This is a genomic window from Sphingomonas sp. GV3 (genome assembly GCF_031082075.1).
GTDB lineage: Bacteria > Pseudomonadota > Alphaproteobacteria > Sphingomonadales > Sphingomonadaceae > Sphingomonas > Sphingomonas beigongshangi.
Genome location: NZ_JARWLE010000001.1, coordinates 2315162 through 2426412 on the forward strand (window position 1 = coordinate 2315162; position 111251 = coordinate 2426412).

Genomic DNA, 111251 nt, shown 5'->3' on the forward strand with positions numbered 1-111251 from the left:
GGACGGGTCGAGGCATCCGAGCGGGCGCGTCTCGAGCCGCCGCTCATGGCCCTCGCGCTGCGCGAGACGCCCCGCCACCACATGCAGAGCGCGGCATGATCGATCCCGCCGCCCCGACCTGGCCCGAGCCCGCGCCGACCAAGCCGCTGTGGCTGGTGACGCTGGCCGACCTGGCGCTGCTGCTCGTCGGATTCTTCGTGCTGCTGCAGGCCAGCGATCACCCGCGCGTGGTCGCCGAGGCGCTGCGCGCGCAATTCGGCGGCGAACGTGCCGCACCGGCTCCGGTGATGGCGTCCGGCATGCTCGACTTCGCCGCCGGCGCGGCGACCCTGCCAGAGGATCCGGCGGCGCTCGTCGCCTGGGCACGCGAGGCGACGCGCGATCCGCGGATCGCGCTGACCGTGACGGGTTCGGTCGACGGCAGCCGCGCCGATGTCGATCCGTCGACCGGCAGCGGCGCGATCCTCGCGGCCGATCGTGCCCGGACCCTCGCCGCCGTGCTGGCGCCGGTGTCGCCGCGCATCACCATCACATCCTCCACCACACCCGGCCGTCGTGCGGCCATCGTCACGCTCGCCTTCGCCGGCGAGCGCAAGGAAATGCCATGATCGCCTTGTTTCTGCTCGCCGGCGCCACCATCGGTGCGTTCCAGGATACCAGCGGCCTCGATCGCGCGGTCGCCGCCTTCACGAGTCGGCCGATCGGCGCCGAGGGCGGGGCCCGTACCGCGATCGATTCCCGCCTGCGCCTCGCCGCCTGCCCGACCGTGTCGCTGTCGTGGCGCACCGATGCGCATGACGCGGTGGTGGTGTCGTGCGCCGGACCCGACTGGCGCATCTTCGTGCCCGTCATCCGTCCCGCCGACGCGCCGCCGCCGACCACGCGCGCCGCGGTGCTGCCGGCGGCAAAGGCGGAGCCCGTCATCCGCCGCGGCGATCCGGTGGTGATCGAGGCGGGGTCGCCCGGCTTCTCGATCAGCCGTGAAGGCGTCGCCATCGGCGATGCCGCGCCGGGCGCCCGGTTCATGGTCCGCGTCGACGATGCGAAGACGCCGGTGCAGGCGATCGCCATCGCCGGCGGCCGCGCCACGCTGCCCGGCTGGGACGAATGACCGGGCCGCTGCGCACCGGCCATAAATATCTGCTAAACTCCCGTCGCGCTTGGCCGTTTATCCCCTTGTCGGAAACCTCGGACAGGTGCGGACATGGTGGAATCAATCGGCTCTTCGCCGCTGAACGGAAGTGGAAACGTCTCGCGCGTCACCGCGCCTTCGGCCGTGCCGTCGCCCCAGGCCGTGGCCGCCCAGCCCAGCCCGACCCAGGCCAATCCGGCAGTACTCGCAGCGAGCGCGGGCGCGCAGCTGAGCGGTCTTGCCAAGGCCCTCGCCTCCGAGGCGCCGATCGACTCCGACCGGGTCCAGGAGATCCGCAAGGCGATCCAGAACGGCTCCTTCCCCATCCTGCCGGCGACCATCGCCGACCGGCTCATCGCCCTCAAGCTGAACTGGGACGGCAATGAAAAGGCGTGAGGCCCTGATCCGCGTCATCGACGCGCTGCATGCCGAGATCGACGCGCTGAAGAGCAACGACGTCGGCGCGCTCGAGCGTGCCACCGCCGAAAAGCTGGCGGGGATCGAGGAAATCGCCGCGCTGGGTACCGGCCCCGCCGGCCCCGAAATCCGCGAGCTGGCGGAAGAGGCGAACCGTCTCAACGAGACGTGCCGCATCTACGTCAACCTGATGGCGGCAAATGTTCGCCGCCGCCTGCAAATCCTGTCCGGCGACGCCGGCAGCGGCGGCCGCAACCGGGTGTTCCAGGCCTACGCCTGAGCCCCCCTGCCCCCGTCCCCCGACGCAGATCGGCGGGCGACAGGCGTGACGGGAAAAGCGTTAACCCAATTTGGCACGGCTCTTGCTGGAACATCACTCGATAACAGGGGTGTGTTCCGACGCAATGACCGTCAATCCGATTTCTGCCGGACGAGTCCAATTGGCGATCGCGCTTGCGAGCAGCAAGACGGGCGTCGATTTCGACTATCTGCTCGGCCAGGCCAAGATCGAAAGCGGGCTGAATGCCGGCGCGCGCGCGGGCACCTCGTCCGCCAGCGGCCTGTATCAGTTCGTCGAGCAGAGCTGGCTCGCGGTGATGAAAAAGCACGGCGCCGAGCATGGCATGGCATGGGCGGCGAACAGCATCGGCCAGACTGCGGGCGGCCGCTATACCGTTTCCGACAGCGCGACGCGCCAGGCGATCCTCGCGCTGCGCAACGACCCCACCGCCGCCTCGCTGATGGCGGCGGAACATGCATCGGACAACAAGAGCGAACTGGAAGGCACGCTGGGCCGCAGCGCCAATGGCACCGACCTGTACATGGCACATTTCCTGGGGATCGGCGGCGCGAAGAAATTCCTGTCGGCCATGGCCGCCAGCCCCGGCGCCTCTGCCGCCGCCCTGTTTCCGGCCGCCGCGAACAGCAATCGGAGCATCTTCTACGCCTCGAACGGCCAGCCCCGTTCGCTGTCCGCGATCTACCAGCGGTTCACCGACAAGCTGAACGCGGCGAGCGACAGCGTCAGCGAGACGCGCGCCGCCAACCTGGCCTTTGCCGCGCAGTCGCTGAAGATGGATGGCGACGCCACCGTCGTCACCGGCGGCAACGAAAGCGCGACCGACGCGCTCGACTGGGCGAAGCAGGCGATGGCCCGCTTCGGCGCGGGCAACACCGCGGACGCGGCGCAGAGCCTGCTGCGTCCGACGCCGAACACCGCGCGGCTCGCCTATATGATGCTCGCGAGCCTGGGGAACTGACGGCATGAACAAGCTTCTCGCCGGCGGCCGCGGCGCCGCGCTGCCCCTCGCCATCCTGCTGCTCGTGCTGGTGATGGTCGTCCCCATCCCCAAGCAGCTGCTCGACGTATTCTTCGTCGCCAACATCGCGATCAGCCTTGCCGTGCTGATGGTGTCGCTGAACGCGCAGAAGCCGCTCGACTTCAGCGCCTTTCCGACCGTGCTGCTGTTCGCGACGCTGTTCCGCCTCGGCCTCAACGTCGCCTCGACCCGCATCGTGCTGGTCCACGGGCACGAGGGCGAGAGCGCGGCGGGCCATGTCATCGAGGCGTTCGGCACCTTCCTGATCGGCGGCGACTATGTCGTCGGCATCTTCGTCTTCGCGATCCTGATGATCATCAACCTGATCGTCGTGACCAAGGGCGCGGGCCGCGTATCGGAAGTCTCCGCGCGCTTCACCCTCGACGCGCTGCCCGGCAAGCAGATGGCGATCGACGCCGACCTCAACGCCGGCCTGATCACGCCCGACCAGGCGAAGGCGCGCCGCGTCGAGGTCGCCACCGAGGCGGATTTCTACGGCTCGATGGACGGTTCGTCCAAGTTCGTGAAGGGCGACGCCGTCGCCGCGATGCTCATCCTTGCCGCCAATATCATCGGCGGCCTGATCCTCGGCCCGGTCAGCCACGGCATGGGGCTGGCCGATGCGGCGAAGACCTATATCCTGCTCGCGATCGGCGACGCGCTCGTCGCGCAGCTGCCGGCGCTGATGCTCTCCATCGCCGCCGCCGCGATCGTGACGCGCGTCAATTCGGAGCACGATCTCGCCGGCCAGATCGGTAGCCAGTTCGGCTCGTCGCGGACGTGGATCCCCGTCGCGGTGATCCTGGCGCTGCTCGGCATCCTTCCCGGCATGCCGCATATCGTCATCCTCGGCGCGGCGGCGATCGCCGGCTTCACGGCCTGGAAGCTCCGCCAGATCGAGAAGCGGCCGAAGCCGATCCCGGTCGAGGCGCCCGCCGAACCCGTCGATCCGTCGAAGATCGGCTGGGACGAGGTCACCGACGGCATGCAGGTCAACCTCGACATCGGCTATGGCCTGGTACCGCTGGTCGACGAGCGCCGCGGCGCGCCGCTGATGGGGCGCATAACCGGCGTGCGCCGCCAGCTGTCGAAGGACCTCGGCTTCGTCGTACCGCAATGCCGGGTACGCGACGACATCAACCTCGCGCCCTTCACCTATCGCATCCTGGTCAACGGCGTCGTCGTCGGCGAGGATCAGGTGAGCCCGGACGAGATGCTCGCGCTCGACACGGGCCAGGCCTATGGCCAGCTCGACGGCAAGAAGGCGAAGGATCCGACCTTCGGCCTCGACGCGACGTGGATCCCGGCGGGCGATGCCGATGCGGCGACGGGCGCCGGCTATCTGGTGGTCGATGCGGGCACCGTGATGGCGACGCATCTCAACCATCTGCTCGGCCAGAATGCGTCCGACCTGCTCGGCCCGGACGAGGTGCAGGCGCTGCTCGACGGGCTGAAGGAGCGCGCGGCACAGCTGGTCGCGTCGCTGACACCCAACCCGCTCCCGCTCACCACGCTGACGCAGGTGCTGAAGGGCCTGCTCGCGGAGAATATCCCGCTCAAGGAATTCCGCCGGATCGCCCAGGCGATCTCCGTCGCCGCGACGCGGGCGGCCGACCCGGAGGACATCATCGAGCTGATCCGGCCCGAACTCGGTCCGCTGATCATCCAAAAGCTGTGCGGTGTCCGCGAACCGCTGCGCGTGATGACGCTGGAAGGGCAGCTGGAAGGGCTGCTCGGCCAGGCCGCGCGCGCGGATCAATCGCGCCGCCACGTCATCGAGCCCGATCTCGGCCGGCGCATCGTCGATGCGCTGCAACAGGCGGCACAGCCGCTGATCGCCGAGGCCAAGCCGTTCGCCCTCGTCGTCCAGCCCGCGATCCGCCTCGCGATCCGCAAGCTGGTGCGCACCGTGCTGCCCGACACGCCGGTGCTGTCGTTCTTCGAAGTTCCGGAGGAAAAAGCCGTGGAAGTCGTCGCCGTGATCGGTGCGCCGCAGCAACAGGCGCTGGCGGCATGAGCATGGAACCGATGAGCCAGTCGTTCCGCGACGCACAGCCTGCGCCCGCGGGCAGCATTCCCGCGGTGCCCGGCTCGATCCCGGCCGGACTTGCCCCGCCGCTGACCTATTCGCCGCGCCGGCGACCGGAAGCGGAGAAGGAGGCGCTGATCCGCCAGTATCTGCCGCTGGTCCGCCGGATCGCCTGGCATGTGCACGGGTCGATGAGCACGATCGTCGATGTCGAGGACCTGGTACAGATCGGCCTGGTCGCGCTGGTCGAGGCGATCGGCCAGGCGGCCGAGCAGGGCGGGCAGTTTCGCGCCTATCTGCAGACCCGGTTGCGCGGCGCGATGATCGACGAATTGCGGCGGCAGGCGACCGCGACGCGTGGCGCGATGCGCCGGCGGCGCCAGTATCAGGAGGCGGTTGCCGCGCTGACGCAGGCCACTGGGCAGCCGCCGTCCGAGGCCGCGGTCGCAGCACAGCTCGGCATCTCGGTCGAACGGTTGCGCACCGATTACGCGACGGCGGACACGTTACGCCTCGAGTCGATCGACGACGTCTATCAGGATGATCTGCCCTGGTTCGCCGACGATTCGCCCGACGCCTTCGCGCAGCTGGCGGAAAGCGACTTGCGCGATGCGCTGATTGCCGCGATCGGCGCGCTGCCCGAGCGCGAGGCGATGGTCATCCAGCTCTATTATGTCGAGGAGCTCAACCTCGAGGAAATCGGGCAGGTGCTCGGCGTCGGATCGGCACGCGTCTGCCAGATCAAGGCGGCGGCCCATGCCAAGCTGAAGAAGGCGCTCGCCCGCAAGGTCTAGGGTCCGGCAGGGCGGCCCGGCGGAGGCCGGCCGCCCCCTGGCGCGATCAATAGCCGACGGTGAAGCGCGCGCGCACGTGCGCCGGGCGCTCGATCTCATCGGCCATGGCGATCGCGAAATCGGCGAAACTGATGCTGCTGCCGCCGGCGTGGCTCAGCAACGTGTCGCGTCCCAGCCGGAACACGCCGGTGCGCGGGCCCTCGAAGAACAGCGCCGATGGCGACAGGAACGTCCAGTCGAGATCGTCCGTTGCCCGGAGCGCGTCCAGGAAAGCGGCGCCGCTTTCCGATTCGGCCCGATACTCCGACGGGAAATCCGGAGAATCGAGCAGACGCACGCCCGGCGCGACCTCGAGGCTGCCGGCGCCGCCGACGACCAGGTAGCGCTTGACGCCGGAAGCACGCACCGCGTCGATCAACGTCGCGGCCGGAAGGGCGACGAACAGCACCGCACTGACAACGGCATCATGGCCGGCGAGGCCGGCGGCGAGCGCCGCGGAATCGGCCGCGTCGACCGCGACCGGCGTGACGCTCTCGATACCGACAAGCGGCTCCGGGTTGCGTGCGACCGCCGTGACCCGGTGGCCGCGCCGCGCGAGCTCGCGAACGATTTCCGATCCAGCGCGGCCGGTGGCGCCGACGACAGCGATATTCATGGTCGAACATCCCAAGGTGGTTTCCAATGGAAACCAGGTAGCGATGAAGCTATGCGGTGAAAAGAAGGCACCGCCGATCCACCAGGTGACGTTCAGGAAACCCGTCCAGGAAACTCGCCCAGGAAATCCGCCATGTCCGCCGCATCCGGGCCGATCGCGCCCCCAGCCCCAGCTCCTGCCCCTGCCCCTGCCCCTGCTTCCGGATCCGCCCTCGCCACGCCGCCACAAGCGCGTCCGGGCTCGGCGGCCGCCGCCCCGCCCGATCCTGCCGCGCCGCATGCCGGGTCGGGCGCGACCATGCCGCCCGGCGATGCCCGCGATCCGCACTGTCCGACCCGGCAGGTGCTCGATCGCATCGGTGACAAATGGGCGGTGCTGATCCTGCTGCACCTTGCCGACGGCCCACGCCGGTTCAACGCGCTGCGCCGCACGATCGGCGGCATTTCGCAGAAGATGCTGTCGCAGGTGCTCAAAAGCCTGGAGCGCGACGGGCTGGTCGCGCGCACCGTCTATCCGACGACGCCTGTCGCGGTGGACTATGCGCTGACCGGCCTGGGCGAGGGCCTGATCGACAGGCTGCGCCCCGTCATCGGCTGGGCCGAGGCCAATGTCGGCGCGATCATGGCAGCGCGCGCCGCTTTCGGCGCAGAGGGTGTGCCGCCTCCGGCCTGACGCGCGAAAACCCCGGTGGCGAACCACCGGGGTCTCGTTGCCCGCTCTCCTTGGGGAAGAGCCGGTCCGTCGGCGCCGGAACCCTTGGGGGGCGGTGCCGGCGCCGCGCCGGATTACTGGAGCAGCTTGAGCACGCCCTGCTGCGACTGGTTGGCCTGCGCCAGCATCGCGGTCGACGCCTGGCTGAGGATCTGTGCCTTGGCGAGCGCGGTCGTCTCGGTCGAGAAGTCCGCGTCTTCGATGCGGCTCTTCGCATCCGTCAGGTTCGTCGCGTTGGTGGTCAGGTTGTTGACGACCGACTGCAGACGGTTCTGCGAGGCGCCGAGGCTGGCACGGGCGGTGCTGACGGTGGTCAGCGCCGAGTCGATCGTGGCGAGCGACGAATTGGTCGCGGTCGTCAGGTCGACCGAGGTCGCCGCGGTGATCGTCGTATCGGTCGTCAGCTTGGTGATCGACAGGTCGACCGCGTCGGTGCTGTTCGCGCCCGCCTGGATGCGGAAGGTGCTGGCAGTCGGGGTCGGCGTCGGGGTCGGCGTCGGGGTCGGCGTCGGCGTCGGCGTCGGGGTCGGCGTCGGCGTCGGCGTGGGAGCCGGGGTCGGAGCGGTCACCGAACCGTCGAACAGCTTGTTGCCGTTGAACTGCGTGTTGGCGAGCGTCGACGTGATCTGCGTCTGAAGCGCGGACGCTTCCTGCTGCAGGTTCGCCTTGTCGCTGGCGCTGTAGGTGCCGCTGGTCGCCTGTACCGCCAGTTCGCGGATGCGCTGCAGCATGTTGCTGACTTCGCCCAGCGCGCCTTCCGCCGTCTGCGCCAGGCTGATGCCGTCGTTGGCGTTGCGGATGCCCTGGTTCATGCCGCGGATCTGGGCCGACATGGTGTTGCTGATCGCAACGCCGGCCGCGTCGTCCTTGGCGGAGTTGATGCGCTTGCCGGTCGACAGGCGCTCCATCGAGGTCTGCAGCGCGCTGCTGGCCGTGGCGTTGGCGTTGGTCGCACGCAGCGACGCGATATTCGTGCCGATGACAGTCATGTGAGGTCTCCTTTGCTACGGCCTTCCCGCCGCCCCCTTCAGCGGAGGGCCGAGCCGTCAAAGGGGATAACGGCCGTGCAAATCGGGGTTTTAGGAGAAAAATCGCGGCATCGTCCTGTCGCCGGCATCACCATCGCCCCCATAGGAAGATCACGCGCGCGCGCATCGCGCCGCCGGCACGCGCGCCCGGAAATATTTTGCCGGGCCGGCTGCCGCTTTAACGGGGCATTTACCAATACTGCCGCATCTAGGCTGCATCCTTGGGGGATAGCCATGCGTTCGATTTTTCCTTCCGCCGCCGTGTCGGGGCGCCGTTACGCACTCGTGTCCAGCCTGCGGGCACAGGGTTTCACGATCGGCAGCACCGATTCGGCCCGTCCGGCGGCGTCGGACATGTTCCTGATCGCCGACGGCGAGGTGCCGCCGGCGCCGGCGCGGACGGTCGTGCTGGGCGACGACGGGCAATATGTCGTCCCCTCGACCAACGGCAATCCGGCGCGAATCGCCTTCGGGCCGAACGACACCGCGGTCGGCAACGGCTTCGTCCGCGCGCTGCTCGCCGGACCCGACACCCCCACGGCCGCCGATCCCGAAAGCCTGGCGCTGCTGGCGCTGGCCGAACGCGTCGCCCAGGCCGACATCACGGTGCTGATCAACGGACCGACCGGCACCGGCAAGGAAGTGCTGGCGCGCGCGATCCACAACAACTCCCCCCGCCGCAACGGCCCGTTCGTCGCGATCAACTGCGCGGCCTTGCCCGAGACGATGCTGGAAGCGCTGCTGTTCGGCCATCAGAAGGGCGCGTTCACCGGCGCGTCGAGCGGCGGCGAAGGCTTCTTCCGCGCGGCCGACGGCGGCACCATCCTGCTCGACGAGATCGCCGAAATGCCGCTCCAGCTGCAGGCCAAGCTGCTGCGCGTGCTGCAGGAGCGCGAGGTCGTGCCGATCGGCGCCAGCCAGCCGGAGGCGGTCGACGTGCGGGTCATCGCCTGCGCGAACCGCGACCTGCAGGGCGAAGTGGCCGCCGGCCGCTTCCGTGCCGACCTCTACTACCGCCTCTCGGTCTTTCCGCTCGCCACCAAGCCGCTCGCCGAACGGCAGCAGGACATTCCCGCGCTCGTCGCGACGATGATCCTGCGCCACGCCGGCACTCGCCAGATCGTACCCTGGCCGACGCGCGAGGCGATCGAGACGCTGGTCAACCACGAATGGCCGGGCAACGTCCGCGAGCTCGAGAATGTCATCCAGCGCGCGCTGCTGTTCGCCGGCGGCGACACGATCGACGCCAGCCACATCGTCTTCGATCGCCCGATCAGCTTCACCTTCCACCAGACGCAGCCCGCGCAGGTCGTGCAGCTGCGCCCGCCTGTCGCGGCGGCTCCGGCCGAAGCCGCGACGCACGGCGCGGTCACGCTGGGCAATGTCGTTCAGATGAGCGAATTCCAGGCGATCCGCGAAACGCTCGCCGCCTGCGGCGGCAGCCGGATCGAGACGGCGCGCCGCCTCGGCATCTCCGAGCGCACCCTGCGCTACCGCCTCGCCAAGGCGCGCGAGCAGGGCGAGGATCTCGCCCGCCCCGCTAGCGTCGCGGTGTCCGCATGAGCGGCGTGTCCGGCGTCGGCGGCGCGATGGGCGTCGACCGGGTGATGGCGCTGCGCGCGCAGATCCTCGAACGCAATCAGGCGCTCGCCCGCGCCGGTTCGGGAGCCGGTGTCGACGGCGCGCAGGCGACCGGCGGCGCGGCCAAGCCGGCCAGCTTCGCCGACTCGCTGCAGGACGCGCTGAAAAGCGTCAACGAGGGCCAGAACAAGGCCAATGCGCTGTCCGAAAGCTACGAGCGCGGCGAAACCGTCGACATCGCGAAGGTGATGCTCGCCCGTCAGCAGGCATCCGTCGGCTTCGAGGCGACGCTGCAGGTCCGTAACAAATTGCTGTCCGCCTACAAGGACATCATGAGCATGCCGGTGTAACGCGCGATGAGCACTGCCCTCACCACCACCACGCCGTCGGCGAACGCTCTGCCCGAGAAGTTCGCCAACCCCTTCCTCCAGATCAAGGGCGTGCTGGCACAGCCCGCGGTGCGCCGCAGTCTGCCGATGGCGATGCTCGTCGGCCTGATCGCCGCGGCCGCGCTCGCCTGGATGACGCTGTCGACGCCGACGCAGAAGACGCTGTTCACCAATCTGACCGATGCCGACAAGCAGGCGGTCACCAGCGCGCTCACCCAGGCGGGGATCAACAGCCGGATAGACGACGGCACGGGTGCGCTGACGGTCGACGAGGACAAGTATAGCAAGGCGCGGATGCTGCTCGCCGGCCAGGGCCTGCCAAAGGCGGCGCCGGGCGGCTATGCGATCCTCGACCAGCTGCCGATGGGCGTGAGCCGCGCGGTCGAAGGCGAACGCCTGCGCCAGGCGCGCGAGACCGAGATCGCCCGCTCGATCGAGGAGATCGACGCGGTCGCCGAGGCACGCGTCCACCTCGCCATGCCGGAATCGTCGGTGTTCGTCCGCGACAACGCCAGCCCGTCCGCCTCCGTCATCATCAAGCTGCAGGGCGGCCGCGCGCTCAGCGACGCGCAGGTCCAGTCGATCGTCAACCTCGTCGCCTCGTCGGTGCCGGGGATGAAGCCGGAAAGCGTTTCCGTGGTCGACCAGATGGGCGCGCTGCTGTCCAAGCCCGGCGGCGCCGGGGCGACCAGCGACAGCGACAAGCGGCTCGAGGTGCAGCGCCAGACGGAATCCAAGGTCCGCCAGCAGCTGACGCAGCTGCTCACGCCGCTCGTCGGCGTGGGCAATTTCACCGCGGAGGTGCAGGCCGACATCAACCTGGACGAGACCCAGGCGACGCGCGAAAGCTACGACAAGCAGGGCGCGCTGCGGGCCGAGACCGGCAACTGGACCGGCAATCAGGCGCCCTCGCCGGCGACGCCGGGCGGCATTCCCGGCGCGCTCAGCAACACGCCGCCGCCGGCCAGCCAGCTGTCGACGCCGCAGCCCGCGAATGGCGCGAGCGGCCAGCCCGCGACACCGGATCCGGCGCCGACCCCCGGCGGCCCAGCGCCCAATCCGAACAAGCAGACCGACAGTTTCCAGCGCGCCTATGACCTCGGCAAGGAGGTGTCCGTGACGCGCAACGCTCCGGGGACGGTCAAGCGCCTGTCGGTCGCCGTGCTGCTCCGCGATCCGGCCACCGGCAAGCGCAGCGCGATGGAGATCGGCCAGATCACCGATCTCGTGAAGAGCGCGGTGGGCTATGACCAGGGTCGGCAGGACCAGGTGACCGTGATCAGCCGCAAGTTCGCCGACCCGGGCGACGTCGCGACATCCAAATGGTACGACAATGCCTGGCTGCCGGTGCTGGCGCGCAACGCGACCGCGATCGTCATCGCCCTGCTCGTCCTGCTGCTCGGCGTGCGTCCGCTTGCCAAGGGCCTGATGAAGAAGCGCGAGGAAGCCACGCCGGGCGCGCTGCCGATGGGTGCGGCGGATGGTGACACGGCCGCGGCGCTCGCCGCGGAGGGGATCACCGTGCATCACCCCGTCGGGCTCGAGCGGCTCGCGGAAAGCCAGAACATCGACGACCGGATCGGCGCGGTGCGCGGCTTCACGCGTGACAATCCCGCCCGCGCCGCCCTCGCGTTGCGCGACATGATGAAGGCGGATGCGAAATGAGCGACGTCGCAACCGCCCCGCGCAACTTCACCGGCGTCGAACGCGCCGCCGTGCTGATGATGCTCGTCGACGAGGAGGAAGCCGCGGCCATGCTCCAGAAGCTCGATCCCGAAGAGGTCCGCGAGCTGGGCGCCGCGATGCTCAACGTCGCCGACGTTTCCGAGGAAGAGATGGCGAACGTCCTCGACGACTTTACCGGCAAGGCGCGCGATCGCACCGGCATCTCGTTCGATCCCCGCCCCAAGGTGGAGGCGGTGATGACGCGCGCGCTCGGCGACGAGAAGGCAGGCAGCATCCTTGCCCGGATCACGCCGCCCGACGCGGCCTGCGGCCTGGAGATTCTGAGCTGGCTCGATGCCCCGGAGATCGCGGCGATGATCGAGAAGGAGCATCCCCAGATCGCCGCGGTGGTGATCGCCAACCTCGATCCGGCGGTCGGCGGCAAGGTGCTGGAACAATTGCCCGAAGGATCGCAGCCCGACATCCTGCACCGTATCGCCAAGCTCGGCCCGGTGAACCCGGACGCGATCGACACGCTGAAGACGCTACTCGCCAACCGGCGCGGCAGCGGCGGAGCCGGACTGACGCTGGGCGGCACGCGCGAGGCCGCGAAGATCCTGCAGGGCGCGCGCAAGGCCACCGAGCAGCGCGTCATGCCCAAGCTGTTCAAGATCGACAAGGATCTCGCCAAGGCGATCGAGGAGGCGATGTTCGTCTTCGACAATCTGCTCGACATGGACGACAAGAATCTCGGCACGCTCATCCGCAATGTCGACGGCGACGTCCTGTCGCGCGCGCTCAAGGGCGTGGACGAGGCGGCACGCGAGCGCTTCCTGGGCTGCATGTCGGCGCGCGCCGCCGACGGCATCCGCGACGAGATGGAAGCGCGCGGCCCGATGAAGCTCGCCGAGGTGCTCGACGCGCAGAAGGTGATGATCGCCATCGCACGCAACCTGGCCAAGGACGGCACGATCATGATGGGCGGCGGAGACGACGATTATGTCTGACGCCTTCGCCTCCGGCGCCCGCCCGTCGTCGCCCGCCAGCTTCGTCGCCGGCTTCGCGGTGCGGCACGACACGCCGCCGCACCTGCTTGCCGCCGCGCTGTCGCCGACGCCGGGCTTCACGCCGCGCGACATGTGGGACCGTATCGCGCGCGAGATGGCGGACGATTCGCCGGTCAGGCCGAAGCATTTCAGCCCCGCAGACGGCGGCGGCATGGGGCGGGCGACCGAAGGCTGGGACCCGCTCGACGCATCCGCCGAACCGACGCCGTTCATCGACCCGGTCGAGACCGCGCACGCGGCCGGCTATGCCGAGGGGCTGGCGGCCGCCGCCGCTGCTGCACGCGAAAGCGGCGACCGGGACAAGGCGCTGCTCGTCGAACTCGCCGCCGCGCTCGCCAACGGACACCAGCTCGACCGCGAGCGCATCGCCCGCCAGCTCCGGCAGACGGTGATGCTGCTGGTGACGCGGCTGGTCGGCGAGACCGGCGTCGCCGCGGAGGTGCTCACCCGTCGGATAGAGGCCGCCGCCGACCTGCTTGCCGATGCGAGCGAATCGGCCATGCTGCGCCTCAACCCCGCCGACGTGGCGCTGGTGGAGGGCAACCTGCCCAAGTCGATCTTCGCGATCGGCGACGCGGCCGTGGCGCGCGGCAGCTTCGTGCTCGAAAGCGCCTCCACCCTGGTGGAGGATGGTCCGGAGCTCTGGCTCGAGCAGCTCGCCGAAGCGATCGACCGCGTCCCCGTTCCCCCCACCGCAGCCTGAACCGCAGATCGATGCTCAACCGCTTCACGGCCGACTATCTCGACACGCTCGGCATCGCCGACTTCCGTCCTGCGCCGAAGGTATCGGGCCGCCTCGCCTCCTATGACGGCCTGCTGATGGAGGCGGTCGGCCTGTCGCTGCCGGTCGGCACGGTCTGCGAGATCGGCGGACACGGCGACAGCAAGGTCGAGGCGGAGGTGATCGGCTTCCGCGGCGGTCGCACGCTGCTGATGAACCTCGGCGGCCCCGCGCCGCTACTGCCCAAGGCGCCGGTACGCCCGATCGGCCCTCCAGGCGAGGCGGAGGTCGGCGCGGCCTTGCTCGGTCGCGTCGTCGACGGTGCCGGTCGGCCGATCGACGGCCTGGGTCCGATCCGCGGCGCCGGGCGCTGGCCGTTGGCGGGCAAGTTGCAGTCGCCGCTCGATCGCGGTCGGGTTCTGGAGCCGCTCGACGTCGGCGTGCGCGCGATCAACGGCCTGCTGACGATCGGCCAGGGCCAGCGCGTCGGCATCATGGCCGGGTCGGGCGTCGGCAAGTCCGTGCTGCTCGGGATGATGGTCAAGGCCGCCAAGGCCGACGTCATCGTGATCGGCCTGATCGGCGAGCGCAGCCGCGAAGTCGCCGACTTCCTGGAGACCAAGGTGGCCGGGGCCGCGCGTGCGCGGTCCGTGGTGGTCGCCGTGCCCGCGAACCACTCGCCGGTGCTGCGCATCCGCGGCGCGTTGCGCGCCACCGCGATCGCCGAGGCGTTCCGCGCCGAAGGCAAGAAGGTCCTGCTGATCATGGACAGCCTGACGCGCGTCGCGCACGCCGGGCGCGAGATCGGATTGGCGCTGGGCGAACCGGCCAGCGCGCGCGGCTATCCGCCGTCCGCGATCGCGATGCTGCCCAAACTGATCGAACGTGCGGGCACCGACGTGACTACGGGCGGATCGATCACCGCCATCTATACCGTGCTCGCCGATGGCGACGACGGTAACGACCCCGTCGTCGATTCGGCTCGGTCGATCCTGGACGGGCATATCGTGTTGAACCGCCACCTCGCCGAGCGCGGCGTCTATCCGGCGATCGACATCGGCCCCTCCGTCAGCCGCGTAATGACCGACATCGCCCATGCCGACCATTTGCGCGCCGCGCGCGTGCTGCGCCGGCACCTGGCGACCTACGAGGAGAATCGCGACCTGGTGCTGATGGGCGCCTATCGCGCCGGCGCCGATGCCGCGATCGACGCGGCGATCGCCTGCCACCCGGTGGTGATGGAGTATATCAAGCAGGCGGCCGACGAGACGGTATCGCTCGACGACGCCGTCGCGGAGCTGACGGGCGTGTTCGGTGCCTGACGCCAAGAAGCTGTATCGCATCCATCGGGTGCGCACGCTCCAGCTAAATCTGGTCCGCGCCGAAGAGATGCGCGCGCACGAAAAGCATCACAGCGAGACGCAGCTCGCCGGTCGCATCCAGGCGCTAGCCGACGCCGTCGCGCCGGTGACGAGCCAGACCGGCGGGGCCGCGATGCTGGCACAGGCGCATTTCCGCGAGCGGCTGCACCAGTCGGCCAGTGCCGCACAGGCGCGCGTCGAGATGGCCGGCCACCATGTCGCACGCGCGGCGGAGGCGACCCGCGGCGCGAAGCGCGATCAGACCGCCGTCGAAAAACTGCTCGACCGCGCGCGGATCGCCGCGCTCGGCAAGGAGATGCGCGCGCTGGAGGAGGCACCGCCCCCGCCGCGGCGCTGGCAGCCGGAATAAAACGGCACGTTTCTTGCTGATGATCGGAACGAGAGCCGGCTTGCCGGTGCCCCAACCGATACGAGCCCTATCATGATCCAGCCCGCCACCGCCTTGCGAACGACCGCCCCCGGCCTTGCCGTGGCCGGCGCCGCACCGGGCGACGGCGCGGCCTTCGGGCTGTCGATGCTGGCGATTGGCGCGGATCTGGTGCCCGCCACCGCACCGGACGTCGAACCGGCAGCCGGCACCCCGACGGTTTCCGGCAAGGCGTTGCCGGTTTTGCCGACGATTGCCGGTGGGGCCGATCCGGCGCTCGATTGGCTTGCGGCGGTCCATCTTCCCCTGCCCGCCGACATGCCCGCGCCGGCAGCGCAGCCCGCGCCGTCGCCTGCGGGCGCCGCCGCGCCGACGGCCACGGCACTTCTGACGCCGGCGGCTCCGATCAGGGCGCCATCGACACCCGCGATCGATACGGACGCACCGGGGCTGCCGTCGCGCCCTGCCACGCCATTGGCGACGATCCGGTCGACCGCCTCCGCCGCAGCCATGGCGAAGGCGGCAATCGCATCTCCCGTCGACGCGCATGCCGCAAGCGACACCGACGCGATCCAGGAACCACGGCCGGCCCCGCGCGAGGAAACCAAGGCAGACCGCGCGCCGCGGACCGTGCAGCGCAAGGCCCTTCCGCCTCGCACCTCCGGCGGACCGGCGTCGTCCGAGCCAGCGGCGGAAGAGAGCGACGCGACGGCCGAGAGCATATCCGATCACGGCGACCCCATTCCGGACCTGCCGCCCGCCGCCGCCGAACCGTCCCGTCCGCAGTCGCCGGAGCCCGATACCGGCACGACGACCGCCACCGTGAAACCGCGCGCCGCGTCCCGGCAGGCGGCCGTGACGCCCAACGGCGAAGCCGGTCGCTCCCGGCGTGGCGGACCGGCAGCACAGCCGGTCGGCCTCCCCGATACCCCGTCGCGACACGCGGCCCCGAAGGCGGGTACCGAAGCGGGACACATACCGTCCGAGGCGATCCAGCCCGATCCGGCTGCGACACCCGTCGCGCCGGTACCGCCATCGCCCGCCGCCCTCGCGCCCCGCGCGGCCGACCCTGCCGCTTCTGCAGCGCGCGGAGACGTGGCGGTACCGGACGGGGCGGGACGCGCGTCCACCCCGCTCGCCGCCGCATCGCCCGTCGATCGGCCCGCCGCGACGGCAGGATCCGGCAACGCCGCGCGCGCCGAGGCGGCAGCCGACAAGGAGGCCCAAGGGGGCCGCCGCGACGCGTCGGACCTGCGGACGACCGTCGACGCAACCGCCTCCTATGCCGCGTCGGTCGCCGTACAGTCCGCACCCTCGATCGATTCGGCGACGCCCGACATGGCCGCACCGGTACAGGAGAACGTGGCGCAGGGCATCGCGACGGCGCACCCGATACCGCAGCCGGCCCCGACATCCGCCGCGACACCGACGCCGGCCACCGTGCCGCCCGCGGTAGCGACGACCGCGGCAGCGACGACCGCGATCCCCGCCGCGAAGACTTCGGCCCCCGCGACTATTGCCAGCCCAGCAACATCCGCGGCCGTGCCGTCGGTTCCCGCTGCCATGCCAAGCCCGGCGACATCCGCTGCCGTCCGCGGAAAGCCGCCAGCCTCGCCGCGTCGCGGCGATAGCGTCATCGATGCGCAGCGAGCCACACCCGTGGCAGCGCCGTCGACTAACATACCCGCCCAGGTGACGACGGCCGCCAAGGCTGCGATGCCGGCACCCGCGCCGCTGGCCGCGCAGGCCGACACGCCGCCGACCGCCCGTGCCGCACCCGCTGGCACGAGGCCCGCCGCATCCGTCGACAGCAGCATCGCCGCAGAGGCCAGCGCATCGTCCGCGGGCAGCACGCCGGAGCCTCGACGGGCGATGTTCACCCGCGAAGTCGCCGGTACGCCGGCCCAGGCCGTTGCGCTCGCGCCCAGTGCCGCGCCCGCTGCGCGCCCCTCCGCGGGGGTCACCGCGCCGGCGGCACAGGTCTTCGGCGCCGCCATCCATGCAGCGCAGAGGCAGGAAGACGGGCAGGCGGCCCTGCCCGCCGCGTTCGCCACGCCGCTCGCCACGCCTGTCCAGCAAGCCACCGCGCCGATCGCCACGGACGCGCGACCGACACTCGACATGCGCCAGGAGCGCTGGCCGAACGCGATGATCGACCATATCGAGACGCTGCGTGACGCGGCGGATGCCTCCAGCACCCGGATCCGGCTCGTCCCCGACGCACTCGGCACGATCGACATCGCGCTGCGCAAGGACGGCGACACGCTCCACGTCCATTTCGCCGCGGATCAGGCGTCGACGCGCGCGCTGCTGCAGGATGCGCAGCCCCAGCTCGTCCAGGCGGCCGAGCAGCGTGGTATCCGGCTCAGCGAGACGCAGGTCGCGGCCGGCGGCAACGCGGCCGGCGGTCAGACCGACGATCAGCCGCGGGGACAGCCGGAGCAGCCGCGCGGATCGGCGGAGCCGACGCGCGGTTCCGCCATGCCGTCCGGCGAAGGCCAGCAGCAATCCCGTCAGCAGGCGCGGCGGGCCCCCGACGCGCCCCTGCCCAACCGCACACCGCGCGACCGCGGTTCCGATGAGGCGGAGGCCGCCAGTGGCCGGCTCGCCTGATTCCCCTCCCCATTTCCCGAAGGACTGACCCACGATGAGCGACAAGCCCGAAGCCGATGCGCCCAAGAAAAAGGGCGGCAAGAAGAAGATGCTGGTGATTATCCTTGGCGTGCTCGTCCTGCTCGGCGGGGGCGTCGGTGCCGGTGTCTATGCCAGCAGCAGCGGCCTGATCGGCGGACATGGGGCCGCCAAGGCGGAGGACAATGGCCCCAAGCTCGTCCCCAAGTCGGAGCAGAAGCGGCCCAAGGAGGGCGGCGAAGGCGGTCATGGTGGCGGTGAGAGCGGCGGCAGCGCGAGCGGCGGCAAGCATCCGCCGTCGGGCGGAGGCGGCGACCGTTATGCCTCCAATTATTTCACGATGGATCCTTCCTTCACGTCGAACCTCAAGGATTCGGTGCACATCGTCCAGATCGGGCTCGCCGTCTCGACGCCCTATGACGACACCGTGATCGAGAATCTGAAGACCAACGATATCGCGGTCCGCTCCGCGGTGCTGCTCACGCTCGGGGATACGCCGGAAGACCAGATCTTCACCAGCGAGGGCAAGCAGCAGCTGCAGGGTCGCCTGGCCAAGGCGATCAATGCGGTTCTCGAGCAAAAGGAGGGATTCGGCGGGATCAGTAACGTTTACTTTACCAGTTTCGTTGTTCAGTGACGGCATGGTTAACGCCGAAGCAACCACGGATCGACGCACGCGGGATCGCGCCCCCGCCGCGCATGCGGCGGTGCTCGGCATGGCCAAGCTCAATCCGTTCGGTGACCTCCACACGCTGCAGCATCTCTCGGCGCGTTTTGCCCGGTCGCTGCGCGGCATGTTCGAGCCGATGCTGCGCCGCGAGGCGCGCACCTGGGCAGAGCCGCTCGTCGTGCAGCGCTTCGCCGATTATCGCGCGGAACGGCCGGAGGGACTGACCGCCTGGCTGCCGCTCGCGATGGTGCCGCCCGGCGGCACCGGCCTTTGCGTCCTGGACGGCGTGTTCGTGCTCGAGCTGCTCGACCTGTTCTTTGGCGGTACGGGCGCCGCACCGGCGGTGATCCCTGCCGAATTCTCCCCTGCGGGAGAGGCCATGGTCGGCCGGCTCGGCGAAATGCTGGCGGCGCCGTTGCGGGCCGCCTGGGAACCGCTCGCCCGTATCGAGTTCACGCCGGGCCGTGTCGAGATCTCGCCCGCGATGCTCGCGATCGACGCGGAAGACGCGATGATCGTCACCCGCTTCGGCCTTGCGGTCGGCGAGGCGAAGCCGGTGTTCATCGACATCCTCTATCCCGTCACCGCGCTGAAGCCGCACGCACCGACGCTGACCGGCAAGGTGCTGGCAAAGGTGGAAGCCGATCCCGCATGGCGTACGCAGCTGACGCGCGCGGCGATGGGCGTACGCTTCCCGATCCGCTCGGTGCTCGCCGAACCCGTCGTCCCGCTGTCGCGGCTGATGAACCTCAAGGAAGGCGACATCATCCCGATCAGCTTCGGCCCCGAAGTGCCGGTGATGGTCGGCTCCGACCTGCTCGGCCGCGGCACCGTCGGCACCGCCAACGGCCATGCCGCCGTCCGGCTCACCCAGATCGCGCATCTCGACGTCGGCACCGACCCGAGCGCCGCACACGACCTCGATCAAGGACAGGATCAATGAACGACATGACCGGCGGATTTCCCGTCGATGCCGCCGTGGCCGCGAATTTCCGGCTGCTGCAGGACGTCGACGTGAAGCTGACCGTCGAGATCGGCTCGACGCAGCTGACGCTCCGCGAACTGCTCGCGCTGGGTGAATCGAGCGTCATCGAGCTCGATCGGCAGGCGAACGAGCTGCTCGACGTGTTCGTCAACGGCACGCTGATCGGTCGCGGCGAGGTGGTCACGGTCGGCGACCGCTTCGGCGTCCGCATGACCGAGCTGGTTTCCCCCGACAAGACCGCGCCCGCGCGCGGCTGAGGCAGGCTTTCTTCGATGCTCTGGTCCTATATCCTCAAGCTCGTCATCATGCTGCCGCTGGTCTGCGGCCTGATGATCGGCTGCCTCTATCTCTGGCGCCGTCTCGAATCGCGCATGCCGGGCAAGCCGTCGACGCGCCTGATCGCGGTGCGCGAGACGATGATGATTTCGCCCGGCCTGCGGCTCGCGGTCCTCGACTTCGAGGGCAAGCGCCTGCTCGTGTCGGTCGGACGCGGCGGCGTGACCCTGGTGGACAAGTCCGAGGGGCCGCTCGCGTGAGCGTCACCGTTACCCGTCGCGGCACCGGCCCGGCGCTGTTCCAGCAACCGACGGCGAAGCGCCGGACCGCGACGCCCGCCAAGTGGCTGTGGGTCGCGCTCGCATTGCTCGTCGCCATCCTGATCGCTGCCCCCGCCTTCGCGCAGGGCGCGCCCGCCGCCCCCACGCCTGGCGTCGGCGACGCGGTCGACCGCGCGCTCGGCCAGCTCAGCAACGGCGCGGGCGGCGGCAACAGCCAGTCGGCACCGCTATCGCTGTCGCTCCAGGTCCTGATCATCATGGGCCTGCTGACGATCCTGCCGGGCATCCTGCTGATGATGACCAGCTTCACGCGGATCGTCATCGTGCTCGCTGTCCTGCGCCAGGCGCTGGGCCTGCAGCAGACGCCGCCCAACCAGGTGCTGATCGGCCTTGCGCTCTTCCTTTCCCTGTTCGTGATGGCGCCGACGATCAGCCAGATGAATAGCCAGGCGATCCAGCCTTATGCGGCGGGACAGCTCGCCGGCACGCAGATGATCGAACGCGCCGGCGCGCCGCTGCACGACTTCATGACCAAGCAGACGCGGGTCAAGGACGTGACGCTGTTCGCGCAGATGGCCAAGAGCGGCCCCTATGCGAGCCCGAAGGACATTCCCTATGCGGTGCTGCTGCCGGCGTTCGTCACCAGCGAGCTGAAGACCGCCTTCCAGATCGGCTTCCTCGTCTTCCTGCCCTTCATCGTCATCGACCTGATCGTCGCGACGGTCCTGATGGCGCTCGGCATGGCGATGCTGTCGCCGACGATCATCTCGCTGCCGTTCAAGCTGCTCTTGTTCGTCCTCGTCGACGGCTGGGCGCTGACGATGGGCAGCCTCGCCAATTCCTTCGCCACCTAAGGGCGATCGCAATTCCGCCGCCGTTCGGACGAACGGGAACGAGACGCTTCGGGATCATGGAACGATGGACGCCGATTACTTCCTGACGCTCGCCAACCAGACGATGTGGGTGCTCGCCCTGGCGAGCGCGCCGATCCTGATCCCGGCGCTCCTGGCCGGCCTCATCCTCGGCATGATCCAGGCGGCGACGTCGATCAACGAACAGACGCTCACCTTCGTCCCCAAGCTGCTCGTCGTCGCGGTCTCGATCCTGATCTTCGGCAGCCTGATTCTCGGCCTGCTCAGCGATTTCACGATCGGCATGTTCGAGCGCATCCCGGACCTGGTGAAGTGACGCGCAGCATGCGCGCTTTCGCAGGCTGAGCCATGCTGGGCTTCGGCCTCTCGATCGAGCCCCAGCTCTGGGCGCTCGTCTTCGTGATGATCCGCATCGGCGCGGCGTTTGTCGTCGCGCCCGTGTTCGGCGCGGTCTCGATCCCGCTACCCGTCCGGGTCTCGCTGTCGGGCGCGATCGGCATCTTCGTGCTCGCCGTGCACCCGGTCACGCCGCCGGCGCAGATCTTCGCCGTGGCGACCTTCCTTGCCGTCGCGGCGGAGGCGCTCGTGGGCCTCGCCATCGGTTTCGTGCTCCAGATCGCCTTCTCCGCCCCGCTCGTCGCCGCGGAGATCATCGGCGGATCGATGGGCCTCGGCTTCGCCAACACGATCGACCCGCAGAACGGCCGCAGCACCCCGGCGCTCGGCCAGTTCTTCAGCGTCATGCTGACGTTGCTGTTCCTGTCGGTCGACGGCCACCTGGTCCTCGTCGAGCTGCTCGTCAAAAGCTATCAGACGATGCCGCCGGGGACGTGGCTTGCGGCTGACCGGCTGAAGCAGATCGCGCTGTTCGGCGGCTATGCCTTTCTCGCGGGGATGCTGCTCGCGCTGCCCGTCGGCTTCCTGCTGCTCTGCCTCAACCTCGTCGTCGGGATGGTCAGCCGCGCCGCGCCTGCGCTCAACCTCTTCTCGGTCGGCCTGCCCGCCAGCCTGGCGGTCGGCGTGATCGCGCTCGCCGTCGCCTTCCCGGCGATGGGCGACTATATGCTCGTCATCATCCGCGAGGCGCTCGCCGCCACGCAAGGGCTGGTGGAGGGCTGATGTCGGAGGAGAAGACAGAAGCCCCAACCCAGCGCCGCAGGCAAAAGGCGGCGGAGGACGGCGATCTCGTCCATTCAAAGGACCTCGCCACTGCATTGGTCGTGATGGCCGGCGTCGGCTGGCTGATCTTCTTCGGTCCGCAATTGCTCGGCGCGTGCAAGGCGGTGATGGCGGCGAGCTTCCGCTTCGATCGCGGCGACGTGGAGGATTTCTCGCCCTGGCGGCCGCTTGCCGAAGCGGGCTGGAAACTGCTGCCCTCGCTCGCCGCGCTCGCGATCATCTCCGTGCTCGCGACGGTCGCGAGTTCGGCCGGTCTCGGCTCGCTGAGCTTCCATGGCAAGAAGCTCGCGCCGCAGGCGAGCCGCATCAATCCCGCCTCGGGTCTCAAGCGCATCTTCGGGATGAACGGCTGGATCGAGCTCGGCAAGTCGCTGCTCAAGGTGATCCTGCTCGGCTCCATCGGCGGCTATATGTTGTGGAAGTCGAGCCGTGCGACGCTGGGCCTGTCCTCATCCGACCTCGGCACCGCGCTGGGCGAGCTGGGCGGCACCTTTACCGGCATCATGATCGCGATGGCGATGGGCCTGGTCGCGATCGCGCTGTTCGACGTGCCGATCCAGATCCTGCAGCTGCTGCGCAAGCTGCGCATGACCAAGCAGGAGATCAAGGACGAGCACAAGGAGACGGAGGGCAATCCGGAGGCGAAGGGCCACATCCGCGCGATGCAGCGCCAGATGGCGACGCGCGGCGTGCGCAAGGCGGTCAGCGAGGCGCATGTCGTCCTGACCAACCCGACGCATTTCGCCGTCGCGCTGCGCTACGATCGCGGCAAGGATCAGGTGCCGGTCGTCGTCGCCAAGGGCCGCGGCGTCACCGCGCTCGCGATCCGCGAGGTCGCCGCGGAGGCTCGCGTGCCGGTGCTCGAATATCCGATGCTCGCCCGCGCCGTCTATTATACCGCCAAGGAGGGACAGGAGGTCCGCGACGACCTGTATACCGCGATCGCGACGGTGCTCGCCTTCGTCTTCAACCTCAACGCCGCGGCGGGCGGCAGCCAGCCGCCGATCGAGGTGCCGGAGAGCGCCCGGTTCGACGAGAACGGCGTCAAAATTCGTTAAAACCACGGCATCATCGGCCGTTTACCAGGGTGAAGGCGGGAGTTCGCGATGACCACCACGACCAGCACCACGAACACCCCGACGCCCACGCCGACGCCGACGCAGACGGCGCAGAGCATCACGCAGAATGCGGCGCAGGCGCTGCTGACCTCGCTCAATTCCGGATCGGGGATCGACACGGCGACGCTGATCCCGTCGCTGGTCCAGGCGCAGTTCGCGGTCAAGACCGCCGCGCTGACCGCGAAGAACGACGCGCTGACGGCCCAGATCTCCGCGGTGTCCGACCTGAAGAGCACGATGACGACGCTGTCGACCGTGATGACGTCGCTCGCCACCGGGGGGACGGTCCAGACCCAGCCGACCAGTTCGAGCACCGGCGTGCTGAACGCCACTGCCCTGCCCGGCGCGACGATCGGGGCGCTGTCCTCCCGGATCACCGTCAACGCGCTTGCCACCGCGCAGGGTGCGCGCACCACGAGCGCGATCGCCGACCGTAGCGCGCCGATCGGGTCCGGCACGTTCACGCTCACGCTGGGCACCGCAACCTATTCCCCCGACGGCACCCAAATGACCGGTTTTTCCGCCGGCAGCGGCACGCCCGTCTCGATTTCGGTCACCAACGCCAGCCTCGACGGCATCGCGGCGGCGATCAACGGCGCCAAGGCCGGCGTCACCGCCAGCGTGGTCGCGGACAGCGACGGCAAGGCCTATCTCTCGCTCAAGGGATCGACCGGCGCGGCGCAGGCCTTCACGCTGTCGGCCTCGTCGGATCCGTCGGGCAATCTTGCCCAGTTCAACGTCGGGACGGGGGCGCCGACGACGCTGACCGGCACCGCCGGCAATGCTTCGCTCACCGTCGATGGCATCACCGTTCAGCGTGCAACCAATTCGATCAGCGATCTGGTCAGCGGCGTGAAGCTCGACCTCGCGGGCACCGGCACGACAACATTGGGCAGCCAGCGGCCGACGTCCGCGCTGAGCGACGCGGTGAACAACTTCGTCAGTTACTACAACGAGATCTATGGTCAGCTGAATACCGACCTCGATCCCGTCAACGGCAAGCTGAAGGGGGATCCCGCCGCATCCGCGATGATGCGAACGCTGCAGCAGCTGACGACCAAATCGATCGTCCCGGGCGCGACGGGCAGCACGCCCGCAACACTCGCGCAGATCGGCGTCGCGACCAACAAGGACGGCACGCTGACCGTCAATTCGACGGTGCTGCAACAGGCGCTCGCCAACGCGCCCGACGCGGTCGAGGCGATGTTCGCGCCGACCGCCAGCAACGCGATCGGACTGCAATCCTCGATCGCGCAGATGTCCTTCGCAGCGGCAAGCACGACCACGGGTCTCGGCGCGTCCACCAACACCTATACGCTGGCGCAGAAGGACGTCGCGGATCAGCAGGACGACCTGTCGCGTCAGTCCGACGCGATGACGCAGCGGCTTACCCAGCAATTCGCCAGCATGAATGCACGCGTGTCCGCCTACAAGGCAACGCAGACGTTCATGGATAACCAGATCAAGGCGTGGAACAAGAGCAACTGATGGCCTACGCGACCGCTCTCGCCGGCAATCCCTATGCCACCTATCGCCAGATCGACGTCGTCGGCCGGACCGCGGAGGCGCAGGGGCCGGGGCTTGTCCAGCTGTTGTACGAAGAACTCGTCGCCGCGCTGCGCGCCGCCGCTTGGGCGGTGGAGAACGGCCGCCTGACGGTGAAGAGCGAGCGCGTGACGCGCGCGACGGCGATCCTGTTCGCGCTCGAAGCCGGTTTGGATTTCGAAAAGGGCGGGGACGTATCCATCACCCTGTCGCGCTTCTACGGCGGCATCCGCAAGGCGATCGTCGACGCGTCGATCGGCACCGACCCGGCGCCGTTCCGCGTGGCGGCGGAGAGCCTGTCCGAAATCGCCGAAGCGTGGCGCATCGCCCGCGCCGCCTGACACGAGGCCCTCGCCCACGTCCCGTCGCCCGTTTTAGGTCGGGCGACGTCTTCACCCCGATCGACGTGACCGCCGGCTCTTCGCCGGCCCCTAGTCTTCGATCCAGCAAGGCTGGATCGGGGCGGTTCCGGCCCTCGCCCCCACCCGGCCGCCCATCCAGAATACGCTGCGTGGGCGGCCGGGTGGGGGTGAGGGCCGGAACCGCAACCACGCACGTGAATCTACTCTATCGCTGGAACCAGTGGCGCTGGACGAAATAGATCGTCACGCCGGCCGCGATCAGCGCGCAGACACCGGTGATCGCGTCGAACGCCCAGGGTTCATGCTGGTAAGGCAGATTGTCGACGTTCATGCCGTACAGGCCGGTGATGAAGGTCAGCGGCAGGAAGATCATCGCGACGATGGAGATGATCAGCGAACGATGATCGATCTGTTCGCTGCGCAGGTCGGTCAGAGCCTCGTGCGTCAGCGCGGCGCGCTCGCGGATCGCCTCCAATTCCTCCGCCATGCGCGCGGCGCGGTCCGCCGCGGCGGCAAGGTGCCGGCGATCGTCCTGGTGCAACCAGTCGCCCGGCAGTGCCGCCAATGTCTCAAGCGCGGTCCTTTGCGGACTGAGGAAGCGTCGATAGCCGATGGCGGCGACGCGCACCTGCGTGACCGTGCGGCGCAGTTCGAAGATGCGCGCCGCGTCAAGGTCCGCCTCGCACGAGTCCAGTCGGTCGCCAAGTTCGGCGACCTCTGGATCGAGGTCGGCGGTGATCGCGGTGGCGAAGGCCGCGATGAGGTCACCCGGATCGGCGATCTTCCCCGCCTCGACCTCCTTGCGGACTGCACCGACCGCAACCAGCGGCTTGCGCGTCACGGAATAGACGTGGCCTTTGACCGCCCAGATGCGGACCGACGCCAGCAGGTCGGTGGTGTCGAGCTCCTCGGTCGATCGGCCGCGGAGATTGAGGAAGGCGCCTTCGTCAACCGCCTCGCACCGCGGCCGCGTTTCCTGCGCGGTCAGGGCATCGACGATATATTCCGGCAGTCGCGCGCGCTCGCGCAGCCAGAGCTGCGCATGGTCCGCGGTCGTCGACAGATGCATCCAGACGAGGTCGGCACCGTCGCACAAAGCACCCTTGAACGAAATCTCCTCCGCCCGCCCGCCCTTGATGCGGTAACCGAAGCCGCTCATACCCGCACAATCCGCACCGTCAGTCCCTCTGCCGCCTCGGCCGGAGCCAAGAGCCGTTCCGCGTCCGCCCGCGCGCGGATAAGGATCGCCACGGGCACGTCGGCATCGTGGATCACCCGATCCGCCTGTGCCAACGCACGGGCATCGCGAAGGGTCAGATCGTCGGGATCGTCGGAGCGCAGGTGGATCGTCACCGCCTGCGTCGATTGCACCGACGCCCCCGCGAGATAGGCGTCGACCGCGGCCGCATCGCCCGGTCCCAGCGGATCGAGCGGCTGTCCCTCCGCCATCCCGCGCGCAAGCAGGCGTCGGCGTTCGCCCATATCGGGTATGCGCCGCCGCAGCGATCCGCGCGCCGCGAACAGCCTCTCCGCCAAAGCACCCATTGCAGCCGGCAGCAGCGCCTCGAGCCGTTGGCGCAAGGCGGCGGCAAGACCCGCGGAGACGCCGCCAGTCCCGATCGCGACGATCACGGGATCGCGATCGACGATGGCGGGCAAGGTGAAATCGCAAAGATCCGGCCGGTCGACCGCATTCACCAATATGCCGCGCGCGCGCAACCGCGCGACCGTCGCATCGGGTTCGGGCAGGGCGACGATCGCCAGCACCGCCGCTTCGCCCGCTTCCCCGACGATCGTCGCACCAGCACGCGCGAGCAGACGGCGCTTCGCCTCGGCCGCCTCCCCCTCCCCGATCAGGATGACGGGGCGACCCGCCAGCCGGACGAACAGCGGCAGGCTGTGCAGGCTCATCCGCCGGCCTTGGGCTGCAGCCAGTCGGGAACCCGCTCCGCCGCCAGGATCGTCTCGGCCGCGATCCGGTCTGCGACCACGGCATAGCGATCGCCGTCGACCAATACTTCGGGCACCAAAGGCCGACTGTTATAGGTCGACGCCATCGTCGCGCCATAGGCGCCGGCGGTGCGCAACACCGCGAGATCGCCGCCCTTCACCGCGTCGATGTCCCGTGCCAGCGCGAAGGTGTCGCCGGTTTCGCACACGGGCCCGGCGATGTTCGCGGTCATCCGCGCGCCGCCCGGCGCCACCGCGGCGAAATCGTGCCACGCATCATAGAGCGCGACGCGGGCAAGGTCGTTCATCGCCGCGTCGACGATGACATAGGGGTGCTCGACGCCGGGTTTCACCCAGATCACCTCGGTCAGCAGCACGCCGGCGTTGCCCGCGATGACGCGGCCCGGCTCGAACATCAGCTCGACGTCCCACCCCGCCGTCGCCCTGGCGACCATTGCGCCATACTCCGCCGGGCTCGGCAGGACCTCGCCGGCCTTGTAAGGCACGCCCAAGCCCCCGCCCAGATCGACGTGCGTGATCGCGTGTCCCGCGCGGCGCAGTTCCGCGACGAGCGTACCGATACGGGCATAGGCCTCTTCCAGCCGCGACAAATCGGACAGCTGGCTGCCGATGTGACAGGCCACCCCACGGAGGTCGAGCCCGTCCAGCGCGGCGAGGCGCGCGAACATCGCCGCCGCCTGATCGATCGGCACGCCGAACTTGTTCTCGCGCCGCCCGGTCGAGATCTTGGCGTGCGTGCCCGCGTCGACGTCGGGATTGACGCGCAGCGTAGCGGGCGCCCGCTTGCCCGCCGCCGCCGCGAGCCGGGCGAGGACCTCGCCCTCCTCCTCCAGCTCCAGGTTGAACTGGCCGATGCCTTCGTCGAGCCCCTTTTGAAGCTCGGCACGCGTCTTGCCGACGCCGGAGAAGACGATGTCCTTCGCCGGGATGCCCGCCGCCAGGGCGCGCGCCATCTCGCCGCCGGACACGACGTCGGCGCCATAGCCTTCGTCCGCCAGCACGCGCAGCACCGCCAGATTCGGGTTCGCCTTGATCGCATAGGCCAGGTGGATGCGCGGCAGGTCCTTCAGTCCGTCGCGGAACGCACGCGCGTGACGGCGGAAGGTCGCCGTCGAATAGACGTAGACGGGCGTCCCCACCTCTGCCGCGATCCGGGGCAGCGGCACGTCCTCGCAATGCAGGATGCCGTCACGATAGGCGAAATGGTCCATGGCTGATCCGGGTCGTTCAGGTCGGGGGCAGGTCGAATTCATCCGAGCGCCGCTCGTCGGACTGACGCAGCAGTTCGTCGCTGCGCTGCGGACGCTGCTGCGTCGTCGGCGTCAGCAATTGTTTGGGCGTGGGCGTCGCGGTCGCACCCTCGGGTGCCACGGGCAGCGGCCGCCCCGGCGGCGGCTCGAGGTCCGACACCGCGCCGCAACCCGCCAGGCCGAGTGCGGCCGCCACGGTCAGGATCGTCCGACGGTTCATCGCATCGTCTCCCGCGCGGCCGCGATCGCGGCGCGTACGTTGGCGGGCGCGGTGCCGCCGAAGCTGGTCCGGCTGGCGACCGAAGCGTCGACCGACAGCACGTCGTACAGTCCTTCGTTCACCCGCGCGTCGATCGCCTGAAATTCGGCGAAGGGCAGCTGATCGAGACGCACGCCCAGTTCCTCGGCGCGTTTGACGGCGCGGCCGGTGACGTGATGCGCCTCGCGGAACGGCAGGCCCGCCTCGCGCACCAGCCAGTCGGCGAGATCGGTCGCGGTCGCGAAGCCGCTTTCCGCCAGCGCGCGCATGCGATCGGTGCGGAAGGTGGCGCTCTCCACCATCCCCGTCATCGCCGCGATCGACAGGCCGAGGAGGTCGTGGCACTCGAAGACGGGCGGCTTGTCGTCCTGCATGTCCTTCGAATAAGCGAGCGGCAGCCCCTTCATCGTCACCATCAGGCTGGTCATGCAGCCCATGATGCGGCCGGCATGACCGCGCACCAGTTCGGCGGCATCGGGATTGCGCTTTTGCGGCATGATCGAGCTGCCGGTCGACCATTGATCACTCAACGCGACGAAACCGAACGGCTGCGACGCCCACAGAACGAATTCCTCCGCCAGGCGCGACAGGTGCAGCGCGCATTGCACGGCCGCGGTCAGGTAATCGATCGCGAAGTCCCGGTCGCTGACCGCGTCCAGACTGTTGCGCGTCGGCCCGTCAAAGCCGAGCGTCGCCGCCGTCGCCGCGCGATCGAGCGGAAAGCCGGTGCCGGCCAGTGCCGCACTGCCGAGCGGGCAGAGGTTCATCCGCGCACGCGCGTCGCGGAAACGCGAAACGTCGCGGGAGGCCATCTCGACATAGGCCATCAGGTGATGGCCCAGGGTCACCGGCTGCGCCGACTGCAGGTGCGTGAAGCCGGGCATGACGCTGGCGGCATGCTCCTCCGCGCGCGTCAGCAACGCCACGCGGAACGCGTCGAGCGCCACCAGGGTCTGATCGATCGCGTCGCGCACCCACAACCGAAAGTCGGTCGCGACCTGGTCGTTGCGGCTGCGCGCGGTGTGCAGGCGTCCCGCGACCGGGCCGATTGCCTCGGCCAGCCGCGCCTCCGTCTGCATGTGGATATCCTCGAGCGCGAGGTTCTCCGGGACGCCGTGCGCCGCATAGTCCGCGGCGACGCGGTCGAGCCCGGCATCGATCGCCGCGGCATCGTGTGCCGACACGATCCCCTGTTGCGCCAGCATCGCGACGTGCGCTTTCGATCCGGCGATGTCCTGGCGCCACATGCGCTTGTCGAACGGGATCGAGGCGTTAATCTCGCGCATCACCGCGGCCGGGCCTTCGGCGAACCGTCCGCCCCACATCGAATTGGAACCGCTCATGTCCCCGTCACCTTTTGCGCGCGTCGCGATGGTTGGTCTCCTGGCGCTCGCCATCGGCGGTTGCGATAGGCAAAGCGCGGGAAACGCACAAGGCGACGCGACCGCGATCAACGCGAGCGCGCCGTCGCCCGACGAGGCGGCGCCTGCGGCCGGTGCGGCCGCCGCCGCAACCGGCATCGATCGCAGCCATAGCGGCGAAGCGGCGCCGACCGCTTCGTTCACCGGTCCCGATGGCAAGCAGACGAGCCTCGCCGCGTTCCGCGGCAGACCGGTCCTGGTGAACCTGTGGGCGACATGGTGTGGCCCCTGCGTCGCCGAGCTGCCCACGCTCGGCAAACTGGCGGGTTCCGGCACGGTCCGCGTCGCGGCGATCAGCCAAGACATGCAGGCGACCGACAAGGTGCCGGCATTCCTTCAAGCGCACGGCGGCGCGGCGCTGACGCCCTATGTGGACAAGGCGATGGCGCTCTCGCTCGGCTATGGCGCCAATCTGCCGATGACCGTGCTGTTCGACTCCACCGGCAAGGAGGTGTGGCGCTGGCGCGGCGGCAACGACTGGACGGGCGCCGCTGCCAAGGCGCTGATCGCCGAGGCGAAATAACCTCAGGCCAGTGTGATCGCGTCGCTTTCGACGAGACGAGCGATCTGCGGCAGGATGTGGCGCACGGCGAATTCGTGAAGCTCGGTTGAACGCGAGGTGCAGGCGTCCTCAACGACCACGACATCATAGGACAGCTCCCACGCGCTGCGGACCGTCGATTCGACACCGAAGTTGGTCGCGATGCCCGCCACCACGACCGTCCGCACACCGCGTCGCCGTAGCTGGAGATCGAGATCGGTGCCGGTGAACGCACCCCAATGGTGCTTGAGGACGACGATGTCGCCATCCTGCCGGACTCCGTCGACGAAGTCGGCGAAACCTGCCGGCGTACCGTCCTTGGGCAGGCGGGGCGCATCGACCTCGAGGCTGGGCGCTTCCGCCGCGGTGAAGCCGACATGGACGAGCACGACCGGCGCACCCGCCTTCCGGAACCGCTCCGCGAGTGCGGCCGCGGTCGCCACGACCGCCTCGCCGGACCTTGGCCCTTTGTCGCCGGGTACGATACCTTTTTGAAGGTCGATGAGGACAAGCGCGGTGGAGCGGGGATCATAGCTGGGCATGCCGGCGAGAACCGCCGGACGGGCAAGGGGTTGCGTCCTCCCGGCGAATCGCCTAGGCGCGCCGCTTCCAAGCGCCCGTAGCTCAGCTGGATAGAGCATCAGACTACGAATCTGAGGGTCGGACGTTCGAATCGTTCCGGGCGCGCCATTCACTTTTTCCGAGTGCGGGAACCGCGCAGTGGCGGACAGGAGCTGGGGCGTCGATTCGACCCCGGGGTTTCACATCCGAAGCAGCGAAGACGGCGCCACTAGCCGGGCGCGGCACCGCGCCGAGCGCGCGCGCGAACGCGAGGCCGCGCTCGCCGAACGTCTGGCGAACCGATCCGCCGAACGCGCGGCCGCTGCCGAAGCACGGGAGGCGGACCGCGTCGAACGGCGGGACGCTGCGGATCGGCGCGCAATGATCGATCCCCATGCGGCGCCCGCGCGCCCGCGCGGCTCGGGACGCAAGGACGTCGTGCGCGAGCAGCGTGATACGCGCGGCTACACGACGATCGTGGACGACGAGCGCATCCGCGTCCTGTTCAAGCGGGGAGCGTCGGTCGCCGGACTTGCGGCCGCATTCGGCATCGACGCCGAAGCCGTCGCAGCCATTCTTGCGAATGATGCCTGATGTGTGATCCAGCACGGTTGGACGGGTGAGGGCCGGCTCGGCTTCAACGTAAATGCATCAGACCCCAGCAGCTTGTTCGCCCGCGCGGAAGATGTCAGTCCGGCAGCATGCGTTCGACCAGCGCGACTCCCTCGGCGCTGAGGGTCATCCACCAGCGACGTCGGTCGGTCGTATCGGCCGTACGGACGACGAGCCCACGCTGGTCTAGCATGTTGAGCCAGCGGAGCGCCGTCGCTTGCGGCACGGCGGCGGCGATGCAGGCGTCCGATACGCTGACGCGCCGTCCCGCCCCTTGCGCGACATAGAGGTCGAGCAACATGTCCCAGGCCGGATCCGCGAAGAGATCGCGATGCGCCCCGGCACCCGTCCGTGCGGCCATTCGCACCCGCCGCACCATCTGCGCGACGGCCAGCGCGTCGGATCGCGGCAGCCCGGACGCGCCGGTTCCGCCGCTCGCACGCTCCTCCGGCTGCCGCGGCACGGCCGCCTGCGGGCAGGACTCGTCGACCGCCCAATGCCGCGGCTGCTCCATATCCATCGTCACCAACTCCAGTCCCGCTGACGGCCGAAAATCGCGGCCCGGCGCGCATGCCGCACGACGCCGGCAAGCAGGATCAACACGGCCAGCCAACCCGGCGCGGCGAGCGCAATGGCATAGGCCTGGCGTACGATCCCCGGGTCGATCAGCTTGATAAGATGGGTCAGCACCGCGACACCCTGCGCCGCGAAGGCGGCAATCGGCCAGAACCGGTCCGCTCGCAGCAGGACGACCGTCACCCCCGCCAATACCGCAATGTCGATCGCGGCGACGTAAGGCTCTATCCGCGCGAAGCGCGCGGGCATCCCCGAATAGCCCGCCATCGTGGCGACATAGGCAAGCACGAACATGCCCGCGACAATCTTTTCCGGTTGTCCTCCACGCCACCCCGCCAGCGCGACCGTCGCCAGCAGCAGCAGCGTAAAGGCGATGACGTTCGGGCCCGGCATTGTCAGGCGGCGCGGATCGCGACGACGTTGCCCTGGTTGGCACCCGAGCCCGATGGCCGCTGCTCGGGCGGCGGGCAATCCGACGCGTCACCGAACATCGTGGGGTCGAGACCCATGGTCGCAGGCAATTCGGCAGCGAGCTTGTGCGCCATGACGAACTCCTCGCGTGCCTCGATCTGGGCGGCGAGCGACTTGGCGATCTTGCGAATCATCGGCACGCCCGTGCCCATTGCGACGCCTGTCGCGGCGCGCTGTTCGAGCACGGTGGCGAGCAGTCGCGCCGTGCGTGCGGCGGCAAGGTCGGCGGCCTGTTCGGCCGGAATGAAAGCGTCACGCACGGTGTGCGCGGCGACGGCGACGTCCTGGCTCATGGTCTGCCTTTCGCGACGGGCCGACCGGTTCAGCGTCGGCCCGAGTGGTTGATCCCTGATGGCGCAAGGCTGGATCGCCACGCGCTCAATTGTTCGATGGCGGCCCCGAGCCCGGCGATCGCCAGACACAGGAGGATGAGCGAAAGGAGCGCCACGCCCATCCGCTGGAGCGGGTCGAGACGATTGCGCCTCGGCAGCTCCGGCACCGCCACGGCAGGAAGTGGCAAGTCACCGACCGGTTCGAACAGTCGCGAAAACTCCGTAGGCGATTTCTCCGGAACCAGATCCGACGGGAGAGCGGGGGTTGGCGCCGCCCGTCCAGACGGTGCGTCGAGGGGCATCGCCGCGACCATACGTGCGGCTTCGCGGCGGCTGGGCGCGCCCAGGATGGTCATCGCGCGCTCGATGTGCGTGTTGACCGTACTCGGGGAGATGCCGAGTTCCTCGGCGATCTGCTCCGTCTTCTTCAGTTCGGCGACGCGACGCAGGCAGTCGATCTGCCGCTGCGAGAGCTTGGCGAGCGCCTTGTCGCGATCTGAGGAAGACGATGATTCGATCATGAGCCTGCGCGCCTTATGCGATTCGAAACCGGAGGTCTGCAACGTCGGCCGGCGCTCGCGAAAAATGATCCCGGTCCGTAGGGGCCGAGGCGAAGGCAAAGGCGAAGATCGGCTTCGCGCAGACGGGCCAACATGGCGATGCGCCCATGAATGCGGATGCGCGCCTGTCCGCATCCTGGCGACGGGTCCTATCGACGCGTCTCTCGCGGCAGGCAGCCGAATCGAGCGCGGTATCGGGCGGAGAAGTCGCTCATGTGGATAAAGCCCCAGCGACGGGCGCTGGCGCTGATCGTGTCGCCGTCGTCGACGAGCAGATCGGCATGGACCCGGTCCAGGCGCCGGGCGATCAGATACTGGATCGGGCTGCATCCGATCCGACGCTTGAACGCCGACTGCAGGCCCCTCACGCTCAGCCCGGCGGCCTGTGCGATATCGCGAAGAGTGACGGCACGTTGCAGGTTGCCTTCGATGAAGTCGATTGCTCGCCGCACCGCGCGGCCAGTCGGATCCGGCGTACGCTCCGTGTTCGGTCGCCCCAATAGCGGCCAATTGCCGACGAGCTGGTAGAGAAGCACCTCCTGGAGCAGCGGCGTGATCATGTCGAAATCGTCGTTCGCCGCGACCAGACGCTTCTGTAACGACTCGATTGTCGCCCGTACCGACAGAAGGCCCGGGGTCTGGACGTCGACGACGCTCTCGAACACGGGAACGGTGGCGCTATCCGGTCCGAACATCGCACGACAGGCCGCCATCACCGCATCGCGTCCGACAGTCGCGCTGATCGCGCAGAATCCGGGTGTCGCCTGACCTATGCGCATGGCATCGAACGATGTGAGAATCGCCTGGCTGGGCCCGGCGATCCGATCCCGCCCCTTTCGATCGAACTGTACCATCGCCCCCCGATCAACGAACCGGATCGTGACCAGTTCGGCTTCCATCTTCGGCTTCGTCATGAAGCCCGACCGGCTCTCGGTGCGCCAGACGCTCAGCGTCTTGCTTTGGCTTCCCTCGAACGACAGATGAACGGACTTGCCGGGCGATGCGAAGCTGACCGCGAGCCCGCCGCCGGCATTGATGGAATCCAGTTGCCCGTTGTCCGTCACGGCATGATGGAACGCCGGCTGGGGCCGCCAGTCGCTTTCCCTCATGCTATCCCGCCGAGCGGCCTCAGCGCTTCGCTTTGTTTGCCAGACATACGCCCTCCCTGACTCTGTTCATACTTGACATGTGTCATTAGCGCAACACTGACGTGGCGCGCGGATGCAATTTCCGCGCACGCGCCATGCGCCTCCAAGGTTTCCGTCCGCTTCAAATCGCTGGAATGATGCAAAGATCACGCAGATGATGCTGGCGGGACAATGCGCGAATATCGCCCTCTCGTACGGAAATCCGCACTTCGCGGGTGAGGCCTATAGCCAAAGTTCACATGTTGACTAAATATTTGGATTTGTGACGCGTCGTGCAGAGAAGCGATGCGACTTCGAAAACTTCGAGGGGAGAGCCATGATCACGCGCGCCAATGACGCCATTCGTCATCTCCACCATGCTGCGTCTGTCCTGGACGACGTCGACGTAGGTGCCGCGATTTGCCACATCCAGCTGGCGATCGACTTGATCCAAAGCGAAATCGATGCCGTCGAGACCTATCGCGCAGCACCGGCATGCAGAAATATGCGCGGCGATCACCGGCTCGACGTCACTCCTGCGACCGGGAGAGCCGCTGGCGAACACGTGCCGCAGCATGAGACCCGAGCGAGCCTGATGCGCAATTGATTCAGGGGGCGGCGACTGGCTGAATGTCGCCGTCACGGGCGCGGCGCAGGGGTCGCAATGGCCGAGCTCGCGCGGAGCGACAGCCGGACGTGGCGAAGCCCGCCTTGCACTATTCTGAGATAACGATGTCCTGGATGCCCCGTGAGGATTCGAACCTCAATTGACGGAGTCAGAGTCCGTAGTCTTACCTTTAGACGACGGGGCAACAGGCAGCGGCCTCTAGTCGGGCCGGTGTCGGCTGTCAACGGGGCCTGTCCGCTCGGCTTGTCGCAAGCGCGCGCGCACGCTACCTAGGGGGCAAGCACCGAACGGGCCACACGTTGCCCGCGACGGCAGAACAGAAATGAAAGAGTCACCACGGCCATGGGGGATCGTTCCGCCCGAGAGCCGTACCGGCAGGCCAGGCCTGCCCGTCCGGCGCCGATCCGGCCGCAACGCGGCCGCTGGTCCGACGCGCAGGCCTTCGCTGCGCTGGATCTCGGCACCAATAATTGCCGCCTGCTGATCGCGCGCCCGCAGGGGGACGGTTTCGCGGTCATCGACGCCTTCTCACGCATCGTGCGGCTGGGCGAGGGTCTTGCCGCGACCGGACGCCTCTCCGATGCCGCGATCGAACGCACGATCGCGGCGCTGCGTGTCTGTTCGGACAAGCTCAAGCGCCGCAACGTGACGCTTGCTCGCTCGGTCGCGACGGAGGCATGTCGCCGCGCTGCCAATGGTCCGGAATTCATCGCCCGCGCCTATCGCGAGACGGGTATCCACCTCGACATCATCTCCGCCGAGGAAGAGGCGCGCCTCGCAGTGCTCGGCTGCCATGCGCTCATCGAGCCGGGCGATGATCCCGCGCTCGTCTTCGACATCGGCGGCGGATCGACCGAGCTCGTGCTGATCGATACGCCGCGCGGCGCGATGCCGCGGGTACTCGACTGGCATTCCGCGCCCTGGGGCGTCGTCTCGCTGACGGAAAGCGCCGGAGGCACCGCGACGGCGGAGGCGGACCGATTGGCCGCCTACGCGCGCATGCGCGCCACGGTTGCGGAAAGTTTCGCCGCTTTCGCATCGCGCCTGCCGAAAACCGTCCGACGGCCGCGGCTGCTCGGTACCAGCGGGACGGTGACGACGTTGGGCAGCGTGCATCTGGGGCTCAGCCATTACGACCGTGCGCAGGTCGATGGTCTGATCGTCCCTGCCGAGGCGATGCGGCGCATCAGCGCCGACCTGTCGCGGATGGCGATCAACGAGCGCGCGCAGCTCGCCTGCATCGGTAGCGAACGTGCCGATCTCGTCGTCGCGGGCTGCGCGATACTGGAGACCATTCTCGACCTCTGGCCTGCAGAACGGCTGGGTATCGCGGACCGCGGTATCCGCGAGGGGATTTTACGCCGTCTGATGGGGAGCCCACGGCCGTGACCGACACGATGATGACAAGCGTGCGCCGATGAGCCGCGATGGCGGCGGCCTACGCACCCGCGTCAAGACGGCGCGCGGCCGCACGGCGCAGTCGACGCGCTGGCTCGAACGCCAGCTCAACGACCCCTATGTGCGGCGCGCCAAGGCGGAGGGCTATCGCAGCCGCGCCGCGTACAAGCTGATCGAGCTGGACGAACGGTTCGGCATCATCCGCAACGCCAAACGCGTCGTCGACCTTGGCATCGCGCCGGGCGGCTGGAGCCAGGTAATCAAGCGCCGGCTGCCCAAGGCGGAGGTGGTCGGGATCGACCTGCTGCCCGTCGATCCGATCGACGGCGTCACGATTTTCCAGATGGATTTTCTGGACGATGCCGCACCGGGATTGTTGATGGACGCCCTTGGGGGAGCCCCCGATCTGGTCCTATCCGACATGGCGGCCAATACCGTCGGCCATCCGCAGACCGACGCGCTGCGCACCATGGCGTTGGTCGAAACCGCCCTGGCTTTCGCCCAGGACGTGCTGGCGCCCGGCGGCACGTTCGTCGCCAAGGTCTTCGCGGGGGGCGCGGATTCAACGCTGGTCGCGGAGATGAAGCGCGCATTCGCCACGGTGAAGCATGCCAAACCGCCCTCAAGTCGCAAGGGTTCGGTCGAATGGTTCGTCGTCGCGCAGGGTTTCAAGGGCCGTAAGGCGGAATAGCAGCGCCCGCCTATCGCGGAGAACCGCGATGGGGACCCAGGACGCCCTAAGCAACGGTGGCACGCTCAAAACGCAAACGACGCGGCCAGGCCGCGTCGTCAGAAGGGCAGTGCTGGCCCCCGCGTCTAAAAGGACGGCCGTTTTCGCCGGGCGGGGATCGGTGCGGGGTCGGACCGAACCTTGCCGGCCCGCCGCCCCGGATCAGCCTTCGTAATCCGCGCCCAGATTCTGGTTACGCGGCGGCGCGGCTGCAGTGAGCCGCAGCGCCTCGGCAGACGCGCTGAGCGAGCCGACCGCATCGACCTCATCATCGTCGTCGATCTGCACGCGCTGCAGGCTGCCGACGACCGATTCCTCAAGGTGATCGGGACGCACGGTCTCCTCGGCTATCTCGCGCAGCGCGACGACGGGATTCTTGTCGCGATCGCGGTCGAGCGTCAGCTCGGCGCCGCCGGAAATCTGGCGGGCGCGCTGCGCTGCGAACAGCACGAGGTCGAAGCGGTTGGGAACCTTGTCGACGCAATCCTCGACAGTGACGCGCGCCATGGACGCTTTCCTTCGCAAATACCGATGATGGAAAGCCGGGCCTCTAGCAACCCACGCCCGCAAAGTCAAAGAAAGGGCACGACACCCTGCTTCCCGCCGCCTCGACTCAGCGATCCGGACGATTTTGCCGCTGCCCGAGGATGGACGGGCTTCGGCACATGCGCCGCGCCGATCCCTTGGTCGCCACCAAACAGGATGCGCTGCGTGCAACATCAAGGCGATCCTCTTCGTTGCCCCTTCCCGCGTCCCGAGAGAGGAGCCATCGTCGCATCATGGCAGACCAGCCCGATGCACCCGCCGCACAACCGGTTTTCCGCGTTGCGGGCAACCGACTGACGTTGCTCGATACGGGGCCGCGGCGGCTCGACGCGTTGCTGACGCTGATCGACGAGGCGGCGATCTCGCTGCGCATCCTCTATTACATCTACGCCGACGACGACACAGGACGACGCGTCAACGCCGCCTTGATCGCCGCCGCCCAGCGCGGCGTGAAAGTAGCGCTGATCGTCGACGGCTTCGGCAGCGAGGATCGTCCGTCCTTCTTCGCGCCACTGACGGCAGCCGGTGTGACGTTATGCCGCTTCTCGCCTCGGTTCGGCCGCCGCTATCTGCTCCGCAATCACCAGAAGCTGGCACTCGCCGACGCGGAGACGGCGCCGGAATCGCGGATCATCGTCGGCGGATTCAATGTCGAGGACGATTATTTCGGCACGCCCGCCGACGCAGCATGGCGCGACCTCGGCCTGCTCGTCGCCGGCCCGGCTGCCGCACGGCTGGCAGGCTATTTCGACGCGCTGCTCGACTGGGCCGCCCGTCCCGAGGGCAAATTGCGTCACCTCAATCGCGCGCTGGCGCACTGGAGCGAATCGGAAGGCGCGATGCGCTGGCTGATCGGTGGTCCGACGCGACGACTGTCGCCCTGGGCACGCGCCGTACGCCACGACATGCGCCACGGCCGACGGATCGACGTGATCGCCGCCTATTTCACGCCCTCGCCGACGATGTTGCGGCGACTCGACAAGGCCGGCCGGCGGCGCGCGCGCGTTCGCGTCGTCACGGCCGCCAAATCCGACAATGCGGCGACGATCGCCGCAGCGCGTTTCACCTACGCCGGGTTGCTGCGAAAAAACGTCGAGATCTACGAATATCAGCCGACCAAGCTGCACACCAAACTCTACGTCATCGACGACGCGGTCTATATCGGGTCGGCCAACTTCGACATGCGCAGCCTGTTCATCAACCTGGAACTGATGCTGCGCATTGAGGACGCCGCATTTGCCGATAAGGTTCGCGCCTATGTCGAGGGCGAGATCGCACGCTCGGTGCATGTCACGCCCGACTGGTACGAGGCGCACACCGGCTGGTTGCAGCGCCTTCGTCAGTTCGCTGCCTATCTGTTGATCGCGGTCGTCGATCCTGGGGTATCGCGCGGGTTGAATTTCGGGGTCGAGGACGTCTGACCGTCTAACGAGGCGAGGCCGTTGCGCGCCGGTTCCGGGATCAAGGATTCCAGAACTTTCCAATATCCTCCGACCGCTTCCTGCCCCGCTTCGATATAGGCGGCCGCCATCCGGTCGCGCTGCTCCCCATAAAGCGTCGCCTCGAGCTGCCGCCCCGCCGCCGTCAGGCAGAGCAGGCGATTGCGCCGATCGTTTTCCCCATGCCGCACCGCGACGAGCTGCCGCTCGATCAGATCGCGCATGACGCGGCTGAGCGACTGTTTGGTGATACCTAATAGCTCTAGCAATTCACCGACGGTGATGTCTGGCTTGCGCCCGATGAAGTAAAGCGCGCGGTGGTGCGCACGACCGAGACCCAATTCGGCCAGCTTCTCGTCCGCGGTCCGCACGAAACGCGACTGCGCGAACATCATCAGCTCCATGCCCCGGCGGATCGCGGCGTCATGCAGGAAAAGGGCGGGGGTAACGCGGCTTCCATCCATCTGCCGACGCTAGCGTAACGTATTATAGGCGTGAAGCCTCCCCGCCCCTGAATCCGTATTTAAATTTCAATTCATGCGTTGCGAAGGATCAATCCTTCCAAGCCCAATACAGCTGCGCGGGGGGAACGTTCCACCATTCCATGTCGTGATCGATGGTCTGGAAGTGCGGCGTCAGGAAGTCCTTCACCTTGGGTGAGAACTGATAGACGAGGAATGCACCGCCAGGCCGGATGACACGCTGCGTCGCGGCGGCGATCGCAGGGCCTACCCCGGCGGGCAGGGTAGAAAAGGGAAGCCCGGACAATACATAGTCCGCCTTTTCGTGGCCGTGATCCTGTACGATTCTTTCGACATCCGCGGCCGAGCCGTGCACCGCGAAGAAACGCGAGTCGGTGATGACGTGGTTCAGATAGTTGATGAAGTCGGGATTGGTGTCGATCGCGATCAGGATCGCATCGGGCGCCATCCGGTCTAGGATGGGACGGCAGAAGGTGCCGACACCCGGACCGTATTCCACGAAGACCTTGCACGTCGCCCAATCGACGGGCTTGAGCATCTTTCGGATGAGCTTGTCGGACGACGGTATGATCGAGCCGACCATCACGGGATGCTTCAGGAAGCCCTGAAAGAACATCGCCACCGGGCTGGGAACGCCAGCCGGACGGGTACGTGAGCGCCGGGTGGCGGTGGTCGAACTGGGCATCGTCTTCCTTGGTCTCGTGGTTGTCCCGAAAAGGACGCACAACGGCAATCCCCGTGCCACGAATGTGAAACAGCTGGCAAGACCATGGGTTGCTCGGTCGGGCGCGTTTGACGGCAAAGATGCGGGGTTGCGAGACGGGCGACGCTGCGCCAAGCCTTATCGGCGCGACGCCCGGCCGGGGCGGGAGCGTCATGGACGGGGCGGGGATCGTGATGGACGGCACACGCCAGGGACAGGTGGCGGTGATCTTCACGTCCCGGCGAAACCGGGACGAGGCTGCGGGCTACGACGAAGCGGCCGCTGCGATGGACGCGCTGGCCGCGCGCCAGCCGGGCTATCGCGGCATCGACAGTGCTAGGGGTGCGGACGGCTTCGGCATCACGGTCAGCTACTGGGAGGACGAAGCGGCGGCGATCGCCTGGCGCGACCATCCCGATCATGCGACGACGCGCGCGGCGGGGCGGGCGCTTTGGTATGACGACTATAGCGTCACCGTCTGCACCGTCGCGCGCGACTATCGCTGGCACCGCGCATGAGCCGCGCCGTCTCTTCGCTCGATCGCCGCTTCGCGTTGCTGTTCGTCGTGATGCTGACGATCGCCGCCGGCAATACCGCCCTGCAATCGGTGTTGCCGGCTCTCGGTCGCGCGCTTGGCGTAGCAGATCAGGCGGTCGCGGCAGCCTTTTCGGTATCCGCGTTGCTGTGGGTGATCGCCGCACCCTTCTGGGCGGCTCGATCCGATACGCACGGGCGTCGCGCGATGATCCTGATCGGTCTTGCCGGCTTCGCGACGTCGCTGCTGCTGTGCGGCAGTTTCCTGGCGGCCGGTATCAACGGCTGGATCGGCGGTACCGCCGCATTCGGGCTCTTCATCCTCGGTCGGCTGATCTACGGAAGCTGCGGATCGGCAGCCCCTCCGGCGGTGCAGGCGCTGGTCGCGGGAGAGACCGGGCGGGAGGAGCGGACGCGCGCGCTCACGTTGCTCGCGTCCGCCTTTGGGCTCGGTACGATCCTCGGGCCGGCGATCGCGCCCTATCTGTTGCTCGGCCATATCGGCACCATCGAGATCGGGCTTGCGGGCCCGGCCTTCGTCTTCGCCGGCTTCGGCATCGTCGTGGCGCTGGCGGTACGCGCAATTCTGCCAGACGACCGCACGGGCGCGCACCCGGGCCACGGTGCCTCGTCGGCCTATCCGTCCATCGGCGGCGCACCCACGGGCGCCAGTATCGCCGCCGCGACGCAGCCGCATGTGGAGGCGGTGCGCTTCGCCGATCCGCGGGTGCGCGCGTGGATGATCGCCGGGCTCGTCGCCGGCCATGCCCAGGCGGTCGCGAGCCAGGTGATCGGCTTTCTCGTCATCGATCGTCTTCACCTCACGCCGGCCGCCGCGTTGGAACCTACGGGTATCGTTCTGATGATGGGCGCGGGGGCCGCGCTGCTCGTGCAATGGGGAGTGATCCCGCTTCTCGGGCTCAGTCCGCGGCGGCTGGTGCTGATCGGCGCGTTGCTCGCGGCAACCGGGTGTGCGCTGACGGGACTTGCGACATCGCTCTACGGCATCGCCACCGCCTACGCGCTGGCGAGCCTCGGATTCGGCTTCACCCGCCCCGGGTTTACCGCCGGCGCGAGCCTGGCGGTCGGTCCGGCCGCCCAGGGCTCGGTCGCCGGCAAGGTAACCAGCGTCAATGGCGCCAGCTTCGTGCTCGGCCCTTCGATCGGCATCGGGCTATACGAGTTCGCCCATCCCGCGCCCTACCTCATCGTCGCGGGCGCGCTGCTCCTTCTCGCGAGCTACGGCTGGCGCGCCTTGCGCTGAAACGGTGAAGGGGCGGCGGCAGAGTCTGGTCCATCCGTGTGGATGCAGCGCCGGCTTTCACCCCCCGTCGAGCCGCCGGCACCGTCGATCCGGCATGAGCGGCGTGGTGGGAGCGAGGGCCGCCACCGCCCCACCAAGCCTTGCTCGACCACACCTTAATCGGCCTTGCGCGTCGGCATCGCAAAGCCGATCGGCTGGATCGCCGCCGCCTCCTGCTTCAGCCGAGCGGCGATCTGTTCATAGTCCTTTTCCATCTCTGGCGTCACGCTGGCGCGCGCCTCGCCCAGCGCATCCTCGAAATCGCTCATATAGACCTCCTGCGCCGTCACCGACCGGCGCAACGCGATCAGGCCCGCACGACGGACGACATCCTCCAGATCCGCTCCGGTAAACCGGTCGGTCCGCGCGGCGATCACGTCCAGATCGACGTCCGCCGCGAGCGGCATCTTGCCCGTCTGAATTGCGAGAATGCGCCGCCGACCCTCCTTGTCGGGCACGCCGACGTAGATCAGCTCGTCGAAACGGCCGGGTCGCAGCAGCGCAGGATCGACGAGGTTGGGGCGGTTCGTCGCGCCGATGACGACGACCGACTGCAACTCCTCAAGCCCGTCCATCTCTGCAAGGATGGTGTTGACAACGCGCTCGGTCACTTGCGGCTCGCCGAGGCCGCCGCCGCGGGCGGGCACGAGGCTATCGAGCTCATCGATGAAGATCACCGTCGGCGCGACCTGGCGCGCGCGCGCGAAGAGCCGGCTGATCTGCTGCTCGCTCTCGCCGTACCATTTGCTCAGCAGGTCGCTAGACTTGGTCGCGATGAAGTTCGCCTCCGCCTCGCGGGCCACCGCCTTGGCGAGCAGCGTCTTGCCCGTGCCTGGCGGCCCATAGAGCAGGAAGCCCTTTGCCGGCCGGATCCCGAGGCGCCGGAAGGCATCCGGGTTCTTCAGCGGCAGCTCGACGCCCTCCTTTAACCGTTCCTGCGCCTTGTCGAGGCCGCCGACATCCTCCCAGCGGACGCGCGGCGCCTCCACCATCACCTCCCGCATCGCGCTCGGCTGGACGCGCTTCAGCGCCTCGAGGAAATCGTCACGCGTCACCGACAGCGTGTCGAGCACCTCCGCGGGGATGGTGCGCTCCTCGAGATTGAGGCGCGGCATGATCCGCCGCACCGCCTCGATCGCGGCCTCGCGCGTCAGCGCGGCGAGATCGGCGCCGACGAAGCCATAGGTGGTGCGCGACAGCTCGGCGAGGTCGACGCCGTCCGCGAGCGGCATGCCGCGCGTGTGGATGCCCAGGATCTCGCGCCGCCCACGTTCGTCGGGCACACCCACCACGATCTCGCGGTCGAAGCGGCCGGGACGGCGCAGTGCTTCGTCAATCGCCTCGGGCCGGTTGGTCGCGGCGATGACGACCAGATTGGCGCGCGCCTCCAGCCCGTCCATCAACGTCAGCAATTGCGCGACGACTCGCTTCTCCGCCTCCCCCTGCACATTGCCGCGCTTCGGTGCGATCGAATCGATCTCGTCGATGAATACGATCGAGGGCGCGCTCTTCGCCGCCTCCTCGAAGATCTCACGCAGTCGACCTTCCGATTCGCCATAGGCGGATCCCATGATCTCCGGACCGTTGATCAGGAAGAACTGCGCGTCGCTCTCGTTGGCGACCGCGCGCGCCAGCCGAGTCTTGCCGGTGCCCGGGGGCCCATAGAGCAACAGGCCCTTGGGCGGCTCGACGCCGAGCCGCTCGAACAATTCGGGATAGCGCAGCGGCAGCTCCACCATCTCGCGCAACTGATCGATCGTCGTCGCCATACCGCCGATGTCGTCATAGGTGACGTCGGCACGCCGCGCCTGCTGCGGCTCCTCATATTCCGGGCGTAATTCGACCTCGGTATTCTCGTCGATATGGACGACGCCCTTGGGGCTCGCCGACACGACCGCAAGCCGGATTTCCTGCAAAGCGTAGGCAGGCGCGTTCATGAACTGCTGCACGCCCGGCGGCATGTTGGTGACGCGTTGCTGCCCCGCGGTGGCGACGATGTCGCCCTGCGCCAGCGGCCGGCCGAAGAAGGTGCGCTTCAGCGCCTGCACCGATCCCTGCAGGCGCAGGTTCTGCTGCGCCGGCGCGAAGACGACGCGCGTCGCCGGCTTCGATTCGACCCGACGCACCTCGACGAAGTCGCCCGCGCCGACGCCGGCGTTCGCCCGCTGCAGGCCATCGATGCGCAGCACGTCGATGCCCTCGTCCTCGGGATAGGGACCGACCGCGCGCGCGGGCGTCGACTGTTTGCCGACGATCTCGATCACGTCGCCCTCGCCGATGCCCAGGGCCGCCATCAGGCTCCGCGGCAGATGCGCAAGGCCCCGGCCCGAATCCTCCGGGCGTGCGTTCGCCACCTGGATCTTGCGCTGAGGTGCATCGCCTTCGGCCATGATCTGTCCTTCTGCCGTCGAAAATGGAGTTCGAAGCGCGCGAGGTAGGAAGCCGGTTCCGGCGATGCGACCCCGGGAGCCCAGGCTGCAGGACAAAAAAAGGGCCGCGTCCAGAAAGGAGCGGCCCGTGAAAGTTTTTAGGAGAGGATGCCTGAAAGGCCCGGTCCGTTTGCGGCGAGCCCGCCCATGTTGCAAGTGCGAAGAACGCAGGTTATGATTGCATAAGTTGCAATCGTCGTCTGCCTGTCGGTGCGTCCGGCTGGGCGGGCAAGAGGGTAGGAAGCATGCGCAGGCTGCCGCCGCTGGGGGCGATCGAGGCGTTCGTGCAGGTGGCGCGGCTCGGGTCGGTGAAGGCCGCGGCCGCCGAACTCGCCCTGTCGGCGCCCGCGCTCAGCCGTCGCGTCCAGTCGCTTGAGCGGTTCGTCGACAGGCCGTTGTTCGAACGACGACATCAGGCGATGACGCTAAACGTCGACGGCGAGCGGCTGCTCGCCCAACTTGCCCCCCTGCTCGACTCGCTGTCCGACGCGGTCGAATCGCTGACCGGCACGGTCGAGGTGCTTCGCGTGCGGCTGGGCGTGTTGCCATTGTTCGCGTCGCAGCGCCTGTTCCCGCACCTCGGCAAATTGCGTCACGAACATCCCGAATTGCATCTCGACATCGACACGGCGGGGCATGGCGTCGTGCGGCTCGGGGAGGGATTGGACGCGGTGATCGCGCTCGCGCGGGAGATCGATCCGTCGCTCTATGCCAAGCGGCTCGACCGAAACTCCGTCTATGTCATCGGTGCGCGCACGCTGCTGGAAGGTCCCGACCCGGTGACGCGACCCGAGCAATTGTCGCGGCTGACCGCCCTCATCCACCGCGAAATGCCCGATACCATCTCCGCGTGGCGCGACGCGATCGGCCTGGGCGACGTCGAACCGCTTGCGACCGATTATTTCGATTCGGGCGTGCTGATGCTCGAAGCCGCGGCGCAGGGCCTTGGCGTCGCCTTCATGCACGCCAGCCATTTCGAGAATGCCAAGGACCCGCGCCTCGTCCGGCTCTTCGATATCGAGGTCGACAGCCCCTACAGCCATTGGTTCGTCTGCCGCCCGCGGGCGTTGCAGCAGCGCCCGGTGCGGCTGTTCCACGACTGGCTCATCCGGACGCTCGGGGAGCACGGATCCGACTGATCGGATGACAGGCTTAACGCAGCGTCAAGAATTCGCCCGCACATGCCCCCCGGTAAACGGGAGCGAAAGTGCAATGATTCGAATTGTCAGGGCGTTGATCGGCAGCCGGCAGGGCGCGACTGCAATCGAATACGGCCTCATCGCGGCGCTGATCGCCATTGCCGCGATCGCGTCGATGAAGGGGCTCGGCGGCAAGCTTCAGACGACCTTCGGCAACGTCACGTCGAACATGAAGGCCAGCTGACGTCGTCGGTGGCGGACCGGCGCGACGACCGGTCCGCCGGCCGCGTCAGGCCGCGCGCGCCTTGACGATCTTGCCGGGATTCGCGGGCGGCTCGCCCTTCGGCAGCGCGTCGACCAGCTCCATGCCGTCGGTCACCTCGCCCCAGACGGTATATTGACCGTCGAGGAAGCGCGCGTCGTCGAAGCAGATGAAGAACTGGCTATTCGCCGAGTTCGGATCCATCGTCCGCGCCATCGAGCAGACGCCGCGCACGTGCGGTTCCTTCGAGAATTCCTGCTTCAGGTTCGGCTTGTCGGAACCCGACATGCCGGTCCCGGTCGGGTCGCCGCCCTGCGCCATGAAGCCGGGGATGACGCGATGGAAGACGACGCCGTCGTAGAAGCCCTCGTTGGCCAGTTCCGCGATGCGCGCGACATGGTTCGGCGCCAGGTCCGGACGCAGGCGGATCGTGACGTCGCCGCCTTCGCCGTCGTTGGTGTCGAGCGTGAGCGTCAGCGTCTGATATTCGGTGTCGGCCATGATCGGCTCCTCTTGTTGCTGGCGCGCAGGTAGTGTCGCTTCGTCCCGCTGGCAAATCGCAAAGGCTGCGGGTAAGGCCAGCCCGCGCGAACCGGAGGGAGGTAGCGATGAGCGAGCACGAACTTCCCGAGGTGATCGACGAGGACGGCGAGACCGAGCTCGACGAGGACGACCGGCTGCGCCCCGAATTCGTCGACGCGGTGCTCGAGGCGGTCCGCGACCATAATGACGAGGAAGCGCGCGACCTCGTCGAGCCGCTCCATCCTGCCGACCTTGCCGACCTGTTCGAGATCGTGCCCGAGGACGATCGCGGTCCCCTCGCCCGCGCCGTCGCCGACCAGTTGAACGGCGACGTCTTCGCGGAAATGAACGACTATGTCCGCGAGACGCTGATCGATGCGCTGGAGCCGCATCAGGTCGCGGACATCGCCGCTGCGCTGGATACCGACGACGCGGTCGCGATCATCGAGGACATGGACGAAGACGAGCAGCGCGCGGTACTGCGCGCGCTCGACCCCGACGATCGCGCCGCGATCGAGGAGGCGCTATCCTACCCCGAGGAATCCGCCGGCCGCCTGATGCAGCGCGAGCTGATCGCGGTGCCCGAGCATTGGACCGTCGGCGACGTCATCGACTTTCTGCGCAGCCACGAGGAACTCACGACCGATTTCTGGGAGATTTTCGTAGTCGATGCGGGCCACCACCCGGTCGGGACCTGCCAGCTGTCGTGGATCCTGCGCACCCCCCGCGGCATCGCCATGTCGGACGTGATGAAGCGCGAGCAGACGCTGATCCCGGTCGACATGGACCAGGAGGAGGTCGCGCTGCGCTTCCAGAAATACGCGCTGATCTCCGCTGCGGTGGTGGACGACGACGAGCGGCTGGTCGGTATGATCACGGTCGACGACATCGTCCACATCATCCAGCAGGAGGCGGGCGAGGACGCGCTGCGCCTGTCCGGCGCGGGCGAGGGCGACATCAACGAGCCGATCCGGCTGACCGTGCGCAGCCGCGTCGCCTGGCTGGTCGTCAACCTCGGTGCGACGATCCTCTCCGCCTCCGTTGTGGGCCTCTTCCAGGGCGAGATCGGCCGCTTCGCGCTGCTTGCTGCGCTCATGCCCATCGTCTCCGCGCTCGGCGGCAATGCCGGCACGCAGACGCTCGCCGTCGTCGTGCGGGCGCTGGCGACCAACCAGCTGACCAGTTCGAACACCGTCCGCATGCTGCTGCGCGAGTTCCGCATCGCCTTGTGCAACGGCGTCGCGCTGGGCCTGGTCGGCGCGCTCGGTAGCTACGTGATCCTCGGCAACGCGCAATTGTCCATCGTCTTCGCGCTCGCGATGATGATCAACAGTCTCGTCGCCGGGCTCGTCGGCGTGATCGTGCCCGTCGCCCTCGACAAGGCGAACGTCGATCCCGCCGTGTCCTCGGCGGTGTTCGTGACGACGGCGACCGACGTGATGGGTTTTTTCTCCTTCCTCGGCCTTGCGACACTGTGGGGGCTCGGCGGCTGACCGCCCTATCGCTGCCGGTCTTCTCGACGCACGGGTCGCTGCCCGACTTGCCACTCCTAAGCCCCTGACCCACATGGGCAGCCCATGGCCCTGCACCTCACCAAAGTGGCGTTCGGCGCAACCAGCGTCGACCAGCTCGCCGATCGCCTCGCCCTGCGCGCCAAGGATGGTCCGGTCTTCCTGACGACGCGCTACCTGCCGAAGCGGCACGAAGAGGTAGCGGGGCAAGGATCGCTGTTCTGGATCGTCAAGCACCAGCTCGTCGCGCGCTCGCCGATCCTGGCCTTCGGCGAGGCGGAAGGCGGGCGCGTCGCGATCCACATCGACCCGGCGCTGGTCATCGTCCAGTCGCGGCCCAAGCGCGCGCACCAGGGGTGGCGATACCTCGAGGCGCGCGATGCGCCCGACGACCTGGGCGGCGACGCGACGGGTCTGTCCGGCCTGCCCCCGGCGCTCGTCGGCAAGCTCGCCGAGCTCGCGCTGATCTGAGCCCGCTCAGCCGGTCAGTTCCTTGAACAGCTGGCGGGCGGTGTCGGCGATCACCTGTCCCGCGCCCCGGTCACCCTTCGCCATCGACGTCATGAAGGCCTTCGCCTGCGCCAGCGTCACGTGCGGCGGCAGCGGCGCGACATTGGGGTCGGTCTTCACTTCCAGCACCACCGGACGATTGGACGCCAGGGCCGCATCCCAGGCCGCGGCAAGGTCGTCCGGATCGTCGACGAATATGCCCCTGAGTCCGATCATCTCGGCGAATCTGGCATAAGGCACGTCGGGCAGGTCCTGCGTCGTCTCGAAACGCGGGTTGCCCTCCATCACGCGCTGTTCCCACGTCACCTCGTTCAGGTCTTGGTTGTTGAACACGCAGACGACGAAGCGCGGATCGGACCAGCGCTGCCAGTATTTCTGGACGGTGATCATCTCGGCGAGATTGTTCATCTGCATCGCGCCGTCGCCGACCAGCGCGACGACCGGCCGTTCCGGATAGGCGAACTTCGCCGCAATGGCATAGGGAACGGCCGCGCCCATCGACGCGAGTCCGCCCGACAAGGACGACCGCTGGCCGCGCTTCACCTTGAAATCACGCGCATACCAATTGGCGCAGCTGCCCGAGTCCGACGTCACGATCGCGTTCGCGGGCAGGCGTGGCGACATCTCCCACACCACCCGCTGCGGGTTAACCGGATTCGCCGCGGCATGCGCGCGCTCCTCCAATGTCTGCCACCATGTCGCGACATTCGCCTCGATCCCGGTCAGCCAGCTGCGATCACCCTTCGCCTCGACCAGCGGGATCAGCGCTTCGAGCGTTTCCTTCGCGCCGCCGTGCAGCGGCACGTCCGCCGGATAGCGCAGCGACAGCATGCCGGCATCGATATCGATCTGCACGCAGCGTACCTGTCCGTCGGGTGGCAGGAATTCGGCCCAGGGAAAGCCGGTGCCGATCATCAACAGCGTGTCGCAATCCTGCATCATGTCCCAGGACGGCTTGGTACCGAGAAGGCCGATCGCCCCCGTGACGAAGGGCAATTCGTCGCTGAGCACGTCCTTGCCGAGCAGCGCCTTGGCGACGCCCGCGCCGAGCAGGCCGGCGATGCGTTCCACCTCGTCCGCGGCCTCTCGCGCGCCCGCGCCGATCAGGACGGCGACGCGCTTGCCGGCGTTGAGGATGTCGGCAGCACGGCGCAGCTCGGACGGTTGCGGCACGATGCGCGGCCGGACGTAGCCGGGTCCGGACCGGGTGAAGCCGTGCGCGACCTTGGGATCGCTGTACGGCTCGTCCTGCACGTCCTTGGGCAGCACGACGACGCCGACGCCGTTGCGCGCCAGGGCGCTGCGGATCGACCGGTCGGTGACATGGCGCACCTGCGCGGGTGCCGTCACCTCCTGCACATAATCGGCGACGTCCGCGAAAATGCGGTCGAGGTTGAGCTCCTGCTGGTAGCTGGCGCCGCGGACCGTCGTCTCCGCCTGCCCGGCGATCGCGAAGACCGGGACATGATCCAGCTTGGCGTCGTACAGGCCGGTCAGCAGGTGCGTCGCGCCCGGCCCCCCGGTCGACAGGCAGACGCCGATCTCGCCGGTGAACTTGGCATGCGCGCTCGCCATGAATGCGGCCATCTCCTCGTGTCGCACCTGGACGAACTCGATGCCTTCGCCCTTGCGCTCGGCGCGCTGCAACGCGCCGAGCACACCGTTGATGCCATCGCCGGAATAGCCGTAGATACGCGTTACGCCCCAGGCCTTCAGGCGCTCGACGAAAAAGTCGCTGGTCATCTCGGCCACGGGGCATCTCCTTGCGAAAACGGTGGTAATCGCCGGAGAACGGGTGCCTGACGCCATGGTTGCGCCGCGCGGCGGCGATTGGTCACTTCCTGCGGTTCGCCGCGCCGCAGCGGCGGCTCGTCGCACCGTGCGTCGTCGCCGGTTTCGCGGGATAATCTGGCGGATATGGATCGGGCTACCGCTCTCGCGATGGGGCCATTCAATATCCGTATGTATGCGTTCGGCCGGTCGGCTCCTCTCCTTCTCCTTTCGCTCGCCGCGGCCTGCGGTTCGACATCGCATCCGGCGGGCAGCACCCGGGCTCCGGTGACGACGCCGCCGGCGGAAATATCGATCCCGATTCCCGCCGCCGCCCCCCCTGCCCGCCGCGTTGCGCCGGCACAGCTGAGCCAGGCGATCCAGCGGCTTGCCGACGGTTTCGACGGCAAGTTCGGGATTGCCATTCGCGGCGTGGACGAGGGCTGGACCGTCGCCTCGCCCGGGGCGCGCACGCGCATGCCCCAGCAATCGGTGAGCAAATTGTGGGTGGCGATGACGCTGCTCGACCTGCGCGACCAGGGCAAGGCACGTCTGGACGACCCGATCGTCGTCCGGCCCGAGGACCTGACGCTCTTCCATCAGCCGATCGCGATGTTGGTGAAGGGCGATGGCTATCACACCACGGTCGGCGAATTGCTCAAACGCGCGCTGACGATGAGCGACAACACCGCCAACGACCGGCTGCTTACCTATGTCGGCGGCCCCGCCGCCGTCCGCGCGATGATCGAGCGCAAGCAGCTCGGCGACATCCGTTTCGGTCCGGGCGAGCGTCTGCTTCAGTCGAAGACGGCGGGCCTGACCTGGAACCAGGCGACGATGTCGAAGGGCAATGGCTTCGAACTCGCGCGCTCGCGCCTCGCGCCCGAAGTTCGTGCCGCCGCGCTCGACGCCTATGTCAACGATCCGCCCGACGGCGCGGCGCCGCTCGCGATCGCGGACGCGCTCGCGCGCCTTGCGCGGGGGGAGCTGTTCACCGAGACCTCGACCCGCATCCTGCTCGATACGATGGGGGCTTCGATCACCGGCCGCGCCCGGCTGCGCTCGGCGCTGCCGGCGGGTTGGAAGATCGCACACAAGACCGGGACGGGGCAGGATCTCGGCAGCCGCAATGCCGGCTTCAACGATGTCGGCCTGCTCACCGCACCCGACGGGCGCCGCTATGCGATCGCGGTCATGATCGGCGACAGCCGCCGACCGATCCGCGAACGGCAGCAGCTGATCGCGGGCGTCGCCGCTGCCGTGGCGGACTATGCGGAGGGATCGCGCCGCTGACGGTCGCTGTCGCTGAAGAAGCCCGCGTGACAAGGCGGCGCGGGGCGCTGGGCGCGGATGGGCACGCCAGTCGACGCGGTCCTCTCCCGTGTGCAGTCCGGCGAGGCTGGATCGGCGCGGCACCGCGTCCCCGCAAGGGGATCGGAATCCGGTCCCCTAGCCACCACGCGGCGCCCCGCACATCCGGGGTCGCCGACAGCGACACGAAGGCCACAGTCCCGCGACTTCGGTACGGCCGGCGTCGAGATGGATTGGCCCCCTTCCCGCGATCCGCTAAGCGGCAGGGGCGATGCCCCATCTCTATCTCGTCGACGGCTCGGGCTACATCTTCCGTGCCTATCACCGGCTGCCGCCGCTCACCAACAAGCATGGCGAGCCGGTAGGCGCCGTCTATGGCTATACGACGATGCTGTGGAAGCTCGCCGACGATCTGCACAAGGCGGACGGCCCCACGCACATGGCGGTCATCCTCGACAAGTCGAGCCAGACGTTCCGCAACGAACTCTACGACCAGTACAAGGCGCATCGTCCGCCGCCACCGGAGGATCTGGTTCCCCAGTTCCCGATGATCCGCGACGCGACGCGCGCCTTCTCGCTTCCCTGTATCGAGGAACAGGGCTGGGAGGCGGACGACCTGATCGCGAGCTATACCAAGGCGGCGCTGGCGCAGGGCTGGCAGGTGACGATCGTCAGTTCCGACAAGGACCTGATGCAATTGATGACCGATCCGTCGGTCGACATGCTCGACACGATGAACAATCGTCGTCTCGGGCCGGAGGCAGTGGTCGAGAAATTCGGTGTCGGGCCGGAGAAGCTCGGCGACGTGCTGGCGTTGATGGGCGACAGCGTCGACAACGTGCCCGGCGTGCCCGGCGTCGGCCCCAAGACGGCGGCAAAGCTCATCCTGGAGCATGGCGACGTCGAGGGCGTGCTCGCCGCGGCGGACGGCATGAAGAAGGGCAAGCTGCGCGAGAATCTGATCGACCATGCCGAGGCGGCGCGGCTGAGCCGCAAGCTGGTCGAACTGGCGTGCGACGTGCCGCTGCCGCAGCCGCTGGAGGAATTGTCGCTGGCGGACGGCATTCCGGACGCACCGTTGCGGGCGTTCCTGGAGCATCACGGTTTCCGCTCCCTCCTGACGCGACTGGGAGAGGTCGCGGATGCGCCGGTGCCCGAATCGGCCACCGACGTCGCGTTCGACGACGAGGAGCCCGCCTGCAACCACGACGGCTATGAGACGGTCGTCGACGTCGCGGCGCTCGACCGGTGGATACGGGTCGCGCGCCATCAGGGCTGGGTCGCGATCGATACCGAGACGACCGCCAAGGACCCGATGCTTGCCGAGCTGGTCGGGGTGTCGATGGCACTCGCGCCCAATCTCGCCTGCTATGTGCCCCTTGCCCATGGGGGGACCGACATGTTCGCCGAACGGCCGCCGCAGCTGGACATGGCGGAAGCGCTGGCGAAGCTGAAGCCGCTCCTCGAGGACCCGAGCGTTCTCAAGATCGGGCACAACCTCAAATACGACATGATCGTGCTCGGCCGGCGCGGCATCGAGGTCGCGCCCTATGACGACACGATCGTGATGAGCTTCGACCTGGACGCGGGTCTGCACGGCCACGCCATGGACGAGCTTGCCGCGACGCATCTGTCGCACAGCTGCATCGCCTACAAGGACGTCGTCGGCACGGGCAAAAAGGCGCTGGGGTTCCACGAGGTCGATCTGAAGGCCGCGACGCGTTACGCCGCCGAGGATGCGGACGTCACCTTGCGTCTCTGGCGGCGGTTCGCGGCGCGACTGCCGGTCGAGGGTGGCACGCGCATCTACCAGATGGTCGATCGCCCGCTCGTCTCCGTGATCGCGCGGATGGAGCAGCGCGGCATCAAGGTCGATCGTGAGACGCTGGCGCAGCTCTCCGGTACGTTCTCGACGCAGATTGCCGCGCTGGAGGAAACCGTCCATGCGCTCGCCGGCGGCCCCTTCACAATCGGCAGCCCGAAGCAGCTGGGCGACGTGCTGTTCGAACGCATGGGGCTGAAGGGCGGCCGCAAGGGCAAGAGCGGCGTCTATTCGACCGACGTCACCGAGCTGGAGCGGCTGGCGGCGGACAAGGATTCGCCTGGCGCGGCGATCGCGACGAAGGTGCTCGAGTGGCGTCAGCTCACCAAGCTAAAGAACACCTATACCGATACGCTCCAGGAGCAGATCAATCCGACGACGGGCCGCGTTCACACCAGCTATTCGCTGACCGGCGCCCAGACCGGACGTCTTTCCTCCACCGACCCGAACCTGCAGAACATTCCGATCCGCACCGAGGTCGGGCGGCAGATCCGCGACGCCTTCGTCGCCGAGCCGGGCAACGTCATCCTCGCCGCCGACTATTCGCAGATCGAGTTGCGGCTGGCGGCGCATATGGCGGACGTGCCGCAGCTGCGCGAGGCCTTCGCCCGTGGCGACGACATCCACAGCCTGACCGCGCAGGAGCTTTTCGGCGAAGTGACGCGCGATACGCGCGCCAGCGCCAAGACGATCAACTTCGCGATTCTCTATGGCATCAGCCGCTGGGGCCTTGCCGGCCGCCTCGACATCGGCGCCGACGAGGCGCAGGCGATGATCGACCGCTATTTCGATCGTTTTCCCGGCATCAACCGATATATCGCCGAGACGCTGACGCAGGTGCGCGAGCGCGGTTTCACGGAAACCTTGTTCGGCCGGAAGACCCATTTCCCCCGCATCCGCAGCAAGGTGCAGCACGAGCGCCAGGGCGCGGAACGCGCCGCGATCAACGCTCCGATCCAGGGAACGAGCGCGGACATCATCAAGCGCGCGATGGTGCGGATGGAGCCGGCGCTCGCCGAAGCCGGCCTCTCGCAGGTGCGCATGCTGCTGCAGGTGCATGACGAACTCGTCTTCGAGCTGCCGGAAGGCGATGTCGCACGTGCCAAGCCGGTGATTGAACACGTCATGGCGACGGCCGCGGAGCCGGCGATACGGCTCAGCGTACCGCTGGGGATCGAAATCGGCGTCGGTCCCAGCTGGGGAGCCGCGCATTGATCGCCCTTACGGACGGTTTTGCTCCCTGCGTTCCGATGGTCCTTCGCCGATGATGTCCGACAGTCAGGACATCGACGCGCTGGCCAAGGGCGGGCGCACCAATATCGCGGGGTTCATCCTGCGTCTTGCCGCACGCATCCCGTTCCTGTTCATCGCGGGCCGGCTCTACGGCGCCGATCTCGTCGGCCGGTTCGCCCTTGCGGTGGTGGTGGTCGAACTTGCCGCCCTGCTCGCGACGCTGGGCCTCAAGCGCGGACTGGCGCAGGCGCTGTCCTCGGCGGACGATCGGTCGCACGTCGACGTCGTCTGGGACGCTCTGGCGGTCGCCTTCCTCGCATCGATCGCCGCAAGCGCGGTGCTGATCGCCTTTCCCGAGGTGATGTACGCCAACACGCAGGTCACGGGGCTCGACCGGTTCCTTCCCTGCATCATCGTCGCGGTCGCCTGGTCCGACGTCAGCCTCGCCGCGCTCGCCTATCGTCATGACGTCAAGGCCGCCGTCACGGCGCGTGCGGTGGTGGAACCGTGGACGATCTCGATCGCCGCCTGGGCCTTCTCCTTCGTCACGATCAAGGACGGGCTCGTCCTTTCCTATGTCGCTTCGATGACCGCGGCGCTGATCGCCAGCATCGTGCCGTTCCTGCGCAGCTATGGCCTGCCGCACGACTGGTCGCCGCGTCCGGGCGCCTTGTTCGCGCTGGCCCGCGCCAACGCCCCGCTCGCCGGTGCGGACGCGCTGGAATGGGGAAGCCGCAATGTGGATCGTTTCATCCTGGGCATGGCGTTCGAACCCAAGGTGGTCGGTATCTATTACATGGCCCAGCAGGTCGCGAGCCTGCCCCAGAAGCTCAAGACGAGCTTCGACCCCATCCTGGGGCCCGTCATCACGCAAAGCCTGGCGATCGGCGATCGCGCCGCCATCGCCAACCAGGTGCGGCAGGTCGCCTTCTGGATCATGGCGGCGCAAGGCTGCCTGGCGTTGATGGGTTCGATCCCCGGGGAAGCGGTGATGGGCGTCGTCGGGCCGCAGTTCGTGGCGGGCAGCTATGCCCTGGGCTTTCTGCTCACCGCGGAAGTGCTCGCCTCCACCGGCGCGGTGTGCGAATCGGCGCTGGTCTATACCGCGCGTCATCGCAATCTGATGATATCCACCGCGATGCTGGGCGTGCAGATCCTGCTCAGCATCGGCTTCATCGTGGCCGCCCGCCGCCTCGGCTGGCCCGAGACATGGCAGGCGGCCGGCCCCGCGCTCGCCCTGATGTTGAGCGTCGGCATGACGTCGCTGATCAAGGCGCGGCTGCTGGGCCGCATCCTCGGGGCGCCCGTGTCGCCGTGGCGCTGGACGCTCGCGGGTGCTGCCGTCGCGGCGATCGTCGTGGGGACCGCTTTCACCATGCTGCCGCATCGGCTCGAATGGGCAGAGCTTCTGTTCGGCGAACCCGCGATCGCGGGGACCTATCTGCTGATCCTGTGGAAATTCGCCTTCGGCCCCGGCGACCGTACCCTTTTTGGGAAGATGCCGCGCGCGGAGAATGCCACCTTGCCCAACGTCGGCGCGCCCGTCCCCTGATCGGATCATGCATGGCTCGATCAGCGCCGCGAACGGCCGGTCGGCGTCTGGCTGGTCAGGAAGATCGGATGTCCGCGAACATGCGATTTTCCGCGACGGGCACGATTTGCGGAGGATTTGGACAGCGCGAACCCCCAGCCCGCACGTGGCGTCGGAACTTGGACTTCAAAGGCGAAACCGCTTCAGATCCGCTTAGAAGCGGAAGGCCGTGCCCACGTATACCGACTGGCTGTCGCGATGATCGTCGTCACCCAGCCGCGCCAGCCGCTCGCGATCCGACCGATAGCGCATGCCCGCGGTCAGATCGATATGCCGCGTCAGCGAGTAGGAACTCGATAGATCGACCGAATAGCTCGGTGCCTCCTCGACGAGCTTGCTCGTTCCCGCCAGCGGACGATCGGTGGTCGCGGTCAGTCTGCTGCTCGCGCGACCGGCCTTGTAGGTCAGCGCGACGTCGGTCGTCTCGCGGCTGCCGGGCTGCGGGCCCATGTCCAGGTGCGATACGTCGCCAGACAGGGAGAAGCGCTTCCACGCCACAGATGCGCCGAGGCTGTATGCGCTCGGCTGGATACCCAGAGTAGCAGGCTTGGCCAGACCGGCGCGGCTGGCATCGGCGGCGGCGAGCGCGACGCGGTTCGAGCGCGCGCGCACAGCCACGGTGATCGCCCGCTTGTCCTGCGTCGATTCCGCCGGCGTGAACCGGAACGCCGTGTCGTCGAGACCGGCGCGTGCCATCACGGCCGCGAGGCGCGGATCGGCGGCTGCAGGCGTGAAGGCGCCGGAAAAGCGGAGCGGGGCGGCGATACGGCGCACGCCCTGCGCCTTCTCCGCGGCACCGAATGCGGGTGCGACAGCGATGCCGGTGGCGACAAGCGCCCCCGCCATCAATGCAGCCATCGCACGCTTCGTGCTCACGAGTCGAACCCCATCAGAATCCCGCAGCAACGCGCCTACCACGATTCGGCCGCACGCCAACATGCCCAACCGTGTCACGGCCGCATCATTTTGTCCGACTGTTGCATCAGACACACAGGTTGTCTCATCGGCACGGCTTCTTGCGGGCGCATCGGCGCGCCTGTAGGGATGAAAGGGATTTCTCGACCAAGGACTACCCGCCCATGATCCGCCCGTTGCGCACCGCCCTCATGGTCGCCGTCGTCGCACTGCCGCTTGCCGCATGCGGCGGCCGCAGCGGCACGGCCCAGGCCGATCTCGCCGCGTCGAAGGTTACGACGATCGGCGTCAATTCCTATCTATGGCGCGCCAGCCTCGATACCCTGTCGTTCATGCCCCTGGTGCAGACCGACTCGAACGGCGGCGTCATCGTCACCGACTGGTATGTCAATCCGCAGGTGCCGACCGAGCGGATGAAGGTTACCGTGTCCATCCTCGACCAGGATCTGCGCGCGGACGCAGTGCGTGTCGCTGCGCTGCGCGAGGTCAATCGCGGCGGTCAGTGGGTATCCGCGCCGGTAGCCGCCGCGACGACCCAGAAGCTCGAGGATATCATCCTGACCAAGGCGCGGGACCTGCGCCGTGCGTCTATCGCCGGCTGAGGCCGGAGGCGATGCCGGGGCCAGGATCGGGCGAGCAGCGCGCAGCGTTGCTTCCCGGACGCCGCCCGGCACCGCATGAAGCGCAGCCGAAAACATGAATGGAGTTCAGCCCAAAGTGGCATCACGCTTCAACGCACTGAAGGCGGACGCCGCCTGGCAGGCGATCTGGGACGACCGTCGCACATTTGCGGCAAAAGACGATAGCGGCAAGCCGCAGAGCTATGTGCTGGAGATGTTCCCCTATCCGTCGGGGCGCATCCACATGGGCCATGTCCGCAACTATACGATGGGCGACGTACTGGCCCGCTATCGTCGCATGCGCGGCTATGAAGTGCTGCACCCGATGGGCTGGGACGCATTCGGCATGCCTGCCGAGAATGCCGCGATGGAAAAGGGCGTGCATCCGGGCACCTGGACCCGCGCCAATATCGCGACGATGAAGGCGCAGCTCAAGCGGCTCGGCTTCGCGCTGGACTGGACGCGCGAACTGGCGACGTGCGAGCCCGAGTATTACGGGCACGAGCAGGCGCTGTTCCTCGACATGTTCGCGAACGGACTCGTCTATCGCAAGGAATCCGCGGTCAACTGGGATCCGGTCGACATGACCGTGCTCGCCAACGAGCAGGTGATCGACGGGCGCGGTTGGCGATCCGGCGCTTTGGTCGAGAAGCGCAAACTGAGCCAGTGGTTCCTCAAGATCACGGACTTCGCCGACGAGCTGATCGAGGGGCTTGGCGATCTCAAGGACTGGCCGGACAAGGTCAAGCTGATGCAGGAGAACTGGATCGGCAAGAGCCAGGGCCTGCAATTCCGCTTCGACCTGTCGAACGGCGAATCCGTCGAGGTCTTCTCGACCCGCCCGGACACGATCTTCGGTGCAAGCTTCGTCGCGGTCGCGGCCGATCACCCGATCGCACAGGCTTTGGCTGATCGGCCCGAAGTGGCGGCGTTCATCGAGCGCTGCAAACAGGGCGGCACCACCGCCGCGGAGCTCGAGACGCAGGAGAAGCTCGGCTTTGACACCGGTCTGACCGCCGCGCATCCGCTCGACCCCGATTGGCGTCTGCCCGTCTTCATCGCGAATTTCGTGCTGATGGACTATGGAACCGGCGCCGTCTTCGGTGTGCCGGCCCATGACCAGCGCGACCTCGATTTCGCGCGTAAATACGCGCTGCCCGTACGCCGCGTGGTGTCCGAGGGCGAGCGGACGGATCCGGCCTTCGACGGCGACGAAGCCTATACCGGGCCGGGCACGATCGTGAATTCGCGGTTCCTCGACGGCATGGACATCGAGGATGCCAAGCGCGCGGTGATACGCCGCGCCGAAGAGGACGGCTGGGGCAAGGGATCGACCGTCTATCGCCTGCGCGACTGGGGCGTCAGCCGCCAGCGTTACTGGGGTACGCCGATCCCGATCATCCATTGCGCCGCCTGCGGCGCCGTGCCGGTCCCCAAGGAGCAGCTGCCCGTCCGCCTGCCGGAAGATGTGACGTTCGACGTTCCCGGCAATCCGCTCGACCGGCATCCGACGTGGAAGCACGTCCCCTGCCCGTCCTGCGGCGGCGAAGCGCTGCGCGAAACCGACACGCTCGACACCTTCGCCGATTCCAGCTGGTACTTCATCCGCTTCGCCAGCCAGCCCGACGACAAGCCCTTCGACCGGGCGGTGGCGGAAAGCTGGCTACCCGTCGGCCAGTATATCGGCGGCGTCGAGCACGCGATCCTCCACCTGCTCTACGCACGGTTCTGGACGCGCGCGCTCCGGCATATCGGCATGCTCGATATCGCGGAGCCGTTCACCGGCCTGTTCACGCAGGGCATGGTGACGCACGAGACCTATAAATCCTCCGACGGTCGCTGGCTCTCCCCTGCGGAGGTCGAAAACGGCATCGAAATCGCGACCGGTCAGCCGATTCAGGTCGGCCGCGTCGAGAAGATGTCAAAGTCCAAGAAGAACACCGTCGATCCCGAACCGATCGTCGACCAATATGGCGCGGACGCGACGCGTTGGTTCATGCTGTCGGATTCGCCGCCGGAACGGGACCTGCCCTGGTCGGAAGCGGGCATCGAAGGGTCGTGGCGGTTCGTCCAGCGGCTGTGGCGCTTGTTCGACGCCGATCCGGCAGAACCCGGTGAAGGCGGCGACCCCGCGCTCGACCGCAAGCTTCATCAGACGATCCAGGGCGTCGGCGCAGACATCGAAGCGCTGGCCTTCAACAAGGCCGTCGCCAAATTGTACGAACTGACCAGCGCCATCGAGAAGGCCGCCCCGTCGCCATCGCGCAGCAACGCGATCCATGGGCTGATGCTGTTGGTCGCCCCGATGGTACCGCATATCGCCGAGGAGGCCTGGGCGAAGAAGGGGGCGGAGAACGGCTTCGATGGCCTGATCGCCGACGCATCCTGGCCAGAGGTAGATGCGGCGCTTCTCATCGAGGATGAGATGACGATCGCGGTGCAGGTCAACGGCAAGCTGCGCGACACGCTGACCCTTCCGAAAACCTTGGCGAAGGAGGACGTCGAGGCCGCCGCCCTCGCCTCCGACAAGATCGTCCGCACCCTCGAGGGCAAGGCCCCCAAGAAGGTGATCGTCGTTCCCGGCCGGCTGGTGAACATCGTCGCATGATGAATCGGCTCATCCTTCCCCTGCTGCTGCTGGCGCCGCTCACCGCCTGCGGCCTGCATCCGCTCTACGCGGGGGGTGCCGGTGGTGGCGTCGCGCAGACGCTGGCGGCGGTCGACGTCGCGCCGATCCAGGGCAAATCCGGCTGGCTGATGGCAAACGCGCTGCGCGACCGGCTCGCCGCCTCGGGCACACCGCGCTACCGCCTTGACGTCAAGCTCGACGATTCGATCGCGGGCCTTGGCGTACGGCGTGACGACAGCGTAACCCGTGAGCGACGGACGCTCCGGGCACGATATCAGTTGGTCGATCTCAGCGATGGCGCGGTAATGCTCGACGCGACGGCCGGGTCGGACGCCGGCATCGATGTCATCGCGTCGTCGGAATATGCGACCATCGCCGCGGAAAATACCGCGCTGGAACGTTTGTCAGGCATCGTCGCCGACCAGATCGTCGCGAAGCTAGCGTTGTACGCCCGGCGCCGTCAGCCGGCGCGCTGATGCGGCTGGCGCGCCCGTGAAGGCCAATGCGCGCGATATCCGCGCCGCGATGGAACGTCCGTCGCCGGACATGCGCCTGTTTTTGCTGCATGGACCGGATGCATCGACGGCAGCCGAACTCGCCGGTCGACTGGCGCATGCGATGGGCCCGGATGCGGAACGGATCGATCTGGACGGGGCAACGCTGAAGGGCGACCCGGCCCGGCTCGTCGACGAGGCCGCCGCCTTGTCGCTGTTCGGTGGCGCCCGCCATATCCGCATAGCGTCGGTCGGAGAGGAAAGCCTAGACGCCCTGTCGGCTCTGTTGAACGCGGATCATGCCGGCAACCCGGTGGTTGCCCTCGCGCCGACGGTCAAGTCGACGGCGAAGATCGTCAAACTGGCGATCGACAGTCCCCGGGCGATGGCATTCGCCTGCTACGAACCGAGCGCCGCCGATCTGGAGAAGCTGGCGGCGACGCTGCTACGCGACGCAGGCATGCGGCCGCATGGCGCGGTGACGCATCGGCTTGCTGCCGCCTGCGCCAACGATCGCGCCATCCTTGCCAAGGAAATTGACAAGCTTGCGCTGTTCCTCGATGCGGCGCCCGATCGCCCGAGAGACGCGGATGAGGCCGCGCTCGATGCGATCGGCGCCGACCTCGGGGAAGCCGAAATGGGGAGCGTGATCGAGGCGATCGTGGCCGGGCGAACCGCCGTCCTCGGCGCCGAACTCGTCCGCCTGAACGAGGCGGGCACGTCGCCTATACCATGGCTGCGTCTGCTCGCGCGTCGGCTGATGACGCTAGCCGAGATGCGGGCGGACATCGACGGTGGCGCGACACAGGACAGCGTCTTCAAGCGTCACCGGATATTCTTCCGCGAGGAAGCGGCGACCGCGCAGGCATTGCGCCGCTGGACGCCTGCGATGTTGGCGACCGCGTTGATGCGCGTCCGCCACGCCGAGCGCGCGGTGATGGCGAGCGGCAATGCGGGCAGCGTGGTCGCGGACCATGCCATGACCGAACTCACCCGCAGCGTCGAGCGCCGCGGCTAGTATGCGATCCAGCGAGGCTGGATCAGCGCGATACCGGCCCTCACTCACTCCCGGAAGCTCATTCACTATAGCCTGCGTAGGCGGCCGTCTGTGGGTGGGGGCCGGTACGGCTTCCACGTAAGTGGATCAAATTCCGGGGTTCAGATCGTGTCGCCCGTCAATCGCTGGCAGATCATGTCGAGCTGATCGAGCGTCGAATAGCTGAGCGTCAGCGTACCGCCCTTCTCGCCGAACGCGACGCGCACACCAAGACCGAGAAGGTCGGACAGCTGCCGTTCCAGCGCGGCGATGTCCGCATCGGGTTCCGGCGCGACGACGCGCGTCGCAGGCCTGCCGCCCGCGCGCTCGGGCTTGGCCCCCTTTGCCAGCTTCTCCGTCTCCCGGACCGATAGGCCACGGGCTATGACCTGCTCGGCAAGCCCTTCGACATCGCGCGATCCCAGCAGCGCGCGCGCATGACCCATCGATAGCGATCCATCGGTGACACGCGCCTGGACGGGATCCGGTAATTCGAGCAACCGCAGAAGATTAGCGACGTGGCTGCGCGACTTATGCACGATTTTGGCCAGCGCCTCCTGCGTATGGCCGTACTCTCCCGCAAGCCTCTGATATGCTTGGGCTTCTTCTATCGCATTGAGATCCTGCCGCTGGATGTTCTCGATCAGCGCGATCTCGAGCGTTTGCGCATCGTCGAATTCGCGGACGACGACGGGCACTTCGTGCAACCGCGCCCGCTGCGCCGCGCGCCACCGTCGCTCGCCCGCGACGATCTGATAATCGTGCCCATGCGGGCGCACGACGATGGGCTGGATCAATCCGCGGGCGGAGATCGAAGCCGCCAGTTCATCGAGGGCCGCCTCATCGAAATGGCGACGCGGCTGGTCCGGATGCGGCGACAGCGCGCTCACCGGCAGCATGCGTACCCCTGACGGTACCGGCGCCGCGCCATCCCGCGAGATCGGCGCCTCGCTCGCCATTTCGCCCAATAGGGCGGAAAGGCCCCTTCCCAACCCTGCCGGTCGCTGCCGCTTTCCCTGTTCGCTCATGCCGCGACCGCCTGTTGCGGCAGACGCGCGATCAGCTCGCGCGCGAGGTCGATATAGGCTTGCGATCCGGAGCAGCGATGATCGTAGATCAATGCGGGCAGCCCGTGGCTCGGCGCCTCCGAAAGGCGGACGTTACGCGGAATGACCGTGTCGAACACGACCCGCCCCAACACCGCGCGGACATCGGCGGCAACCTGTTCGGTCAGCCTGTTACGCCGGTCATACATGGTGAGCGCGACCCCCAGGATGGCGAGACCGGGGTTGAACCGCTCGCGGATGCGTTCGACCGTCGTCAACAATTGCGACAGGCCCTCGAGCGCGAAGAACTCGCATTGCAGCGGCACGAGCAGCTTGTCGGCCGCAACCATCGCATTGATCGTCAGAAGACCCAGAGATGGCGGGCAATCGATCAGCACGATGTCCCACGCATTGCTTGCACGCCGCAGAGCATGGTCGAGCCGATGCGTACGTGCATCGAATTCGACCAGCTCGATCTCTGCGCCGGACAGGTCGACGGTCGCCGGAACGAGGTCGAGCCGCGGCACGCGCGTCGCCACCACCGCATCGCCGACCTCGGCCTCGCCGACCAGGACGTGATAGCTGGAGCGGGCGCGCTGCGACTGGCCGATCCCCAGTCCGGTGGAGGCATTCCCCTGGGGATCCAGATCGATCAACAGCACGCGCTTTCCGGTCGCCGCGAGAGCCGTGCCGAGGTTGATCGCGCTGGTCGTCTTACCGACCCCGCCCTTTTGATTAGCGACCGCTATGACCGTCACGCTCTTCGCTCTCCCACCACGATCGACGATCCCACGTCGGTCAGGCTTTGTTTCACGTGAAACATCCAGTGACGATTCTGCCGCAACGCCGCGAGGTGATCCGCCTCCAATCGTCCGCGCGGCAGGATCCAACGCGTTCCCGCTGTGGCGCAATGCTCGGCTGCATGCAAAAGCTTTTCGACAGACGCGACCGCGCGCGCACTGATGACATCGAACTGTCCGTCGACCTGTTCGACCTTGGCCTGAAGGATCCGTCCCCGCGCGATACCAAGCGTGTCGACACACTGCTGGAGAAATTCCACGCGCCGCCGACGGGGCTCCACCATCGTCACCTCGGCGTCGCTGAGGATGGCGACGACAACACCGGGGAATCCACCGCCCGTTCCGATATCGAGCCACGAGCTGAACGGCTTCCCCGCCAGCTCGATCAGTTGTGCGGAGTCCAATGCATGGCGCACCCAGATCGTGTCGATCGTCGACGGCGCGATCAGGTTCTGCTGCGCATTTTCGATTTTCACGCGATCAACGAATTGCGCGACCAGATTCGTCTTCGCTTCACCGAAACGGGTGGAGATCCATGCCCGTGCGTCGTCCTCGGTCACGCCGCCATCCTCTGCGCGTGCAAGTAGATCGCGGAAAGGGCAGCCGGTGTAATCCCGCGCACCCTACCCGCCGCGCCCAGCGTCTCGGGGCGCGCCATCCGCAATCGATCCACCATCTCGTTGGACAGACCCGGGATCGACGCATAGTCGAGCGACGGAGGCAGGGCCACGTGCTCATCCCGGCGCATCCGCGCGATCTCCTCCGCCTGCCGCTCGAGATAGGGCGCATAGCGCGCGTCTTCGACCAGCTCGTTGATCACGTCGAGCGGCGCGATATCGGATAGGGTCGGCAGGAACGCGTCGAGGGCGACACCGGGCAGGCGCATCCACTCGAACAGGCTGCGGCGACTGCCGTCCTGGGCAACGGTCACACCGGCATTCGCCAGCGCCGTGGCGGTGAACGGGGTCGCGAGTTCGGCGCGGACGCGCGTGCGCGCACTCTCCCGCGCCTCACGATGGGCGATCCTCGCATCACCCAGGCAGCCGAGTGACGATGCGATCGTACCCAGCCTTGTCTCCGCGTTGTCGGCGCGCAACGACAGACGATATTCCGCGCGTGCGGTCAGCATCCGATAGGGTTCCGTCACCCCTTGGAGGACGAGGTCGTCGACCATGACGCCGATGTAGCTCGTTGCGCGGTCGAGCACGCACGGTTGTCGGTCGCAAGCATCGGCGGCGGCATTCAGTCCGGCGATTAGGCCCTGCCCCGCGGCCTCTTCGTATCCGGTGGTGCCGTTGATCTGGCCGGCGCAATAGACGCCGGGTATCGCGCGCAATGCCAATCGCGGATCGAGGCTGCGCGGGTCGAGATAGTCATATTCCACGGCATAGCCAGGAACCGTGATACGGGTCCGCTCCAGGCCCGGAATGGTTGCGATCAGTCTCGTCTGTACATCGACCGGCAGCGATGTGGAGAGGCCGTTGGGATAAACGGTCGCATCATCGAGGCCCTCAGGCTCCAGGAAAATCTGATGCCCGTCCCGATCGCCGAAACGGTGGATCTTGTCCTCGATCGACGGACAATAGCGCGGCCCCTGCCCCTCGATCACGCCGCCGAACAACGGTGACCGGTCGAGGCCGGCGCGTATGACATCGTGCGTCGCGGCGTTGGTACGCGTGACGGCACACGCGACCTCCGGATTGAGCCGGCCCGTCGTCATCGAAGACATCGTCCATGGCTCAGCGTCAGACCTCTGCTCCTCCAATCGCGCCCAATCGATCGTCCGCCCGTCGAGGCGGGGCGGCGTACCGGTCTTCAACCGTTCCATCGGCAAGCCAAGGGATCGCAACTGGTAAGCAAGTCGCTTCGCGGGTCGTTCGCCAATGCGACCGCCCTCCTCCCGCTCCTCGCCGCGAAACATCTTGGCTCCGAGGAAGGTGCCGGTGGCGAGAACGACGGTCCGGCCCGGTATCCGGCTTCCGTCGGATAGCTCCACACCCGCCGCGCGACCGTGATCGATCAGGAGCGCTTCGACGTCGCCCTCGACGATCTGCAATGCGGGGAGTGCGGCGAGCATGCTTTGTATCGCGCGACTGTACAACCTTCGATCTGCCTGGACCCTGGGTCCCTGTACGGCCGCTCCCTTGCTGCGGTTGAGCATGCGATAGTGGATCGCGGCGGCATCCGCCGCCTGCGCGATGAGCCCGTCAAAGGCATCGACTTCGCGGACGATATGCCCCTTGCCCAACCCGCCTATCGCTGGGTTGCAAGACATGGCGCCAACCGTCGTGGCATCGAAACTGACAAGGGCGGTACGCGCGCCTCGCCGTGCGGCGGCAGCGGCTGCCTCGGTCCCGGCATGTCCGCCGCCGACCACGATCACATCGAACATGATCGACGCCTAGGTCACGTCGCGGCGGAGGTCAAAACTGTTCCACGTGGAACATCACTTACCGATGCAAAATCGTCCGAACAACGAATCGAGCATGGCCTCGGTGGCATCAATGCCGAGGATCGTGCCAAGCGCACGCGTCGCGACCCGGAGGTCCTCCGCGATGAGAAGTGCGTCGAACGACGGCTCCGCGATGGCCGCAATCGCGACCGATACAGCATGGCGTTCATCCGAGCGCAGCGCAGCCATATCGCTTCTGGGCACCAGCCGCTCTGCTCGATCGGCGATCAGGTCCCACAAGGCGGCGATACTCTCACGATCGTCCCGCGACACAGCTAGGAGACGGTGCTCCGGAAACGCTTCACGCCCCCTCTCGTCTGCACGGCTATGCAGCCAGATCGCATCGGTGCGGGGCGGCACATCATCACCCAGCCAGACCAAAATGTCCGCGCCATCAATTGCAGACCCTGCCAGTCCCACACCGATCGTCTCGATGGGATCATCCGTTGCGGTCAGGCCGGCGGTGTCCGTCAGGACGAAAGCCAAGCCCGCGCGGACGACCTGCACTTCGATGCGATCGCGCGTGGTCCCGGCAATCGGACTGACGATGGCCACTTCGCGCTGACTGAGCAGGTTGATCAGGGTCGATTTGCCACTGTTCGGTGGGCCGGCCAGAACGACATGAATGCCGTCGCGGAGCCGTTCCACCGGCGGTTCCGAAAGTACCGCGGCAAGTTCCTGGGCCAACGCCGCCATCCCGTCGCGCACGCGGATCAACGGATCGCCTTCGACCGCGACATCGCCCTCATCCGCGAAATCCAGTTGCGCCTCGACCATCGCTGCCAACATGGCCAGCCGATCGAGCCATCCGTTGACCAACTGGCTGACGATCCCCTCGGCCGCGCGCAGGGCCACGATCCGCTGACGTTCCGTATCCGCGGACAGCAAGTCGGCGAGACCCCGGGCTTCCGCAAGGTCGATGCGGCCATTGCTGAGCGCGCGCCGCGTAAACTCCCCGGCCTCGGCCGGGCGCAGGCCATCGATTCGGCCCAGCGCCGTGAGCAAGGCCGCGACGACGGCGCGACTGCCGTGACAGTGCAATTCGGCAAGATCCTCGCCGGTCGCACTCTGCGGGCCGGGGAAGCAGACGACCAGCGCACGGTCGAGCAGATTGCCGTCATCGTCACGCAGCGCACGTACGCGCGCCTCCCGGGCTGCGGGCAATGATCCCGCCAGCCGCGTTACAGCGGCGAAGGCCTCGGCGCCGCTGATCCGGATTACCGCTATACCCGCCGGCGGCGCCCCGCTCGACAATGCGAAGATCGTCAACGCTCAGCCCTTCTTGGTGCCGCTCCCGACCTGTTCGAACAGCTGCCGCCACATCGTCATGCCCGCCTCACCCATGGGCGCCCAGCTCTTCATCATATTCTCGAGCAGCTCCGGCCTGACTTGGCCGTTCATCGCCTCGAGCAGCGAGGCGACATAGCGATCGTGGACGGGCGTAAGATCGGGCAATCCCATCGCGCGGCGCGCCTCTTCCGGGGTCAGATCCACGTCCACCGTCACCTTCATCGCATGCATCCCGTTGCAGCCCTGTCGCGTTTGACATAGCCCAGCCGGACCCGGCTTGCGAGAGGACCTCCATGACGAAGACCATCACCATCGATACGCTCGCTAACGACGGCCAGTTTCCCGCCTATGTCGCCCAACCCGAAGGGGCGCCGAAGGCCGCAATCATCGTGATCCAGGAAATCTTCGGCATCAATGCAGGGATCCGTCGCAAGGCGGACACTCTGGCCGAGGCCGGCTACCTCGCCATCGCACCCGAATTGTTCTGGCGTTTCGCGCCAGGCGTCGAGCTCGACCCCGATGTTCCAAACGAGATGCAGCAGGCGCTCGAACTGATGGGGAAGTTCGATCAGGACGCAGGGATCCGCGACATCGAGGCGACGATCCGCACCGCCCGCACGATGCTGCCACACGGCGGCAAGGTAGGCGCCGTCGGCTATTGCCTGGGCGGCCGCCTCGCCTTCATGACCGCCGCACGTACCGATGTCGATGCGTCGGTCGGCTATTACGGGGTCGGCATCGATGGCCTGCTCGGCGAGAAGCATGCGATTGCCAATCCCGTCCTGCTGCATGTGCCGGAGGAGGACCATTTCGTCGACAAGGATGCACAGAAGCGCATGCACGAGGGGTTGGATGATCACCCGAAGGTGACGCTGTACAACTACCCCGGCGAGGACCATGGTTTCGCGACCGAATTCGGCCAGCGTCGCTCCGACGCATCGGCCAAATTGGCGGACGATCGCACCGCCGCCTTCTTCGCCGAACATCTCGGCTGACACAGAAAGGGGGGCTTATAGCCCCCCTTTGCTACTTCAGAATAACGTCGCCAGTCCGACCTGCGGATCGACGACACCCTCGTAGATCATCTTGCCAGCGACATAGAGGATCACGAGCAAGCCGACATAGGCGATCCAGCGATAGCGCTCGATATAGCGGGCGATGAGGTTCGCAGCGATGCCCATCAGCGCCACCGACAGTAGCAGGCCGATGATGAGGATGCCCGGATGCTCGCGCGCGGCCCCGGCAACGGCGAGGACGTTGTCGAGGCTCATCGACACGTCGGCTACCGCGACGGCCCAGGCCGCACCGATGAACGTCTTGGCGGGACGCACCGCCGCCCCCTCGCCATCGATCTCATGCGCGCCGCTGTCATGGCGGATTTCCCGCCACATCTTCCAGGCAACCCATAGCAGCAGGATTCCGCCCGCAAAGATCAACCCGATCAGCCCGAGCAACCAGCTGACGACCAGGGCAAAGGCGATGCGCAGCACCAGCGCTGCGATGATGCCGATCAGGATGACCTTCTTACGCTGGTCGGCGGGCAGCCCTGCTGCAAGTGCCCCGACGACGATCGCATTGTCGCCCGCAAGGACCACGTCGATCATCAGCACCTGCAGGAATGCGGTCAGCGCGGCAGGCGAGGTGATGTTCGAGAAGTCGTTGACGATATGCTGCCAGATCTCGGCAGGCGATCCTGCGCCGCCCGCGGCGGCGGCGCTCAGCATGGCGATGACGGACAAAGGTACGGCTCCCCGGTTGTGATGAGATTTCCATGAACGAAGCGGCGCGCGAAAGCCATCAAGCCTTCGCGCGCCGCTCGGGTTCCACATTGTCGACGCGGCGGACGGGATACGATGCCTTGCCATCGGGCGGGCGGGCATGGCCCCCCGCCAGCCGCGACCGGCTATTGGTTCATGCTGTCGAAGAAATCCTCGTTGGTCTTGGAGTTCTTCATTTTGTCGAGCAGGAACTCCATTGCGTCGATCGTGCCCATCTGCATCAGGATGCGGCGCAGCACCCACTGCTTCGACAGCTTGTCCTTGTCGACGAGCAGCTCTTCCTTGCGGGTGCCGCTCTTGCCCACGTCCAGCGCCGGGAAGACGCGCTTGTCGGCAACCTTGCGGTCGAGCACGATCTCGGAATTGCCGGTGCCCTTGAATTCCTCGAAGATCACCTCGTCCATGCGGCTGCCGGTGTCGATGAGCGCCGTGGCGATGATCGACAGAGAACCGCCCTCTTCAATGTTGCGCGCCGCACCGAAGAACCGCTTCGGCCGCTGGAGGGCATTGGCGTCGACACCGCCGGTCAGCACCTTGCCCGACGAAGGCACGACGGTGTTGTAGGCACGGCCGAGACGCGTGATCGAGTCGAGCAGGATCACGACGTCCTTCTTATGCTCGACGAGGCGCTTCGCCTTTTCGATCACCATCTCCGCGACCGCGACGTGGCGTTGCGCCGGCTCGTCGAAGGTCGAGGAGACGACCTCGCCCTTCACGCTGCGCTGCATGTCGGTGACTTCTTCCGGACGCTCGTCGATCAGCAGGACGAGCAGGAACACCTCGGGATGATTGTCGGTGATCGCCTTGGCGATGTTCTGCAGCATCACCGTCTTGCCGACGCGGGGCGGCGCGACGATCAGCGTGCGCTGACCCTTGCCCTGCGGCGAGACGATGTCGATGACGCGCGCCGACTTGTCCTTCTGCGTCGGATCGGCGGGATCGAGCCGCAGCTTCGATTCCGGATAGAGCGGCGTCAGATTGTCGAAATTGACGCGGTGGCGAACCGCATCGGGATCGTCGAAGTTGACGCTGGTGAGGCGGGTGATCGCGAAATAGCGCTCGCCATCCTTGGGCGCGCGGATCTCGCCTTCCACCGTGTCACCGGTGCGCAGACCCCATTTGCGGACCTGATTGGGGGAAACGTAGATATCATCCGGCCCGGCGAGATAATTCGCCTCGGGCGACCGCAGGAAGCCGAAGCCGTCGGGCAAGACCTCGATCGTGCCAAGGCCCATGATCTGGTCGCCGTTTTCCGCCTGAACCTTCAGGATGGCGAAAAGCAGGTCCTGCTTGCGCAGCGTCGAGGCGCTCTCGACCCCCAGCTCCTCGGCCATGCTGACCAGTTCGGCGGGCGTCTTCTTCTTCAAGTCTTTGAGATGCATGGAAGGTTTTTCCGGATGCGGATGCGGGGGGAGAAAGCTTGGCGGGGCGAAGGAACCGCGAACTGTGCCGAAGCTGGAGGGAGGAGGCGCGAAGGACCGGCAGGACGCCGCTCCGCACGCTGGTTAGGAGGTAAGCGCCGGCGCTGGCTGCGTCAAGCGCGGAACAAACGATCCGGGTGGCGCGACCGGCAAGGGCCCGGCCCAGATCACGGCCGAGAAGCACGACCGCGTCAGGCTGTCCCGCTCCCTTCGTATTGCCCCCTGGGACAGCGGGTCGCGGTCAGAACGGCTTCACGAAGGCAAGTGTGACGATGGCGATGCCCAGCAGCGCGGGCACCTCGTTGACCATGCGCAGAGTCTTGCCGCTCAGCCGCATCTCGCCCCGTCCCAGCCGCTTCGCATAGCCGACCGCCCAGCCGTGATAGCCCGACAGGATCAGGACGAGCAGCAGCTTGGCGTGCAGCCATCCTGCCCCCCATTGCTGGCTGACCGTCGCCAGGGTCAAGCCCAGCAGCCATACGCCGACCATGGCGGGCGTCAGGATGATGCCGCGCAGCTTTCCCTCGCGCTCCCGCCACAATACCGCCTCCGCATCGCGCCCGGCGACCAGCGCCTCCTGATGGTAGACCAGATAGCGCGGCAACATGAACATGCCCGCCATCCAGAAAATCACCAGGATGACATGGATCGCGACGATCCAGAGGTAATGCGCCTGCAGCCAGTCCATCGAACGATCCCTTCCTTCAACGGGGCGTCATGCCGGAACATGGTACGGAAGACGAGGGCGGCGATTGCGCGTGCCGCCCTTCGCTCATCCGCCCCTCACCCGCGCGATCAACCGCTCGACATGCGCGATCGGCGTGTGCTGGCCGATGCCGTGGCCGAGGTTGAAGACGTGCGGACGATCCGGGAAGGCCGCCAGCACGCGATCGATCCCCGCCTCCAGTGCATCGCCCCCGGCGAGCAGGGCGAGCGGGTCGAGATTGCCCTGGACGGCCATGCCCTGCGGCAGCACGGCGTCCGCCCAGCCGGGATCGACCGTCTCGTCCAGCCCGATCGCATCCACACCCGTTTCCCGCGCATAGGCCGGCAGCTTGCCGCCGATCCCCTTCGGGAAGCCGATGATGCAGGCGTCGGGGCAGCGCGCGCGCAGGCCCGCGACGATCGCCGCATTGGGTGCGATCACCCACCGCTCGAACTGGTCTGGCGACAGACTGCCCGCCCAGCTGTCGAACAGTTGCACCGCCTCGACACCGCTTTCGATCTGGCGCGCAAGATAGTCGATCGTCGTGGCGACGATCGCGTCGATGATCGCGCCGAAGCCAGCCGGGTCGCGATAGGCGAAGGCGCGGGTTTCGCTCTGGTCCCTCGAGCCCTGTCCGGCGACCATATAGGTCGCGACGGTCCAGGGCGATCCGGCGAACCCCAGGAAGCTGGTCTCGGCCGGCAGCATCGCGGCGACGCGGGCAACCGTGGCATAGACGGGCTCCAGCCGATCGGGGACGCGCGCGAGTGCCTCGAGCCGCGCATCGATCAGCGGCGGGGCGAGGCGCGGCCCCTCCCCCGGTCCGAACGTAAGGTCCTGCCCCAGTGCCCAGGGGACCATGAGGATGTCGGAGAAGAGGATCGCGCCGTCGAAGCCGAAGCGGCGGATCGGCTGCATCGTCACCTCCGCCGCCGCGACCGGGTCGGTCGCGAGCGCGAGGAAGCCGCCCTTCTCCGCCCGCAGCGCGCGATATTCCGGCAGATACCGTCCCGCCTGGCGCATGAGCCAGATCGGAGGCGCGGATTGGCGAACCCCCTTCAGCGCGGCGAGCAACGGCTTGTTCACAGGGTCGGTCAGGGCCTTCTTCCTATATAAGAAGATTCAAGAAAGAGGATGATGAAGAGGTTGGCACGTGGGTAACGGGATAAAGCGTTTCATCCCGTAATCACCCACAGCTTGACCGGCAAGGATCGGCGGAACGCCGTCGATTCGGGCGCCCGCATTCCCGACTCTCACAGGCTGTGGATAACTTTGCTCCCTGTGGACGCGGATGTGGATGAAATGCGGCTTTTCCACGGGGCGGCGGTCGCTTGGCCGGGTGGCAAAGTTGCCCTATTCGTTGCCCCCATGTTTTCCACAGATCGGTGCCGGGGCGTGGAGCGATCCACCCTCACGCTTCCCACCCTCACCCATCGACGCCCGCGGTGCTGCTACCCCCGTCCGGCGGAAGGCCGCAGCCGATGATGCGCCTTCATCTGCACCTGCTGTCGGACTCGACGGGCGAGACGCTGGAGAACATCGCCAAGGCGGCGCTGGCGCAATATGACGACGTCGAGACGGTGCGCCATTTCTGGCCGATGGTGCGGACCGAGGCGCATCTGGAGCGCATTCTTCAGGAGATCGCGCAGAACCCCGGCCTCGTCATCTATACGCTGGTCAATCCCGCGACGCGGCGCAATCTGGAGCAACGGTGCCTGGCCCTCGGCCTGCCCGCGGTGGCGCCGCTCGACCCGGTCAACGACGCCCTGTCTGGTCTGCTGGGCCAGCAGGCGAAGGCCCGTCCGGGACGACAGCACGCGCTCGACGCCGCCTATTTCGCGCGTGTCGATGCCATCCAGTGGACGATCGCGCATGATGACGGCATCGCCTGGGAGGATTGGGAGGAAGCCGACATCGTGCTGGCCGGCGTATCGCGCTCGTCCAAGACGCCGACCTCCATCTATCTCGCCAACCGCGGCTGGAAGACCGCGAACATTCCGATCGTCGTCGAAAGTCCGCCGCCCAGGACGCTGTTCGATCTCAAGCGGCCGCTGGTCGTCGGCTTGACCACCAGCGCCGATCGCCTGATCCAGATCCGCCGCAATCGCCTGCTGTCGCTCAATCAACAGCCCGACACGCCTTACGTCGAGGAACAGGCGGTAACGCGCGAGATCGCCTATGCGCGTCGGATGTTCGCCGACAATGGCTGGCCGGTAATCGACGTGACCCGCCGTTCGATCGAAGAAACGGCGGCGGCGATCATCGCGCTGGCCAACCAGCGTTCGCTGGAGGATTGATCCGCCGGGCACCTTCGACAAGTTCGCCGGCGCAACCTAGATGACGCGTATGACCCCTCTCCTTCTCGCCTCCCAAAGCGCCTCACGCCGGGCGATGCTGACCGCCGCCGGCGTGCCGTTCGAAGCGACCGCCGCCGGTGTCGACGAAGAGGCGGCCAAGGCGAGCCTCGCCGGTCTGAAGGCGCGGGACCTCGCCGATGCTTTGGCCGAACTGAAGGCGATCAAGGTTTCGACCCGTGCGCCGCAGCGGCTGGTGCTGGGCAGCGACAGCGTCGTCGCGCTCGCCGACGGCAGCCTGCTCGACAAGCCGACCAGCCGCGACGAGGCGGCGGACCATCTGTCGCGATTGAGCGGTAGCGTGCACCAGCTGTGGAGTGCGGCCGTCATCGCGGAGGATGGCCGCCCGGTGTGGCGGCACGTCGAGGCGGCGAAGATGCACGTCCGCCCCCTCTCCCCCGCCTTCATCGACCACTATCTCGACATGGAATGGCCCGCGATCAGCGGCTGCGTCGGCTGCTACCGGATCGAGGGACCGGGTGCGCAGCTCTTCTCGCGGATCGAGGGCAGCCAGTTCACCGTGCTCGGCCTGCCCTTGCTGGCCGTGCTGGATTATCTGCGCGTGCGAAAGGTGATGCCGTCATGACTGCCAGCCGCCGTCCCTATGCCGAGGTGATCGGCGACCCGATCGCGCAGTCCAAGTCGCCGATCATCCATGGATTCTGGCTCGAAGCGCTCGGCCTGGAGGCGGATTATCGCAAGACGCTGGTCACGGTGGACGAGCTGCCCGCCTTTTTCGCAGAACGCCGTGCCGATCCCGACTGGCGCGGGTGCAACATCACCATGCCGCACAAGCTCGCTGCTCTCGACCACGTCGAGGATCGCGGTGATGTGCGCGGCGGCATCGGCGCGATCAACACGGTCTTTCGCGCGGAGGATGGCGGCGCGGTTGGCACGAATACCGATGCGGGCGGCTTTTACGCACCGCTCGCCGGATTCGACCTCGTCGGCAAGTCGGTGACGGTGATCGGCGCGGGCGGTGCGGCGCGCGCGGTGCTGTTCGCGCTGGCGCGCATGGGCGTCGGACCCGTCACCGTGATGAACCGCAATAGCTTGAAAGCGGGTGCCTTGCTCGCCGGTTTCGGGCTGAAGGGCCAGGCACGGCCTCTCACCCACCCGCTGGCGGCGGATACCGCTTTACTGGTCAATGCCAGCACGCTCGGCATGGCTGGCCAGCCGCCGCTCGACGTCGATCTGGCCCCGCTGCGCGAGGATGCGATCGTCTACGACATCGTCTATTCGCCGCTGGAGACCGACCTTCTCGCCCAGGCGAACGATCGTGGACTGGAAACGGTCGACGGTCTGGAAATGCTGATCGGTCAGGCGGCGCTGGCGTTCGAGCTGTTCTTCGGCGCCGAGCCGCCGCGCGACCGGGACGACGCCCTGCGCGAGCTGTTGACGGCATGACGCTGCTGCTCGGCCTGACCGGGTCGATCGGCATGGGCAAGTCGACCGTCGCCGCGATGATGGCGGCGGAGGGCGTGCCCGTGTTCGACGCCGATGCGGCCGTTCATCGGCTGCAGGGGCCCGGTGGTGGCGTTGTGGCGGCGATAGAGGCGGCTTTCCCGGGGACGACCGGACCGGCGGGTGTCGATCGCGCGGCGTTGGGCGCTGCAGTTCTACACGATGCGGCGGCAATGCGGCGGCTGGAGGACATCGTCCATCCGGCGGTCGCGTCGGAGCGTCTGGCGTTCCTCGCTGCCAATGCCGGGGCGCCTGTCGTGGTCCTCGACGTGCCCCTGCTGTTCGAAACGGGCGGCGATGCGAAGGTCGATGCGGTGGCGGTGGTTTCCGCCCCCGCCGAGGTGCAGCGCGCCCGCGTGCTCATGCGACCGGGCATGTCGGCGGCGAAGTTTGACGCAATTCTCGCGCGGCAGTTGCCCGATGCGGAGAAACGCGCGCGCGCCGATTTCGTCATCCCGACCGGTGGCTCGCTGGACGCCACGCGGGCGGCGGTGCGCGATGTCCTCGCTTGCATGCGGACGCGCGCGGGCGGATAACGCTGGCATGCGCGAGATCGTGTTCGATACCGAAACCACCGGCCTGAGCTTCGCCGGGGGTGACCGCCTCGTCGAGATCGGCTGCGTCGAGCTGATCAACCGCGTCGAAACGGGGCGCACCTTCCACGCTTATTACCATCCGGAGCGGAGCATGCCGGCCGAGGCGCAGGCGGTGCACGGCATCTCCGACGCGTTCCTGGCCGACAAGCCGCTGTTCGGCGCGGCGGTGGAGGCGCTCATCGAGTTCCTGGGCGATGCGCCTCTGATCGCCCACAATGCCGGTTTCGACTTCAGCTTCATCAACGGTGAACTCGGCCGCTGCGGACGCAAGCTCATCGGCATGCACCGCATGGTCGATACGCTGGCGATCGCGCGTCAGAAGCATCCCGGTGCCAAGCATACGCTTGATGCGCTCTGCTCGCGCTTCGGCATCGATCGCTCGCACCGCGTGCTGCACGGCGCGCTGCTCGACGCGCAACTGCTCGCGCAGGTCTATGTCGAACTGATGGGCGGCCGCCAGATCGGGCTGGGCCTCGTCAGGGAAAGCGTCGCCGGGGCGGCGGCCGACATCGTCGTGCGCCGGCCCAGTGTCGTCCGGCCGCCGCGGCGCTTCGTCGCACCCGAGGCGGAACTTGCGGTGCATGCCGCGTTTGTTGCTACGTTGGACGATCCGTTGTGGGGGGCAGGATCGTCCGCATGACATCACCCCGGGCGAAGGCCAACAGGTCGGCCCCAACATCATGGAGAACACGATGGATATCCGGATTTCTGGTCACCAGGTCGCCACCGGCGACGCGCTCAAGGATCATGTGAGCGACCGGCTTCAGGGTATCGCCACGAAGTATTTCGCCCGTGCCATTTCGTCCGAGGTCACGTTCGGCAAGGGGCCGCACGACGTCGGATTCAAATGCGACATCGTCATGCACGTGACGCGCGGTCTCGTCCTCAAGGGCCGCCACGAAGCGCAGGACGCGCATCTCGCCTTCGACGGCGCGGCTGAAAAGATCGACAAGCAATTGCGCCGCTATTCGCGCCGCTTGAAGGACCGCAATGCGAGCGAGGTCGTCCAGCTGCAGGAGGACGCCGGCTATGACAATAGCGCGGGTTATACGCTGTTCCAGGAGCCGGCGGAAGACGAGGCGGGCGACGCGCCGCTGATCGTCGCGGAGACGCGGGTCGACGTACCCGATGCCAGCGTGTCCGACGCGGTGATGATGCTCGACCTGCGCAACACCGCCGCGCTGCTCTTCCGCAACGCCGGCACGGGGGCGTACAACATGGTCTATCGTCGTGGTGACGGCACGATCGGCTGGGTCGAGCCCCAGCGCGTACAGGCCGGCAGCTGACCTTTCCTGCCCCCGCCGGACCCGTTATGGGGCCGGCGGGGCTTCCGACGAGTATGCATGAGCGATTTCAGTGATCTGCTGCGGCCCGATGCCGTCCATACGGACGTGGCCGTTGCCAACAAGAAGACGCTGTTCGCGCAGCTCGCCTCGGCCGCGGGCGCGCTTGGCCTGGACGCGCGGCTGGTCGCCGAGCGGTTGGCGGCGCGCGAGAAGCTCGGATCCACCGGATTTGGCGGCGGCGTGGCGATCCCGCACGCGCGCCTGCCCGACCTCGATGCCGTTACCGGCGTGTTCCTGCGCTTGCCGCAGCCGATCGAGTTCGATGCGGTCGACGATCTGCCGGTGGACCTCGTGTTTCTGCTGCTGTCGCCGGAGGATGCCGGCGCGGACCATCTGAAGGCGCTCGCCCGGGTGTCGCGGCGCCTGCGCGATCGCGCATTCCTGGCGAAGTTGCGCGGCGCGGGTTCGCCGGATGCGCTCTATGCCCTGTTCACGGCAGAACTCGCGCATGGCGCCGCCTGAGCCGGGCAGCGCCGCGCAGGATGCGCATTTCCGCGCGCTCGAATCGCTCTATGCCGCCGCACCGATCAACCGGCTGTTCGATTCCCGCCTGGAGATCGCCGAGCCGGGGATGGCTCGCATCCATTTCACGCTGGGCGAGCAGCATTTCCACGCTGCAGGGGCGGTTCATGGCACCAGCTATTTCAAGATGCTCGACGATGCAGCCTTCTACGCGGCGAACAGCCTCGTCACCGATCGCTTCCTGTTGACCACGGCGTTCAACCTGCTGCTGACCCGGCCGCTGCGGGCGGGTCCGGTGGTGGCGGAAGGGCGCTGGATCAGCGGCAAACGCCGCGTCTATGTCGCGGACGCGCGGCTGATCGATGCCGAGGGCGAGGAAGCCGCACGCGGGACGGGTACGTTCATGCGCTCGCAAATCCCGCTTTCCGGCCTTCCCGGCTATCGTGCTTCATGAGCGGCCGGCTTCCGACGCACCTCGCGGTCGGTGCCTTGCTGCGCCGGGTCAACGATGCCGGCGGATTGGCGGTCGTGCGCGCTAGGGGGGATCCGCAGGCCGGGGGCGTGCTGATCCTCATTGCCGGCCGTGACGGGTCCGAACGGGCGATCGAGCATGGATTCGATTTGGATGGGTCAGCGATACTGCGTGATTCGACTCCATCCGGACCTATCGAGGACTATTGGCGCCGGCGGCGCGAGCGGGACCCCGACCTGTGGGTGATCGAACTGGATATCGCGGACGCTGAACGGTTCGCCGCTGAAACGATCCTGAACGATTGACGAATGACAGCCCTGTGACGCACGCGACGCGCACGTTTTAAGCGCGTTGTACTGTGTCCGGGTGCGATCCGGGTCGGTTACGCAGTCGGGGGGAAGCCCGGACGATGCCCTTCGGGTGCATCGGGTCCGTGATCCAACCGCACATTGATAGTGTTGATGACCGTTCTCCAGCGCGCCGCCACCTTCGCGGCGATGACTTTCTCCCTGGTCGGGTTGCTTGGCAACAGCTCGCCCGGCCGCGCCACGGACCTCGATCGCAAGGTCCTCTCGGCGCTTCAGACGGCCGCTCCGTCTGCTGCCAACCCCCTCCTCCCCGCCGTTGTTCCCGTCGATGCCGCCGCCGTCGCGCCGCAGGCTCCGGTGAATCAGGCAAAGCCCGCCACCTACTTCGTCCAGCAGCTCCCCACCCAGACCGTCGCGGATGATGGGGCTGACGACGAGTTCGACACGCTGGCCGATGCGGTCGCCGCGCAGGACGGCGCAGACGTCACCGACGCCGAGCGTTGCCTGGCCGGCGCGATCTATTTCGAGGCCAAGGGCGAACCGCTTGCCGGTCAGCTCGCCGTCGCCAACGTGATCATCAACCGCACCAAGTCGGGACGTTTCCCATCGGACGTCTGCGCCGTCGTGAAGCAGCGCGGCCAATTCGCCTTCGTGCGCGGGGGCCAGATCCCCACGATCGACCAGGCCCGCGCGGCCTATCGCACAGCGATCGCGGTCGCCAAGGTCGCCATGGACGCGGCATGGGACAGTCCCGCCCCGCAGGCGCTGTACTTCAACACGCCGAACCGCCGCCCGGGCGGCAACCTCACCAAGATCGCTATGATCGGCAACCACGTTTTCTATCGCTGATCGGTACGCTGGCGGGGCTTGCCCCGTTCGTCAAATGTTCTAAGCCGGGGTCATGCTCGACATGGCTCCGGCTTCGTGTTTGGACGGCGGCGATCCTGCGATCTGTGCCGCCGACGTGGCGCGTGGCGTCACGCGCATGCTGCTGCGCCACGATCTCACCACGATGGGCGAGGTCCCGCTCGACGGCGGACGGCGCGCCGACCTGATGGCGATCGACGCCCGCGGGCAACTCGTGATCGTCGAGATCAAGGTGTCGCGTGCGGATCTGCTCGGCGACGGCAAGTGGCCCGATTATCTTGCGCATTGCGACCGTTATTACTGGGCGGTGCCGGCCGGTTTCGATTTGTCGCCGCTGAACGGCCCCGCGTTCCTGCCGGAACGGACGGGCGTGATTGTGGCGGACCGCTACGATGCGGCGATCGTCCGCGAGGCGCACACGACGCCGCTTCCCGCGCATGCGCGCAAGCGGTGCACCTTAGCCTTTGCCCGTCGCGCCGCACGGCGACTGACGGGACTGATCGATCCCGACGCGATCTCGGGATAGACGTCGCAAGCCGATGGCGGTCATCCGATCGACGTCGTGGATCAGTACCGGCGCCGCCCGCCGACCCGCAAACTAGAGTTGGTGCCCGGTGCGATCGCGCTTGGTGGCGAGATAGCGAGCGTTGTGCGGATTGGCGGGCAGGGCATGGGGCACGCGTTCCGTCACCGCAACGCCTGCGGCTTTCAGGCCCGCGACCTTCGATGGGTTGTTGGTCAGCAACCGCACCCGGTTCTGGCCGAGCAGCACGAGCATCTGCGCCGCCACGCCGAAGTCGCGAGCGTCGATGGCGAAGCCGAGACGCGTGTTCGCATCGACCGTGTCGAACCCCTGGTCCTGCAAGGCGTAGGCGCGCAGCTTGTTGACCAGCCCGATGCCTCGCCCTTCCTGCCGCAGATACAACAGGATGCCCCAGCCGCTCGCCTTGATCGCGCGGATCGCGGCCTGCAGCTGCGGCCCGCAATCGCACTTCAGACTGCCCAGCGCATCACCGGTGAGGCATTCGCTGTGCAGGCGCACCAGGGGCGGCCTGCCGTCCGGCTGCCCAATCAGCAGCGCGACGTGATCGTCCGCGCTCTCGGGCGAGCGGAAGGCGACGATCTCCGCATCTTCTGCCCCGTCGACCGGCAGGCGCGCGCGCGTTGCAAGCGTCAGCCGCCGGGAATCCTCGTGCGCATCGATATCGGCCGGGGTGATCGTGATTTCCGGATCACGCCCGTCGACGAAGAAGGCGGGCAGCAGGCCCGCGATCCGCGCCAGGCGAAGCGCCGCCGCAGCCGCTTGCGGATCGGCAACCGGAAGGCTGCGCCATGGCCCTTTCAGCGGCGTGGCGAGATCGAGGCTGGGATCCGCGAGGGCGGTGGCGCCCGCAAAGTCGAGCCAGGGTGCGCGCTCGATCAGGACCGGCAGGTCGGGATCGGCTGCATCGCGCTGGTTGGCGAGCTTCAGCGTCTCCGCGCGTCCGGACGAGATAAGGACCGCCGATCGGCCGTCCGGATCGAATTCGGCCAGCCGCCCCGCGTCACTCGTCTCGATCGCCAGCAGCGTCAGCCCGTCGATCGCGATCGGCCATCCCCGGCGCAGCGCGTCGACAGCCCGCGCGGCGGCGCGGGGACGTGGCGCCGGCGGAGGCGTCAAAAGGCGAACTCGGTCATGATCGGCACGTGATCCGACGGCTTTTCCCAACTGCGGCAAGACTCGAACACCGTGTGCGTGACGGCCTGGCGCGCCACGTCGCCGGTCGCCCACATATGGTCCAGCCGCCGGCCGCGATCGTTCTTCGTCCAGTCGGGCGAGCGGTAGCTCCACCAGGTGTGGAGCCGTGCCGGCGCCGGATGGAAATGGCGACCGAGGTCGACCCAGTCGTTCGACGTCATGAGGCCATCCAGCGCCTCGACTTCGATCGGCGTGTGGCTGACCACCTTGAGCAAGGCCTTGTGGCTCCACACGTCGCTGGGCAGCGGGGCGATGTTGAAGTCGCCCGTCAGGATCGTCGGACAGGCGAGGCTGCGCGACCATTCGGTCATGCGCGCCACGAAATCGAGCTTCTGGCCGAATTTCGGATTGACCTCCCGATCCGGTTCGTCGCCGCCAGCGGGCACGTAGACGTTCTCCAGCCGCACACCGTTCGGCAGGCGGACGCCGACGTGGCGCGCCTCGCGGTTCGCCTGCCAGTCGAGCCGGTCGTCCTCCGCGATCGGCACGCGGCTGACGATCGCGACGCCATGGTGCATCCGCTGCCCGTGGACGACGCGATGGACGTAGCCGTGGCTTTCGAACAGATCGTGCGGGAAGTCTTCGTCGACGACCTTGGTTTCCTGCAGGCACAGGATGTCCGGCGCCGCCTCGGTCAAAAATTGTGCGACGATGGCCGAACGGAATCGGACCGAATTGATGTTCCAGGAGGCGATTTTCACGGCCACGCATCTAGGCCGCGCGGGAGAGGGCGGCAAGGTGCGGGCATGTCCGCCGATCCACGCTGTCGTAGCGTCCCCAAATGCAAAGGCCCCCGCTCCGGGGGCATGGAGCGAGGGCCGACCTGGTGTTGGTCACGCAGGCGGGAAGTGGTCGTTTGGTCCGGGCAACAGGGGGAAAAATCCCGGACACCCCACATCCGCGACCCCTGTTTAGGACCGCAAACCTGTCGCTTGCATGAATGGGGCCAATAAAAACGCTCAGTTTCGCGTCGAGCTGCGCCGCGGATCGTTCCAGCGGAACGTCCCGTCGCTCACCGGCACGCCGAATTTCTGGTTCGACAGGCGGATCGTCGTCCGGTTGTTCTGGCTGTCCAGCGCGACCCAACCCTGCAGCATCAGTCCCGCAGGCGCGGCACCGTCGCGCTGGAAGATCAGCGTGATCCTGCCATATTCGGGGTGGTTGGGATCGTTCGCCTCGATCGACACGACCTGCGGATTGCCAGTCGGCACCACTTTCGCATAGCGGGATATGTCGCGGCTGGGGTCGAGCAGCACGCCCAGCGGTGAATTCTTGATCGGCCACCGCTGCACCTGTCGCACCGAATAATCGATGAAGGTCAGTGCCCCGCCCTCCGCGACGATGAGGATCGGCACGCCCTTTTCATATTGGAAGCGCAGCTTGCCCGGCCGCTTCAGCGTGAAGGTGCCGGTCAGCACCTTGCCGTTGCGGTCGGTCTGCGTGAAGTCCGCGGTCATCGTCGTCAGCGCCTGCAGGTGGCGCTGCACCGTGGCGAGGTCGCCGGTCGACTGGGCGGCGAGGGCGACAGGCGTGGTGAGCGCGGCGGCAAAGGCGAAGGCGTGGCGGATCATGCGGGTCCTGTTGGCAGAAAGGCGTTGAATAGCCGCTTAACCGGTAACGGGCGCTGTGGGTCCGTGCCGCGCGTGTCCGGCGCCGCGGCGCTCCTGCCGACGCGCCGCCGCAGGGTCGCACGCGCGGCCGATTGCCGGCCCTGCGGTTCCGCGCGTGCCGGAACACGCGGCCGATCAGATCGCATGCCCCTCCGCATCGCGCAGCACCTCGCGTCTGCCGACGTGGTCGGGACGGCCGACGATGCCGTCCTTCTCCATCCGCTCGATCAGGCGGGCGGCGGAATTGTAGCCGATGCGCAGCTGGCGCTGCAGCCAGCTGGTCGATGCCTTCTGTGATTCGCAGACGAGCTGGATCGCCTGGCGATATTGCTGATCCTCGGCCGAATCCTCGCCTATCGGCGCACCCTCGAGCGTGTAGCTCTCCTCGGGCTCCTCGGTGACGGAGCTGATATAGTCGGGCTGCCCCTGACCGCGCCAGTGATCGGCGACCGCGCGAACCTCGTCGTCGCTGACGAACGGGCCGTGGACGCGCACGATGCCCTTGCCACCCGGCATGTACAGCATGTCGCCGCGCCCGAGCAGCTGCTCCGCGCCCTGTTCGCCCAGAATGGTGCGCGAATCGATCTTGCTGGTGACGTGGAAGCTGATCCGCGTCGGCAGGTTCGCCTTGATGACGCCGGTGATGACGTCGACGGAGGGGCGCTGCGTCGCCATGATCAGATGGATGCCCGCCGCGCGTGCCTTCTGCGCCAGGCGCTGGATCAGGAACTCCACCTCCTTGCCGGCGGTCATCATCAGGTCGGCGAGTTCGTCGACGATGACGACGATCTGGGGCAGGGGTTCGTAGTCGAGCTGCTCCTCCTCATAGACCGGCTGGCCGGTATCGGGGTGGTAGCCGGTCTGGACGCGGCGGCCGAGCCGCTGGCCCTTGGCCTTGGCGGCGCGGACCTTGTCGTTGAAGCCGGCAAGGCTGCGCACGCCGACGGACGACATCTGGCGGTACCGGTCCTCCATCGTCTCCACCGCCCATTTGAGGGCGCGCACCGCCTTGGCGGGATCGGTCACGACGGGGGAGAGCAGGTGCGGGATGTCGTCGTAGACGCTGAGTTCCAGCATCTTCGGATCGATCATGATCATGCGGCACTGTTCGGGCGTGAGCCGATAGAGCAGCGACATGATCATGCAGTTGAGGCCGACCGACTTGCCCGAGCCGGTGGTGCCGGCGACGAGCAGGTGCGGCATCGGCGCGAGATCGGCGATCACCGGATCACCGGCGATGTTCTTGCCCAGGATGATCGGCAGCTGCGCGGCTTGATCCTCGAACGTCTGGCTGCCGACCAGTTCGTGCAGGCTGACCATTTCGCGCTTCGCGTTGGGCAGCTCGATGCCGATCACGTTGCGACCCGGTATCACCGCGACGCGCGCCGAGACGGCGGACATGTTGCGCGCGATATCGTCGGCGAGCGCGATGACGCGGCTGGCCTTGATACCCGGCGCGGGCTCCAGTTCGTACATCGTTACGACGGGGCCGGGCCGCACCTCGGTGATAGCGCCCTGCACCTTGAAATCGTCGAGCACGTTCTCGAGCAGCCGCGCATTGCGCTCCAGCGACGCCTTGTCGATCGCCGCCTTGGGCGCCGGCGGGGCGGGGGTGAGCAGATCGATCTCGGGCAGGGCGTAACTGTGGTCGAGCGCGAGCTGCGCCTGCTTGGGTTTTGCCGTCGCCACGGAGGGCGCCAGGTTTCGGTCGGCGATCACTGGCGCGGGACGAGTGTCGGGCGTGGCGACCGCACGAGGCTCGATGGCCTTGCGCTTGAGGTCGAGCGGTTCCTCCTCGTCTTCGTCCGCATCGTCATAGGCATCGAACGGCAGGTCCGCGCCCTCCGCATCGACGGTCGCCCGGCGTCGGCGCAGGCGGAAGCGGCGATCGCCCAGCTCGATCTCCAGGCTCTTCGCCCAGATGACGACACCGGCAACCCCGAACGCGAGACCGATACCGCGCGCGGCCCAACGCTCGGCGGCGGGATGGTTGATGAACGACAGCGCCCATTCGACGAGGTGAGACACCGACAGGCCGATCACCCCGCCCCAGCCGGCCGGTAGCGCCAGCACCGCGCTGTCGGACACGAAGGCGAGGGCGCTCGCCATAAGCGCGACGCCGATCGTCGCCCCGCGGAGCATCCGCACCCAGCGACCGACGGGCTGATCCCGCCACAGCCGCATCGCCATCATCGGCAGTACCGGCAGCAGCAGCGCGACCGCAGGGCCGAACAAGGTCAGCACCAGATCGGCAAACCAGGCGCCGGGCGGACCCGCCAGATTGGCGACGGGGCTGCCCGATGCGGTATTGAGCGCGGCATCGCTCGCCCGATAGCTAGCCAGCGCCAATACCGTCAGCCCGGTGGCCAGGAACAGCGCCAGCGCCGACACCAGCGCGCCGCCGCGCACCGCGCCCGCCTTCACGGTCTCACGCAACAAGCCTGGCTGCGCACGGCTCGCCATTGCCTCAAATCCTTATCACTATGCCGGAATGCCCCGTGGATTCATCGGCCCAAGCGCGCGCGACGTCAAGCAGGCGACGGTGGACCCGGCCGTTGGCACCCGTCGTTTGGACGCGTAGGAGAAGCGCCATGGACACGCCCACACAGCCATCCGCAGCGAAGGCGGACGTCATCATTCTCGGCGGCGGCCTCGTCGGTGCGACGCTCGCGCTGGCGCTCGACGCGCATGGCCTCACCAGCATCGTCGTCGATCCCGCCGATCCCGCGGTGACGCTGGCGCCCGGCTTCGACGGCCGCGCGTCCGCGATCGCGAGCGCGAGCGGGCGGATGCTCGATGCGATCGGTGTCGGCGCGGCACTGGCAGGGCAGGGCTGCGCCATTCGCCAGATCCGCGTCAGCGACGGTCTCAAGCCGGGCAAGCTCGACTTCATTCCGGACGCGACCGACGATGCGCTCGGCACGATGTACGAGAACAAGCTGCTCCGCCGCACGCTGTTCGGGGCGGCGAGCGCGGCAGCGGGGGTAAGCCTGCGCATGAAGACACGCGCGACGGAGGTGCGGCGCGAGGCGGCGGGCGTCACCGCGGTCCTGTCCGACGACAGCGTGGTCACCGCACCCCTGCTCGTCGCGGCGGAAGGGCGACAGTCGCCCACGCGGCAGGCGGCGGGGATTGCGGTCGCACGCTGGCAGTACGATCATGCCGCGATCGTGGGTGCGTTCCATCACGAGCACGATCACGAAAATATCGCCTATGAGATATTCTATCCCGCCGGGCCCTTCGCGCTGCTGCCGCTGCCCGACGACGCGATCGGACACCGCTCCGCGATCGTCTGGTCGGTGAAAGCGAAGGACGGCGCGGGACTGGTCAAACTCTCCGACCGTGCTTTCCTGGCCGAGGCGGAGAAGGCCATGGGCGGCTTCCTCGGCGCGTTGTCGGATGCCAGCCCGCGCGCGAGCTATCCGCTGGGCTTCCACCATGCGGCCCGGATCACGGCGGAGCGGCTCGTGTTGATCGGCGACGCCGGGCATGGCATCCACCCGATCGCGGGGCAGGGGCTCAACCTCGGGTTCCGCGATGTCGCCACGCTGGCGGAAGTGCTTGTCGAGGGGAAGCGGCTCGGCCTCGACCTGGGCGATGCGGCGCTCCTCGACCGCTACCAGCGGTGGCGTGGGCTGGACACGTTCATGGTCGCCGCCGCGACGGATGGTCTTACCCGCCTGTTCGGTATCCCGGGCAGGGCCGCGAGTGCGGTCCGTCGCTTCGGCATCAGCGCCGTCGACCGGCTGCCGCCGCTCAAGGACCGTTTCATGGCGGAAGCCCGCGGCGAATCGGGCGACCTGCCGAAGCTGCTGCAAGGCCTGATGATCTAGACGCGGTCGATCGTCGTCGTCGCTCTTGCCGGCTTACCGCCGCCGGCGGTGGCGCGATCGGCACCCTGAGCGACATCTCGCCGTCGGGCGGTTGATCGATCGTCATCGTGCCGAGCGGTGTGAGCCCGTGGCTGGTCAGGAACCGCTCCATGTTGCCGTGATACGGCGTTTCCGCCGCCTGCCACGTCCTGGAAACATTGGCAGGGCCGAAGGTCGCTTGGAAGGTGCACTCGGGCCCGCAGACGATCCGCCCGTTGTACAGCATCGGAAAAGCCTTGGTGGTCGCGTCCGCTAGCTGGCGAGGCCCGGTACGGGGCAGAGGGTGCTCACCGTCGGGGAGAGGCGGCGAGGCCGGCGCGACACTGCGCGGGTCCGACGGGGTCGCGGTGTCGACCACCTCGACGCCCCCCGAACGCCTTTCCGACGACCGTGGCCAGCGCAGGCATGCGATCATCGCGACGGCGCATGCCAGCAGGATCGCCAAAACCATCGTCATCCTTCGACCTTTCGGCACGTTATTCCCCATGAGCCATTGGTCGGGATGGAAGCCGGGCAGGTGGACCGACCCGGCTTCCTCCGATCGTCAGTTGGCGATGACGCTCTCGTTGCGCCGGCCGGCAAAGAACAGTTGCTCCTTCGCGGTCAAAGGGTCGTCGGTGATGATGTAGCTGAACGACTGGTTGCCGACGTGCATCTGCCAGTCCAGGCTTTCCCGATTGTCGGCCGTCTCCCGCCCGAAGCCCTTGCTCGACGTCCACAACCAGAATTGCGGACCCGTGCAGCAATGGCCGTCCAGCGCGTAATACATCTTGTTCGTGGTTTCCGGCACAGGCTGGTAGGAGCCGAGGACCTTCACCGGCCCCGGCCGCGTCCGCCATGCCAAGTAGGTATTAAGGATGTTGTTGAGCGGGTAGCTCAGGGCGGCGTCATATTGCTTCAGCAGCAGTTCGGTCGCGTAGACATACGGCTTGTTGTAGTAGCTCTGCCAGTTCGACAGGCTCGACGCGGGGCCGTTGCTTGCGTCGATATGCGCGGTCGTGAACACCGGGATGAGCCGGAAGCGCGACAGTTCGTTCGTCGGAACGATCAGCTGCGACTCGAACATCCAGGGTGCTTCGCCCAGCGCGCCGGTCTGCATCTTGAAATAGACCCAGCGTTCCGCGGGGGTTCCCCAGGCATTGGTGAAGCGTTTGACGATCGACCAGGCGGCCCGCGCCGTCGCGGCGTCCCGGATGTCGAGGAAGAGCACCATCGAGATCCGATTGTCCTTCATCGCCTGAAGCATCTGGTCGAGCGTTTCGACATAGCTCGACTGGGTGACGGCGCCCTTCAGATCGGGCCGCCGCAATCGGATGTTCGTGACGGTCCCCGGATAGGAGTCGACCGCAGGATTGCTGCCCCGCCCGGAATAGGGATCGTAGACGCCGAAGGGCGACGAATAGGATTCCATCGTCAGCCGGCCGAGATTGGAATCGTGCATCAATACGACTCGTCCCGACTTGTCGAGCCGGACGTCAAGTTCCGAGCATTCGATGCCGCGGGATGCCGCCAGCTTCACCGCGGCGAAGGTATTTTCGGCATAATCCTGCATCCAGCTGTCGGAATTGCGGCCCGTGATGGTTCCATGAAGACCGCGATGCGCGCAAACGATCGTCATGTCGTTACGCGCGTTGAGCAGCAAGTTGCCTATCTTGTCCGTATTGTAATATTGCGCATTGGCCGCCGTGCCTGCCGCGAGCAGCGGCACCAGCACCAGCAATATTCTGACCATGATATTCGGCATGACTATCCCCTCCCAAAACCTTTGGCCGACGTCAGGATCAGGGATTGTGCCTTGCGCAGGCCGATGTCGGGCGTTGACGCCGTGAAAATCAACCAATGCATTGCAAGATCAGAACAATACCCTACGAGAGTGTTGACGATAAAATCGTCGACAGCCCAAGTATCGACATGGAGACCTAATCGATCTAGTTGATGACGGATGGAATACGTTTCGGGAAAATAAATCGGATTCGAAAAAACGACCGAAACCCTGCCCGGCATGATCAAGACGAACTGATCAATGCTTTTTACCAACGGAATCAGGCCGATGATTAATCATGCTGTCATCGTGGCGGAGTTGAGAGATACGCGTCGCGTTGACACGCCTTTGTGGCGCGTCGCTGGGGACATGCGGCAAACGGCGCCATCGGCCGTTTCGGTCGTCTCTCAGTCGGGCGTCACCGCCGAGTCGCCGATCGGCCGCGCCTCTTCGGGCAGCATCACCGGCACGCCGTCGCGAATCGGGTAGGCGAGACCCGCCGCAGCGCTGACCAGTTCCCGGCGCTGGGCATCGTAGCGCAAGGGCTGGCGCGTCACCGGACACACGAGCTTGTCGAGCAGCCAGGGGTCGAGAGCCGCCGCTTCGGTCATTGCAGCGTCACCCGGTCCTCGCCGTCGTGGCGCCCGAAGAATTGCATCAATTGGATGATCAGCTCCGCGCGCTGTTCCAGATCCGGCGCCTCCAGCAACGCCTGCTTGGCGGCGGCGTCGAAGGGGGCGATCTGGGCGATGCCGTTGACGAGGCTCTGATCGTCAAGACGCGTGACGCCGTCCCAGTCGACGGCATAGCCTTGCAGGTCGGCGAAGCGACGCGACTCGCTCTCAAGGGCGGCGCGCCGACCGAGGGACAACAGGTCGTCCTGTGCGACCGGCAGGATTTCCGCCTCAACCTGGCGGAATGGCGTCGTGACATCGAGTTCGCGCAGCGGCCGGAACAGCGCGACGCCCTCCAGCACCAGATTGTAGCGCCCGTCGTCCAGCGCCTCGACCTCCGCGATCCGCCCGACGCAGCCGAGGCCGTATAGCGCTGGCCTGTCGCCGTCGCCGTTGGGCTGGATCATGCCGATGCGCCGATCACGCGCCATCGCGTCCGATACCATCGCACGGTAGCGCGGCTCGAAGATGTGCAGCGGCAGGTGCATGCCAGGGAACAGCAGCGCTCCCGGCAAGGGAAAGATCGAGAGGCGGGTGGCGGGCATGGCGCGCCTCAGCCGAAGAGGATTGCCGACAGGCGCCGGCGCTGCGTCGAGACCCACGGGTCCATCATGCCGACCACTTCGAACAGCTTGAGCAATTGCTGGCGCGCCGCGCCGTCGTGCCATTCGCGATCGGCGGCGACGATATGGAGCAGATTGTCCGCCGCGCCGTCACGATCGCCAGCCGCCATCTGCGCATTGGCGAGCGCGAACCGGCGCTCGTGGTCGTCCGGGTTGGCCGCGACTTCGGCCTGCAGGCCCGCGAAATCGTCGGCCGGCGGCGCGGACTGTGCTAGTGCGAGCGCCGCCCTGGCCCGGTCGATGCCCGGATCCTTGATCTCCGCGGGCAATGCGTCGATCGCCGCCTGGGCCGCGTCTGTCTGTCCCAGTGCGACGAGCGCACGAATGCGACCCGACAGCACCGCCGGGTGATCGGGCGTCATGTCGGCGATCTGGTCGAAGATGGACAAGGCGCGCTCTGCGTCGCCGCCAGCCAGCACGTCCTCGCCCATCGCGATCAGCGGCTCGATCTCCGCCGCGGCATCCGCGGCCTCCGACTGGATCGGCAATTGCTTGAGCAGCTGGTCGAGGATCACGCGCAGCTGCGACTCGGTGCGCGCGCTGGTGAGGTCCGCGACCAGCTGCCCCTGGAACATCGCATAGACGGTGGGAATGGAGCGAATCTGGAATTGGCTGGCGATGAACTGGTTCTTGTCGGTGTCGACCTTGGCGAGCACCACGCCCTTGTCCGCATAGGCGGCGGCGACCTTTTCCAGCACCGGCGCGAGCGCCTTGCACGGCCCGCACCATTCCGCCCAGAAATCCAGGATCACCAGCTTGGTCATCGACGGTTCGACGACGTCGCGGCGGAACTCCTCGACGGCGGTCTTCTCGGCGGGGGACATGCCTAGTGTGGCCAAGGTTTACGCTCCTGTTCGTGATCCGCGCTCATGTGGGGCGGCGGATCGCCAAGGTCAAACCGCGGCCCGTCTTTGAGCCGGCGATCGCATCACGCGACAATCGCGCGCCAGGATCAGAACCAATTGGCGCGACCGGCGTTCTCAGTACCTGATCCCACCCCTTTCGGGATCAGTGCCGTTTCCAAGCGCGGCACGGCCGCGCCGATGCGTAGCAGGCGGCGCGGCCAACGCGCGGGGGACAGACTAAGCGGCGGATGCGTGTGGGCCAATGCCCGATCAGGGGCCGGTCCGACCCCCACCACCGCCGCCGGGACCACCCGCGCCGGTTCCGGCAGCACCCACCGTGCCGATATTGCCGAACAGATCCTCGAAGAAGCCGCGCTTGCGCCCCAGCGTCGGCGTCGTCTTGCCATAGGGGCTGATGCTCGCGACCTCGTCGACGCCGGTCCGCGTGATCGACGTCACCGTGCCGGCCTGGTCGAAGCTGATCTTCAGCGCGATCTGGTCGCGCGCCTTCGGCGTCTGGAAATTCAGGTTCCGGCTGTCGCGTGCGACATAATACCAGTCGTTCGGCGGGAACTGGCTCGCGATCGTCGGACGGCCGAGGGTGGCGGCGACCGACTGGCGGTTGTCGACGCCGGGCTGGATCGCGTTCACGAGGTCGACGTCGATGATATAGCCCTGGTGCGAACGCAGCGGGACGCACGCGCCGGTCATCAGGGTCAGCCCGAGGCCCGCGACCAGGCACGAACGGGCAAAGGATACGCTCATCACATTCTCCAGCGGCGGCAACGGCCGGCAGCGGCAAGGCCGATTGCATCGCCCGCCGATCGCCTCGATATGCGAGGAACGAAGAGGCATCAAGCACGGGGTTGCGGCAAGGCTTGCCGGCGCCAGGCGGAAGAGGGTGACGGCGTGAAATTGTGGACAAGATTGTTCGGCCGCTCGCGGGACGAGGCGCTGCCGCTCTACAATGCGATCGTGGCGCGCGGGCGCGCCGACCATTGGTATCTGGCGGGGGGCGTGCCCGATACGCTTGACGGCCGGTTCGACATGATCGCCACCGTCCTGGCGGTGGTCCTGCTCCGGCTGGAGGAAGAAGCGCAGGCACCAGAGGTCGCGACGCCGCTGTCGGTGCAGCTGACCGAGCGCTTCGTCGACGACATGGACGCGCAATTGCGCCAGATCGGTATCGGCGACCTCGTCGTCGGCAAGCAGATGGGCAAGATGATGAGCCTGCTCGGCGGCCGCCTCGGCGCCTATCGGGACGGTTTCGCCTCGGGCGACCTCGGCCCGGCGCTGGTCCGCAACCTGTATCGCGGCGCGGCGCCGGGTGATGATGCGCTCGCCCATGTGGCGCAGGCGCTGAGCGATTTCAGGGCCCGCCTTGCCGCCACGCCCATCGACCACCTCGCCGCCGGAGACCTGCCGTGACCCCCGAATTCAGTCGCCCCGAGCGGATCGACACGATCGGCGACCGCGATCGCGACGTCGCGATCGCGGCCAACGAGACCGAGCGCGCGGCATTGGCCGAGCGTTTCGGCCTCATCGCCATCGAGGGGCTGGAAGCACGCTTCGCGATCCGGCGCGAGGCGGCCGGCATCGCCGCACGCGGCCGCGTCACGGCGCGCGTTATCCAGGCCTGTTCGGTGACGGGCGATCCGATCCCGGCGAACGTCGACGAGCCCGTCGCCCTGCTGTTCGTCACCGCGCTGGGCGAGGGCGAAGAGGTGGAGCTCGATGCCGGCGACCTCGACACGGTCGAATATGACGGTGGCGCGGTGGATCTGGGCGAAGCGGCGGCGGAGACGATGGCACTGACGCTCGATCCCTTTCCGCGCAGCCCGGGTGCGGAGGCGGCGCTGCGCGCAGCCGGCGTGATCAGCGAGGAAGAGGCCGGCCCGTTCGGTGCGCTCGCGGGACTGAAAGCGCAGCTGGAGAAGAAGTAGCCGTGCCACCCCTTGCCAGCCCGGCGAACGCCGCGGCGGCGGGATGAGGGGCTATCGTTCGTCCGGCCCCAGCGTCGGATCGAGGTCGCGTGGGCGGACGAACCGTGTCAGCGTCGCGCCGCCGTCGGCGACGTCCGCCCAATGGTCGACCGGGAAGGTCATTTCGGCAAGGGTCGCGGTCGGATATTTGGCCTCGACCGCGCCGCGCAGCGCGCCGGCGCCCTCCGGCACCAGCATCAGCACCAGATCCTCCAGCCCCGGATTGTGGCCCACTAGCAGCACGCGCGCCGCCCCGTCGTCGAATCCGTGCACGACGTCGAGCAACGTCGCCGCCGAGGCGAGATAGACGCGCCGATCCCACTCGGGCGCAAGCTTGCGGCCATAGCCCGCCTCGATCGCATCCAGCGTCTCGCCCACCCGGATGGCGGGGGAGGCGACGATATGATCGAAGGCGAAGCCCGCGTCGCGCATGTGGCGGCCCATCACCTCCGCCGCGCGCCTGCCCTTGGCATTCAGCGGTCGGTCGAAATCACGCGCCACGGGATCGTCCCAGCCCGACTTGGCGTGGCGCAGCAGCGTCAGCGTCTTCATCGCGCGTCTCCCGTCGGCCAGGGGCTGATCCCCCCGGGCTCAGCCGTCATGCGCGGCCTCATGCCCCATGATCGAAGGCAAGGAAAGCCGGGATGCGACCCGCGCGACCGCCTCGTCCAACGTCACCCGGCTGATGGCGACGCCCGGCGCAAAGGCGGTCAGCAGCCGCGACGGGCAGGCGGCGGACAGCATGACGAAGGCGCCGCGGTCGTCGGCGCGCCGGATCAGCCGACCGAACGCCTGGGCGAGGCGCGCCCGCACGATCCGGTCGTCATAGGCGCTGCCGCCGCCAGCCAGCCGTCGCGCGGCATGCAGCACGCTCGGCTTGGGCCAGGGAACGCCCTCCATGACGACGAGGCGCAGCGACCGGCCCGGCACGTCGACGCCATCGCGCAGCGCATCGGTGCCGAGCAGCGAGGCGGCGGGATCGTCGCGAAAGATGTCGACCAACGTTCCCGTGTCGATCGGATCGACATGCTGCGCGTGGAGCGGCAGCCCCTCGCGCGCCAGTCGGTCGGCGATGCGTGCATGCACCCCGCGCAGACGGCGGATCGCGGTGAACAGGCCCAGTGTGCCGCCACCCGCCGCGACGATCAGCCGCGCATAGGCGTTGGCGAGTGCCGGCAGGTCGCCGCGCTTGACGTCGGTGACGATCAGCACCTCCGCCTGATTGGGATAGTCGAAGGGACTTGCCGCCTCGAATCGTGCCGGCGCGCGGGCGAGATGCGGCGCGCCGACCCTGGCTTCGGCCGTCGCCCAGTCGCCGCCGCCGGTCAGCGTCGCGGAGGTGACGAGCGCGCCGTGCGCCGGCTCCAGCACCACTTTTGCGAAGGGCCGCGTCGGGTCGAGCCAATGGCGATGCAGCCCCATGTCGTATTCGCGACCCTCGATCCGGTCGACCGCGAGCCAGTCGACGTAATCCGGGTCGACGGGACCGCCGACGCGCGCGAGCAGCGCCAGCCAGCCCGCCACCGTCTCGGCGCGCCATCCGATCGACGCAATCGCGCCCTCGATCCGCGCGCGTGCCGGCGCGTCCATCCAGTCGGGCGCCTCCGCCAACACCGCCTCCAGCCGCTTGCCGAGCGTGACGAGCGGACGAACCAGCGCGTCGAGCGCGGCGGCGGCGGGAGCGGCCGCCTCGATCAGTTCGGGGGTCGGCTCCGCGATCTCGGTCTCCAGCCCGTATCCGGCGTCGCCCGGCTGCTCGGCGCGGGCATAGGTCAGTCCGCGTACCGCGGCGAGCAGGCGCTCGATCGGTCCGAACGGCGCACCTTCCGCGATCCGCCCGAGCCAGCCGTCGCTGGCGAGATGCCGCGCCGCATTGACCGCATCCTGGATCGCCAGGCCACCTTGCTCGTCATAGCTCGCAACGTCGGACAGCCGCGCCTGCAGGCCGCGCCGCCGGCCGCGTCCGCCGCTTTCCGGACCAAGAATCCAGCGCCTGAGTTCGATCGTCTCCTGCCCGGTCAGCGCGGCCGCGAACATCGAGTCGGCGGCGTCGAACAGGTGGTGGCCCTCGTCGAAGACGTAGCGGGTCGGCCGTGTCGCGGTCTCTCGCCCGCGCGCGGCATTGACCATCACCAGCGCGTGATTGGCGATGACCAGGTCGGCATCGGCGGAGGCGCGCGCCGCATGCTCGATGAAGCATTTGCGATAATGCGGACAGCCCGCATAGACGCATTCCCCGCGTCGGTCGGTCAGCGCGGCGGGGCCGTTGCGCCGGAACAGCGTCGGCAGCCAGCCGGGCAGATCGCCGCCGACCATGTCGCCGTCCGCGCTATAGGCGGCCCAGCGCGCGACGAGCTGCGCCAGCACGGCGGCCCGACCCGCGAAACCGCCCTGCAACGCGTCTTCGAGGTTGAGCAGACACAGGTAATTTTCGCGCCCCTTGCGCGTCACCACCTTCGCCTTGCGCGTCGCGGCGTCGGGAAACAGCCGTACCGTCTCCTGCGCCAACTGGCGCTGCAGCGCTTTGGTATAGGTGGACAGCCACACCGCGCCGCCCGCGCGTTCCGCCCAGAGCGAGGCGGGCGCAAGATAGCCCAGGGTCTTGCCGATCCCGGTCCCGGCCTCGGCGAGTACGAGGTTGGGCGCATCGCGCATGGCGCGCGGCGCGAAGGCCGCGCTGGCGGCGGCGGCGAAGGCGCGCTGACCCGGGCGTTCCTCCGCGCCATGGCCCGTCAGGTCGACCAGCCGCGCCTCGGCCTCGACGGCGGGAATGGAGACGGTGCGCGGGGCGGGGCGGGGGGCGCCCTCTTCCCATTCGGGCAGCGCGCCGAACAGCCAGCGCTCATGCTCCTTGGGCTTGGCGATCAACGGGGCGAGCGCGGGCGCCCATGGCCAGCGCAGCCTCGTCAGCGCCTGTACCGCGCTCCAGGCGCCTTCGCGTTCCGGCCATTCGCCCGCGGGGACCGCGAGCAGCGCCGCCGCCGCCTCGCGCAGGAAGGCGGCGACATCCTCGTCGCCGTCGGGCGGCGACAGGTCGACCGCGCGCGCCAGTCCCTTCGGGGTAGGCACGGCGAAGCGCGCCGGATGCAGGAAGGCGAACAGCTCGAGCAGGTCGAGCCCCGACAGCTCCGCATAGCCCAGCCTTTGCCCGACGAGAGGCGCGTTCAGCAGGATCACCGGCGTGTCCGCGGCGATGCCGATCGCCTCGCCGCGCGACAGCGCGCGCGTCCCCTCCGCGGTCGCGAGCCAGATGCCGCCGTGGCTGGCGTGGAGGGCGGGATAGGGAAGCACGCGCTGAAATGCCTTAACCAGCTGGAACACATTGGCAACCAGCCTGCGTGGAAACCCGTCGGCCCGTCGCTCGTTCGGCACGCACCATCGGTCGGAGGAGGACCTTTTCATGCGTAAGATGTTGCTCGCGCTCAGCGCGGTTTCGCTCACCCTGCCGGCCAGCCTCGTGCTGCCGACCAGCGCCGCGCAGGCGCGCCATCACCATCGCCATTACGAGCGCGGCTATCATCACGTCCGCCGCTGCAGCTATTCGGGCGGCACCACGGGCCTGGTCGCGGGCGGCGTCGGCGGCGCGCTGGTCGGCAATTCCGTGCTCGGCCATGGCGCACTCGGCACGATCGCAGGCGGCGTCGGCGGCGCCCTGGCCGGCCGCGCGATCGACCGCTCGATCACCGCGCATCGCCGCTGCCGCTGAGCGGCTGAAAACTCCGGCGTTGCCGTGACCGCGTCGGGGGCTTAGTCCCCCGGCGCATCATGACCGACGACCTTCGCACCATCGCGCTCGAATCCAAGGCCTGGCCCTATGAAGAGGCGCGCAAGCTTCTCAAGCGGTGGCCGGACGGCAAGCCCGGTGGCGCGCCGATCCTGTTCGAAACCGGCTATGGCCCTTCGGGTCTGCCGCACATCGGCACGTTTAACGAAGTCCTGCGCACGACGATGGTGCGCAATGCCTTCAAGGAATTGAGCGACCAGCCGACGCGTCTGATCGCGTTCAGCGACGACATGGACGGGCTGCGCAAGGTGCCCGATAACGTGCCTAACGGCGCGATGCTCGCCGAGCATCTCGGCAAGCCGCTGACGCGCATCCCCGATCCGTTCGGCAAGTTCGACAGCTTCGCCGCGCACAACAACGCGATGTTGCGTGCGTTTCTCGACCGTTACGGCTTCGATTACGAATTCGCCTCGTCGACCGACTATTATACGTCCGGGCGCTTCGACGACGCGCTGAAGGGCGTGCTGCGTCACTATCAGGGCATCATGGACGTGATGCTGCCGACGCTGCGCAGCGAACGGCGCGCCACCTATTCGCCGATCCTGCCGATCAGTCCCGTCACTGGCGTCGTGCTGCAGGTGCCGGTCGAGGTCGTCGACGCCGAAGCCGGCACGATCGCCTTCGTCGACGAGAGCGGCGAGCGCGTCGTCCAGTCGGCGCTGGGCGGGTTGTCGAAGCTGCAGTGGAAGGTCGATTGGGCGATGCGCTGGGTCGCGCTCGACGTCGATTACGAGATGGCGGGCAAGGACCTGATCGATTCGGTCGTCCAGTCGTCCAAGATCGCGCGCGTGCTCGGCGGCCGCCCGCCCGAAGGCTTCAACTACGAGATGTTCCTCGACGAAAAGGGCGAGAAGATCTCCAAGTCGAAGGGCAACGGCCTGTCGATCGACCAGTGGCTGACCTATGGTCCGGAGGAGAGCCTCGCCTTCTTCGCCTATCGGGAGCCGAAGAAGGCGAAGCAGCTGCATTTCGGCGTCATCCCGCGCGCGGTCGACGACTATTGGCAGTTCCGCGGCAACTACCCCAACCAGCCGCTCGCGCAGAAGCTCGGCAATCCGGTGCACCATATCCACGCCGGCGAGATTCCGGCGGAAGCGCTGCCCGTCACCTTCGGCTTGTTGCTCAACCTCGTCGGCGTGATGGGCGGCGATGCGACGCGCGAGCAGGTTTGGGGCTATCTGGCCAATTACGTCGGCGACGCGACGCCGGAGCGTTATCCCGCGCTCGACCGGCTGATCGGCCATGCGCTGGCCTATGCCCGCGACTTCGTCGCGCCGACGCTGCACCGGCGCGCGCCCGAGGGGGTGGAGATCGAGGCGCTGCGCCGGCTCGACGCCGACCTTGCCGCGCTGCCCGAGGGCGCGGGGGCGGAGGATATTCAGAACATCGTCTACGAGATCGGCAAGACGGCGGGCTTCGCCGAGCTGCGCGACTGGTTCAAGGCGCTGTACGAAACGCTGCTAGGCTCCAGCCAGGGTCCGCGCATGGGCAGCTTCATCGCGCTCTATGGCGTCGCGAACAGCCGCAAGCTGATTGCGGAGGCGCTGGCCAAAGCGGCCTGACCCGCGGCCGTCGCGCGCGGTTCGGGCGCTTGCGCGGATACGGGCCCGGCGCGGGTTGGACTTGCCTCCGCCCGCGAAGCCGGTACCCGGGGGAAGATGAGCATTCTGCCCCACCGGGCGCGATCGGCGCTGCGCACGTTTCTGTCCAGCGAGGCGGCGGCGGGCATCGTCCTGATCGCGGCGGCGGCCATAGCCTTGATCCTGGCCAACGTGCCCGCGACCGCCCCCGGCTATGCCGCTCTGCTCGACCTCAGGACCGGCCCGCTGCTGTCGCCCGAGCACGGGGCGATGACGGTGCATCTCTGGATCAACGACGGGCTGATGGCCGTCTTCTTCCTGCTCGTCGGCCTGGAGATCAAGCGCGAACTGGTCGACGGCCAGCTCGCCAGCGCCGCCGATCGGCGCCTGCCGTTCCTGGCCGCCGCGGCGGGCATGATCGTGCCCGCGCTCGTGTTTCTGGCGGTGACCGGGTCCGACCGGGCCCTGCAGCCCGGCTGGGCGATTCCCGCCGCGACCGACATAGCCTTCGCGATCGGCGTGCTCGCCTTGCTCGGGCCGCGCGTGCCGCCGCAGCTCAAGCTGCTCCTCGCGACGATCGCGATCGTCGATGACATGGGCGCGGTCGCGATCATCGCGGTCGCCTATACCGATCACGTCGCTGCGATGGCGCTTGGCGTCGCGGTCGCCACGGTCGCCGGGCTGTACGTCCTGAACCGGCGTGGCGTCCTGACCTTGTGGCCCTATCTGCTCGGCTTCGCGGCGCTGTGGCTCGCGATCTTCATGTCGGGCATCCACGCGACCATCGCGGGCGTCGTGACCGCCGCGCTGATCCCCTTCCGCGCGACGTCCGACGCGGCCGATCATCCCAGGTCGCCGCTGCACCGGCTCGAGCACGCGCTGTCGCCCTGGGTCGCGTTCGTCGTCGTGCCGCTGTTCGGCCTCGCCAATGCCGGCGTGCCGCTCGCGAACACCAGTCTGGCGACCCTTGTCGAGCCGCTCGTGCTCGGCATCGCGCTGGGCCTGTTCGTCGGCAAACAGGCGGGGATCTTCGCCGCGATCTGGCTTGCGGACCGGCTCCGCATCGCGCGCCGCCCGCACGGTGTGTCGTGGCGCCAGCTTTATGGCATGGCGCTGGTTGCAGGCATCGGGTTCACGATGAGCCTGTTCATCGGGGGCCTGGCCTTTACCGACCCGGCGCTGCTCGACCGGGTCAAGGTCGGCGTGCTTGCCGGGTCGATCGCTTCCGCGCTCGCCGGCATGGCGCTGCTCGCCACGGCGCGGAGACGGGACGCATGAAAATCTTCCACCACCCCGACCAGGCGCTGCACGCGCCGACACACGAATTCCACAACGGCGCGCTCGCACCGCATGCCGAGGTTCCCGGGCGGATCGCCAACATCCTCGCCGCCCTCGGCCCGACGCAGCAGCCCGGCGATGCGGGCATCGATCCGATCCACGCCGTGCATTCGCCCGCCTATTGCGCGATGCTCCGCGACGTTCCCCGGCTCTGGCGCGAGGCGGGGCGTGCCGGCGAGGCGATCCCCTACGCCTTTCCGGTCGTCGGTCGTCGACCATTGTCGCTGACCCGCGTCGATGCGCTGCTCGGCGCGCATGCGATGGACAGCGTCACGCCGGTGACGCCCGACACCTGGGCCGCCACCTACGGCAGCGCACAGGCCGCGCTGGCGGCGACGCGCGCGGTGCTGGCGGGGGAGCGGGCCGCCTTCGCGCTCTGCCGCCCGCCGGGTCATCATGCCGGTCCGGATTATTGCGGCGGCTATTGCTACCTCAACCACGCCGCGATCGCGGCACAGTCGGCGCGCGATGCGGGGGTTGCGCGCGTGGCGATCCTCGACATCGACTATCACCACGGCAACGGCACGCAGGACATCTTCTGGCGCCGGGGCGACGTCTTCTACGCGTCGCTGCACGCCGATCCCGCGACCGATTTTCCCTTCTACTGGGGGCATGCCGACGAGCACGGGGAAGGCGACGGCTTCGGCACGACGCGCAATCTGCCATTGCCGCGCGGGACCGACGGAGCGGCGTTTCGCGCCGCGCAGGATCGGGCGCTCAAGGCCATCGCGGACTTCGACCCGGGCTTGCTGATCGTCAGCTTCGGCGCGGACACGTGGGAGGGCGACCCGATCTCGGCCTTCCGCATCGCGACCGGGGACTATCGGGGGATCGCATCGGACATCGCCGCGTTCGGCTGGCCGACGGCGATCATCATGGAGGGCGGATATGCCGTCGACGCGCTCGGCACCAATGTCGCGGCCTTTCTCTCCGGCTTCTGACCTTCATCGCCAGGGCAGCGCCGCCTATCGTCACCTGACACTGGCGATGCTCTTCGCGGGATTCTCGACCTTTTCGCTGCTCTATGCGGTGCAGCCGCTGCTTCCTCTGTTCGCGCGCGACTATCGGCTGAGCGCGGAGGGCGCGTCGCTCGCCGTATCGCTGGCGACCGGGCCGCTGGCGATCGGCATCCTGTTCGCCGGCATCATCAGCGACCGGGTCGGTCGCCGGCCGATCATGATCGGGGCGATGTTCGCGGCGGGTGCATTGACGCTCGCCGCGGGGCTCGTGCCGGGCTGGCACGGCCTGCTCGCGCTGCGGCTACTCACCGGTCTTGCGCTCGCCGGCATGCCGGCGGTGGCGATGGCCTATGTCTCCGAGGAAGTACATGCCGACTCCGTCGGCGCGGCGATGGGGCTGTACATTGCGGGCAGCGGCATCGGCGGCATGGGCGGGCGGCTGGTCGCCAGCCTCGTTTCCGACGTGGCCGGCTGGCGCTGGGCCCTGGCGGCGGTGGGTATCGCCGGTCTTCTTATGGCGGAGACGTTCCGTCGCCTCGCACCCGCGTCGCGCGGGTTCGTACCGGGTGGGCGGGTCGGCGGCGGGCTGCTCGCGCTCGTCCGCGACGCGGCGCTGCCCGTGCTCTATGCCGAGGCGTTCGTGCTGATGGGCGTGTTCGTCACCGTCTACAATTATGCCGGGTTCCGTCTCGTCGCGCCGCCCTATGCGCTCAGCCAGGCGGCGGTCGGCGCCGTGTTCCTTCTCTACATATTGGGATCGCTGAGCTCGGCCTGGTTCGGCACCCAGGCGGGACGCATCGGCCGGCGGCGGATGTTCTGGATCCCGGTCGTGCTGCTGCTCGCCGGTCTCGCGATCGGGGCGGCGCGCCCGCTACCGCTCGTCGTCGCGGGCATCGCGCTCGTGACGATCGGCTTCTTCGGCGCGCATTCGATCGCCAGCGCCTGGGTCGGCCGCCGCGCGCGCAGCCAGCGCGGCCAGGCGGCAGCCCTCTACCTCTTCTTCTATTATCTCGGCTCGAGCGTGCTGGGGTCGGCGGGCGGCCTTGCCTGGACGCATCGCGGCTGGCCTGGCGTCACGCTGTTCTGCGGCATCCTCGCGCTGCTGGCGCTGGCAGGCGGCGCGTGGCTCGCGCGCGTCCCGCCATTGCCCGATCCCGAGGAGACTGGGGTTTCCCCCGTCGAGGCCTGACGCCTCCCCAGGCGGCGGGGTGAGGGCCGGTACCGCCGCCGCGCACGTGGATCAAATTCTAGTGGCGGAAGTGCCGCATGCCGGTGAAGACCATCGCCAGGCCCGCCGCATCGGCGGCGGCGATCACCTCGTCGTCGCGGATCGAGCCGCCGGGCTGGATCACCGCGGTCGCGCCCGCCTCGACCGCCGCCATCAACCCATCGGCGAAGGGGAAGAAGGCATCCGACGCCACCGCCGATCCGATCGTGCGCGGTTCGGACCAGCCCGCCTTGTCGGCCGCATCCTTCGCCTTCCATGCGGCGATGCGCGCCGACTCGAGCCGGTTCATCTGGCCGGCACCGATCCCCGCGGTCGCGCCATCCTTCGCATAGACGATCGCATTCGACTTGACGTGCTTGGCCACCGTCCAGGCAAAGCGGCAATCGGCCAGTTCCCGCGCGGTCGGCTGCCGCCGGGTGACGACCTTCAACTCGCCCGGTACGCCAGCATCCCGGTCCTGTACCAGCCAGCCGCCCGCGATCGACTTGGCGAACAGTCCCGCGCGCCTCGCGTCGGGCAGGTCGCCGGTCAGCAGCAGGCGGAGGTTCTTCTTGGCCGCGAACAGGGCCAGCGCCTCCTCGTCCGCGTCCGGTGCCACGACGACTTCGGTGAAAATGCCGGTGATCGCCCTGGCCGTCGCGGCATCGAGCGGGCGATTGACCGCGATGATGCCGCCGAACGCCGACACCGTGTCGCAGGCAAAGGCCTCGGCATAGGCCTGCTCGAGACTTGCCGCGGTCGCCACGCCGCAGGGATTGGCGTGCTTTACGATCACGCAGGTGGGCGCCGCCTCGCGGAACTCGGCGACGAGTTCCAGCGCAGCGTCGGCGTCGTTGAGATTGTTGTAGGAAAGGTCCTTGCCCTGCACCTGCCGGGCCTGGCCGATGCCGGCCACGCCGTCGTTGGCGGTGTAGAAGGCCGCCGACTGGTGCGGGTTCTCGCCATAGCGCAGCGACGCCGCGCGCTTCAGCGTCACGGGCAGGACCGGCGGGAACGCCTCGCCCTGGTCGACCGTGCCGAACCAGCGCGCGATGGCACCGTCATAGGCCGCCGTCGCGGCGAAAGCCTTCGCCGCAAAGACGCGCCGCTGGTCCAGCGTCGTCTCCCCCGCCTCCAGGGCGGCATAGTCCGCCGGATCGGTGACGATCGCGACATAGGCATGGTTCTTCGCCGCCGAGCGCACCATGCTCGGGCCGCCGATGTCGATGTTCTCGATCACCGTATCGCGGTCGGCGCCGCGGGCGACCGTCGCCTCGAACGGATAGAGGTTGACCACGACCAGATCGATCGCGCCGATGCCGTGCGCCGCCATCGCCGCGGCATGGTCGGGATCGTCGCGCACCGCGAGCAGGCCGCCATGGACCATCGGGTGCAGCGTCTTGACGCGGCCGTCCATCATCTCCGGAAAGCCGGTGAGGTCGCTGACGTCGCGCACGTCCAGACCCGCCTCGCGGAGCGTTTTCGCGGTACCGCCGGTCGAAACCAGCTCGACACCCTTGGCCGCGAGACCGCGTGCCAGATCGACGACGCCCGTCTTGTCGGATACGGACAGCAGGGCGCGGCGGATGCGGATCGTCGACATGAGAGGCCTTCTCGGGGGGAGGAAACGTGCGCGCTCCCCTAGCGGGGGATGGGACGCGGGAACAGATGCGAGTTGCGCCCGACGATCTCCGATCGGCTCTCCGTGGGGCCAGCCGGCATCACCGTCGGTCGGGCCGGACGGGAACCACAGCGATCGCCGTTCAGATCGCGCGCTTCAGCGCCCAGCTGACGTTGGCGCCGCCAGCGGGCGCTTCGCCCGTCACCACCAGCTGCTGCGTCGTCACCGGCCGCCCGTCGCCGTCGATCCACAGCGAGTCCTCGATGCCGAGCGCGCCGCCGCGGCAGCGGAACTGCCACAGCGCGCCGCCGGGCAGGCGCAGGATCGCCGCCAGGCCGTCTGCGGTCGCTGACGCCTCCACCCCGGCGCCCAGATGAAAGCGGATCGCAAAGCCGGTATTGCCGCTCTTGCGCTTACGTCCCTGCGGCAGCAGCGCGTCCTCGCCGCGCAGTTCGCGCCCGTCACCCGTCAGCATGAGCTGGCGGCGATGGACGAAGCCCCAGCGGCGGACATAGCCGTCGTGGCTCGCCTCGATCCGGCTCGCGGTGTCGGATTCCTGGCGGCTCAGCTCGACCTCGGCGACGCCGCGGCCCAGCGTGCCGTCGCTCAGGATCGCGGTCGAGTTGCTGTCGGACAGGGTAAGCGTCGCATGCGCCGCCGTGGTCCGCAGCGCCTCGGCGAGGGATGCCGGCAGCTGCGCCACCGACGCGCGCGCGCCGCCGCAGTTGACCACGATGCGAGCCGGCCCGTCGGAGAATTCGAAGGCGAGCGTAGAGGCGCAGCCCCCCGCCACCACCTTGGCCACCGGCGGCGGCGCGGCATCGACGATCAGCACCGCCGTACCCGCCGCCAGCCGCTGATAGCCCCAGTCGCGCGCCTGGCGGAGGGGGCGGGTGCGCACGCCGCTCGCGTCGATCACCGCCGCGATCTGCTCCGCGGTGGCGGGGCCGCCGCCCTGCCAGCTCGACAGCGCCCGGTCGCCGTGCATCACGCCGAGCAGCGCGGGCACCATGCGGGTCAGCGCTGCCTCGGCCGGCGCGAACAAGGGTTCCCGGCGCGCGGCATAGACTTCGCGCAGGGTGGCGATCAGCTGGATCGTATCAAGCAGCATCGCGGGGCTGCGCGATACCGATCCGCCATCCTCCGTCAGGCCGGTCTGCAGCGCGCGCGCCAATCCCGCTTCGCCGAAATCCTTGCGCGGGTCGCCACCAGGGATCAGCAGCCCCGCCGCGACGACGCCGCACCAGGCGGCGATGCGCGGCGCCCCCGGCGCGGCCTTGTCCGCACCGCGGTCGAGATGGCGCGCGCCGCGGGCCAGTGTGTTGAGAACGCTGGAGCGATAGACGAGATCGGTCGACGACAGGATCAGCGGCGCGTGCGCGGTCCAGTAAAGGATGCGCCGCCCCCACAGGTCGGGGCGCCAGGCCAGCGCGTCGACCTTGTCCGCATAGTCGGCGAGCCAGCGCCCCATGAGGTGCTCGGCGACGGGAGATCCCTGCGCCCGCGTCGCGACGGTGGACAGGTCACGCAACCAGGCGAAGCTATGCACATATTCCGCGAACGGCTTGCCCCAGTCACGCCGGCGGAAATCGAGCGCGTCGATCGGATGCGCCTCGCCGCGGAAGGCGATCTCGCCGCGCAGCAGCGCCTGGCCGCGCTTCGCGTCGCCCATCACGGGATCGTCGGGCACGGCGATCAGCTTGAGCGGGTAACGCCCCCTCAGCCGCATCGCATGGATCGGCGTGCGCCACGTCAGCCGGTGGAAATGCTCGCTCAGCCGTTCGGCAAGGCTCAGGCCCTTGTCGCCGCCGACGCGCATTAGCCGTCGGCCTTCCTGGATCGAGTCGGGCGCCAGGTTCGGCGGCAGCGCGTCGCTCATCCCCGCAGGGCCGCGATATTGGCCGCATAAGCATCGGGTCCGCCGCGGAACACCGCGGTGCCCGCGACCAGCGCATCCGCGCCCGCCTCGATACAGCGCCTGGCGTGGGTCGCGTCGACGCCGCCGTCGACCTCCAGGTCGATCGCACGGCCGCTCATGTCGATCATCTTGCGGATCGCGGCGATCTTCTTGAGCTGGCTGTCGATGAAGCTCTGGCCGCCGAAGCCGGGATTGACGCTCATCACCAGCACCAGGTCGACCATGTCGATCAGATAGTCGAGCATCTTGGCGGGCGTCGCGGGGTTGAGCACGACGCCGGCGCGCTTGCCCAGCGACTTGATATGCTGGACGGTACGGTGGATGTGCGGGCCAGCCTCCGGATGCACCGTCAGCGTGTCCGCGCCCGCCTCGGCGAAGGCGTCCAGATAGACGTCGACGGGCGAGATCATCAGGTGGACGTCGAACGGCTTGGCAGTGTGCGGGCGCAACGCCTTCACCACCGCGGGCCCGATGGTGATGTTGGGGACGAAATGTCCGTCCATGACGTCGATATGGATCCAGTCGGCCCCCGCCGCGTCGATCGCGCGGACTTCCTCGCCCAGCTTGGCGAAATCGGCGGACAGGATCGACGGGGCGATACGGACGGGCTGCATGGTGGCTCTCTAGTCGCAGGGATGGTGATTACAACACCTACTCCCCTTCCGAACGCGGAACGGAAGGGATCATCCCTGCCGCCGCAGGCGCGCGATGAAGAAGCCGTCGCATCCGCCCGCTTGCGCCAGCATGCCCGGCAGCGTGCGGACGTAACCGCCCTGCGCGACCGGTACGCCGTCCGGCAGCAGCGTCGCGTCGGGCGGATCGATCGCATAATCCGGACGGGCCGCGAGGAACCGCTCGAGCTGCATCTCGCCCTCGGCGGGTTCCAGGCTGCACGTCGCATAGACCAGGCTGCCGCCCGGCTTCACCCACTCCGCCGCCCGCGCGAAGATACGCGCCTGCAGCGTGGCCATCTCCGCGATGACGCGATCGTGCGCGCGATACAGCACGTCGGGATGGCGACGGAAGATGCCCGTCGCGCTGCACGGCGCGTCGATCAGCACCGCATCGACCGGTGCGTCTGGCTGCCACAGCAGGACGTCGCCGGCGATCACCTCCGCCTTCAGCCGCGTGCGGTACAGATTCTCCCGCAGCCGCTTGATCCGGCTCGGCGATACGTCCAGCGCCGCGACGCCAAATCCCGCCGCCGCCAGTTGCAGCGTCTTGCCGCCCGGCGCGGCGCAAAGGTCGATCGCACGCGCGCCCTCGCGGCTCGGCCCATTCGCCACGAGCAGCCGCGCAGGGATCGAGGCGGCGATGTCCTGCACCCACCAACGCCCTTCCGCATAGCCGGGCAGTTGGGTGACGGGCGCCGCATCGTGCAGCCGGACATGGCCGGGCATCAGGCTTGTGCCGCCCAGTACCTGCGCCCAATGCGCGGTCTCGCCGGCGTCGGCGAGCGTCAGATCGAGCGGCGGCGGCGCGGCGATCGCGGTTTCGGCGCCCGCGACCATCGCCTCGCCCCAGGCGGTCTGCCATCGCGTCTCGACAGCGGGCGGCAGGGTCGGCGTCTCGGGCAGCAGCACGCCCGCGCGGACGATCGCGCCGAACACGCCATGGACCAGCTTGCGCGGGCCGCCGTCGACCAGCGGCAGGACGGTTGAAATGGCGGCATGATGCGGGGTGCCGAGCACGAGCGCCTGCACCAATGCGATGCGCAGCGCCATGCGCGCCTTGGCATCGTCGGGCAGCGGCCGCTCCGTCACCGAATCGATCATCGCGTCGAGGTCGGGCAGACGGCGCAGCACCTCGGCGGCGATGGCATGGGCCAGGCCCCGGTCGGGGCCGTAGATATGTCGCGTTGCGCTGACGAGCGCCGCCTCCAGCGGTTCGCCGCGGCGCAATACCGCGTCGAGCAGGCGCAGGGCGGCCCGCCGGGTCGCGGTGCCGAGCGGTTCGGCATTCCTGGCCGATGCGGGATTCTTTCCGGAAGGGGGACGCGCCAAACTTGTGATCCTGGGATGAAATACCGATGTGGAGGCCCGCCTTAGCGCTCGTTCGGAAATCGTGCCACGCACGTTGTCCGCCGCGCCAAAGAGGCGACGAGAGACCGGAGACGCAAGATGGCCCAACGCCCCTCGCACGTGAAGCCGCCCGCCTATCTGTCCAAGAGCCCGCCCGTGCCAAAGCCGCAGGCGACCGACCGGCCTGCGGAGGATCCGCTGGGCAAGGATCCCGTGCGCTATGGCGACTGGGAGCTGAAGGGCATCGCCATCGACTTCTGACGAAGCCGGTTTCGATCACGCGCGACGTCGCGGGAGGAGGGCCGAAGCGGAACCAACGCCAAGGCTCGCGCGTCGCGTCGGCATGAGCAGGGGGCAATGAACAGGGTTGGGCGGGTCGCCGCCGTCGTCGTCGCGATCGTCGCGGGTCTGCTGCTCCTAGTCGCGCTTTTCCCCTGGGCCATGCTGCACGGGATCGTCGCCGACCGGCTGACCAAGCGCTTCGGGCGTCCGGTGACCATCGGCAGCATGGCGCGACTCGACACGATCGGCTTCACGCCGACGATCGCGGTGCGCAACGTACGCATTCCACAGGCCGACTGGGCGGGTTCGGGCGATTTCCTGCGTCTGCGCGAGGCGCGCGTGACCTTCCCGGTCTGGCCGTTGCTTACCGGCACCTTCCAACCACGGGACATCCGGGTCAGCGGGCTCGCACTCGCCCTGGTCCGCGCAGTTGACGGTCGCACGAACTGGTCGCGGCCTGGCGCAGCGGAGAGCGGCGGCGCCTCGACCGACCTGCGCGGGCTTACCGTTCGCGACAGCGTGATCAGCTATCACGACGCCAAGCGCGACCGCGACGCGCGATTGTCCTTCGTCTCCGACACGAATGGCCTGCGTGCCAGCGGCACCGGGACGATCCGCGGCGCGCCCGTACGGCTCGCGTTCGCCGGCGCCGCCGTGACCCAGGCGCGAACGGGCCCCTGGCCCTTCACCGCGCGGATCGACGGCGCCGCGTTGGCGATGGCGGCGCGTGGAACGATGGATCGGCCGCTCGACACCGACCGGATGACGCTCGACCTCGTCACGCGGGCCGCCGATCTCAAGCTGATCGACGCGGTGATCGAGGCGGGATTGTTCGGCACGCAGCCGGTCGCGCTGCGCGCCCATGTCCGCCACGACGCGCCGGATTGGACCGTCACCGACCTGACCGGCACGATCGGTCGTTCCGACGTTGCGGGCCATGTCACCGTGATGAAGCGGGACGGCCGCACCAGGCTGAACGGCGCCATCGCGTCCGAACGGTTCGATTTCGACGATCTCGCCTCCGACGCCGGGCGCGCGGCGGCCCGTGCGCAGGAGGCGCGGATCGGGCCGCGCGTGGTTCCGGATACGCCGATCAGCCTCGCCAACATGGACTCGACCGACGGCACGATCGACGTCCGCATCGCGCGCGTGGTCAGCGCGGGCGGCGATACCGGGGTCACCGGGCTGAGCGGCACGCTTTCCCTCGACCACCAGAAGCTCACCGTCGCGCCGCTCGCCATCCGTCTGGCCGGAGGCAGGGCTTCGGGACGCGCGATCGTCGATCAGCGCGGCGGCGCGGCGCATCCGACGCTTCGCCTCGACCTGGCGATGATCGGCAGCCGCCTCGAATTGCTGGCGGGGCAGGGCGATGTCGCCGGCCGCGTCCGAGCCCGTGCCAGGCTGACCGGCCGCGGCGATACGATCCGCAGCGCGATCGCGCATGCGGACGGCCATGTCGGGCTGGTCGTTCAGGATGGCGCGCTGCCGGCGAAATATGCCGCCGCGCTCGGTTTCGACGCGGGGCGGGCGCTGACGATCGGCGACGACCGGCAAGCCCGGCTGCGCTGCGTCGTCCTCGGCCTCCCCATCGCGCAAGGGCACGGAACCGTGCGCCCGCTCGTCGTCGACACCAGCCTCAGCCGGATGGACGGCGTCGGCAGCATTGTCTTTCCCGCGGAAGCGATCGCGATCCGCCTGACCGGCGCGCCGAAGCAGCGCAGTCTGTTGCGTCTCCCCGGTAGCGCGTCGCTGTCCGGGACGCTCAGCGCGCCGCAGCTCGTCGTGCCCAGGGAAACCAAGTCCGTCGGCAACATCTTCAAGGCGATCGGCCGCGCTATCACCGGCCATCAGGGGCCGCTCGCCAGCGACGCCGATTGCGATGCGCTCGCGAGACAGGCCCTTCGCTGAACGCGCGCGGTGCGGGCCGCTGGCGCGCAGCGCGCCGCCCGGCGCCGTTCGCCGGCTGGGCTATTCGCGGCGGAGTGGTCGTGCCAGCAGCGCGCCGATCACATGTTCGCGCGGCTCGCCCTCGAGGAGTCGGCAGACCGCCTCCGTCACGGGCATGTCGACGCCCACGGCGGCCGCCGCCTCGCGCAGCACCGGCGCGGTAAAGGCGCCTTCCGCGACCGTCCGCCGATCGGCAAGAAGTTCCGTCGCTGAGCGCCCCTTGCCGAGGCCGACGCCGAGCGAGAAGTTGCGGCTGCTCGTCGACGAACAGGTCAGCACCAGATCGCCGAGCCCCGACAGGCCAGCCAGCGTCTCCGCGCGCGCACCACGCGCCAGTCCGAAGCGCGTCATTTCCGCAAAGCCGCGTGCGATCAATGCGGCGCGCGCGTTCTGACCTAGCCCGGCGCCCTCGACCACGCCACATGCGATCGCCAGCACGTTCTTGACCGCGCCACCGATCTCGGCGCCGATTACGTCGTCGCTCGCGTAAGGCCGGAAATGCGGCGCAGCGAGCCGCGCCGCGAGCGCCTGGCCCAAGGCTTCGTCCGATGCCGCCAGCGTCACCGCGGTGGGAAGCCCCGCCGCCACTTCATGCGCGAAGGTCGGGCCTGAAAGAACGGCGACGGGCGCGCGCGGATGCACCGACCGCGCAACCTCGCCGACCAGCAGGCGCGTCTTGGCCTCGATCCCCTTCGCGCACAGCACCAGGGGCGTCGTCCCTACCGCCGTCTCGGCCAGCACCGCGCGCACGTGCTGCGCCGGCGCGACGACGAGCAACGCGTCGCATTCGGACAAGGCGCCGAGGCTCCCCGTCGCGCGGATCGAAGGCGACAACGGTACGCCGGCGAGGAACAGGCGATTCTCGTGCGCGTCGTTGATCCCCGCCACCACGTCTGGCTCGCGTGCCCAGAGGAGCACGGGCTCGCCGCGGTACGCCGCCACCTGCGCAAGCGCCGTGCCCCATGCGCCGCCGCCGATCACGCCGATCTTCATGCCTTTACTCCTGCGCCGCGCACGGCCTCTGCGTCGGGGTCGAGCGGCCAGCGCGCGCGTGCCGGCGTGTCGAGCGGGTCGGTGAGCCCGGCGGCGAACCGCTCTGCGCCCGCCCATGCGATCATCGCCGCATTGTCGGTGCACAGCCACAGCGGCGGCGCGACGAAACGCAGGCCATGGTCTTCGGCCAGAGCCTGCAACGCGGCGCGCACCGCCGTGTTGGCGGCGACGCCGCCCGCCACGACCAAGGCGGTCGCGGGAATGCCGGCGATCCCGCGGCGGGTCCGGTCGATCAGGCAATCGACCACCGCCGCCTGGAAGGAGGCGGCGATATCTTCCGGTGCATGCTGGCCGACGGCGCGCGCCACCGCGCTCTTGAGGCCCGCGAAGCTGAAATGCGGCTCGGCCGATCCCTTCAGCGGGCGCGGCAGGGGTACGACCGGCCGACCGTGCGCGGCCGCGCGCTCGACCGCCGGACCGCCGGGAAATCCCAGGCCGAGCAGTTTGGCGGTCTTGTCGAACGCCTCACCCGCGGCATCGTCGATCGTGGTCGCGATCCGCCGATAGCGCGCGACGCCTTCGACGAGCAGCAGCTGGCAATGTCCGCCCGACACGAGCAGCAGCAGATAGGGAAAGGCGAGGTCGGGGTCGGACAGCCGCGGGCTGAGCGCATGGCCTTCGAGATGATTGACCGCGACCAGCGGCTTGCCGACCGCATG

Annotated in this window: 116 protein-coding genes and 2 tRNA genes (2 of these 118 running past the window's edge); 69 read left to right on the forward strand and 49 right to left on the reverse strand. The window is 68.1% G+C overall.

Annotated elements, in window-relative coordinates; genetic code table 11:
• From RF701_RS11020 to RF701_RS11055, 8 genes are all read left to right on the forward strand, one after another.
• Positions 1-99: the 3' end of a MotA/TolQ/ExbB proton channel family protein gene (locus tag RF701_RS11020; RefSeq protein ID WP_308814985.1), read on the forward strand. It extends 549 nt beyond the left edge of the window; the window shows 99 of its 648 coding nt (coding positions 550-648); its start codon lies off the left edge, out of view; it ends in the stop codon at positions 97-99.
• Positions 96-608 carry a hypothetical protein gene (locus RF701_RS11025; RefSeq protein ID WP_246848029.1) on the forward strand — a complete coding sequence of 171 codons (513 nt, stop codon included), beginning with the start codon at positions 96-98 and terminating at the stop codon, positions 606-608. Before RF701_RS11020 ends, RF701_RS11025 begins: the two co-directional genes overlap by 4 nt.
• Positions 605-1111, forward strand: a complete 507-nt coding sequence (locus RF701_RS11030; protein ID WP_308814986.1) for a flagella basal body P-ring formation protein FlgA — start codon at positions 605-607, stop codon at positions 1109-1111. The genes RF701_RS11025 and RF701_RS11030 overlap by 4 nt, the downstream gene beginning before the upstream one ends.
• Positions 1112-1204: 93 nt before the next feature.
• Positions 1205-1528 (forward strand): flagellar biosynthesis anti-sigma factor FlgM, encoded by a 324-nt coding sequence (gene flgM / locus RF701_RS11035; RefSeq protein ID WP_210357525.1) that lies wholly within the window; start codon positions 1205-1207, stop codon positions 1526-1528.
• Positions 1515-1829 carry a flagellar protein FlgN gene (locus RF701_RS11040; protein ID WP_203309155.1) on the forward strand — a complete coding sequence of 105 codons (315 nt, stop codon included), beginning with the start codon at positions 1515-1517 and terminating at the stop codon, positions 1827-1829. Before flgM ends, RF701_RS11040 begins: the two co-directional genes overlap by 14 nt.
• Positions 1830-1953: 124 nt before the next feature.
• Positions 1954-2808 (forward strand): lytic transglycosylase domain-containing protein, encoded by an 855-nt coding sequence (locus tag RF701_RS11045; protein WP_308814987.1) that lies wholly within the window; start codon positions 1954-1956, stop codon positions 2806-2808.
• Between the two features lie 4 nt (positions 2809-2812).
• Positions 2813-4885 carry a flagellar biosynthesis protein FlhA gene (gene flhA, locus RF701_RS11050; RefSeq protein ID WP_308814988.1) on the forward strand — a complete coding sequence of 691 codons (2073 nt, stop codon included), beginning with the start codon at positions 2813-2815 and terminating at the stop codon, positions 4883-4885.
• Positions 4882-5691, forward strand: a complete 810-nt coding sequence (locus RF701_RS11055; RefSeq protein ID WP_308814989.1) for an RNA polymerase sigma factor FliA — start codon at positions 4882-4884, stop codon at positions 5689-5691. Before flhA ends, RF701_RS11055 begins: the two co-directional genes overlap by 4 nt.
• Positions 5692-5737: 46 nt before the next feature.
• Here the strand turns inward: RF701_RS11055 and RF701_RS11060 are convergent, their stop codons facing one another.
• Entirely contained in the window at positions 5738-6346 is a 609-nt protein-coding gene (locus RF701_RS11060) for an NAD(P)-dependent oxidoreductase (RefSeq protein WP_308814990.1), read from the reverse strand.
• 297 nt (positions 6347-6643) lie between these two features.
• Here RF701_RS11060 and RF701_RS11065 point away from each other — a divergent pair, with 297 nt between their 5' ends.
• Positions 6644-7018, forward strand: a complete 375-nt coding sequence (locus tag RF701_RS11065; RefSeq protein WP_210357876.1) for a helix-turn-helix domain-containing protein — start codon at positions 6644-6646, stop codon at positions 7016-7018.
• Positions 7019-7131: 113 nt separating this feature from the next.
• On the opposite strand, the gene RF701_RS11070 is transcribed toward RF701_RS11065, so the two are convergent.
• Positions 7132-8046: a flagellin gene (locus RF701_RS11070; RefSeq protein WP_308814991.1), complete on the reverse strand. Its 915-nt coding sequence runs from the start codon at positions 8044-8046 to the stop codon at positions 7132-7134.
• Between the two features lie 273 nt (positions 8047-8319).
• Here RF701_RS11070 and RF701_RS11075 point away from each other — a divergent pair, with 273 nt between their 5' ends.
• From RF701_RS11075 to RF701_RS11160, 18 genes are all read left to right on the forward strand, one after another.
• Positions 8320-9648 (forward strand): sigma 54-interacting transcriptional regulator, encoded by a 1329-nt coding sequence (locus RF701_RS11075; protein ID WP_308814992.1) that lies wholly within the window; start codon positions 8320-8322, stop codon positions 9646-9648.
• On the forward strand, positions 9645-10016 hold the full coding sequence (gene fliE, locus RF701_RS11080) for a flagellar hook-basal body complex protein FliE (protein WP_203309148.1): 372 nt from the start codon (positions 9645-9647) through the stop codon (positions 10014-10016). The genes RF701_RS11075 and fliE overlap by 4 nt, the downstream gene beginning before the upstream one ends.
• A gap of 6 nt (positions 10017-10022) precedes the next feature.
• On the forward strand, positions 10023-11720 hold the full coding sequence (gene fliF, locus RF701_RS11085; protein WP_210357520.1) for a flagellar basal-body MS-ring/collar protein FliF: 1698 nt from the start codon (positions 10023-10025) through the stop codon (positions 11718-11720).
• Positions 11717-12727: a flagellar motor switch protein FliG gene (gene fliG / locus RF701_RS11090; RefSeq protein ID WP_308814993.1), complete on the forward strand. Its 1011-nt coding sequence runs from the start codon at positions 11717-11719 to the stop codon at positions 12725-12727. The genes fliF and fliG overlap by 4 nt, the downstream gene beginning before the upstream one ends.
• Positions 12720-13490 (forward strand): FliH/SctL family protein, encoded by a 771-nt coding sequence (locus RF701_RS11095; protein ID WP_210357519.1) that lies wholly within the window; start codon positions 12720-12722, stop codon positions 13488-13490. The genes fliG and RF701_RS11095 overlap by 8 nt, the downstream gene beginning before the upstream one ends.
• A gap of 11 nt (positions 13491-13501) precedes the next feature.
• Positions 13502-14830 carry a FliI/YscN family ATPase gene (locus tag RF701_RS11100; RefSeq protein WP_308814994.1) on the forward strand — a complete coding sequence of 443 codons (1329 nt, stop codon included), beginning with the start codon at positions 13502-13504 and terminating at the stop codon, positions 14828-14830.
• Complete coding sequence (locus RF701_RS11105) at positions 14823-15239, forward strand: hypothetical protein (protein WP_308814995.1); 417 nt, start codon at positions 14823-14825, stop codon at positions 15237-15239. Before RF701_RS11100 ends, RF701_RS11105 begins: the two co-directional genes overlap by 8 nt.
• A gap of 72 nt (positions 15240-15311) precedes the next feature.
• A complete protein-coding gene (locus tag RF701_RS11110) occupies positions 15312-17870 on the forward strand; it encodes a flagellar hook-length control protein FliK (RefSeq protein ID WP_308814996.1) in 2559 nt (852 codons plus the stop codon).
• A 34-nt stretch (positions 17871-17904) separates the two neighbouring features.
• A complete protein-coding gene (fliL, locus tag RF701_RS11115) occupies positions 17905-18525 on the forward strand; it encodes a flagellar basal body-associated FliL family protein (RefSeq protein WP_308814997.1) in 621 nt (206 codons plus the stop codon).
• A 4-nt stretch (positions 18526-18529) separates the two neighbouring features.
• The gene (locus RF701_RS11120; protein WP_203309140.1) at positions 18530-19501 is read left to right on the forward strand and encodes a flagellar motor switch protein FliM; all 972 of its coding nucleotides are present in this window, start codon (positions 18530-18532) and stop codon (positions 19499-19501) included.
• Positions 19498-19800: a flagellar motor switch protein FliN gene (gene fliN, locus RF701_RS11125; RefSeq protein WP_203309139.1), complete on the forward strand. Its 303-nt coding sequence runs from the start codon at positions 19498-19500 to the stop codon at positions 19798-19800. Before RF701_RS11120 ends, fliN begins: the two co-directional genes overlap by 4 nt.
• A 15-nt stretch (positions 19801-19815) precedes the next feature.
• Positions 19816-20079: a flagellar biosynthetic protein FliO gene (locus tag RF701_RS11130; RefSeq protein ID WP_308814998.1), complete on the forward strand. Its 264-nt coding sequence runs from the start codon at positions 19816-19818 to the stop codon at positions 20077-20079.
• Positions 20076-20954: a flagellar type III secretion system pore protein FliP gene (gene fliP / locus RF701_RS11135; protein ID WP_308814999.1), complete on the forward strand. Its 879-nt coding sequence runs from the start codon at positions 20076-20078 to the stop codon at positions 20952-20954. Before RF701_RS11130 ends, fliP begins: the two co-directional genes overlap by 4 nt.
• Before the next feature lie 64 nt (positions 20955-21018).
• Positions 21019-21288, forward strand: a complete 270-nt coding sequence (gene fliQ, locus RF701_RS11140; protein WP_203309136.1) for a flagellar biosynthesis protein FliQ — start codon at positions 21019-21021, stop codon at positions 21286-21288.
• 32 nt (positions 21289-21320) lie between these two features.
• Positions 21321-22091: a flagellar biosynthetic protein FliR gene (gene fliR, locus RF701_RS11145; RefSeq protein ID WP_210357514.1), complete on the forward strand. Its 771-nt coding sequence runs from the start codon at positions 21321-21323 to the stop codon at positions 22089-22091.
• Positions 22091-23209, forward strand: a complete 1119-nt coding sequence (flhB, locus tag RF701_RS11150; protein ID WP_210357513.1) for a flagellar type III secretion system protein FlhB — start codon at positions 22091-22093, stop codon at positions 23207-23209. The genes fliR and flhB overlap by 1 nt, the downstream gene beginning before the upstream one ends.
• A 48-nt stretch (positions 23210-23257) precedes the next feature.
• A complete protein-coding gene (fliD, locus tag RF701_RS11155; protein ID WP_308815000.1) occupies positions 23258-24757 on the forward strand; it encodes a flagellar filament capping protein FliD in 1500 nt (499 codons plus the stop codon).
• Positions 24757-25155: a flagellar protein FliS gene (locus RF701_RS11160; protein WP_308815001.1), complete on the forward strand. Its 399-nt coding sequence runs from the start codon at positions 24757-24759 to the stop codon at positions 25153-25155. The genes fliD and RF701_RS11160 overlap by 1 nt, the downstream gene beginning before the upstream one ends.
• 226 nt (positions 25156-25381) lie before the next feature.
• Here the strand turns inward: RF701_RS11160 and RF701_RS11165 are convergent, their stop codons facing one another.
• Genes RF701_RS11165 through argH form a run of 5 tightly spaced genes read right to left on the reverse strand, consistent with a single transcriptional unit; the run spans position 25382 to position 29981 of the window.
• Positions 25382-26335 (reverse strand): CorA family divalent cation transporter, encoded by a 954-nt coding sequence (locus tag RF701_RS11165; RefSeq protein WP_308815002.1) that lies wholly within the window; start codon positions 26333-26335, stop codon positions 25382-25384.
• Entirely contained in the window at positions 26332-27087 is a 756-nt protein-coding gene (locus tag RF701_RS11170) for an NAD(P)-dependent oxidoreductase (protein ID WP_308815003.1), read from the reverse strand. Before RF701_RS11170 ends, RF701_RS11165 begins: the two co-directional genes overlap by 4 nt.
• The gene (lysA, locus tag RF701_RS11175) at positions 27084-28358 is read right to left on the reverse strand and encodes a diaminopimelate decarboxylase (protein ID WP_210357509.1); all 1275 of its coding nucleotides are present in this window, start codon (positions 28356-28358) and stop codon (positions 27084-27086) included. Before lysA ends, RF701_RS11170 begins: the two co-directional genes overlap by 4 nt.
• Before the next feature lie 16 nt (positions 28359-28374).
• The gene (locus RF701_RS11180) at positions 28375-28617 is read right to left on the reverse strand and encodes a hypothetical protein (protein WP_203309128.1); all 243 of its coding nucleotides are present in this window, start codon (positions 28615-28617) and stop codon (positions 28375-28377) included.
• Positions 28614-29981 carry an argininosuccinate lyase gene (gene argH / locus RF701_RS11185; protein ID WP_308815656.1) on the reverse strand — a complete coding sequence of 456 codons (1368 nt, stop codon included), beginning with the start codon at positions 29979-29981 and terminating at the stop codon, positions 28614-28616. The genes RF701_RS11180 and argH overlap by 4 nt, the downstream gene beginning before the upstream one ends.
• Before the next feature lie 16 nt (positions 29982-29997).
• On the opposite strand from argH, the gene RF701_RS11190 reads away from it, so the two are divergent.
• Complete coding sequence (locus tag RF701_RS11190; RefSeq protein ID WP_288935228.1) at positions 29998-30600, forward strand: TlpA disulfide reductase family protein; 603 nt, start codon at positions 29998-30000, stop codon at positions 30598-30600.
• 2 nt (positions 30601-30602) lie between these two features.
• Here the strand turns inward: RF701_RS11190 and RF701_RS11195 are convergent, their stop codons facing one another.
• Positions 30603-31259 carry a hydrolase gene (locus tag RF701_RS11195; protein ID WP_308815004.1) on the reverse strand — a complete coding sequence of 219 codons (657 nt, stop codon included), beginning with the start codon at positions 31257-31259 and terminating at the stop codon, positions 30603-30605.
• Here RF701_RS11195 and RF701_RS11200 point away from each other — a divergent pair.
• Together RF701_RS11200 and RF701_RS11205 are read left to right on the forward strand one after the other, a co-directional pair.
• Positions 31232-31308 (forward strand) — tRNA-Arg (locus RF701_RS11200). The genes RF701_RS11195 and RF701_RS11200 overlap by 28 nt on opposite strands.
• 30 nt (positions 31309-31338) lie before the next feature.
• Positions 31339-31773: a hypothetical protein gene (locus RF701_RS11205; RefSeq protein ID WP_210357506.1), complete on the forward strand. Its 435-nt coding sequence runs from the start codon at positions 31339-31341 to the stop codon at positions 31771-31773.
• A gap of 94 nt (positions 31774-31867) precedes the next feature.
• On the opposite strand, the gene RF701_RS11210 is transcribed toward RF701_RS11205, so the two are convergent.
• From RF701_RS11210 to RF701_RS11230, 5 genes are all read right to left on the reverse strand, one after another.
• A complete protein-coding gene (locus RF701_RS11210; protein WP_246848150.1) occupies positions 31868-32311 on the reverse strand; it encodes a MarR family transcriptional regulator in 444 nt (147 codons plus the stop codon).
• A 2-nt stretch (positions 32312-32313) separates the two neighbouring features.
• Positions 32314-32760, reverse strand: a complete 447-nt coding sequence (locus tag RF701_RS11215; RefSeq protein ID WP_210357504.1) for a hypothetical protein — start codon at positions 32758-32760, stop codon at positions 32314-32316.
• Positions 32761-32762: 2 nt separating this feature from the next.
• Positions 32763-33131 (reverse strand): hypothetical protein, encoded by a 369-nt coding sequence (locus RF701_RS11220; protein WP_203309122.1) that lies wholly within the window; start codon positions 33129-33131, stop codon positions 32763-32765.
• A gap of 29 nt (positions 33132-33160) precedes the next feature.
• Positions 33161-33691, reverse strand: a complete 531-nt coding sequence (locus RF701_RS11225) for a helix-turn-helix transcriptional regulator (protein WP_308815005.1) — start codon at positions 33689-33691, stop codon at positions 33161-33163.
• Positions 33692-33879: 188 nt separating this feature from the next.
• A complete protein-coding gene (locus RF701_RS11230) occupies positions 33880-34839 on the reverse strand; it encodes an AraC family transcriptional regulator (RefSeq protein WP_308815006.1) in 960 nt (319 codons plus the stop codon).
• 355 nt (positions 34840-35194) lie between these two features.
• Here RF701_RS11230 and RF701_RS11235 point away from each other — a divergent pair, with 355 nt between their 5' ends.
• Positions 35195-35464, forward strand: a complete 270-nt coding sequence (locus RF701_RS11235) for a hypothetical protein (RefSeq protein WP_308815007.1) — start codon at positions 35195-35197, stop codon at positions 35462-35464.
• 131 nt (positions 35465-35595) lie between these two features.
• Here the strand turns inward: RF701_RS11235 and RF701_RS11240 are convergent.
• Positions 35596-35669, reverse strand: a tRNA-Gln gene (locus RF701_RS11240).
• A 158-nt stretch (positions 35670-35827) separates the two neighbouring features.
• Here RF701_RS11240 and RF701_RS11245 point away from each other — a divergent pair.
• Positions 35828-36874 (forward strand): Ppx/GppA phosphatase family protein, encoded by a 1047-nt coding sequence (locus RF701_RS11245; protein ID WP_203309118.1) that lies wholly within the window; start codon positions 35828-35830, stop codon positions 36872-36874.
• Positions 36875-36902: 28 nt separating this feature from the next.
• Positions 36903-37574 carry an RlmE family RNA methyltransferase gene (locus RF701_RS11250; protein ID WP_288934486.1) on the forward strand — a complete coding sequence of 224 codons (672 nt, stop codon included), beginning with the start codon at positions 36903-36905 and terminating at the stop codon, positions 37572-37574.
• Positions 37575-37775: 201 nt separating this feature from the next.
• Here RF701_RS11250 and rpoZ read toward each other — a convergent pair whose 3' ends face one another.
• Positions 37776-38120 carry a DNA-directed RNA polymerase subunit omega gene (gene rpoZ, locus RF701_RS11255; RefSeq protein WP_115378194.1) on the reverse strand — a complete coding sequence of 115 codons (345 nt, stop codon included), beginning with the start codon at positions 38118-38120 and terminating at the stop codon, positions 37776-37778.
• Positions 38121-38392: 272 nt separating this feature from the next.
• Between rpoZ and RF701_RS11260 the strand changes: the two genes are divergently transcribed.
• Positions 38393-39580 (forward strand): phosphatidylserine/phosphatidylglycerophosphate/cardiolipin synthase family protein, encoded by a 1188-nt coding sequence (locus RF701_RS11260; protein WP_308815008.1) that lies wholly within the window; start codon positions 38393-38395, stop codon positions 39578-39580.
• Here the strand turns inward: RF701_RS11260 and RF701_RS11265 are convergent.
• Positions 39511-40002 carry a MarR family winged helix-turn-helix transcriptional regulator gene (locus tag RF701_RS11265; RefSeq protein ID WP_246848028.1) on the reverse strand — a complete coding sequence of 164 codons (492 nt, stop codon included), beginning with the start codon at positions 40000-40002 and terminating at the stop codon, positions 39511-39513. The two genes, RF701_RS11260 and RF701_RS11265, sit on opposite strands and share 70 nt — an antisense overlap.
• A 148-nt stretch (positions 40003-40150) precedes the next feature.
• Positions 40151-40765, reverse strand: a complete 615-nt coding sequence (locus RF701_RS11270) for a class I SAM-dependent methyltransferase (protein WP_203309114.1) — start codon at positions 40763-40765, stop codon at positions 40151-40153.
• A gap of 191 nt (positions 40766-40956) precedes the next feature.
• On the opposite strand from RF701_RS11270, the gene RF701_RS11275 reads away from it, so the two are divergent.
• Together RF701_RS11275 and RF701_RS11280 are read left to right on the forward strand one after the other, a co-directional pair.
• A complete protein-coding gene (locus RF701_RS11275) occupies positions 40957-41301 on the forward strand; it encodes an antibiotic biosynthesis monooxygenase (RefSeq protein WP_374758618.1) in 345 nt (114 codons plus the stop codon).
• Positions 41298-42581, forward strand: coding sequence for an MFS transporter (locus RF701_RS11280; protein ID WP_210357498.1), 1284 nt, complete (start codon positions 41298-41300; stop codon positions 42579-42581). Before RF701_RS11275 ends, RF701_RS11280 begins: the two co-directional genes overlap by 4 nt.
• A gap of 155 nt (positions 42582-42736) precedes the next feature.
• Here the strand turns inward: RF701_RS11280 and RF701_RS11285 are convergent, their stop codons facing one another.
• Positions 42737-45010 carry a CDC48 family AAA ATPase gene (locus tag RF701_RS11285; protein ID WP_210357497.1) on the reverse strand — a complete coding sequence of 758 codons (2274 nt, stop codon included), beginning with the start codon at positions 45008-45010 and terminating at the stop codon, positions 42737-42739.
• 284 nt (positions 45011-45294) lie between these two features.
• Between RF701_RS11285 and RF701_RS11290 the strand changes: the two genes are divergently transcribed.
• Both RF701_RS11290 and RF701_RS11295 read left to right on the forward strand, forming a co-directional pair.
• Entirely contained in the window at positions 45295-46188 is an 894-nt protein-coding gene (locus RF701_RS11290; protein ID WP_210357496.1) for a LysR substrate-binding domain-containing protein, read from the forward strand.
• A 73-nt stretch (positions 46189-46261) separates the two neighbouring features.
• Positions 46262-46432 (forward strand): Flp family type IVb pilin, encoded by a 171-nt coding sequence (locus RF701_RS11295; protein WP_246848027.1) that lies wholly within the window; start codon positions 46262-46264, stop codon positions 46430-46432.
• A gap of 45 nt (positions 46433-46477) precedes the next feature.
• Here RF701_RS11295 and RF701_RS11300 read toward each other — a convergent pair whose 3' ends face one another.
• Positions 46478-46951, reverse strand: a complete 474-nt coding sequence (locus tag RF701_RS11300) for a peptidylprolyl isomerase (protein ID WP_210357495.1) — start codon at positions 46949-46951, stop codon at positions 46478-46480.
• 107 nt (positions 46952-47058) lie between these two features.
• Between RF701_RS11300 and mgtE the strand changes: the two genes are divergently transcribed.
• The gene (gene mgtE / locus RF701_RS11305; protein WP_203309108.1) at positions 47059-48465 is read left to right on the forward strand and encodes a magnesium transporter; all 1407 of its coding nucleotides are present in this window, start codon (positions 47059-47061) and stop codon (positions 48463-48465) included.
• An 84-nt stretch (positions 48466-48549) separates the two neighbouring features.
• Positions 48550-48954, forward strand: coding sequence for a DUF1489 domain-containing protein (locus RF701_RS11310; protein ID WP_308815009.1), 405 nt, complete (start codon positions 48550-48552; stop codon positions 48952-48954).
• Positions 48955-48960: 6 nt separating this feature from the next.
• Here the strand turns inward: RF701_RS11310 and RF701_RS11315 are convergent, their stop codons facing one another.
• Positions 48961-50736 carry a thiamine pyrophosphate-requiring protein gene (locus RF701_RS11315; protein ID WP_308815657.1) on the reverse strand — a complete coding sequence of 592 codons (1776 nt, stop codon included), beginning with the start codon at positions 50734-50736 and terminating at the stop codon, positions 48961-48963.
• Positions 50737-50955: 219 nt separating this feature from the next.
• Here RF701_RS11315 and RF701_RS11320 point away from each other — a divergent pair, with 219 nt between their 5' ends.
• The 3 genes from RF701_RS11320 to RF701_RS11330 all read left to right on the forward strand — a co-directional run bounded on the left by RF701_RS11320 (position 50956) and on the right by RF701_RS11330 (position 56681).
• Positions 50956-52056 (forward strand): serine hydrolase, encoded by a 1101-nt coding sequence (locus tag RF701_RS11320; protein ID WP_288934545.1) that lies wholly within the window; start codon positions 50956-50958, stop codon positions 52054-52056.
• 289 nt (positions 52057-52345) lie between these two features.
• Complete coding sequence (polA, locus tag RF701_RS11325; protein ID WP_308815010.1) at positions 52346-55111, forward strand: DNA polymerase I; 2766 nt, start codon at positions 52346-52348, stop codon at positions 55109-55111.
• Between the two features lie 52 nt (positions 55112-55163).
• Positions 55164-56681, forward strand: a complete 1518-nt coding sequence (locus RF701_RS11330) for an oligosaccharide flippase family protein (protein ID WP_308815658.1) — start codon at positions 55164-55166, stop codon at positions 56679-56681.
• Between the two features lie 192 nt (positions 56682-56873).
• Here the strand turns inward: RF701_RS11330 and RF701_RS11335 are convergent, their stop codons facing one another.
• Positions 56874-57596 (reverse strand): hypothetical protein, encoded by a 723-nt coding sequence (locus RF701_RS11335; RefSeq protein WP_308815011.1) that lies wholly within the window; start codon positions 57594-57596, stop codon positions 56874-56876.
• 203 nt (positions 57597-57799) lie between these two features.
• On the opposite strand from RF701_RS11335, the gene RF701_RS11340 reads away from it, so the two are divergent.
• The 4 genes from RF701_RS11340 to holA all read left to right on the forward strand — a co-directional run bounded on the left by RF701_RS11340 (position 57800) and on the right by holA (position 62396).
• Positions 57800-58237 (forward strand): DUF3576 domain-containing protein, encoded by a 438-nt coding sequence (locus tag RF701_RS11340; RefSeq protein ID WP_203309105.1) that lies wholly within the window; start codon positions 57800-57802, stop codon positions 58235-58237.
• Positions 58238-58352: 115 nt separating this feature from the next.
• Entirely contained in the window at positions 58353-60863 is a 2511-nt protein-coding gene (gene leuS, locus RF701_RS11345) for a leucine--tRNA ligase (RefSeq protein WP_210357491.1), read from the forward strand.
• A complete protein-coding gene (gene lptE / locus RF701_RS11350; protein ID WP_374758619.1) occupies positions 60860-61360 on the forward strand; it encodes an LPS assembly lipoprotein LptE in 501 nt (166 codons plus the stop codon). Before leuS ends, lptE begins: the two co-directional genes overlap by 4 nt.
• Before the next feature lie 16 nt (positions 61361-61376).
• Positions 61377-62396 (forward strand): DNA polymerase III subunit delta, encoded by a 1020-nt coding sequence (gene holA, locus RF701_RS11355; RefSeq protein ID WP_210357490.1) that lies wholly within the window; start codon positions 61377-61379, stop codon positions 62394-62396.
• 140 nt (positions 62397-62536) lie between these two features.
• On the opposite strand, the gene RF701_RS11360 is transcribed toward holA, so the two are convergent.
• From RF701_RS11360 to RF701_RS11385, 6 genes are read right to left on the reverse strand one after another with little or no spacing between them, the layout of a single operon-like run.
• Positions 62537-63442, reverse strand: a complete 906-nt coding sequence (locus tag RF701_RS11360; RefSeq protein ID WP_308815012.1) for a ParB/RepB/Spo0J family partition protein — start codon at positions 63440-63442, stop codon at positions 62537-62539.
• Positions 63439-64218: a ParA family protein gene (locus RF701_RS11365; protein WP_210357488.1), complete on the reverse strand. Its 780-nt coding sequence runs from the start codon at positions 64216-64218 to the stop codon at positions 63439-63441. Before RF701_RS11365 ends, RF701_RS11360 begins: the two co-directional genes overlap by 4 nt.
• The gene (rsmG, locus tag RF701_RS11370) at positions 64215-64820 is read right to left on the reverse strand and encodes a 16S rRNA (guanine(527)-N(7))-methyltransferase RsmG (RefSeq protein ID WP_308815013.1); all 606 of its coding nucleotides are present in this window, start codon (positions 64818-64820) and stop codon (positions 64215-64217) included. The genes RF701_RS11365 and rsmG overlap by 4 nt, the downstream gene beginning before the upstream one ends.
• Positions 64817-66652 (reverse strand): tRNA uridine-5-carboxymethylaminomethyl(34) synthesis enzyme MnmG, encoded by a 1836-nt coding sequence (gene mnmG, locus RF701_RS11375; RefSeq protein WP_308815014.1) that lies wholly within the window; start codon positions 66650-66652, stop codon positions 64817-64819. Before mnmG ends, rsmG begins: the two co-directional genes overlap by 4 nt.
• Before the next feature lie 54 nt (positions 66653-66706).
• Entirely contained in the window at positions 66707-67981 is a 1275-nt protein-coding gene (gene mnmE, locus RF701_RS11380; protein WP_308815015.1) for a tRNA uridine-5-carboxymethylaminomethyl(34) synthesis GTPase MnmE, read from the reverse strand.
• 3 nt (positions 67982-67984) lie between these two features.
• Entirely contained in the window at positions 67985-68224 is a 240-nt protein-coding gene (locus RF701_RS11385) for a DUF6489 family protein (protein WP_203309096.1), read from the reverse strand.
• A 71-nt stretch (positions 68225-68295) separates the two neighbouring features.
• Here RF701_RS11385 and RF701_RS11390 point away from each other — a divergent pair, with 71 nt between their 5' ends.
• Entirely contained in the window at positions 68296-68997 is a 702-nt protein-coding gene (locus tag RF701_RS11390) for a dienelactone hydrolase family protein (RefSeq protein WP_308815016.1), read from the forward strand.
• A gap of 36 nt (positions 68998-69033) precedes the next feature.
• Here the strand turns inward: RF701_RS11390 and RF701_RS11395 are convergent, their stop codons facing one another.
• From RF701_RS11395 to hemE, 4 genes are all read right to left on the reverse strand, one after another.
• Positions 69034-69726 carry a TerC family protein gene (locus tag RF701_RS11395; protein WP_308815659.1) on the reverse strand — a complete coding sequence of 231 codons (693 nt, stop codon included), beginning with the start codon at positions 69724-69726 and terminating at the stop codon, positions 69034-69036.
• A gap of 179 nt (positions 69727-69905) precedes the next feature.
• Complete coding sequence (gene rho, locus RF701_RS11400; RefSeq protein ID WP_203309094.1) at positions 69906-71162, reverse strand: transcription termination factor Rho; 1257 nt, start codon at positions 71160-71162, stop codon at positions 69906-69908.
• A 280-nt stretch (positions 71163-71442) separates the two neighbouring features.
• The gene (locus tag RF701_RS11405; protein ID WP_308815017.1) at positions 71443-71889 is read right to left on the reverse strand and encodes a CopD family protein; all 447 of its coding nucleotides are present in this window, start codon (positions 71887-71889) and stop codon (positions 71443-71445) included.
• A gap of 84 nt (positions 71890-71973) precedes the next feature.
• A complete protein-coding gene (gene hemE / locus RF701_RS11410; RefSeq protein ID WP_308815018.1) occupies positions 71974-72993 on the reverse strand; it encodes a uroporphyrinogen decarboxylase in 1020 nt (339 codons plus the stop codon).
• A gap of 395 nt (positions 72994-73388) precedes the next feature.
• Here hemE and RF701_RS11415 point away from each other — a divergent pair, with 395 nt between their 5' ends.
• From RF701_RS11415 to RF701_RS11465, 11 genes are all read left to right on the forward strand, one after another.
• Positions 73389-74204, forward strand: a complete 816-nt coding sequence (locus tag RF701_RS11415; protein WP_210357483.1) for a pyruvate, water dikinase regulatory protein — start codon at positions 73389-73391, stop codon at positions 74202-74204.
• 49 nt (positions 74205-74253) lie between these two features.
• Positions 74254-74847 (forward strand): nucleoside triphosphate pyrophosphatase, encoded by a 594-nt coding sequence (locus RF701_RS11420; protein WP_287980131.1) that lies wholly within the window; start codon positions 74254-74256, stop codon positions 74845-74847.
• Positions 74844-75668, forward strand: a complete 825-nt coding sequence (locus tag RF701_RS11425) for a shikimate dehydrogenase (RefSeq protein WP_308815019.1) — start codon at positions 74844-74846, stop codon at positions 75666-75668. Before RF701_RS11420 ends, RF701_RS11425 begins: the two co-directional genes overlap by 4 nt.
• Positions 75665-76261, forward strand: coding sequence for a dephospho-CoA kinase (coaE, locus tag RF701_RS11430; RefSeq protein ID WP_210357480.1), 597 nt, complete (start codon positions 75665-75667; stop codon positions 76259-76261). Before RF701_RS11425 ends, coaE begins: the two co-directional genes overlap by 4 nt.
• A gap of 7 nt (positions 76262-76268) precedes the next feature.
• Positions 76269-76961 carry a DNA polymerase III subunit epsilon gene (gene dnaQ, locus RF701_RS11435; RefSeq protein ID WP_308815020.1) on the forward strand — a complete coding sequence of 231 codons (693 nt, stop codon included), beginning with the start codon at positions 76269-76271 and terminating at the stop codon, positions 76959-76961.
• A gap of 52 nt (positions 76962-77013) precedes the next feature.
• Complete coding sequence (gene hpf / locus RF701_RS11440; RefSeq protein WP_203309086.1) at positions 77014-77607, forward strand: ribosome hibernation-promoting factor, HPF/YfiA family; 594 nt, start codon at positions 77014-77016, stop codon at positions 77605-77607.
• Between the two features lie 57 nt (positions 77608-77664).
• Positions 77665-78129 (forward strand): PTS sugar transporter subunit IIA, encoded by a 465-nt coding sequence (locus RF701_RS11445; RefSeq protein WP_203309085.1) that lies wholly within the window; start codon positions 77665-77667, stop codon positions 78127-78129.
• Positions 78116-78583 carry a PaaI family thioesterase gene (locus RF701_RS11450; protein ID WP_210357477.1) on the forward strand — a complete coding sequence of 156 codons (468 nt, stop codon included), beginning with the start codon at positions 78116-78118 and terminating at the stop codon, positions 78581-78583. Before RF701_RS11445 ends, RF701_RS11450 begins: the two co-directional genes overlap by 14 nt.
• A complete protein-coding gene (locus RF701_RS11455; RefSeq protein WP_210357476.1) occupies positions 78580-78906 on the forward strand; it encodes a DUF1491 family protein in 327 nt (108 codons plus the stop codon). The genes RF701_RS11450 and RF701_RS11455 overlap by 4 nt, the downstream gene beginning before the upstream one ends.
• A 156-nt stretch (positions 78907-79062) precedes the next feature.
• Positions 79063-79758 carry a cell wall hydrolase gene (locus RF701_RS11460; protein WP_203309082.1) on the forward strand — a complete coding sequence of 232 codons (696 nt, stop codon included), beginning with the start codon at positions 79063-79065 and terminating at the stop codon, positions 79756-79758.
• A gap of 52 nt (positions 79759-79810) precedes the next feature.
• The gene (locus RF701_RS11465; RefSeq protein WP_308815021.1) at positions 79811-80302 is read left to right on the forward strand and encodes an MmcB family DNA repair protein; all 492 of its coding nucleotides are present in this window, start codon (positions 79811-79813) and stop codon (positions 80300-80302) included.
• A gap of 72 nt (positions 80303-80374) precedes the next feature.
• On the opposite strand, the gene ribA is transcribed toward RF701_RS11465, so the two are convergent.
• From ribA to RF701_RS11485, 4 genes are all read right to left on the reverse strand, one after another.
• The gene (gene ribA, locus RF701_RS11470) at positions 80375-81436 is read right to left on the reverse strand and encodes a GTP cyclohydrolase II (protein WP_308815022.1); all 1062 of its coding nucleotides are present in this window, start codon (positions 81434-81436) and stop codon (positions 80375-80377) included.
• Positions 81433-82215: an exodeoxyribonuclease III gene (locus tag RF701_RS11475; protein ID WP_308815023.1), complete on the reverse strand. Its 783-nt coding sequence runs from the start codon at positions 82213-82215 to the stop codon at positions 81433-81435. The genes ribA and RF701_RS11475 overlap by 4 nt, the downstream gene beginning before the upstream one ends.
• Positions 82216-82473: 258 nt before the next feature.
• The gene (locus tag RF701_RS11480; protein WP_210357473.1) at positions 82474-83085 is read right to left on the reverse strand and encodes an outer membrane lipoprotein carrier protein LolA; all 612 of its coding nucleotides are present in this window, start codon (positions 83083-83085) and stop codon (positions 82474-82476) included.
• A 174-nt stretch (positions 83086-83259) separates the two neighbouring features.
• Positions 83260-85587 (reverse strand): DNA translocase FtsK 4TM domain-containing protein, encoded by a 2328-nt coding sequence (locus RF701_RS11485; protein ID WP_308815024.1) that lies wholly within the window; start codon positions 85585-85587, stop codon positions 83260-83262.
• 128 nt (positions 85588-85715) lie between these two features.
• Here RF701_RS11485 and RF701_RS11490 point away from each other — a divergent pair, with 128 nt between their 5' ends.
• Entirely contained in the window at positions 85716-86957 is a 1242-nt protein-coding gene (locus RF701_RS11490) for a UbiH/UbiF/VisC/COQ6 family ubiquinone biosynthesis hydroxylase (RefSeq protein WP_308815025.1), read from the forward strand.
• Here RF701_RS11490 and RF701_RS11495 read toward each other — a convergent pair.
• The 6 genes from RF701_RS11495 to RF701_RS11520 all read right to left on the reverse strand — a co-directional run bounded on the left by RF701_RS11495 (position 86893) and on the right by RF701_RS11520 (position 91665).
• Positions 86893-87441: a hypothetical protein gene (locus tag RF701_RS11495; RefSeq protein WP_308815026.1), complete on the reverse strand. Its 549-nt coding sequence runs from the start codon at positions 87439-87441 to the stop codon at positions 86893-86895. The two genes, RF701_RS11490 and RF701_RS11495, sit on opposite strands and share 65 nt — an antisense overlap.
• Before the next feature lie 99 nt (positions 87442-87540).
• Complete coding sequence (locus tag RF701_RS11500) at positions 87541-88740, reverse strand: glycerophosphodiester phosphodiesterase family protein (protein WP_308815027.1); 1200 nt, start codon at positions 88738-88740, stop codon at positions 87541-87543.
• A 425-nt stretch (positions 88741-89165) separates the two neighbouring features.
• Positions 89166-89369 carry a Trm112 family protein gene (locus RF701_RS11505; protein WP_203309073.1) on the reverse strand — a complete coding sequence of 68 codons (204 nt, stop codon included), beginning with the start codon at positions 89367-89369 and terminating at the stop codon, positions 89166-89168.
• A complete protein-coding gene (locus RF701_RS11510; RefSeq protein ID WP_210357468.1) occupies positions 89366-89977 on the reverse strand; it encodes an LON peptidase substrate-binding domain-containing protein in 612 nt (203 codons plus the stop codon). The genes RF701_RS11505 and RF701_RS11510 overlap by 4 nt, the downstream gene beginning before the upstream one ends.
• An 8-nt stretch (positions 89978-89985) precedes the next feature.
• On the reverse strand, positions 89986-90879 hold the full coding sequence (locus tag RF701_RS11515) for a tetratricopeptide repeat protein (RefSeq protein ID WP_210357467.1): 894 nt from the start codon (positions 90877-90879) through the stop codon (positions 89986-89988).
• 291 nt (positions 90880-91170) lie between these two features.
• On the reverse strand, positions 91171-91665 hold the full coding sequence (locus RF701_RS11520; protein ID WP_203309071.1) for an outer membrane protein assembly factor BamE: 495 nt from the start codon (positions 91663-91665) through the stop codon (positions 91171-91173).
• 150 nt (positions 91666-91815) lie between these two features.
• Here RF701_RS11520 and RF701_RS11525 point away from each other — a divergent pair, with 150 nt between their 5' ends.
• Positions 91816-92328, forward strand: coding sequence for a ubiquinol-cytochrome C chaperone family protein (locus tag RF701_RS11525; RefSeq protein WP_374758651.1), 513 nt, complete (start codon positions 91816-91818; stop codon positions 92326-92328).
• Entirely contained in the window at positions 92325-92843 is a 519-nt protein-coding gene (locus tag RF701_RS11530) for a DUF177 domain-containing protein (protein WP_210357465.1), read from the forward strand. The genes RF701_RS11525 and RF701_RS11530 overlap by 4 nt, the downstream gene beginning before the upstream one ends.
• Before the next feature lie 51 nt (positions 92844-92894).
• Here the strand turns inward: RF701_RS11530 and RF701_RS11535 are convergent, their stop codons facing one another.
• Positions 92895-93434 (reverse strand): histidine phosphatase family protein, encoded by a 540-nt coding sequence (locus RF701_RS11535; protein WP_210357464.1) that lies wholly within the window; start codon positions 93432-93434, stop codon positions 92895-92897.
• A gap of 39 nt (positions 93435-93473) precedes the next feature.
• On the reverse strand, positions 93474-96173 hold the full coding sequence (locus RF701_RS11540) for an ATP-dependent DNA helicase (RefSeq protein WP_308815660.1): 2700 nt from the start codon (positions 96171-96173) through the stop codon (positions 93474-93476).
• Positions 96174-96282: 109 nt separating this feature from the next.
• Here RF701_RS11540 and RF701_RS11545 point away from each other — a divergent pair, with 109 nt between their 5' ends.
• From RF701_RS11545 to RF701_RS11565, 5 genes are all read left to right on the forward strand, one after another.
• Positions 96283-96588, forward strand: coding sequence for a hypothetical protein (locus tag RF701_RS11545; RefSeq protein WP_203309066.1), 306 nt, complete (start codon positions 96283-96285; stop codon positions 96586-96588).
• Between the two features lie 59 nt (positions 96589-96647).
• Entirely contained in the window at positions 96648-98228 is a 1581-nt protein-coding gene (locus tag RF701_RS11550; RefSeq protein ID WP_308815029.1) for a lysine--tRNA ligase, read from the forward strand.
• A 96-nt stretch (positions 98229-98324) separates the two neighbouring features.
• Positions 98325-99524 carry a Na+/H+ antiporter NhaA gene (gene nhaA, locus RF701_RS11555; protein ID WP_308815030.1) on the forward strand — a complete coding sequence of 400 codons (1200 nt, stop codon included), beginning with the start codon at positions 98325-98327 and terminating at the stop codon, positions 99522-99524.
• Positions 99521-100525 carry a histone deacetylase family protein gene (locus RF701_RS11560; RefSeq protein ID WP_308815031.1) on the forward strand — a complete coding sequence of 335 codons (1005 nt, stop codon included), beginning with the start codon at positions 99521-99523 and terminating at the stop codon, positions 100523-100525. The genes nhaA and RF701_RS11560 overlap by 4 nt, the downstream gene beginning before the upstream one ends.
• Positions 100473-101732 (forward strand): MFS transporter, encoded by a 1260-nt coding sequence (locus tag RF701_RS11565; RefSeq protein WP_308815032.1) that lies wholly within the window; start codon positions 100473-100475, stop codon positions 101730-101732. The genes RF701_RS11560 and RF701_RS11565 overlap by 53 nt, the downstream gene beginning before the upstream one ends.
• Before the next feature lie 58 nt (positions 101733-101790).
• Here RF701_RS11565 and purH read toward each other — a convergent pair whose 3' ends face one another.
• The 4 genes from purH to RF701_RS11585 all read right to left on the reverse strand — a co-directional run bounded on the left by purH (position 101791) and on the right by RF701_RS11585 (position 107292).
• A complete protein-coding gene (gene purH / locus RF701_RS11570; protein WP_203309061.1) occupies positions 101791-103353 on the reverse strand; it encodes a bifunctional phosphoribosylaminoimidazolecarboxamide formyltransferase/IMP cyclohydrolase in 1563 nt (520 codons plus the stop codon).
• Between the two features lie 160 nt (positions 103354-103513).
• The gene (locus RF701_RS11575; RefSeq protein WP_210357458.1) at positions 103514-105250 is read right to left on the reverse strand and encodes a heparinase II/III family protein; all 1737 of its coding nucleotides are present in this window, start codon (positions 105248-105250) and stop codon (positions 103514-103516) included.
• Positions 105247-105903, reverse strand: coding sequence for a ribulose-phosphate 3-epimerase (rpe, locus tag RF701_RS11580; RefSeq protein ID WP_210357457.1), 657 nt, complete (start codon positions 105901-105903; stop codon positions 105247-105249). The genes RF701_RS11575 and rpe overlap by 4 nt, the downstream gene beginning before the upstream one ends.
• Positions 105904-105972: 69 nt before the next feature.
• A complete protein-coding gene (locus RF701_RS11585; RefSeq protein WP_210357456.1) occupies positions 105973-107292 on the reverse strand; it encodes an RsmB/NOP family class I SAM-dependent RNA methyltransferase in 1320 nt (439 codons plus the stop codon).
• A 117-nt stretch (positions 107293-107409) separates the two neighbouring features.
• Between RF701_RS11585 and RF701_RS11590 the strand changes: the two genes are divergently transcribed.
• Positions 107410-107571 (forward strand): DUF1674 domain-containing protein, encoded by a 162-nt coding sequence (locus RF701_RS11590; RefSeq protein WP_203309057.1) that lies wholly within the window; start codon positions 107410-107412, stop codon positions 107569-107571.
• Between the two features lie 96 nt (positions 107572-107667).
• On the forward strand, positions 107668-109500 hold the full coding sequence (locus RF701_RS11595) for an AsmA family protein (RefSeq protein WP_308815033.1): 1833 nt from the start codon (positions 107668-107670) through the stop codon (positions 109498-109500).
• A 60-nt stretch (positions 109501-109560) separates the two neighbouring features.
• On the opposite strand, the gene RF701_RS11600 is transcribed toward RF701_RS11595, so the two are convergent.
• Both RF701_RS11600 and tsaD read right to left on the reverse strand, forming a co-directional pair.
• Positions 109561-110532, reverse strand: a complete 972-nt coding sequence (locus tag RF701_RS11600; protein ID WP_210357453.1) for an NAD(P)H-dependent glycerol-3-phosphate dehydrogenase — start codon at positions 110530-110532, stop codon at positions 109561-109563.
• Positions 110529-111251, reverse strand: the 3' portion of a protein-coding gene (gene tsaD / locus RF701_RS11605) for a tRNA (adenosine(37)-N6)-threonylcarbamoyltransferase complex transferase subunit TsaD (protein ID WP_203309054.1). The gene runs 306 nt beyond the window's last position; the window shows 723 of its 1029 coding nt (coding positions 307-1029); its start codon lies beyond the right edge, outside the window — the gene reads right to left on this strand; the stop codon is at positions 110529-110531. Before tsaD ends, RF701_RS11600 begins: the two co-directional genes overlap by 4 nt.

Bases quoted from the DNA above. Each gene is read 5' to 3' on its own strand.
- RF701_RS11230 (WP_308815006.1), bottom strand. From the start codon at position 34,839: ATGAGGGAAAGCGACTGGCGGCCCCAGCCGGCGTTCCATCATGCCGTG.
- RF701_RS11450 (WP_210357477.1), top strand. From the start codon at position 78,116: ATGGCGCCGCCTGAGCCGGGCAGCGCCGCGCAGGATGCGCATTTCCGC.
- polA (WP_308815010.1), top strand. From the start codon at position 52,346: ATGCCCCATCTCTATCTCGTCGACGGCTCGGGCTACATCTTCCGTGCC.
- rho (WP_203309094.1), bottom strand. From the start codon at position 71,162: ATGCATCTCAAAGACTTGAAGAAGAAGACGCCCGCCGAACTGGTCAGC.
- RF701_RS11295 (WP_246848027.1), top strand. From the start codon at position 46,262: ATGATTCGAATTGTCAGGGCGTTGATCGGCAGCCGGCAGGGCGCGACT.
- RF701_RS11405 (WP_308815017.1), bottom strand. From the start codon at position 71,889: ATGGACTGGCTGCAGGCGCATTACCTCTGGATCGTCGCGATCCATGTC.
- RF701_RS11220 (WP_203309122.1), bottom strand. From the start codon at position 33,131: ATGAGCCAGGACGTCGCCGTCGCCGCGCACACCGTGCGTGACGCTTTC.
- RF701_RS11330 (WP_308815658.1), top strand. From the start codon at position 55,164: ATGTCCGACAGTCAGGACATCGACGCGCTGGCCAAGGGCGGGCGCACC.
- RF701_RS11275 (WP_374758618.1), top strand. From the start codon at position 40,957: ATGGACGGGGCGGGGATCGTGATGGACGGCACACGCCAGGGACAGGTG.
- fliG (WP_308814993.1), top strand. From the start codon at position 11,717: ATGAGCGACGTCGCAACCGCCCCGCGCAACTTCACCGGCGTCGAACGC.
- RF701_RS11215 (WP_210357504.1), bottom strand. From the start codon at position 32,760: ATGCCGGGCCCGAACGTCATCGCCTTTACGCTGCTGCTGCTGGCGACG.
- RF701_RS11315 (WP_308815657.1), bottom strand. From the start codon at position 50,736: ATGACCAGCGACTTTTTCGTCGAGCGCCTGAAGGCCTGGGGCGTAACG.
- RF701_RS11030 (WP_308814986.1), top strand. From the start codon at position 605: ATGATCGCCTTGTTTCTGCTCGCCGGCGCCACCATCGGTGCGTTCCAG.
- RF701_RS11395 (WP_308815659.1), bottom strand. From the start codon at position 69,726: ATGCTGAGCGCCGCCGCCGCGGGCGGCGCAGGATCGCCTGCCGAGATC.
- RF701_RS11545 (WP_203309066.1), top strand. From the start codon at position 96,283: ATGCGTAAGATGTTGCTCGCGCTCAGCGCGGTTTCGCTCACCCTGCCG.
- RF701_RS11300 (WP_210357495.1), bottom strand. From the start codon at position 46,951: ATGGCCGACACCGAATATCAGACGCTGACGCTCACGCTCGACACCAAC.
- RF701_RS11245 (WP_203309118.1), top strand. From the start codon at position 35,828: ATGGGGGATCGTTCCGCCCGAGAGCCGTACCGGCAGGCCAGGCCTGCC.
- RF701_RS11360 (WP_308815012.1), bottom strand. From the start codon at position 63,442: ATGAGCGAACAGGGAAAGCGGCAGCGACCGGCAGGGTTGGGAAGGGGC.
- dnaQ (WP_308815020.1), top strand. From the start codon at position 76,269: ATGCGCGAGATCGTGTTCGATACCGAAACCACCGGCCTGAGCTTCGCC.
- rpoZ (WP_115378194.1), bottom strand. From the start codon at position 38,120: ATGGCGCGCGTCACTGTCGAGGATTGCGTCGACAAGGTTCCCAACCGC.
- fliQ (WP_203309136.1), top strand. From the start codon at position 21,019: ATGGACGCCGATTACTTCCTGACGCTCGCCAACCAGACGATGTGGGTG.
- RF701_RS11270 (WP_203309114.1), bottom strand. From the start codon at position 40,765: ATGCCCAGTTCGACCACCGCCACCCGGCGCTCACGTACCCGTCCGGCT.
- RF701_RS11500 (WP_308815027.1), bottom strand. From the start codon at position 88,740: ATGCCGAATATCATGGTCAGAATATTGCTGGTGCTGGTGCCGCTGCTC.
- RF701_RS11505 (WP_203309073.1), bottom strand. From the start codon at position 89,369: ATGACCGAAGCGGCGGCTCTCGACCCCTGGCTGCTCGACAAGCTCGTG.
- mgtE (WP_203309108.1), top strand. From the start codon at position 47,059: ATGAGCGAGCACGAACTTCCCGAGGTGATCGACGAGGACGGCGAGACC.
- RF701_RS11590 (WP_203309057.1), top strand. From the start codon at position 107,410: ATGGCCCAACGCCCCTCGCACGTGAAGCCGCCCGCCTATCTGTCCAAG.
- RF701_RS11285 (WP_210357497.1), bottom strand. From the start codon at position 45,010: ATGGCCGAAGGCGATGCACCTCAGCGCAAGATCCAGGTGGCGAACGCA.
- RF701_RS11490 (WP_308815025.1), top strand. From the start codon at position 85,716: ATGGACACGCCCACACAGCCATCCGCAGCGAAGGCGGACGTCATCATT.
- fliL (WP_308814997.1), top strand. From the start codon at position 17,905: ATGAGCGACAAGCCCGAAGCCGATGCGCCCAAGAAAAAGGGCGGCAAG.
- rpe (WP_210357457.1), bottom strand. From the start codon at position 105,903: ATGCAGCCCGTCCGTATCGCCCCGTCGATCCTGTCCGCCGATTTCGCC.
- RF701_RS11455 (WP_210357476.1), top strand. From the start codon at position 78,580: ATGAGCGGCCGGCTTCCGACGCACCTCGCGGTCGGTGCCTTGCTGCGC.
- lysA (WP_210357509.1), bottom strand. From the start codon at position 28,358: ATGGACCATTTCGCCTATCGTGACGGCATCCTGCATTGCGAGGACGTG.
- RF701_RS11100 (WP_308814994.1), top strand. From the start codon at position 13,502: ATGCTCAACCGCTTCACGGCCGACTATCTCGACACGCTCGGCATCGCC.
- RF701_RS11260 (WP_308815008.1), top strand. From the start codon at position 38,393: ATGGCAGACCAGCCCGATGCACCCGCCGCACAACCGGTTTTCCGCGTT.
- RF701_RS11065 (WP_210357876.1), top strand. From the start codon at position 6,644: ATGCCGCCCGGCGATGCCCGCGATCCGCACTGTCCGACCCGGCAGGTG.
- mnmG (WP_308815014.1), bottom strand. From the start codon at position 66,652: ATGTTCGATGTGATCGTGGTCGGCGGCGGACATGCCGGGACCGAGGCA.
- flhA (WP_308814988.1), top strand. From the start codon at position 2,813: ATGAACAAGCTTCTCGCCGGCGGCCGCGGCGCCGCGCTGCCCCTCGCC.
- RF701_RS11180 (WP_203309128.1), bottom strand. From the start codon at position 28,617: ATGAACCGTCGGACGATCCTGACCGTGGCGGCCGCACTCGGCCTGGCG.
- RF701_RS11425 (WP_308815019.1), top strand. From the start codon at position 74,844: ATGACTGCCAGCCGCCGTCCCTATGCCGAGGTGATCGGCGACCCGATC.
- RF701_RS11415 (WP_210357483.1), top strand. From the start codon at position 73,389: ATGATGCGCCTTCATCTGCACCTGCTGTCGGACTCGACGGGCGAGACG.
- RF701_RS11485 (WP_308815024.1), bottom strand. From the start codon at position 85,587: ATGGCGAGCCGTGCGCAGCCAGGCTTGTTGCGTGAGACCGTGAAGGCG.
- RF701_RS11535 (WP_210357464.1), bottom strand. From the start codon at position 93,434: ATGAAGACGCTGACGCTGCTGCGCCACGCCAAGTCGGGCTGGGACGAT.
- RF701_RS11045 (WP_308814987.1), top strand. From the start codon at position 1,954: ATGACCGTCAATCCGATTTCTGCCGGACGAGTCCAATTGGCGATCGCG.
- RF701_RS11480 (WP_210357473.1), bottom strand. From the start codon at position 83,085: ATGATCCGCCACGCCTTCGCCTTTGCCGCCGCGCTCACCACGCCTGTC.
- RF701_RS11575 (WP_210357458.1), bottom strand. From the start codon at position 105,250: ATGAGCGACGCGCTGCCGCCGAACCTGGCGCCCGACTCGATCCAGGAA.
- RF701_RS11265 (WP_246848028.1), bottom strand. From the start codon at position 40,002: ATGGAGCTGATGATGTTCGCGCAGTCGCGTTTCGTGCGGACCGCGGAC.
- RF701_RS11600 (WP_210357453.1), bottom strand. From the start codon at position 110,532: ATGAAGATCGGCGTGATCGGCGGCGGCGCATGGGGCACGGCGCTTGCG.
- hpf (WP_203309086.1), top strand. From the start codon at position 77,014: ATGGATATCCGGATTTCTGGTCACCAGGTCGCCACCGGCGACGCGCTC.
- RF701_RS11385 (WP_203309096.1), bottom strand. From the start codon at position 68,224: ATGAAGGTGACGGTGGACGTGGATCTGACCCCGGAAGAGGCGCGCCGC.
- RF701_RS11160 (WP_308815001.1), top strand. From the start codon at position 24,757: ATGGCCTACGCGACCGCTCTCGCCGGCAATCCCTATGCCACCTATCGC.
- RF701_RS11510 (WP_210357468.1), bottom strand. From the start codon at position 89,977: ATGCCCGCCACCCGCCTCTCGATCTTTCCCTTGCCGGGAGCGCTGCTG.
- lptE (WP_374758619.1), top strand. From the start codon at position 60,860: ATGATGAATCGGCTCATCCTTCCCCTGCTGCTGCTGGCGCCGCTCACC.
- RF701_RS11515 (WP_210357467.1), bottom strand. From the start codon at position 90,879: ATGTCCCCCGCCGAGAAGACCGCCGTCGAGGAGTTCCGCCGCGACGTC.
- RF701_RS11055 (WP_308814989.1), top strand. From the start codon at position 4,882: ATGAGCATGGAACCGATGAGCCAGTCGTTCCGCGACGCACAGCCTGCG.
- RF701_RS11445 (WP_203309085.1), top strand. From the start codon at position 77,665: ATGAGCGATTTCAGTGATCTGCTGCGGCCCGATGCCGTCCATACGGAC.
- RF701_RS11290 (WP_210357496.1), top strand. From the start codon at position 45,295: ATGCGCAGGCTGCCGCCGCTGGGGGCGATCGAGGCGTTCGTGCAGGTG.
- RF701_RS11040 (WP_203309155.1), top strand. From the start codon at position 1,515: ATGAAAAGGCGTGAGGCCCTGATCCGCGTCATCGACGCGCTGCATGCC.
- RF701_RS11250 (WP_288934486.1), top strand. From the start codon at position 36,903: ATGAGCCGCGATGGCGGCGGCCTACGCACCCGCGTCAAGACGGCGCGC.
- fliR (WP_210357514.1), top strand. From the start codon at position 21,321: ATGCTGGGCTTCGGCCTCTCGATCGAGCCCCAGCTCTGGGCGCTCGTC.
- argH (WP_308815656.1), bottom strand. From the start codon at position 29,981: ATGTGGGGCGGACGGTTCGCCGAAGGCCCGGCCGCGGTGATGCGCGAG.
- fliF (WP_210357520.1), top strand. From the start codon at position 10,023: ATGAGCACTGCCCTCACCACCACCACGCCGTCGGCGAACGCTCTGCCC.
- RF701_RS11595 (WP_308815033.1), top strand. From the start codon at position 107,668: ATGAACAGGGTTGGGCGGGTCGCCGCCGTCGTCGTCGCGATCGTCGCG.
- RF701_RS11110 (WP_308814996.1), top strand. From the start codon at position 15,312: ATGATCCAGCCCGCCACCGCCTTGCGAACGACCGCCCCCGGCCTTGCC.
- coaE (WP_210357480.1), top strand. From the start codon at position 75,665: ATGACGCTGCTGCTCGGCCTGACCGGGTCGATCGGCATGGGCAAGTCG.
- flhB (WP_210357513.1), top strand. From the start codon at position 22,091: ATGTCGGAGGAGAAGACAGAAGCCCCAACCCAGCGCCGCAGGCAAAAG.
- RF701_RS11025 (WP_246848029.1), top strand. From the start codon at position 96: ATGATCGATCCCGCCGCCCCGACCTGGCCCGAGCCCGCGCCGACCAAG.
- RF701_RS11210 (WP_246848150.1), bottom strand. From the start codon at position 32,311: ATGGATATGGAGCAGCCGCGGCATTGGGCGGTCGACGAGTCCTGCCCG.
- RF701_RS11310 (WP_308815009.1), top strand. From the start codon at position 48,550: ATGGCCCTGCACCTCACCAAAGTGGCGTTCGGCGCAACCAGCGTCGAC.
- RF701_RS11460 (WP_203309082.1), top strand. From the start codon at position 79,063: ATGACCGTTCTCCAGCGCGCCGCCACCTTCGCGGCGATGACTTTCTCC.
- RF701_RS11340 (WP_203309105.1), top strand. From the start codon at position 57,800: ATGATCCGCCCGTTGCGCACCGCCCTCATGGTCGCCGTCGTCGCACTG.
- nhaA (WP_308815030.1), top strand. From the start codon at position 98,325: ATGAGCATTCTGCCCCACCGGGCGCGATCGGCGCTGCGCACGTTTCTG.
- RF701_RS11060 (WP_308814990.1), bottom strand. From the start codon at position 6,346: ATGAATATCGCTGTCGTCGGCGCCACCGGCCGCGCTGGATCGGAAATC.
- RF701_RS11165 (WP_308815002.1), bottom strand. From the start codon at position 26,335: ATGAGCGGCTTCGGTTACCGCATCAAGGGCGGGCGGGCGGAGGAGATT.
- fliD (WP_308815000.1), top strand. From the start codon at position 23,258: ATGACCACCACGACCAGCACCACGAACACCCCGACGCCCACGCCGACG.
- RF701_RS11465 (WP_308815021.1), top strand. From the start codon at position 79,811: ATGCTCGACATGGCTCCGGCTTCGTGTTTGGACGGCGGCGATCCTGCG.
- RF701_RS11520 (WP_203309071.1), bottom strand. From the start codon at position 91,665: ATGAGCGTATCCTTTGCCCGTTCGTGCCTGGTCGCGGGCCTCGGGCTG.
- RF701_RS11190 (WP_288935228.1), top strand. From the start codon at position 29,998: ATGTCCCCGTCACCTTTTGCGCGCGTCGCGATGGTTGGTCTCCTGGCG.
- RF701_RS11390 (WP_308815016.1), top strand. From the start codon at position 68,296: ATGACGAAGACCATCACCATCGATACGCTCGCTAACGACGGCCAGTTT.
- fliN (WP_203309139.1), top strand. From the start codon at position 19,498: ATGAACGACATGACCGGCGGATTTCCCGTCGATGCCGCCGTGGCCGCG.
- RF701_RS11565 (WP_308815032.1), top strand. From the start codon at position 100,473: ATGCCGTCGACGCGCTCGGCACCAATGTCGCGGCCTTTCTCTCCGGCT.
- RF701_RS11280 (WP_210357498.1), top strand. From the start codon at position 41,298: ATGAGCCGCGCCGTCTCTTCGCTCGATCGCCGCTTCGCGTTGCTGTTC.
- RF701_RS11225 (WP_308815005.1), bottom strand. From the start codon at position 33,691: ATGATCGAATCATCGTCTTCCTCAGATCGCGACAAGGCGCTCGCCAAG.
- RF701_RS11560 (WP_308815031.1), top strand. From the start codon at position 99,521: ATGAAAATCTTCCACCACCCCGACCAGGCGCTGCACGCGCCGACACAC.
- purH (WP_203309061.1), bottom strand. From the start codon at position 103,353: ATGTCGACGATCCGCATCCGCCGCGCCCTGCTGTCCGTATCCGACAAG.
- RF701_RS11130 (WP_308814998.1), top strand. From the start codon at position 19,816: ATGCTCTGGTCCTATATCCTCAAGCTCGTCATCATGCTGCCGCTGGTC.
- RF701_RS11550 (WP_308815029.1), top strand. From the start codon at position 96,648: ATGACCGACGACCTTCGCACCATCGCGCTCGAATCCAAGGCCTGGCCC.
- RF701_RS11420 (WP_287980131.1), top strand. From the start codon at position 74,254: ATGACCCCTCTCCTTCTCGCCTCCCAAAGCGCCTCACGCCGGGCGATG.
- RF701_RS11075 (WP_308814992.1), top strand. From the start codon at position 8,320: ATGCGTTCGATTTTTCCTTCCGCCGCCGTGTCGGGGCGCCGTTACGCA.
- RF701_RS11120 (WP_203309140.1), top strand. From the start codon at position 18,530: ATGGTTAACGCCGAAGCAACCACGGATCGACGCACGCGGGATCGCGCC.
- flgM (WP_210357525.1), top strand. From the start codon at position 1,205: ATGGTGGAATCAATCGGCTCTTCGCCGCTGAACGGAAGTGGAAACGTC.
- RF701_RS11170 (WP_308815003.1), bottom strand. From the start codon at position 27,087: ATGAGCCTGCACAGCCTGCCGCTGTTCGTCCGGCTGGCGGGTCGCCCC.
- RF701_RS11070 (WP_308814991.1), bottom strand. From the start codon at position 8,046: ATGACTGTCATCGGCACGAATATCGCGTCGCTGCGTGCGACCAACGCC.
- RF701_RS11320 (WP_288934545.1), top strand. From the start codon at position 50,956: ATGTATGCGTTCGGCCGGTCGGCTCCTCTCCTTCTCCTTTCGCTCGCC.
- RF701_RS11195 (WP_308815004.1), bottom strand. From the start codon at position 31,259: ATGCTCTATCCAGCTGAGCTACGGGCGCTTGGAAGCGGCGCGCCTAGG.
- RF701_RS11235 (WP_308815007.1), top strand. From the start codon at position 35,195: ATGATCACGCGCGCCAATGACGCCATTCGTCATCTCCACCATGCTGCG.
- fliE (WP_203309148.1), top strand. From the start codon at position 9,645: ATGAGCGGCGTGTCCGGCGTCGGCGGCGCGATGGGCGTCGACCGGGTG.
- RF701_RS11095 (WP_210357519.1), top strand. From the start codon at position 12,720: ATGTCTGACGCCTTCGCCTCCGGCGCCCGCCCGTCGTCGCCCGCCAGC.